A 115,343-nucleotide genomic window follows, 5' to 3' on the forward strand; every position below is an offset into this window, starting at 1 on the left:
CGCAGGAGTTTCCGTGGACCTCCGTGCTTCTAGAGCACGGTTAACGTTAAGTCTACAGAACTCGATAACGAGTTTATCCGTTTCGGTTCGCAGGGTAAGTGACGGATTGCGGTTGGCTCGGATTGCGGGAAGTCACCCTCGAGCAACACGTTCCTTGGCAGCCGTCGTGCCTTCAGCAACGATTATACAGCACATAGATACGCAGCGAGGAAATGTCGGCGGTGTCGGCAAAACAGCGGTCCTTACTTGATCGGATAGTTAGTCCGCCGCGACAATCTGAGGTCGACCGGATACACACCGATACGCGGGACGCTTGCCAACGAGATGCACACCCCCCAGCCAACGATCCAGCGCCTGGAATCGGGTTCGATCGGCGCCACCCACCAGAACCTGACGTCCCGCTGCCGTCAATTCGACCTGACGATGCCACAGACTGACGGTCTCACCGGCGGGTGCCGATGCGACTTCCCGCGACCACACGATGAGCGGTTCGGGCGCGCGTAGCCACTCGACGTAGACGAGGAAGATCGCGTCACCGACAAACGGCGCCTCTTCCATCTCCTGCTGCGACTTTCGAAACAGCGCTCCCAGTTCCATGGGGCCATCGGCGAGCGCCTGAAGAATCTGACGCTCAGAGCGAGACAGCCCATCACGGGTCGAAGGAAACTGTTGAAGATGGCGACCCAGCGCGGCACCCAGGAACGGTAGCCCCGCCCCATCCCCGTCGACAAAGCGCTGAAGTTCCGTGGGGTCCGAACCGCAGAACTGACGCCACGCATCGGCCGCCAGCGTCAGCGTCTCCGGCTCGATGGGCACTCTTTGATCCGCGAGACTGGCCAGCTGGTCGGGTTCGAGTTGCCCCAAACCGTGAAACGGCGTCACACCCGGGAACCGGTCGATACAGATCATCGACAACGCGCCCACCGCTCCCGCACGACGGGAGAACCAGTTCAGGATCTGCAAGATCTGGAGCTGGTCGTAGAGGTCGTGCTCGAACCAGAGCCACACCTCGTCGCGCTCGCGGTAGGTGGCGAGTTCTCGATCACGGGCGCGGAAGACCTCCAGTAGCTCGACGTAGGACTCGTCCACCAGATCTTCCAGAAACCGCGCGCGCGAGCGACTCTGCTCTTCGAGAGACAGACCCGACACGACGCGACCCTCGTGCAGGACGTCACGCCATGGGACGATCGTGCCCTCGATGCCTCCGGCGCGGATTCCTCCGACGACCGAGTCGCCGTTGGTGACATGAAGGATTCGACTCACGACGTCCCGTCCTCCGTCACCGACGACAGGCGGTCGGCAAACTGCGCCATATCTGCGAAGACTTCGGCGCCGGCTTCCAGAAGATCGTTCCGAGAGACCCCAGCGGTGTAACCGAACACACGCATCCCGGCAGCACGCGCGGCAGCCACACCCGGGGCGCTGTCCTCGATGACCCAGCAGTCCTCCGGCTCGTACCCCATGGACGTAGCCGCGTGGAGAAACAGATCGGGAGCCGGCTTCCCGTTGGACACGTCGCTGCTGCTGAACACACGACCGTGAAAACGATCGAGAAGTCCCGTCAAGCTCAGCGTGAACGCGATCTTCTCGTGCTCTCCGCTGGAGGCGACGCAACTTGCCCAGCCTCGACTCGTGACGACGTCGATCAACCTTCGCACTCCCGGTACCTCTTGCAGATCCTCGCGAAACGCCGCGAACGTCTCCTGCTGGACCTGCTCGACCCAGTCTACCGGCAAGCGCCGTCCCAACTCACTCTCGATTTCCACGACACACGACGCCATCGAGCGGCCCGTGAATCGATGACAGACTTCGGAGTATTCCCAGCGTAGCCCTGCTGCCTGCAGGTGGTGGGTCATGACCCGGTTCGCGACGCGTTCCGAATCGACGAGCACACCATCGCAATCGAAGATCACCAACCGTCGACTCACGGTGCCAGATCACTCGCGTGCGCTGCAAACTGAAAGTCCAGCTCCGTGAGGCCGCCAACATCGTGGGTATGGAGTCGGATCGTCACCCGGTTATAGACGTTGCTCCAATCGGGATGATGGTCGAGTTTCTCTGCGACCAGGGCCATCGCGGTCATGAATGAGAACGCGGCGACGAAGTCCTTGAAGGTGAACTGGCGAACCAACTGCCCGCCTTCAACGTTCCAACCCTCTAGCTCTGAGAGTCTCTCGGCAACGTCTCCGTCGGGTATTCTGGCGGGTCGAGTCATTTTTCCCCCGTTTCTCGATTGATCGGACCGGAACCTAACCCCATCGGGCAGTATAGTTTAGCCATGGAACTTCCCGATCGACTTCCGGATCGGTATCGGCCCGTTCGTCTACTGGGCGAAGGTGGGGCGGGGCGCGTCTGGCTGGTCGAAGACGGGCTTCGCGACGGACAGAAGATCGCGCTCAAGGAGCTGATCTCCGCGACCCCGGCGAGGATCGAGAGCCTGCGTCGCGAGTTCGTGATCTTGCGCAGGCTGCACCACCCGAACCTGGTCGCAACCTATGACCTCGAGTTTGACACCGGCAGTCGACACCCCCTGCTGGGCATGGAATGGATCGAAGGCATGGGTGTCGTCGAAGCGATCAAGACGCGACCGGCCGATTTGCCGCTGCTCGGAGCGGAGGCCCTGCGTGCACTGGCATTCCTTCACGATATCGGAATCGTGCATCGGGACCTGAAACCCGGCAACCTGATGGTTCGGTCCACGCCGCGCCTCGGTGCGCGACTCGTGTTACTGGACTTCGGATTGGCGCTCCATCGTCAAGACGACCTCGACCCGAGGAGTCGGACCGCAGGAACCCTCCCGTATCTCGCACCCGAGCTCTTCGATGGCGGTTCCCCCGGGCCTCGCTCCGACCTCTACGCGCTAGGTGCCGTACTCTTCGAGGGGATCCATGGTCATCCCCCGTTCCGACTCGGCAAGGACATCGCCGGCTTCATAGACGCCGTTCGAGCGGGACGTCGCTCGCGCCCCACACCCCCTGAGGGCTATCCGACAGCCATCGGCGAGTGGCTGGAGCAGATGCTTGATCCCGACCCCACCCGCCGACCGGGCTCTGCGTACGAGGCGCTCGCGGGTTTGAACGCCGCATGCGGGACGGACCTACCCCACGAGATCGTCTCTACCAGAGCGGCCCGACTGAACTCCGGAACACCGGCCGGCCGCGAACGAGAAGCACAGGAACTCTGGGATACGGTGTCCGGTGCCACGGCGAGTAGCGTGACCTGGGTCTGTGGATCGCCCGGAAGCGGGAGACAACGGATGCTGGCCTGGCTGTCGGCGGAAGCCGTCTCTCGCGGCTGGGACATCGTGCATCCCCCGGCGGGACGCCTGTCACCGGACGCGGAAGATACTCCGGCCTCGGTCGTCGATGAGTTGCTCGATCGATTGCGGAATCGCGCCGCTCGGAACCCCGCGGTACTCGTACTGGAACACGTTGACCGCGCGGGCCAGGGCGTCCAGAGACTCCTCGAGCGCGTGGCATTCGAGGCGCACGCAGCTCCGCTACGGGTCGTCGCGGCGCTCCGACCGGACTCCATCGTGGCTCCCGGTGTTCAGAGACTCCTCGCCCGGACCCAGGTTCTGGAGACGATGCACCGTATCGACCTCGGCCCGTTGGACGAGGAGGCCCTTCGAACGATGATCGCTCGAGTCAGTGGCCGCACGCGTGTCTCGGCGTCCCATCTGCGCTGGCTCACGGAAGCATCGAACGGCGATCCGCTCCTGGCGGAGACCCTGCTCGTCGACGGCGCGTGGCAGCCACGACGATCTTCGCCCGATGCGGCGACGGTGGACACCGCGGTATCCGGAAGAGTCGACGCCCTCAAGCCCCGGGCGCGAAGGACCCTCGCCGCGCTGGCCCTGGCGGAGGATTCGCTGGCCGTCGTCGATCTCACACGCATCCTCGAGCGCACCCGAGAATCGTTGCGCCTCGATCTACAGGAACTCGTCACGCTGGGTTGGGTATGGGAGCGGGAGGACCGGTTTGCGATCGCATGGAGGCCGCTGGCCGCCGCGGCACGCGAATCGACCGGCATCACGGAATACGAATCACTCGTTCGACGCATCCTGGATACGCTGTCTCCCCGGGCGGGCATCGACGTCTCACGCATGACGATGGCTCGCCTGTGGACGATCCTCGACGAACGCGAGCGCGCCATCGACGCAGCGCTCCTGGCCGCGAGGAGCGCCAGCGACGCCAACGACCCCGTGCTGGCGGCTCAGCGCATGGGTTACGTTCTCCGCACGCTTCGGCGCAACGACGATCGTCGAATCGAATTTCGCGACCGACAGGCGAACCTCCTCCACGAGGCGGGTCTCTATCGAGCGGCGGCTCGAGCGTACGCGTCCGTGGTGCGCTGGGGTTCGACTCCCGCGACTCGTGCGCAAGCCTCCGCTCGCCGGGCGATGGCCATCGTCCTCGCGGGGAACTTCGACCTTGGAAGGACGTTCGCCCTGGATGCTCTCGAACTTGCCGCCACCGTCGACGACCCGCCATCTCGAGCCCTGGCCAACGAAGCGATCGGTATGGCCCTCGCTCGGCAGGGGCGCGGACGAGATGCACTTCCGTACCTCGACGCCGCACGTTCCGGATTTGAATCCGCCGCCGACAACCTGGCCCTGGCCCACGTCCATCAGTCCATCGGCATGTGTATGGCCAACGAGGGGCTGCCCGACGCCGGAGACCACTTTCGTCAGGCAATTTCACTTGCCGAGGCCGACGGGAATCCGGCGAATCTTCCGTGCCTGATCGGTCTTGGCGTCCTGGAACAGCGAGCCGGCCGCTACGTGAGCGCAAGGACTCTCCTCGAACGCGCGCGTCTCGCAGCCGGCAAGAACCGGCGACTCCTTCTGGAGGGTGTCGCCCGGGGCACGCTCGCCCAGCTCTCCGTCTACACCGGACACCTGGCCGAGGCCATCTCGCTCGCCGCTGAGACCGATGACCTTGGCCGTCATCTGGGTGACCGCCGGCTCCAGCTGGTGGCCGCCACGGCGCGAGCCCAGGCACTCGTTCGCTGCGGCCGGACCTATGAGGCGTCGACGCTCCTCGAGAAACGACTCTCCGCACCCAATTTGCAAATCGATCCGGTCATGATCGAGGCTGCGAGGCTGGCGCGGATCGAAGCCGAACTGGCGGCGAATCGCCCGGAATACGAGCGTCTCGCGACGGCTATCTCCGAGTCGATCGCGAGGGCGGAATCGTTGGGTGATCCCGACACGTTGCTCTGGGCCCGAACACTGGAGATCGAGCTGCGTGTCGCGACCGACGCTGAGGGTTCTCTCGAGCGACTGTTACATGGCTACGAGAGCCTCGCGGCCAGAGAGGGGTCCTGGCGTCAGCCCTGGTTCGATCTTCGGGTCGCGCTGGCCCGCGCGTCCCGCGGCGTTCGTCGTGGCCGCGCGGTCCAATCCCGCGAACTCCTGGAACGGGTCATCGCCCGTGCCGACGAACTGGACCTACCGGTCGTGCGTGCCGAGGCGTGGGCCGTCATGACCCGGGTCGCCCAGGCTCTCGAAGACGAGACGTTGGCGAGGAAGGCGTTGGATCACGGCCGACGGGCCCTCGACCTCGCCCGCGAACGCGTCGCTGACGATGGCCTCTCCGGTGGGCTCTCGGAGCGCACAGTCTTCCAACCGCTGCGCGAACCACCCCCGATCGGCGATTCTCCCATCAACCGTCGGCTCGTCGCTCTGTATGAAATGATTCGCGCCCTCAATTCCGAATCGGACCCCGACCAGTTGTTGGAGACGATGCTCGATATGGCGCTTGAGGTGGTGGGAGCGGATCGCGGCATGATCCTCCTCCGCGATCAGCTATCGGGTGAGTTCGCCGTCCGAGTCCTCAGAAACGTGGACCACGACACGATCGACGACGGCCGACGCTTCAGCCGTCACATCGTCGCCGAGGCGGCGAAGGGAAAATCGGTCATCGCACTGGATGCGCAGAACGATCAACGGTTCCTGGAATGGCCGAGCGTCTCGTTGCATTCCATCCAGTCGCTCATGTGCGCGCCCCTCCGCTCGCGGGGCCACATCACCGGCGCCGTCTATCTGGACAGCCGCGAGGGTAGCAGGCCGTTCGACATGGGAAGCCTGCGGTTCCTTGAGGCCTTTGCCAATCATGCGGCGCTGGCACTGGAGAATGCCCGGCAGTTCGCGTCACTTCATGTGCAGAATCTCGATCTTCGTGCCGCCGCCGAGCAACGGGCGACCTTCGGCAGCATGGTCGGTCAGTCCAGTGTCATGCAGCAAGTCTTCGATCTGATCCGACAGGTCGCCGACAGCGAGCTTCCCGTGTTGATCCAGGGTGAGAGCGGGACCGGCAAAGAACTGGTTGCGCAGGCGATTCATTACAACGGGGCCCGTGGAAAACAGACGTTCGTCTCGGAAAATTGCGCCGCGATCCCCGACTCCCTACTCCAGAGCGAACTCTTCGGTCATGTCCGCGGCGCATTCACGGGTGCCGAACACGACCGCCAGGGCCTCTTCGAGCAGACCCACGGAGGGTCGCTGTTCCTCGACGAAGTCGGTGACATGTCCACAACGATGCAGGCCCAACTCCTGCGTGCCATTCAGGAGGGTGAGGTGCGACGCGTCGGGAGCGACACACCGATCCAGGTCGACGTGCGGCTGATCGCCGCCACCCACCGAGACCTTGCGGCAGAGGTGGAGGCCGGACGTTTCCGGGAAGATCTGATGTATCGCATGCAGGTGTTGATGATCCGCCTCCCCGCGCTGCGGGACCGCCATGGAGACATTCCCCTGCTCACGGCTCACTTTCTAGCTCGGATTGCACGAGGGCGAAAGCGAACGATGACGGAGATCTCGACGGCCGTGATGGAGCGGTTCGAGAACTGCCGCTGGCCCGGGAACATCCGGCAACTCGAGAACGTTCTACAGCGATTATCGCTGCTCGCGGGCGACGGTTCGATCGATGTCGATCTCATCGATGGGGATGCCTCTCTTGGTGCGCTGCTTCCCGGCCCGGCCGCGGTGGCCACACGGAAACCCGATCCCGTGGTTGCGACGAGTCTGAGTGCAAGCGAGCGAGACCGGATCCGGGAAGCCCTGGCGCAGTCCGGCGGGAACCGAACGCAAGCTGCAAGGATGCTGGGGATATCGCGGGCGACGATCTACCGTAAATTGCGCGAATACGAAATCTAGACCGGCTCAAACGCCTCAAAGTAGCGGCGCGTATTCGGATGAACCTGCGAATCCTGCAGAAGCTCGTCACGCTGAAACCAGCGGTAGTCGGAGTGCTGGTCTTCCGGCAAGGCCAGAGACGACCTATCACACTTGATGCAATACCCGAGAACCACATAGTGCGTTCCGAAGCCCGGCAGCCCTCCCGCGTTCTCGTCGTAGAAGTGTTCATCGACTCCGAGAAACCGCGCATCGCCGCGTGCCAATTCGACACCGAGTTCATCGTGACTGATGCGCGCGAAGGCGTGATCGAGGGACTCATCCTTGTAAATGCGGCCACCGAGAACGAACCACGACCCGCTCGCCGGATTTTTCTTCCGCAACCCGAGCAGGAACAAACCGTCCGCACCCTCGACGATCAGATCGATCGCAACCAGCGGTGCGTGCCTGACGGTCTCCAGGTACGTCTCGAACGGCAGGCGTGTACTCATCGCAACGCCTCCTGGATCGTGGCGATGCAGTGCAACACTTCGTCCTCGGTGTTGTAGACGTGAGGTGCGATCCGTAGTCGTCCCTCTCGCAGGGAGATCGAGATGTCGTTTCGGTTGAGGTGGTCGTAGACGAGGGTAGGATCACCGGGTATGGAAAACGTCGTGATCCCTGCGCGCTCGTGGTCCTGATGCGGCCCCCAGACAGTCCATCCGCGCTCCTGGACGGTTTTGGCCGCCAGCCTCGTGAGTTGGGCGATGTGGGTTTGAATCCGTTCTCGACCCACGGTCTCCGCGAACTCCATGGCCCGGGCCAGACCGGCGAGCCCACAGAAGTTGTGGAAGCCGGTCTCGAATCTTGCCGCGCCGGCCTGCAGATGCGGCTCCATGTCGACGACGCCGTTCTCGCGATCCCAATCGCGATAGTCCAGTAGACCGTCGGGGTTCGCAAGGGTCATGGTTCCGACCGCAGGCGGTCGAAGTTCTCGGCCCCAGTCATCGCTTACGTAGAGCAGGGTGCAACCCTGCGGGCCCATCATCCACTTCCGCCCGTCCGCAGCCAGCACGCCGATCTTGAGCTTCTCGACGTCGATCGGTAGGACGCCGAGGGACTGGATCGCGTCAACACAGAAGAGGATCTCTCGCTCTGCACACACGCGCCCCAGCTCTTCCAACTCCATGCAATACCCGCTGGTCCATTGGACGTGCGAGACCGCGACGACTCGCGTCCTGGGACCGATCGCCTCGAGGAAGCGGTCCGCGAGCAATCGACCCTCCTCGGTCGGCACGAATCGCACCCGCGCGCCACGGGGCTGTTGCGCCAACCACGGCAAGACGATCGCGGGGAACTCTTCATCCCCCACGAGGATCTCATCTCCGTCGTTCCAGTCGATTCCGCCGGCGACCTGGGATATCGCGGCGGCCGTATTCCCGACAAACGCGATCTGTTCGGGTCGCGCTCCGAGAAGACGAGCCCCGGCAGATCGGGCCCGGATCAGCCCGTCCAGGTAACTCGCGAAGGCATTGATGCCCAGTTCGTTGTGAGCACGCATCGAGTCGCTCATCTCTTCCATCACGGGGGTCGGAAGGAGCGACTGCGCGGCGGCGTTGAGGTAGGTCTGGCGCAGGACCCCCGGAAAGTGCTGGCGAACGTCGTTCACGAGATAAGTTCGTCGGCGACTCCACAAAGCGTCTCGAGCACGAACGCGATGTGGTCTTCCAATGGAATGCCCAACCCCTCCGCGCCCGTACGGATGTCGTCGCGATTGACACTGGCGGCGAAGCCCTTCGACTTCAGCTTCTTTTTCACGGAGCGCACCTTGACATCGTGAATCGAGCGGTTGGGAGTCACGAGCGCACAGGCGACGAGAAACCCGCAGAGTTCGTCGCAAGCGAAGAGCGTCTTCTCCAGATCGCTTTCCCGAGAGACACCGGTGTAGTCGGCATGCGACAGAATCGCTCGACGAAACCACTCGGGATACCCGAGCGACTCGAGGATCTCGCAACCGCGGTAGGGGTGATCATCGGCGGAGGGCCAACGCTCGTAGTCGAAGTCATGGAGCAACCCGACAAGCCCCCAATGATCGGCGTCTTCACCGTTTCGTGTCGCGTAGCCGCGCACGGCCGCCTCGACCGCCAGCGCGTGCTGAAGGAGGCCGGGTTTCTTGGTGTACTCATTGAGCAGATGCCACGCGTCCTCTCTATTGGGTGCCCACGCCATTCGATGCCCTTCCCGCCACTGGCAAAACCGTCTCGTATGGTAACTTGGGGTTGGCGCGGACCACAAGATGAACAGACCTTTCGTCTATATCAACATGGCCACGACGGTCGACGGCAAGATCACGTCGGCGCGTCGCGAATACCCTCGATTCACAAGTCCGCTGGACCGCGAGCACATGGATCGGCTACGCGCACGTGCGGATGGCTTGCTGGTCGGTGCGGGGACTCTGAGAGCGGACAACCCGCGGTTGGATGTCCGCACCCAGGCGATGCGCGACTATCGGCTGAAACTAGGTAAGCCTGCGGGACTGCATGCGATCGTCGTCTCGGGGTCTGCGCAGCTGCCCACGGACTCCCGCTTCTTCCACGACGATCACGGCGCCCGTCGGATCCTGGTGACGACCGAATCCACGGACCCTGCCGCGCTGGCTGCCCTCGAATCGCGCTGCGAGGTCTGGCAACTCGGTGAAGAGCAGGTCGATCTGGGAAGCGTGTTGCGACGCCTTCGAGACGAGGGATTGGAATCGGTGTTATGCGAGGGTGGCGGCGAACTCAACGCACGACTGATCCACGAAGATCTCGTCGATGAAATCAATCTGACGCTGGCTCCGACGCTCCTCTGCGGTCGGGACGCACCGACGATTGCCGACGGCGTCGGGTTGACGATGGCGGACCAGAGACGGCTGGAACTGATCGAGTGTCGTCAGGAGCAAGACGAGTTGTATCTTCGCTACCGCGTGGTTCGCGACCGATGAATCGGAAACAGATCGCCGAATCACTGGAGGAGATCGGACTTCTGCTGGAACTCCTCGGCGAGAATCCGTTCAAGACCCGCGCCTACCACAACGGCGCACGGATCCTGCGCGGGCTCGATGACGATCTCGAGTTACTGGTCCGCGAGAATCGGCTGACCGAGATCAAGGGTATCGGCGTCGCACTGGCGGACAAGATCGGGACCCTCGTCCGTGACGGTGGGCTGCCGTATCTCGCCGAGCTTCGAACACGGGTTCCGCCGGGGCTCCTGCAGTGGATCAAGATTCCCGGGCTGGGATCCAAGAAGGTGCGCGCGATCCACGTCGCCCTGGACATCTCGACCCTCGGCGAACTCGAATATGCGTGCCGCGAGAACCGACTTCGAGATTTACCCGGTTTCGGGCAGGCCTCCCAGGACAAGATCCTCCGCGGCATCGACGCCGTCCGACGCCACGCAGGACGCTTCCGTCAGCCGGTCATCCAGCGGGAAGCCGAGCGTCTGCTTGCCCTCGTGACGCCGCTGCCGGGAGTGGAACGCGCGGAGGTCGCAGGTTCCGTGCGTCGTCGCGTGGAGACATCGAAGGACATCGACGTCCTCGTCGCCGCCGCCGATGCGGAGCCGGTGATGGCCGTGTTTGCGGAGGATGATGCCGTCGAGGAGGTCATCGGTCGTGGCCCTACCAAGTGTAGCGTCCGACTCAAGAGTGGCCCGACGGCAGACTTACGCGTCGTCGGTCGATCGTCCTACGCCTGCGCGTTGAACTACTTCACCGGCAGCAAGGCGCACAACGTGGCGTTGCGGGCGCGGGCCCAGGCAAGCGGAATGCGGCTGAACGAATACGCTCTGACCCGCCAGTCCGACGGCGAGGAACTTCCGGTCGCCGACGAGGCTGCGCTGTACGGGCATCTGGGCCTGGACTACGTCGAGCCGGAATTACGGGAGAATCTAGGCGAGATCGAGGCGTCCGAGACGCATGAACTCCCTGACCTGCTGAAACCGACCGACCTCAAAGGCGTGCTCCACGTTCACTCGAACTGGTCCGACGGCAGCGCGTCCATCGAGGAGATGGCGGAAGCGGCACGATCGCGAGGACTGCAGTACCTGGGTCTCTGCGATCACTCGAAAGCCGCGGCGTATGCCGGCGGCCTGGACGCCGACAGGGTCGCAGCCCAACATGAAGAGATCGAACGTCTCAACGAGCAATTCGGAGACGAATTCCGCGTGCTGAAGGGTATCGAGGTCGACATCCTGGAGGACGGATCGCTCGACTTCCCTGACGATGTCATGGCGACCTTTGACGTCGTGGTCGCCTCGGTTCACAGCCGCTTCAACCTGGACGAGACGAAACAGACCGATCGCATCCTCCGAGCTATCGGTTCACCCTACGTCGACATCCTCGGCCATCCGACGGGACGACTCCTGCTGGCGCGGGACGGATACCCGGTCCGTCTCGAGGCGATCCTCGAACGGGCCGCGGAGAACGGCGTCGCCGTCGAGGTCAATGCCCATCCACATCGGCTCGATCTCGACTGGCAACACCTTCGTTTCGGACTCCGGCGGGGGCTAAAGACCGCCATCAACCCCGACGCCCACGCCCCCGAGGGGCTTGACGACATGCGATACGGCGTGGGGATCGCCCGTAAGGGCTGGTGCCAGGCGTCGGATGTTCTCAATGCGTGGCCACTGGACCGATTGTTGGAGTTTCTTCGGGATCGACGACAACGGGCCGGCGCCTGATGCCCCGGGAGTCGCTCGCGCGTCGACGGGACCGGACGGTACGCCTGCTTGACGGGCTACGTGGCGAGTACACCGACGCCGACTGCGCCCTCCACCATGAAAGCGCCCTCGAATTGCTGATCGCGACCGTCCTGTCGGCGCAGTGCACGGACGAGAGGGTGAATCAGGTGACCCCCACGCTGTTCGCGCGTTACCCGGACGCGGCGTCGCTGGCAGAAGCCGACGCCTCGGAGTTGGAGTCGATCATCCATTCGTTGGGGTTTTTTCGCAACAAGACCCGCTCGCTCATCGGCCTCGGAAAGGCGCTGACGGAACGGCACGGTGGCGACGTGCCATCAGAAATGGATGCCCTCGTTAAATTGCCCGGAGTGGGACGCAAGACCGCCAACGTCATCCTGGGAACCTGGTTCGGTATCCCCTCGATCCCGGTCGACACCCATGTCACACGGCTGGCCGGTCGTCTCGGACTTTCGCAACATCGCGACCCGGTGAAGATCGAGACGGATCTGCACGCGCTTGCCGAGGAGTCGGACTGGACGTTTTTCTCTCACGCCTTGATCTGGCACGGGCGTACGATCTGCCATGCGCGGAAGCCGGAATGTGGTCGCTGCGTGCTCTCGGGAGACTGCCCCGGCGCCGTCCTCTAGGCCCCGTGACAGGCGGCGAGAATCCTCGCAAAACGCTATAGTGCCGCCGCACGAACCGAGGCAAATACCTTGACCCGCAATCGTTACGAAAACATCGACGGCGACGAGCTTTATCGTCGTCTTGCGACCGGTGGATCGCTTGTGCTCGTCGACGTTCGAACCGAGACGGAGTTCCAGGATTGTCACATTGCCGGTTCGATGTTGGTCCCGCTGCACGAGCTGGAAACTCGCATCGGGGAAGTGCCGAACTCCGGTACGCCCATCGCCGTCATTTGCGAGAAGGGTCAGCGAAGCGTCAGCGCCTGCCGGCTGCTCGCCGAGCATGGCTTCACGCCCCTCTACAACGTGACCGGCGGGCTACAGACCTGGAACGGCCCGACGCGCAGCGGCACGCGAGATGGCGCCAGCCTTCAACAGGCGATTGCACCCTCCTCCTACCTGGTGGAGAATTTCGATCTGCTCCCCGGAGGACTCGTCCTCGACATCGCGATGGGATCCGGTCGTAATGCGATCTATCTGGCCACACGGGGCTTCGACGTCGACGGCGTCGACATCGACCCTTCCGCCGTCGCCGACGCCCGCACCCGCGCGCGCCGAATGGGTGCGCCCATCCGCGCCATGACCGGTAACTACGAGAATGGCTCGATGACCGTACCGGTCTGCGCCTACAACGTGATCATGGTCTTCAACTATCTCCATCGCCCGTTGTTTCCTCAGATCAAGGACGGCGTCGTGCCGGGCGGCGTCGTCATCTATCAGACGTTCACGACCGAGCAGGTGCGATTTGGTAGACCGCAGAATCCGGACTATCTACTCCGCGCAGGCGAGCTGCGAGAGGTTTTCCACGATTGGGAGATCCTGCGCTCTCGCGAGATCATCGGACCGGCACGCAAGGATGACAAGATGCGGGCGGTTGCCGCGATCGTCGCCCGCAAGCCGGGGTGATCGACACCGTGGACACGACGGACTCGATCCCCATCTTTCCCCTCCCGGGCGCGGTACTCTACCCGGAGACAGTTCTCCCCTTACACGTCTTCGAACCTCGCTATCGCGATTTAGTCCGAGATGTGACGGCCGGCGATAATCGTCTTGCGCTGGCGTTACTGCGTCCTGGCTACGAGAACGAATACACGGGGGCGCCGCCGATCCACACGGTCGCGACGATCGGTCGCATCGAAAATCTCCGTCTCCATCCTGACGGTCGATCGAACTTCGATCTCGTCGGTGTCGAGCGCGTCGATCTGGAGGAGGTTCCCTCGGAGCACAGCTATCGGATGGCCCGCTACGTCGTTCGCGACGAGACGGAAGTCGATGCCGCCGACGCGGACATCAAACGTGCACGGGTCGAGCTGTTCGCCGCCCACAACATGCTGATGACGGAAATCGCCGACGAGTCCGGTCACCCACTATCCGTGGATGCGGTTCTTCCATACGCGACGGTGGTCAATGGAGCCTGTGCGAATCTTCCGGTCGACGCCGAGATTCGCCAGCAGCTGCTGGAGATCGACGACATTCAAGAGCGTCAGCGGCGGGTTGCGGATCACGTCCGCGAGGCCCTGGAGCGAATCCTGGCACTCAAGGCCGAAACCGGACAGATGGACGGACCGACGAACTAACCACCGATCTGGTGCATGCTGCGCGAGGCCGGCAACACCTCTTTCCGTTCCAGCAGGTCCAGCGCCCCGCCCCGCCCCTTCCCGGCGACCGCAGCGCGAATCGCTTCACCGATGGCCCGGTCGTCCGCGCCGCTGCGCAGGAGTTGCTTGAGGTCGATCTCGCGGTTGTCGTAGAGGCAAACCATGAACTTGCCATCGGCAGTCAAACGCAGTCGACTGCACGTCGAGCAGAATGGTTGAGACACGGAGTCGATGAAGCCCACACTTCCTCGCCCGTCGACGTATTGCCAACGTGCCGCCGGAGACGAAGGATCGTCACGCCGCTTCGGCTCGATGGGCCATCGTCGAGAGATGCGATCGCGGACCTCCTGGCCGGTAACGACCCGGTCGGGCTCCCAGCGCCTGTCGTTGTCCAGCGGCATACACTCGATGAACCGTAGCTCCCACCCGTGATCGCGTGCATATTCGGCGAGACTCTCGATCTCGTCGTCGTTACTTCCGCGGACGAGAACCGCGTTGATCTTGATCGGGCTCAATCCCGCGGACGTCGCCGCACGCAGACCCTCGATGACCTTTTGCAGCGCATCGCGCCGGGTTACCGCGGCGAAACGAGCCGCATCAAGGGTGTCGAGGCTGACGTTAACCCTGCGGAGTCCCGCCGCAGCCAACTCTTCGGCGAGACGGTCCAATAGAAGTCCGTTGGTCGTTAGCGATAGGTCCTGAACCTCGTCGGTCGCGTTCAGCATCGCGACGAACCGTGAGATGTCGCGTCGGACGAGCGGCTCTCCACCCGTCAACCGCACCTTTCGCACTCCCATCGTCGCGACGATGCGAACGACGCGCATCATCTCCTCGTAACTGAGGATCTCTTCCCGCGGGAACCAGTCGGGATCGACGGGCATGCAGTAGTGACAACGGAGGTTGCAACGATCCGTGACCGAGATCCGTAGGTCGTCGTGCACGCGACCGTAACTGTCTACGAGCGCATTTGCTGGTGTCGGTTTCGCCATGACGTGTCTTCGAGTATACGATTTCTCGGTGCTATCATGCCGCCATGTTCCCCTGGTCGAGCTGATGGCTCCAAGAATCGATATTGCCTGGATTCGGCAGATCTTACTCTGGGCGGCTGCCAGCTCGTTGTCCGGTGCGGTCGTGGGACTCGCAGTCGGCGTCTTCAAGGATGGGTCGATCGAGTCACCGACGGTGGTGATTTCGGTTCTGTTCGGGAACGTCGTCGGTTTTACGGCGCTATCGTCCAATGCCCTGCTGCTTCGCGGCATGCAGAACGTGTCCCAGTGGGTACGCGGAATGCTCCTCGGCCTGGCGCTGCTGGCCGGATCGATTGCGGGCAGCATCGCCGTGCTGACGGCGTACCCGCTCTTCGTTCTTCGGGACCCTCGCCAGACGATCGCGATCGTCGCCATCAACGGTGTCCTGGCCCTGATCGTGGGAGGCGTGGTCTTTGCGTACGAGGGCATGCAACACCGATTGCGAGAGTCCCTTCGGGTGGTCGAAGAGGTGCGGCTTGTCGAGTCTCGACTTCGCGAGGAGCGTGCTCGCGCCGAACTGTCGGCACTTCAAGCGCGCATCAATCCGCATTTTTTCTTCAACACACTCAACACGATCTCGTCGCTCGTGGCCGAGGACCCCGAAGAGGCCGAGGAGGTCGTCCTCACGCTTGCCGATCTCTTTCGCTACACGTTCAAGGTCGCGGATACGGGACCGGTGCCCCTGCATGAGGAAATCGGATTCACGCGCAACTATCTGGAGATCGAGAAGGCGCGATTCGGCGACCGCCTCTCCGTGGAGTGGGACCTCGACATCGACGCGGACCCGACCCCGGTCCCGGGTCTGATCCTCCAACCCCTCGTCGAGAACGCGGTCGCTCACGGGATCGCGCCGCGGGCGACCGGAGGCCGGATCACGGTTCGCACTCGCCGGATCGATCAGACCCTGCATCTGGATGTGATTGACGACGGTGTCGGAATCGCCGCCGAGACACAGCCATTCGAAGAGGGGCACGGTCTCGACAACGTGCAACGACGAATTCAGGCATTTTATCGGGGGCGCGGTTCCATCACTCTGGCCCGAGTCCCCGGAAAGAGCGGTACGATTGCCAGGATTAGGATTCCCACGGAACTGGAGACGGAATGAACTATCGCTGTGTCGTCGTCGATGACGAGAAGCCGGCTCGCGAGCGGGTCAAACGACTTCTGACATCTCATCGGGACTTCAAACTTGTCGGCGAGGCAGAGAACGCCGACGGAGCGGTTGAACTGATCGAACGCGAGACACCGGACGTCGTCTTCCTTGACGTACAGATGCCCGAGGGAACGGGTTTCGAGGTCCTGAATCGTCTCGACGCACTTCCTGCCGTCATCTTCACGACAGCCTACGATGAGTACGCGGTGCAAGCGTTCGAAGTGAATTCGATCGACTACCTCCTGAAGCCGTTCAGTCGGTCCCGCTTCGCCGAAGCCCTCGATCGCGCCCGGGGGGTCGTCGATGGGAAGAGCGGAGAGGCCGACCTCCGTTCCCTGCTGGCATCCCTCGGAAGCGAGGGTTCTGCAGGGTCCCGCTCTCCACTACGGATTCCGGCTCGACGCGGGGCGAAGATCGTCGTCGTGGACCCGGAACAGGCGCTCTGGTTCGAGGCCGAGGAGACGCTGGTGTTTGTGCAGACGACCACCGGTCGGTTCCTGGTCGAACGGACCCTGACCGAGCTCGAGACGCAACTCGCGCCCCGGTTCTTCCGGGCCCATCGTCAGTACCTGGTCAACCTGTCGCGAATCCAGGAGATTCTGCCTGCGGAGGCGGGGACCTATCAGATTCTCGTGAACGGTGGCGAGGGTGAGGAGATTCCGCTCTCCCGCAGGCAGGCCCGAAAACTGAGGGAGTTGATCCCCTGGTAGCGACCGCTAGTCCGTCGATCATGACCGCCGACCCGCAAGAGGGTGCGCGCGGAAGGCCGGACCCTCAGAATCCTCTATTGAGGTGTTCGAACGATGATCATTCATGGTCCGCGACGGTTCCGGGGACTGCTGCTGTCGGTAGTGACGGTCCTGCTGTGCCTCTCGACGGATGCCTACGCGAGCCCGTTCGAGAAATTCAGCGACGGTCTGATCGTCCGGCAGGACGAAACGCTTCAGGGGGACCTCTACTTCACCACGACGACGGCCGATATCCAGGGGCACGTGATCGGTGACCTCTCCGGGTTTACGGCCTACGACTTCAACATCACCGGGACCGTAGACGGCGACGTCAATATCTGCGGGCAGTCGGTCACCCTCAGCGGAACGATCCAGGACTCGTTGCGTAGTTGGACCAACAACACGACGATCTCCGGGACCGTCGAGCGGGACGTCATGATCTTCGCCGGTAGCGTGACGCTCCTTCCCAGTGCCCACATCAAGGGGAAACTGACGGCCTTCGGGGGAACCGTTTCGCTTCGCGGAACCATCGATGGTGACGTGATGGTCACCGCCGGGACGATCAACATCGACTCCCAGATGGGCGGTGACGTCAGACTAGAAGCGGATAAGATCGACGTTCGACCGGAGAGCCACATCGTCGGCGATCTCAACTACGTCGCCCGCAGCGCTCCCCCGGAGGATCTAGCGGATCGGGTCGGCGGGGAACTGAAGTTCGACGAGAAGGGTGCCAAGCGCGATCGGGCCCAGACCGAGAAGCCCGCGTTCGCACCTCTCAACTGGCTCGGCCGATGGATCTGGAAGACCCTGGTTCTGTTCATCATCGGGTGTCTCGTGATGGTTCCGTTGCGACGAGTCGACGCCGGGGCGGCCCTCATCCGTCCTCTGCAAACGCAGGCGATGCTGGGAGGCTTGATAGGTTTCTTCGGGGTTATCGTCCTCCCCATCATCGCCTTCCTGCTGGTGGTTCTTCTGATTGCCGTTCCGATGGCGGTGATCTTCGGCTTCCCCGAAGCCTTCATCGGCGTCCTGTTCAGCTTCCCGCCGTTGCTGGCAGTCGTCGCCGTCCTACTGTTCGTCGCCCAGGTGCCGGCCGTCTACTGGGTCGGGACTCACATCCAACCCACGATGATCGTGTGGCGAACCGATGAGCGACCTTCCGTCCACCGAGCCCGCTCGGTCTACCTATCGATGTTCCTGGGTGCTGCGCTCGTTCGACTTCTGGCGACGATTCCGTACATCGGCTGGCTGGTCTCGCTGGGTGTGGTCTGGCTTGGACTCGGAACGACGATCCTGGCGATTCATGCCGCGCTCCAGAGAACGACACCTTCGACGAACGCAACGGTCTGAGCAAGGTATACTCGCGGCCGTTCTGTCCCCCTATGCTGAGCCCCTGCGGCGAACCGTGAGACCATGAAAAAGGCCTACAAGAACCCCGAATTCCTCGAGGGGCGTGACGCCCGTTCGATACGCATCCTCTCGGAGTACCTGGAACCCCAGTCCCGTTTTCGACACTACAAGGTCGAGGACACGGTGGTCTTCTTCGGTTCCGCGAGGATCCCCGATGGCGAGGACGCGGCGAAGGCGCTGGACGACGCCCGCAAGGGTGGGGATGACGCCCAGATCACTCGAGCGGAGACGACGAAGAAACTGTCCCGCTACTACGAGGATGCGCGAACGATCGCGCGTGGCCTCACGGAATGGTCGAAGAGCCTCGACCCGGAGGACAAGCACTACATCGTCTGCTCCGGCGCCGGTCCCGGAATCATGGAAGCCGCCAACCGTGGCGCTTCGGAAGCGCGGGGAAAATCGATCGGGCTGGGCATCAGCCTGCCGCAGGAGCCCTCGTCCAATCCGTATGTCACACGAGAGCTCGGTTTCGAGTTCCACTACTTCTTCATGCGGAAGTTCTGGTTCGTCTATCTGGCAAAGGCGCTTGTCGTTTTTCCGGGTGGCTTCGGAACCATGGACGAACTCTTCGAGCTCCTCACCCTGCTCCAGACGCAGAAGAGCACCAAGGAGACGCCCATCGTTCTCTACGGCGAAGAGTTCTGGAACGAAATCGTCGACTTCGATGCCCTCGTTCGATGGGGGACGATCTCGCCGGAAGACCTCGATCTGTTTCACGTCTCGTCGGACCCGGAAGATGCTCTGAAGTATCTCAAGAGCGAGTTGACCCGGCTCTACCCTATCGACTGACCGTTGCCACGGACTCTCGTCAAGCGCGCCCTGCGCTACTCGCTGATCGTCGTCGGCGTTGGGGTCATGGCGTGGACACTCCACTCCCTGGGTCCAAGACAGGTCCTGGATATCGCCCTTCAGGCCGACCCCTTCTGGCTCCTCCTTTCCGGCGTCGCGGTCTTCGGTCGCTTCCTGATCTGGGGCATCAAGTGGAGTCTGATGCTGCGAAGGAAGGAGCCCGTTCCCTACAGCCTGTCTCTGCGGATCCTCGCCGCCGGTTCCTTCGTGAACCTGACCACACCGACCGCAAAACTCGCGGGCGGTGTCTTGCGTGCGGCGCTGTTGCGTCGTCGACGCAAGTGGGGATGGGCATCGGCTTACGGCTGGGCGCTGGCGGATCAGGTGACAAACGTCCTCGGCAACACGCTGTTTGCCGCGGTCCTCGTCATCGCCCTGGCCCCCTCGCTGCCCACCGGAGGCGTCCTGCTGGCAACCATCGGCGTGGCGGCGATCGGACTCCTGATCTTCATCGGCTGGGCCCGTGGATGGGTCTGGGAACGGATCGGTCGACCGGCCATCCATGACCGACTCGTCGCGTGGATTCCGGCGCGGTTACGTTCGAAAGATTCCGATCGACACACGGATGGCCTGATTCGAGAGCTCTTTCGCCCGCTCCTCTTCGAGGGAGGGCCGTGGCGCAGCTACGTCATTGATCTTCTGTGGGCTGCGGCTGCATTCACATCGCTCTGTCTCGCCAATGCCCTCGTCTTTCGCGCCCTGGGAATCGAAGCGCCGCTTCTGGCGTTGGCGGCAGCCGTCTGCCTGGGCTACGTCGTGGGCGTCGTCATCGGCGTCTGGGGCGGCATCGGCGTGACCGAGGCCGCGCTGACGGCGTTCTACGTGCAGATCGGTGTAGACGAGGGGGCGGCAGCGGCAGCCGCACTACTCCATCGTGCGCTCTTCTACACCGTGGTATGCGGCTGGGGCGGTTACTCTCTCCTGCGAGAGGGCCGCCCGAGCGTCGTCGAAGAACTGGCCGACGAGAAAGGGTCTAACGACCCTTCACACCCAGGTTGAGGTCGTCGGGCGCTGGAGCGATCTCGCCCACACCGTAGCCCTGTGCCGGACCGAGCAGTTCTAGCAATGCCCCGCCATCGATCGTATCGATGCGAGGGGGCGAATATTCCGGACCCTGATCTCTCATTTGTCTTTCTCCCGTGCAAGGATGGCGGATTATGCGCATCGGCCGAGAAATCTGTCAATGCGACGATCGCGTAGCGCTAGAATCCCGGGCCTCTCGAGGTCAAAATCCCAGAAAACACCCACTCTCAGGGCGATTCGGGACTTTCCACCGTTGCCGAGCATGACTTCCACTCCTATATTGGTAGTCTGGCCACGCGGCGGAATTCCCGGAGCTCGATGATGGATCTAGCGGCTCGAACTCGATGGGTTCTCCTGTTTCTTCTGTCGACACTCTTCGTCCCCGCCCTCGCGGAGGACCCTTTCCCCACCTATCCCGAACTTCGAGGAAACGTCGAGTTCTGGGAGAAAGTCTTCGGTACCTGGTCCATGGAACAGGTCGCCGTTCATGACCTCGACTACCCCCAGGTCATCTACGAGGTGGTGGACCTGCCCGGCAAGATCGAGACTCGTTACTCGAAGCATCAAAAGGACTTCCTCAAATCGACTCAGGATCGATGGCGATCTCGCCTCGAGACCCTGTCCGCGTCCGTCGGCGACGGCACCCCACTCACCGACGAGCAGAAGGAATGGGCGCTGCGGCTGACCGAGGCCGGCGGCCATGACGCCGTGCTGGACGCAGCGCTTCGCATTCGGACCCAACGGGGAATGCGTGAACGCTTCATGCGTGGGCTTGAGATCAGCTATCGATACGACGACATCTTCCGAAAAATTTTCCGCGACGCCGGACTCCCCGAGGACATCGCCTACCTCCCACACGTTGAGTCGTCGTTCCAGTGGACCGCCCGCTCCAGCGCCAACGCGGTCGGACTGTGGCAATTCACCCGAGGAGCCGGTCGACGCTTCATGACGATCAGCGCCGCCTACGACGAGCGACTGGATCCCGTGTCGGCCGCCCACGGTGCCGCCGCCTACCTGGCCGATGCCCACTCGCGGATCGGCAACTGGCCCCTGGCCCTGACCGCTTACAACCATGGCGTCGGCGGCATCCAACGCGCCCAGGGACAGCATGGCGATGACTACGTCACCATCTTCCGTGAGTACCGCGGTCGCCTCTTCGGATTCGCGTCGAAGAATTTCTACTCGGAGTTTCTTGCGGCGCGCAACGTGGCACAGAGGGCCGAAGAGTTCTTTCCCGAGGGGCACTCGCCGGAGCCGGAATTTAATCTGGACTCGATCGTTCTCGAGACCCGAACCAACGTTTCACGACTCGCCACGGCATTTGGATTCTCCAGCGACGAGCTGGCGGCGATCAATCCCGCCTGGACCCGACACGCGACCCAGTCGGGTTACACCCTTCCAAAGGATTCGACTGTCTGGCTGCCGACCGGCACACTCGCCGAGCTTCAACAACGAGGTGTGGATCCGGACTATCGGATGGCCGCCACCGACAACGACGTCTACATCGTGCAACCGGGAGACAATCTAACGGACATCGCGACCGCGCACGGGATGTCCCTCGCGACGTTGCGACAATTGAATGGACTCCCCCGCTCGAAGAGCCTCATTCGCGTTGGACAGAAACTTCTCGTCGGCGGCAAGGGAACTTCCACCGCTCATGTGGTTCGCTCTGGCGATACATTGTCCCGAATCGCAAGTCGCTACGGAATCCGCCTGACGGAACTGCGGGCCATGAACGGGATCCCCCGCGGCAGCAGCCTGATACGCGCCGGCCAGAAACTGCGGGTCGGCGGCGGCAGCGCCAGGGTGCACGTCGTCCGATCGGGAGACTCCTTGATTCGCATCGCGTTCCGCCATGGAGTCCGACTCCAGGAGCTTCTGAACGTCAACGGTCTTACCGAGAGTTCGGTGATCCACCCCGGAGAACGCCTGCGCCTACCGGGGTAGCCATCGAGTGCGCTATAGTCCGTGGTTCAAGACTCCCTAACAGTGTGGAACCATGCTCTCTGATGACGCGAACCTCCCGTCGCGACGGGTAGAACCGATGGCCTTCGAGGTGATCCTCGTCGGCGAAGACCTACTCGCCGGAGACGTGCGAGACGACCATCTCCGATCGCTGGCGTCGTTCGCAAGACAGCATGGCGCCATCATTCGGCGAGCGACGATTGTTCCTTACGACCTCAAGGCCGTTCGCGACGCGATCGCCGAGGCAGAGTCGCGAAAGCCGGAGCTGGTTGTGGTGACCGGAGGGCTGGGTCCGGCCCGGCGGGATTGCACCCTCGAAGCGGTCTCGGATGTCTATGGACGCCCGCTCTCCTCGGCCCCGCTGGCCCATCGTTGGGTTGACGACGCGTACACCCGGCTCTCCCATAAGGGGGTCGTCGGCTCGGCGGCGATGAATATCACCCGAGACAAGCTGTGTCAGATTCCGGTGGGATCTCAGCCATTGAAGAACGAAATCGGTGTCGCCAACGGCATCTGGTTACGTCTAGCCGGTCGTCCCGCGTTGCTCTGTCTTCCCGGGATGCCTCGCGAATCGGAAGCGATGTTGGCGGAAGTCACCGAGTCGATCCGTGAACTTCGACCACGCCACTATGTCGTCCGCCGCGAAATCGAGTCGCCGACGACAGACGAGGCGGCGTTGCAACCGCTTATCGAGAAGCTCGCCCGGGAGTTCCCGGAGGTCCGTTTTCAGACCCGGCCCATCGCCAGCGCCCGCAAGGGGGCGAACGTTCGCGTGATCTTCGAGAGTCACGGTCGTTCCGAGGCAGAGACCAACGGTCTTGTCGGTGACGCCATCCGTCGATTGATCGCCCTTCAGAGTGGGAGTTGATGCCATGGGATTGAGACAAGCCTTGATGTTCGGGTTGGGGATTGTCCTGGCCGCGTCGCCCGCGATGGCTACGGGGTCGATCCCGGTGGATACGGTGAAGGCGGTACAGGCCGGTCTTATCGAACAACACGGCGACGCAGAGAGCGGACGCATCCGGATGGGTGTCGAGCAAGTTGCCAACCTCTGGTGGGATGAAGATGGCGACGCCGAGAAATTCTCTCGTTTCTGCCATGAGAACTTTGTCCCTCGCGGAGAGGCACTGGAGTCCGGGTTCGATCGTCTAGAAGCCGTCCTCGAACAGGTGGACGGACACCTGCATGAGGTCTCACGCCTCATCCGGTCGCCGTTCGACCTCGACACCGGCGAGATCCATCCGGTGGATCGACTTCTCGGTGACTTCGACGCCACCGCCCACGTGGACGGCGATCTCTTTCAAACCGGAGTCGCCTTCTTCGCGCTGCTCAACTTCCCGCTAAGCGATCTCGATGCCCGGCTCACAAGTGGCTCGCAGTGGACTCGACGCCAGTGGGCGGAGTCCCGAATGATGGATCGTTTTGCACAGCGCATCCCGCCGGCTGTTTCGCAGGAGATCAGTCGCGCGTTCAACGACGCCGGGCAATACATCGCAAATTACAATATTCGAATGGACCGGCTGGTGACTCCCGCCGGCCAACGGTTGTTTCCGGAGGGGCTCCGCCTTATTACGCACTGGGGACTCCGAGACGAGCTCAAGTCCCAGTATGCGGAGGGTGCCGACGGGCTCGAACGTCAACGCATGATCTACCGCGTCATGCAGCGCATCGTGCATCAGGAGATCCCACAGTCGGTGATCGACAACGATGCGCAGCTCTGGGATCCCGACCAGAACCGGGTGTTTGCGGTGGAGGCCCCGGACGAGGCTGTCACCGGTCCCCGTGAGCAGGATCAGCGTTATGAGGCCTTACTCGGAGTCTTCCGCGCCGTGCGTCAGGCGGACCCCTACTGCCCGACGGCTCCGACGTTTGTCGATCGACGGTTTCAGTGGGACCGGCAGATTCCCGAGAAAGAAGTCGAACAACTGCTTCAGTCGGTCCTTACATCGGACGCGTTTCGAGCGATGGGTGATCGGATCCGCCGACGACTTGGGCGTGACCTGGAACCTTTCGATATCTGGTATGACGGGTTCAAGGCACGGGGCACCATCACCGAATCGCAGCTGAACGATGCGGTCCGGGCGCGCTATCCCGACGTCGCATCGGTCCAGAACGGACTTCCGGGAATCCTGACGGGACTCGGGTTCTCCGAGGAGCGAGCGGCGTTCCTGTCCAGCAAGATCGCCGTCGACCCCTCACGCGGCGCGGGCCATGCGATGGGGGCCGTACGGCGGGAAGATCGGGCCCATCTTCGTACTCGCATCGGCGCCGACGGGATGGACTACAAGGGCTACAACATCGCGGTCCACGAGTTGGGCCACAACGTGGAGCAGGTGTTCTCCCTGAACTCGATGGACCACTGGTGGCTGAATGGAGTGCCGAACACGGCCTTCACGGAGGCCCTGGCCTTCACCTTTCAGGAGCGCGATCTAGAGCTTCTGGGTCTCGACCCCGGCGAGAGCGACGCCCACCACATGCAAGCTCTGGACACGTTATGGGGCACGGCGGAGATCGGCGGCGTGGCCCTGGTCGACATGGCGGTGTGGAGATTCCTGTACGAGAACCCCGAAGCCACACCGGCTCAACTCCGGGTCGCCACTCTCGAGATCGCCCGCAAGACCTGGAACCGTTACTTCGCGCCGGTGTTCGGTGTCCAGGATTCCGAGATCCTGGCGGTCTACTCTCATATGATCTCGTCGGGGCTCTACCTGCCCGACTACCCGCTCGGACACCTGATCGCCTTTCAGGTCGCCCGGAAGCTGCATGACGGAGACTTCGGCAAGGAGTTTGAGCGCGTCACGCGGTTGGGTCGTCTGACACCCGACGCGTGGATGCGTGCCGCGGTGGGTGGTCCGGTATCGGCCGAGGCGCTACTCGAGGCCAGCCGGGAGGCCCTCGCCTCCCTCGAGGATCGCTAGCGTCAGATCGCTTGCGCCGCGGCGGCGAGGTTTCTCAACTTGGATGTCGCAACGTCCGGCGAGAGATAGCGGAGGCCCGCATCCGGAGCCAGCCAGAGCCGATCCTCGCCCGTAATGGCCGCGACCTTCTTCGCCCGCTCGACGAGTGTATCGACGCTCTCGATCTGTTCATTCTGAGCATCGACGACCCCTGCGGCGATCTGCAGCGACCCCGGAAGGCCGGACAGGACGTCGAGCGTGGCCATCCGGTTGTTTGCCATCTCGAGTGACAGACCGTGGATCGAAACCTCTCCGATCCGTTGCAGAAGCTCGGCGTAGTCGCCGTAGGCCAGCTGAAGCCACAGACGACAATCATCCCCGATGGCATCGGCGACACGTCGAACTCCCTCCAGCACGCAATCGATCTCGCCGGAGTAGACACCCGCCGCGGGCTCGTCGATCTGAAGATCGCGAACGCCGGCGGCGACCAGCCTCCCGGCCTCCTCGCAGATCACGTCGGCGAAACCGGAGGCACACGACTTGCGGTCGGGATAGTGCTCGTTGGAGGACCAGTGCATCAACGTGTACGGGCCGGTGAGGACCGCCTTGAGCGGTGTGTCGCCCGCGTCTCGATTGGCCGACTGCCATGCGTCGACGGTGAGTGGCTCATCGGATTTCAGTGCGTCGTCGACGATCGGGCGGCGATAGTAACGGTTGCCGAGGACTCGCACGAGCCCGCCTCGCTGGAGGCCGTGCACCCTGTCGGCAAGGAACGAGATCATGTCATCGCGATCCATCTGGCCGTCCGTGCGTAGCGTGACTCCCAACTCTTTCTGGAGACCGAGGAATCCCGCGGTCGCCTCGTGCTGGGCCTTCTGGAGGAGGTCGGCGTCGATCTCCTCTTCGGCGTAGAGCCAGCGGGCTCTTAGAAGCGGCTGTGGCTTGGGGAACGCGCCGTGAACCGTTGTCTTCACTGCCACGACCACTCCTTCTGAAGTTTTTCGACCAGATATCGCGCATGGAGCAGTTTATCGAACGCCTGATCTCGGGAGAGTAATTCCAGACCGGTGTTCGGACCGACGATCACGTCCCGCGACTCGAGGGTGCCGCGATGAGTCTCAAGTCGGATCGCCACGTCGTTGGCGTCTTCCTGGGCGGAACGAGTGGCATCGAACAGTCCGAGGTTCACCCCCATCCCGTCCGGCACTCGCTTCAAGACGTGGTCGTTCCCGGATCCCGCCGTCATGTCAAGTCCGAGATGACTGCAGGGCAACTCTCCCAGACGATCGGCGGATGCGTTGAGGTTGCCGAAGTACGTGGACAACGTCGTCACGGCTCCCTCGCCTGCGGCGGCAACGACCGGGGTCAACGTTCGGACGATCCGGTCAAGATCTTCGGGATGGCGACAGAGGAGCGGCTCGTCGAACTGGAAATGGCTCGTCCCGGCACCCCGCAACTCCGTCACCTCGTCTGCCAAGACTGCAGCATAGTCATCCGCGAGTTTGTCCGCGTCCATGTAGTGCTCGTCCCGAGCCAGCCGCACGAACGTCGCCGGACCGGTCATCACCGCCTTCACCGGCTTGCGAAGCGAAACGGTTGCCGCGACTTCGGCGCCGTGCCCCAGCCACGAATGACGACGACGAAGATCGCCGACGACGACGGGGCGACGATCGTAGAAATTGGTCTCGAACCATCGGACCCATTCGCCGCTCTCGAGACCGTCAACCGCCGAGACGGATGCGGACCACGGGCCGTCGTGCCCAACGCCGCCGTCCGTCACGATGTCAATGAAGGCTCGACTCTGCTCGGCGACAACGATCGTCGTGGCCTCGTCGACCGCCTCGAGCCACGCGTCTCGATCGATCTTCCCGGCATCGAAACGACGACGGGCGGTCCGTAGCTGCTGATCCAGGGGCGAGTCCCCGACACGCGGGTACGAGCTGTGGTTTTCCGATCGAATCACGATAGTCTCCCGGGAATATGCGGCCGTTGATAATGGCTCAGACAGCCCCCCCTCCGCAACCTGCCCGACGCCTTGCGCCCCGCCGGCGGTGGGCTAGACTCGGATCGTCATGAACGATCGACGTCTCCTCACAAGACGCCTCTGCGGCCTGATGGTCGTCTTACTGGCGATTGTCTGCGTCGGCTGTCGCGATCGCATCGAGATCCTGATGGAGACGGTGGTCTACGACGACGGGAGTCTCGAGTACGTCCTGACCGTACGGGCCACCAACTCGGACGGTGAGAAGCCGAAGTCGCCGGAGGACTGGATCGAGGAGAACGCCGGGGTGCGGATGACCGACCGGGCCAACTGGGACTCTCTCGTGGTCACCTCCTCCCGGATCCGAGCGCGAGCGTTCTTCCCTCCGGGCGCGCAGCCCCCAAGCCTGCTGAGCTACCGCGACGAGTTGGGCTGGCATGACGACGGGATCACCACCGCCGTTCGTACGGAAGCCCGTGGCCTTCTGCGTTCCTGGTTCTTCGAGGAGATCCACCCGGAGCCGGGCGGATTCGAACGGGTGGATCAGGCTCTCGACACGGTGCTCGAGACAACTCGAGAGATCCTCGAAAATGCCTCGCGAAAACATTTCGGAGAGGATCTCGACGTTTCGGGAATCTCCGGTGTCCTGCAGGACCGGGTCCGACCGTTGATGATCACCCTACTTCGTGAAAACGCAGCGATGTCACGCGCGTCGAATGCAACCCGCGCGGACGGCTGGCGAAGAGTCCTCGACGACCAGGGCGTTCCGCTCTCGACGACAGAGGATCCCGAAGATTATCTGGAGCTTCAAACCGAATTGATGCTCGTCTGGCTCAGGGATCAAATCGCAGAGGTGTTGTCGGAAAGCAACGGGACGATCAGCGGTGAGGACCTGACGTTCTTTCCGACCACCGGCGACATGGCAGAATCGATCGAACGGATGGCCGTCGATGCCCTCGGTGATTGGGACGAGACCGTCGAACGGCTCGAGCCGGCCATCGCCGTTCTCATGGCCTACCTGATGGGCAGTGACGGCGCACAGATCATCACGGATCGCCGCCTGCGGATGCCCGGAACTCGAATCCAGACCAACGGGCTCCCGGGACTCCGGGAGACGTTCTGGTTGATCCGTGACGAAGATCTGGATCTCAGCCAGCGACGTCTCGTCGCAATCTCCGCACGGGTCGAGACCGCGGCTCTCCGTAGCCTTGGAGTCCAGCGGGAATTGACCGAGGATGAGTTGCTGCGGCTCTACGACGTTCTCTGGATCCGAGACGCCGAGGGCGCCCTGGGGCCGCTGCTCAAGTCCGCAATCAGGCAAGGCAACGGGGACCTGCTGCTTGAAGACGGCGAGACTCCGACGGGCATGAGCGATGTCGCGCAGGATCTTTACAGGCTGCTGTACCCCGACCAGGACGATTAGCTCTCGGGGGACTGCCGTCTCCGGTCGGCCGCTGCCTCCGCCTCGAGCCGTTCGAGCTCGACCTCACCATGGTCCACGTACTTCATCGCTTCCGCGACGGCCGTGTGTCCCGCCTCTTCGGCAATGAGTCGGTGCATCTTCTGACAGACCCTTCGATACGACGGATGCCCTGCGGGCGCCGTCCTCAGCTCCAGAGTGTGCATCGCCTCCCGCGCGTTCATGTCCATGTAGAACCGAACGCGATAGGCCATCGGGATGCAATACGAAGCCACCGCGGGTAGGCCGGCATCGAGGATCCGACCGTGGAGTTCGGCCGTCCGCCGCATGACCTCCTGCCATTCGGACAGCGCGCCGACGGCCTCGACGGCCTCGCCCACGTTGTAACCGTGCGCCGCGGAGAGTTGCTGCCACTCGAGCGTCAACATCCGATGTCTCTGCAGGTCACGAAACGCGCCGTAGTCCGTGAGGACGTCGAAACGATAGGCCGTGCGCTCGAATGCGCGACCGGGCCGATGTCGCCGATTGGTTCGATCGCCGACGTAGGTCCGCAGCACCCGAAGACGCTGCTCGTGAGTCATTCCGCGTGCCATCTCGATCAGCTGTCGATCGGGCAGATCGGAAACGGCGTACATGGCGGCCGCTACAATCTTGGTCTCGCCGTCGGGATCGAAATCGGTAAGCACCACCTCGTCGGCAGCGCTACCGACCACATCTTCCGTCAACGCTTTCGTCAGATCCCGTGATGCCTCCCGAACGTCCGCGAAGTATCGACTCCAGACCTGGCCCCGGTCCGGGAGATCCACTCGGCGCAGGAATGCGGGGATGACCTTCCGCAGCTCGATGAGCATGGCATCCGCGACGGAGCGGGCTTCTGCCAGAGGCGAGGCCTTGAGCCGTAGGAGCAGAGCCTCGTAGGCCTGCCCCGTCCCGTAGATCCCGACGTTGGCCGTGGTCGCGGCGGGCAGCAGCCCGCGCAATGTATCCAACGCTTTTGCCTGAAGCGTGCGCTTGTAAACACCCTTCGGCGTCCCCTCCTCTCGGGGATACCTCTCCGCCCACAGCTCCGTGACCGGCCCCAACCAGCGACAGTAGGTGGAGAACGCAAGATCCAGCGTCTCGCGGTATTGAGATTCGAGGGGGCCACCGTGCAACTCACGCGGGCGATGGTATTTGAAGTCGCCACCGGGGCGATCGGTGTAGGGCACGTACCGCGTCGACTGCTCGAGGTACGCCATCAACCGACCCCACTCCAGGAGCTTGGTCAAGATGTTCGAGACGTTCTCGCACGCCAGGTGAACGCCACCGAGTTGCGCCACCGAATCGTCACCGTACTCCAGGAAGACTTTCTCGTAGAGCTTCTCGGCACGCGCGGTACCGACGCCGGATGTCGAGTGAACCTCTGCAACCTGGTCATGGAATTCGTCGAGGAACAGGCGTCGAAGGGATTTTGCTGAGCGGGAGTAGCGGGCGAACAACGCCCCCTTCACCACTTCGGGGAGGTTCGTCATGGCGAAGACGTCGCCATCCAGGTTGGTAAAGTACGGCGCCAGGGCGGCTTGCTCTTCAGCGCTGAATGAATCCGGTTCGACGATGGTTCCGGCGGACAAGGGGCGAGTTCCTTATGAAGACCGCGATTCTAACAGATCAGATCGCGTCTCGTTGATCGTCCTGCCGCTGCCATTCGCGACGAAGATCCTTGACATTTTCGCGATACCGATCCGAGAGTCCCGAGGGCGCCAGGGAGGTCGCCAGATCGCCTACGACCACAGCGTAGGGTGCGAGCACCGAACCGCGGAGGACGCCGCTACTGTTCGGCATGTAGGCGACCAACGGGAGCACAAGCACCCCCGCCAGAACCGCTGCCGCCAGCAACCCCAGAGCCCCACCGGCCAGCCGGTCGAGCCAGCCGAGCATCGCCGCCTTGAGGACCCGACGGATGAGGAATGCGATAAGTCCTCCGGCGAGCATCACGCCGACGAAGATCAGCAGGTAGGCCAGGATCGGCAACCAGCCGTCGCTGAGGTCCACCCCACCGAGCCGCTCCGCCAGGGGCGCGTGATACCGCGCGGCCAACGCGAACGCGGCGACCAATGCCGCCACTCCGACCAGTACGCGTACGAGCCCCTTCCACATCCCGACGATGACGAGCGCACAAGCGATGCCCAGCAGGACGATGTCGATCGTATTCATGGTCAACTCCTCACACGTACACCGTCGTCGTCGAACCAGTCCCGAGTCATCTCACACCACATGGCGACGGCCCGCCACTCTCCGCAGGATCGGTAGCGGCGCTCGATGGTGAGATCCTTCACGGTCCGTCCCCCATGAAACACCTCGGCATACTTCCCACGCAAGAACGAATCGAGCCCCAGACCCGACGGGCGTCCGAGCAGACGCAGGATGTTGTCGGCGACGTAGGGGCCGACTCCCGGCAGCTCGAGAAGGCTCTTCCTCATCTCAGGGATCTCCCGTGGGTCGTCGACCCACCCTTCGGGGTCAATCTTCCCGGAAGCGACCTGCTCGGAAATTTCCCGCAGGTAGGGCGCACGATAGCCGGCGTGGATCTCGTCGCGAAGGCAACCCTTCGGCAACGCCGCAATCTGTGTCGGGGACGGGAACGCGCGTCGTCCCGATGGCCCGGGACTTCCGGCCCGATCCACCAGGCCCGCCGCCATCTTGCGGGTAAACGCCCACGAGCAGTTGGTCGTCAGGATCATCTTGATGAGATCCTCGAACACCGTCGGCGCGCGTAGCATCCGGCCCCACCCACCGCGGGCCATCCAGTCCCAACGATCGGTTCCACGCATCGCACGACGGAAGGCCGCAAGATCCAGATCGAGTTGCAGGATTCGAGTCGTGATGGACCTCGCCGAATCGAGATCCGACGGTTTTCGACCGCCGGTCACGATCAGGTTTACGCGACGAGCCCCGTCGCGCTCCATCCTGAGGTCGATTGCGCGGAGGTCGTCCAATCGTACGGTGCACTCGAGCCAGCGGCCGTCATCGGAGACGGAGAAGGGTGCGAGGTCCGACCAGCCGTGGCTGAAGGTGGTCCGAACGAACGAGAAGTCCGTGGGTCCTGCAAGGACCAGTCTCCGGCGTCTCACTTGCCCTGATCGATGCGTTCGTTTTCGATCCGAAGCAGCGTTTCCGGGGTGATGTCGCCGGTCGGGTAGTTCCCGGAAAAGCATGCTGAACACATATTCGTGATCCGGCTGCTCCCCTCACGAACGGAGTCGAGAAGATCGTCGAGGCCCTGGTAGAGCACCGCATCGGCGCCGATCTGCTCTGCGACCTGTTCGTGGGTCCGGTCACGAGCGACAAACTCACGACGGGTGCTCATGTCGATCCCGTACACGCATGGATGCACCAGCGGCGGAGATGTCGAAGCGAAGACCACCGACTTCGCCCCCGCCTCGCGCGCGAGATGAACGATCTGGCGGCTCGTGTTTCCGCGGACGATCGAGTCGTCAACGAGGAGGACATGCTTGCCCCGGAACTCCTCGTCGATCGTATTCAACTTGCTCCGCACGGAACGACGGCGCTCGCTGTCGTTCGCCATGATGAAAGTGCGACCGACGTAGCGATTCTTGACCAGCCCCTCGCGGTACGGGAGGCCAAGCGATTGCGCCATGGCGAGTGCCGCAGTGCGCCCGGAGTCGGGAACCGGAATCACGACGTCCGCGTTCAACCCACTCGCTTGAAACGTCTTCGCCAGTCGCTCGCCCATTCGAACTCGGGACTGATAGACGGAGATGTCTTCCAGGTAGGAATCGGGACGGGCGAAGTAGACGTATTCGAAGACACACGGATGGTGCTTTGGAGGCGCAACCTGTTTCGAGTGGACGTTACCGTCCATATCCACGAACAGCGCCTCTCCGGGTGGCCCCGCCGCCATGCGTTCGTAACCGATGGTCGTCAGAACGACGGACTCCGAGGCAAACGCGTAGGCATGCCCGCCGGCGACGGCTTTCCGCCCCATCGCAATCGGCTTGATGCCGTAGGGGTCGCGAAAGGCGAACATCCCCTGCCCCGCGACGAAGCCCACGACGCTGTAAGCTCCACGAACGCGACGATAGACCTCACCGACGGCCGCGTGATACGAGTCCAGCGAAAAGACTCCACCGGGTGCCTCCGCCAGCGCGTTGGCAAAGACGTTCAGGACGACCTCGACGTCGCAACGAGACATCAGGTGTCGTCGGCCGTCGTCCGCCAGATCCTTGGCTAGCTCGTCATAGTTGGCCACATTCCCGTTGTGGGCCATGACGATTCCGTGGGGGAAATTGACCATGAACGGCTGGGCGTCTTCCCCGCCTCCGGAACCGATGGTCGGATAGCGGACATGCCCCACGCCCAGCGACCCACGTAGTCGCTCGATGTTCGCCAGCGAAAAGATGTCGCGGACCAGGCCTTCACCCTTCTTGACGTGAAACGTCGAGTCGTAGGTGGTGATTCCGGCCGCATCCTGACCCCGATGCTGGACGGCGACGAGACCGTCGTAGATCTCCTGGACCGCGTTCGTCGATCCGATCACGCCGATAAATCCACACATGCCGGTCTCCTCGGGGTCGAGGCCCCATGGTAGCAGAGGCATCGTCATCAAATTGACCGTGATTCGGGGGGTTCCTATAATGCTCGCCGCAAGGATGAGGACCGTTCGTCGAGAGGAATCATGAGCAAGATCATCGAGACACTGGCCCGTCAAAGCGGGCTCCAAGACATCTACGGCAAGGTCATGGACGGCACTCGGCTGACGTTCGACGATGGTCTTCGCATGTTTGAATCCCGCGCACTGATGGCCGTAGGCGCGATGGCAAACATCGTCCGCGAGCGCAAGAACGGGAATCGAGCGTTCTTCGTTCGTAACATGCATCTCAATCCGACCAACGTCTGCACCGTGGACTGCAAGTTCTGCGGGTTCTATCGCCCGTACCGCAACAAGGAAGAGGGTTGGAGCTGGGATCTCGAGCGGTGTTTTTCCGAGGTCAGGAAACGCGACGACGAACCGTTGACGGAGGTCCACATCGTCGGCGGTCACAACCCGGACTATCCGTACGAGTTCTACACGGACCTCGTCTCCGGTATCCGGAAGATCCGACCGGAGATGCACGTCAAGGCGTTCACCGCTTCCGAATACGACTTCTTCGCAAAACGATTCAAGATTCCGCTCGATCAGGTTTTCGAAGACCTGAAGGCCGCGGGTCTCGGCTCACTTCCCGGCGGAGGAGCGGAGGTGCTGGTGGAGCGGGTTCGGCAAGAGTTGTACCGGAAGAAGATTCCGGCGGAGCGCTGGCTGGAAATCGTCCGAACCGCCCACGAACACGAACTCCGATCCAATGCCACGATGCTCTACGGCCACATCGAGCGTCTCGACGAGCGAATCGAACATCTCTGTCGGCTTCGCGCCCTGCAGGACGAGACCGGCGGATTCATGTGCTTCATTCCTCTCGCGTTCCATCCGGAGAACACGGCCATCGACCATCTGCCGGGACCGACCGGTTTCGACGATCTACTCACGGTGGCCGTCTCGCGCCTGATGCTAGACAACTTCGACCACATCAAGGCCTACTGGATCATGATCTCGCAACGAATCGCGCAGACCGCCCTGAACATGGGCGCCGACTGCATCGACGGTACGGTCGTCGAGGAGAAAGTGGTTCACATGGCGGGTGCCAAGACTCCCCCCGGACTCGCGATGGACGAGCTGCTGCGTCTCATCCGCGATGCCGGTCGTGAACCGATACAACGCGACTCGTTGTACAACGAACTCCATCGTTTTGATGCGGCGGTTGCCTGATGCGTCCGCGCGTCGGCGCCGTCTCGTACCTCAATGCCCGACCGCTGGTCTACGGGCTGGAAGAGGACGCCGTACGCGGAGCGCTGCGACTGGAGTACGAGGTACCGTCGCGCCTGGCGGAACGAATGGTCTCGGGCGAACTCGATATCGCACTGATCCCGATCATCGGACTCACGGAGCTGCGAGACCTGGAGTTGATCTCCGGACTCGGAATCGTGACGCGGGGGCCATCCCGATCGGTGCTGATCGTATCGAGGAAGCCATTGGATCGGATCGGCTCCCTCGCGCTCGACCCCGAATCGCGGACGAGTAACGTGCTCGCGCAAGTGCTTCTCGCGGAACGCTTCGGTGTCCAGCCCCGGGCCGAGGTGGGTCCGGTCGACCTGAAAGATTCGCTCGATCGATTCGATGCCGTGGTCCGCATCGGGGATAAGGCGCTCTTCGAATCCTACCCCTCGTCCTGCAACGTGCTGGATCTCGGCACCGAGTGGACCGATTGGACCGGCCTCCCATTCGTCTTCGCTGCATGGTTCTCCCGACCCGGGGCTCTGAATCGGGAGACCTACCGGAGGCTTCACGACTCCCGCCGGAAGGGGGTCGCGGCGATCGAGTCGATCTCGAACGACTACGAGTTTGACGGAATCCGTAATCCGGAATTGGCAGGCGAGTACCTCCGTAAGAACATCCATTTCCGACTCGGCTCGGCAGAGGTCGAGGCGATGAAACGATTCTTCGGCCTGGCCGCAGACCTTGGCCTCATCGACGAGGCGCCCCCTATTCGGCTCGCACTCCAACAGTCCACGGGATGCCACGAGACCGCCGCACGTCTGGCGGAAGGAAGATAGAGAGATCGCATGCAAGATCGTCAACGACTGGATTCCATTCACGAGAAGATCCTTGGCGGAGAGCGGATCGACGAGTCGGAAGCGCTCGATCTCCTTCATCATGAAACGGTTGCAAACCTCGGTGCGCTGGCGGACTTTGTTCGCCGAACCAAACACCCCGATGGCGTCGTCACCTACATCATCGATCGCAACATCAACTACACGAATATCTGCAACGCATTCTGCAATTTCTGCGCGTTCTATCGTGCACCGAAACACGAAGAGGGTTATGTCCTTTCACCGGAAGTCGTGGAACAGAAGATCCGCGAAACCTATGACCTCGGCGGCAATCAGATCCTGTTACAGGGTGGACACAACCCGGAGCTGAAGATCGACTACTACGAGGAGTTGTTCCGGAGGCTGAAGACCTCGTTCCCGGATCTCTGGCTCCACGCCCTTTCGCCACCCGAGATCACCCATATCCGCAAGGCCTCCCGGCTGACACTGGCGGAGACCCTCGAGCGCCTGCGTGCCGCGGGTCTCGACTCGATACCCGGTGGTGGAGCCGAGATCCTCGTCGATTCGGTGCGCACGCGCCTTGCGAAGAACAAGTGCTCTTCCGACGAATGGCTCGACGTCATGGAGGAAGGGCACCGACAGGGGCTACGCTCCACCGCCACGATGATGTTCGGACACATCGAGACCCGAGAGGAACGCGTCGAGCATCTCCGTCGCGTCCGTGAAGTTCAGGATCGCACCGGCGGGTTCACCGCCTTCATCTGCTGGACTTACCAGGCCGAGAATACCGAACTGGGTGGCGACGAGGTCACAAGTGCGGAGTACCTCCGCACGCTTGCCGTCGCGCGATGTTATCTCGACAACATCGACAACCTGCAGGCGTCGTGGGTCACCCAGGGCCCGAAACTCGGCAATGCCTCTCTGGCGTTTGGCTGTAACGACATGGGCAGCACGATGATCGAAGAAAACGTCGTCTCGTCGGCCGGAACGGTCCACGAAATGCAGGAGCCGCAGATCGTCGCCGCCATCGAGAGTGCGGGGCTGACCCCACGACGCCGAAACATGGATTACTCCACCAGGATGGATCCTGCCCGGGCCTGAGGCCTACTTCTTTCTGGCTGCCAGCTCCTGCACGATCTCGGCGATCCGCGCTTGCGTTTCGTCGGAGAACCACGCATCGAGGAACTCACCGACACATTCGGAATCGTGGGCCCGGATCCTCTCGACGGTAGCGGATCGAAGAAACCGCTTGGTCACTGCAAAGGCGCGAGGATCCTTGTCGGCAAACTCCGCGACGCGTTCCGCACACGCCGCCTCGAACGCATCGGCGCCGTGGGCCTCGTGCGCCAGGCCGACTTCGACGGCATCCTTGCCTTTGTAGTTTCGCCCGAGCAGCGCGATCTCATCGAGTTTCCTGGGCGAAACGGCGCGGGCGAGCATCATGGACACCCCGAACGGGAACGGGACGCCCACCTTGACCTCGTTCAACCCCACCAGGGCGTGCTCGGCGACGATCCGCCAGTCGGCCGTCAGCGACAGGACACAGCCCCCTGCAACGGCATGCCCACGCATGGCCGCGATGAGCGGTCGCGGGAATGTGTACAGATTCAGCAGGCAGGCGCTGAACCGGTTAAGAAACGACCCCATCGCGTCACGATCCAGCGCTCTTAATTCCTGCAGGTCCAGCCCAGGACAGAATAGTTTCCCCGCCCCGGTGAGAACGACCGCACGAATCGTGTCGTCCCGCGCCGCCTCCTGAGTGGCCTCCAGCAGATCGGCCACGAGATCCGGATTGACCGCGTTCCCGTTGTCGCGGGAGAGGGTGAGGGTTCCGATGCCGTTGTCGACGTTCCATTGGACAGTGTTGTTCATCGCGTCATTGTACAATAGCGAAATGAAGGCGATTGTCTGCGATACCCATGGCGGGCCCGAGGTGTTACGTCCCGCCGCGCTGCCCCGCCCGACGCCGACCGACTCCGAACTCCTGATCCGGGTTGTCTCCGCGGCCGTGGCAAGAATCGACACGGAGATCAGAGCGGGGCAGGCCTCCCCTGTCGGGATGCCGGCGATGCCGTGGGTCCCGGGGTTCGCCGTGGCGGGTGTGGTGGAAGAGCTGGGTACGTCGAGCCGCCGCTTCCGTCGTGGCGATCGGGTCTGGGCCTGCAGCCGGACGCCGGAACTGGACCGCGGCTGCTACGCGGAATTCGTCTCGGTCCACGAGTCGGCGGCTTCGGTGATGCCAAACAAGCTGCTCTTCGAAGAAGCGTCGGCGATTCCACTCCACGGACTGGCTGCATGGCAACTGCTGGAGACGCTGGAACTCGACAAGGGTGCCCGGCTCACGGTGCACGGTGCGACCGGCGGCGTGGGACATCTCCTGGTGCAGATGTGCCGACAGCGAGAGATCGTCGTCACGGCGATCTGCGCATCGGAGGACCGCGACTTTCTCCTCGAGCAGGGCGCCACGGCGACACGTCTACCGACGGATCATGACCCCACCGGCGACCGCTTCACCGATGCGGTCGTCGATCTCAGACCGGGTGGACCCACCCAACTCCAGCTTCGACCCAACGGCGACCAGCTTGGGCTCCTGGCGGCCCTGGTGGACCAGAAACGGCTCGAACCGTGCATCAGGGGTATGCTGCCCCTCAAGGCGGCGGCCGATGCCCACCGACAGCTGGAGAGCGAAGACGGGCGGGGCGTGCTGACCCTGAACCTCTGAGAACCGTCATGCCGCCACCTCGAATCATCCTGCATCTGGACATGGATGCGTTCTACGCGTCGGTCGAGGTCCGCGACGATCCGAGTCTTCGGGGCAAGCCGGTGATCATCGGACACCCCGGTCGACGGGGTGTCGTCGCGACCTGCTCCTACGAGGCGCGACGGTTTGGCGTCCACTCCGCCATGCCCTCGGTGGTCGCCGAGCGACGCTGCCCCGATGCCATCTGGCTCCCCGCCCGCATGACGGAGTACGTCGCCGTCTCCAGACGCATTCGCGAGATCCTCCGTGAGGCCTCGCCGCTCGTCGAACCGTTGTCGATCGACGAGGCGTTCCTGGATCTCACCGGTATCGCCCGAGACTTCGATCACGCGACGGACTTGACCCAACAGATCAAGGACCAGATCCGTCAACAGGAACAGTTGGCCTGCTCGACCGGCATCGCTCCCAACAAGTTCCTGGCGAAGATCGCGTCGGATCTCGAGAAGCCGGATGGGCGGGTCGTGGTCCGACCAGAGGAGATCCTGACGATGCTCTGGCCTCTCCCGATCAAGCGGCTGTGGGGCGTGGGACCCAGTACGGCGGAGAAACTGAGACCTCTTCGGGTCCGGACCATCGGGGAGCTGGCGGCGGTTCCGCTGGAGCGTCTGCGGCACGCGGTCGGCACCCATCTGGCCATGCGTCTCTCAGCCCTTGCGCAGGGCAAGGACGATCGACCGGTGACGGTCGATCGAGAGTCACGCTCGATCTCGGAGGAACGAACCTACACAGACGATCTTCATGAGATCGGTGCCATTCATGCGGCGTTGCTCGCCCGCTCCGACGGAGTCGCTGCGCAGCTCAGACGTGAGGAGCTCGTTGCCCGAACGGTCCAGATCAAGGTTCGCGCCGGCGACTTCACCACCTGGACCCGGGCACATACGTTGACCGAGGCGACGGATCTTGCGGAGCCTCTCTTCGAAACGGCGTGTCGACTGTTTGAAAGCGTCCCGCTGGCCGGTCGTGGCGTTCGACTCCTCGGTCTAGGCGTTCGTGGGCTCGACCCACGGGAGACGATCCAACCGGGTCTGTTCAGCGGCGACGAGGACGATCACGCACGCACCATCGCCCGTGTCGGAGACGAGCTGCGCGAGCGAATCGGCCGTCGATCGGTCACACGGGCGCGACTGCTGCGGAAACCTGACCGTAAGCCTTAGCCCTGCAATTGGCGTCGTAGCCACGTCCGCCACGCGCCGTACTTGCTTCCCAGGTATCGCCCCGCTGCAGCGGGCTCTGCAACGTCCGTCCGCACATCGGAGTCCGGCGACATTCCGGCAGCCAGTCGACCCGCCGCAAGGAGGACCGCCTCCGGAAGTTGCAGCACTTCGATCGGTCGCCCGAGTAGCGCCGCAAGTCCTCGAATCACGAAGGTCTCTCGGGCGAGTCCTCCGGTGACGAGGATCCGATCGGGTGGCCCTGCCGGGCAAAGCCCCTGAGCGGTCTCGTAGACCCGGAACAGCAGGCCCTCCAGCGCGATTCTTCGCTGATCCGCCGTGGGTAGCGAGCGGGCGGCGGCGGAGAACGTGAACCCGATATCGGCCCGCCAGTGGGGCGACCCCAGACCGGCCGTATCCGGAATACAGAACGCTTCTGCATCGCTGTCGTGGAGTGGCAGCTCCGTGGGTCCGGCGCCAAAGCGATCGATGGCGGTCCCGGCACCGCTGATCGCCCCTTCGAGTACGTGACGCCAGCGTCCTTCGTCGGCCGCCAGAATCGGGGCGGTTAGAAATCCGCTGCGACGCTCGGTCGGATCGCTACAACCACGAAGCAGGAACGCGCCGGTTCCAAGACTGATCAGGAGCCCGTCGTCTCCGGGTAGCGAGGCGTTGGCCCCCGCCGCCTGGTCGGCGATCGTCGCCTTCAGATGCAGTCCACCCCTCAGGGCCGTGTCCTGGCCGTCGGTCTGCACGACCTCCGGCAATAGGTGCTGTGGAACTCCGAACGCCTCAAGGAGTGTCGGGGACCATTGGCGTGATTCGATATCGAACAACGATGTCCTTGCGGCCATCGTCGCATCCATCGCGTGCCGTTTTCCCCCGCTCAGCTTCCACGCCAGAAAGCCCTCCAGGGTCACCAGCCGTGTCGAGGGTCTTGAGATGATGGCTGCGATGTCTCCTCCACCCTCAAGCATGGCCGCGATCTTGGGTCCGATGTAGTGACCCGAGAGGACGAGACCGGTGCGAGCAAAGACGGTGGGCTCCAACTCGCGGTGAGCGTCGCACCACGAAGCGGCCCGCTGGTCCTGCCACGAAATCAGTGACGTCTGCGGAACTCCGCCGTCCTCATCGATTAGCAGAAAGCTCGATCGCTGGCTTGCAATCCCAAGGGGCAAGCCTCGTGGCAGACCATCGAGGAGTGCGCCCAGAAGATCCTCGGCCGCCTCCACGTAGGCCTGGGGATCGCCTTCGCGGATCACACCGATGCCGACGAGCGGAGGTGCGGGCACCGACTTGATCGGGCCGAGTTGGCCATCTTCGAAGAGCACCCCTCCCTTGAACCGTGTGCTCCCGAGATCTAACGCAATGGCAACCGGTGTCAGGTCCATCACACCTCCAGGACCGCAAGTTTGCGACGGGTATGGTTGAGTTCTTCCGCCATCCTCTGGTTACTCCAACCGAGGAGCTGCTGCATCATCTGTCCGACGGCTCGCAAGGTTTGATCAGGATCCTTCACAAGGAGTCCCACCGGTATCCGTCGACGGACAACATCCTCGAGACTGATGGCCATCTCGTGGGTCACCGCCAACGGCACCTCGCCCCAGACGAAGGGCAGATCGGGGACGATCCTCGCAGCAAGCTCAGGGGTCTCACGGACCGTATCCAGGAGTCGACCCAGACGATTGCCGTAGCGCTGCCCCGCCACACGCGCGACCTCTTCATCCAGGCCGGCATCCATCGCGTCGGAGATCGACTCTACCCGCCAGCGACGATAGCGATCCGGTCGCCACGGGAACGGTCGCTCCGCGGTCCTAGACTTTCGGGGACTGTGCCCGCGTAACGACTCCACGCGATTGACGACGTCGACGGCGTCGCTTCGAGCCGAGGTCAGCTTGCCACCGATGGGGACGAGTAGGCCATCGGCCGGAGAACGGAGAGAGAATCCTCGACTGATGGATGACGTCTTGCGACCCGGCCGCGAGGCGGGCAGTGTCCTCACGCCGACGAACCCGCTAATGATGTCCGCCCGCTTCCAATTCGTGCCCATCAGGACACCGTTCGCCTTTTCGAGTAGTTCGTCGATCTCTTCTGCCGCGATTCGTGCGGTTCCCGGATCTCCCGTGTACTCGGTATCGGTCGTACCCAGCAGCGTTCGGCCGTACCAGGGCAACAGGAACGTGACCCGCCCCCGTTGGGAGCCCTGCACGAGAATCCCACGGTCGGTCGGGAGCCCCGGCATGACCAGATGCACCCCTTTTGCCAGCTGAACGGGCGCCTTCATCGGGCGCCGCGCGTCCCCCAGGAGTTCCGGCACCCACGGCCCGCCACAGTGAACCGTCACATCCGCCCGCACCTCGATCTTGCGGGTTGTCTCACGATCCGTGACGTACGCACCGACCACCCGCTTGCCATCCAGGATGAACCCCGTGGCCTCTGCATAGTTGACCACCTTCGCGCCGGCCTCCGCAGCCCCCTCGACGATCTCGAGCGTGAGGCGGGCGTCGTCGGTCTGTGCGTCGCCGTAGGTAAACCCTCCCACGAGGTCCGCGTTGTTGAGGAATGGATAGTCGGCTTCGATATCGTCCGACGACAGACGGTGGTGTCGCCCAACATTCCGCGCGTTGGCAAGCGCATCGTAGATGCGAAGCCCGATGCCAAGCTTGAACCTGCCGGTTCGCGAACCACGATAGACCGGCAGCACAAAACGAAGGGGCCGAACGCGATGCGGCGCCAGCCTCAGCAGGAGTCGTCGTTCCAGCAGTGACTTGCGAACCAGACCGAGTCTTCCGTATTGCAGATAGCGCAATCCGCCGTGGATCAGTTTCGACGATGATTGGGAGGTTCCGCTACCCCAATCCAGCCGGTCGACCAGAACCACGCGCAAGCCGCGCAATGCGGCGTCATGGGCGACCCAGGCACCGTAGATCCCACCTCCGATCACCAGGAGATCGTGTGGACCGTCTGCAAGTTGGGCGAAGTCGCGTCTCATCGACTGCTTCCATCATTCACAAGTTGTTGCCGCAACCAACCGGGGCGATCGGACATGATAGTGGCCGCACCGGCCGCCACGGCACGACGCACACGATGCGCCGTGTTACAGGTAAAGACAAGGAGGGGCAGATTTGCAGCCGCGATCGCATCTCCCAGACGCGGGGTGACCCCGCGAACGTTTACCGAGATCCCGTCAACCGTATCAAACCATCGACGCAATCCCCGCACTCGCGCGTCGACCGCCCGAACGTTGAGGATCGCCTCCACATCACCAGAGCGCGGGCGGACGTCGGCCAGGACGTTGGGATCGAAACAGAGGAGACGCGGGCGACGCGCAACTCTGCGCCCTTTCAGCTGATCTACAACGGACGTTGCGAGCGTTCGCAATCGCTCCGGCGTATCGCGGAGCTTGACCTCGATCAGTAGCGGGACGGAATCCGCGTAGCGATCCAACACCTCGGTCAGATACGGGATTCGATGTCGTCGCCGTGTGTCTTCGAGGCGATAACCGGCGTCCAGCGTCCGAAGTTCCCGCACGTCGAGCGCCGCCACGCGGCGACGGCCCCCACCTGCCCGCACGAGGGTCCGGTCGTGATAGACGACCGGGACACCGTCACGTGAGAGCTGGACATCGAGTTCGATCGCGTCGCATCCCTGTTGAACGGCACCGGCGAATGCGGAGAGAGTATTCTCCGGCCGATCCCACGACGCTCCACGATGGGCGACGACCTCGATCGGCTGCTTCGGACGCGCCATACGAGGATTCACGACAGCGCATCGCTCAGGGCCGCGCGTTGATCCGGCTGCAGCCATCGCGTGCGTCGCGCACATGCCTGCAACGCAGCGACGAGTTCCAACCAACGATCTCGTCGCCCCGCCTGCTCGCCTTCGAACAACGCTTCGCGAATCGAAACCACGGCTTCCGGTTCGGTCAGGAAGGGTCCCAGGAACCGATCCGATGTCCAGCGACCGCTCTCGGTTTCCAGAATCCAGCGCGACCACGCGCGACGGAACAACACCGCGTGGCGCGGCCACAGCGCCCAGGGGACCGTTGGCCACGCCGCCGAGAAGGGTCGATCCAACAGGAACGCCTCGACGACCCGCAACGCGTGACGTCGCCCCGACGCGGCGAGCAATCGCACCAGATCGGCGAGGTGGGCCTCTTCGTCGGCCGACTGCAATCGTGGGAGCGGGGCCATCGTGCGGGCGATCTCCTCGATGTACTCCGGATCCTGCACGGTCTCCATCATCAGCAGCGCGACACCGTAGGCGTGACGTTCCTGGAGGAGAATCTCGAATGCCCGCGCCTGGAGATCCCGACGAGTGTCCTCGGGACGATCTTCAAGATACTGACGGAGGCGCGCCGCCCCCTCGTGGGGGTCGCGATTATCGTCCAGCCATTGCTGGAACTCCTCAAGCCAGATCGTCGAGGTCGCGTTCACGCTCCTTCCTCCAGTAGCGTGTCGATCCAGCCGGAGAACTGCCGACGCAGCTCCCGGTGCGCCTCTCCCGTCGCGAGACCCGAAAAACCGCTGTAAACGGCTCGAATCTGGTCATCCGAATCGACGAATAGAAACGTCGGGTAGGCCCGCACCCGGTCGATGTGCGGAAACTGACGCGAGGCGTCGTCCTTGTCCGTCGTGCCTGCCAGCAACAGTGGGTAGTCGAGTCCGTGGTAGTCCGCATAGATGCGAAGCTGCTCTCGATCTCGCACGGGATCCCCCGACATCTCGAATGCAAGACCGATCACGGTCAGGCCGTCTTGTCGATAGGTCGCATCGAGTTCCACGAGGTATTGGGTCGCATCATTGCAGTTGGGACACCAGCTTCCGAAAAGCTCGATCAATCTTACGCCAGCAAATACTTCATCGGACAAAGCTCGTAAATTTCCATCGAGGTCGGGATAGCGAATCTCGGACAGGGGCGTGTCCGAGATCCAGCGGGTCAGTGTGAAGGCGTCGGGTAGACTGGCCTCCGGGTCGGGTTGCGCCCTCCACGTCTCGTGCCACGTGTCACGGGACCAGAAATCACCGGACAACCCTCCACTCTCGTCGAAGGTCGCCTCGAAGAGGAACGCATGGGCACCGTCGAAGGTCGAGAGACGGAGCGTGTCGTCGTCAAGAGAGCCGGCGAGGAAGCGGTAGTCCCCGGTGGTCGTCAGGAACGTCCCCCGAACCGCGCCGTCGTCTCGCCACTCGAAGACGCCGACGGCGGGGTCGTCGGTGAGGGAGAAATGGACTCGCCAGCGCTCGGCAAGCGGCCTTAGGCCCCGATCGCTGCCGGATGTCGACTCGAGGCCGCTCCGTCGCGTTGCGTGAAAGTCCATGCGGGTCGTCGTGCCGAGCTGCGAGGCCCGCTCCCAACCTCCGTCGAGACGCCCGTCCGTCATCGTCGCGTGAATCGCAGAATCGTAATGAACCATCCCCAGAGTCAGGGCCTGCCCGTCCCACTCGGCCTGCGGGACCTCGATGCGTTCGGTGCCGTTGACGAGGGTCGCGAACGCCTGCGAGCCGTCCCGGGATAACTCAAGACCGAAGTCAAGACGCCCACCCGGGCTGTCCAGCCAGGCGTCCCAGAGTTCGATCGACGGCTCGACGCGCCGTTGGCCATCGCACGCCGGCAGTAGCAGGGTCAGCACCAGCGCAAGGAGAAGGCTGTGGGGAGTTGGGACCGTCATCACGCGTGCCACTCTACATGGGTCGGCACGTTCGTATCAATCGAACGCGGATCCCGTTTCGACATCCAACGGCATCATCCGCCGATAGATCGGAAGTCGATCGACCCCTGCATCCCAGTAGGGGGTCTTGCGATACCACCACAGCCAGCGGGCACCGGGGTTGTCGGCGAACGCCTCGTCCTCGAGTGCCTCGGCCCATTCGGCCGCGATGGCCGGCTCCTTCAGCATCTCCCGCACCAAGGGCTCAAGGACACGGGAGTCGATATATTCCTTACGCTCATGCACGAGGGCCAGGTGCCCCCACGCGAACAGCGAGTCCGGCGCCTCCGGCTCGAGAAGCTGCACCGCCACGTTGAAGTCGGGTTGGTCTGCCGGAATCCACCGTGTCCCGACGGGAAAAACAACGCGCCCGGCTTCACGGCGGATTTCGCCCGTGACCTGCACCCGGCCCTGATAGCTGACAACCCTGTCCGAGCGTCGCCGGACACCGGTGGCCGTCACGATCTCGACGTCCAGTTCGGCCGGCTCCGCCAGCGTCTCGACGACCAACCCGTGATCCCGCAGACGACGATCGATCTCGGGCCAGCCGGGGGGCACCAGGTATCCCCAGGGTCGCGATACGGAGAGCGCGACCTCCGGTCGATGGGCCCACGGGACCTCCAGGACTCGTCGGGCGTCCTCCCGATACTCAAGTATCGGCACTCCGAGTGCCACGGATTCTTCCATCGTCCAGTCGTAGAACGGAACGACCATCGTCTCCTCCGACGGGGCCGTGCGATAGCTCACGGCGATCGGTGGGCGGTTCTCGGTACGACGACCGGCCTCGACGACGGCTCGATCCGCCGCCGTTGTGGCGGCGACAAGCCTGTCGGGAGCCTCGGCGATCGTGTCGAAGAGTGCCGTCATGAATTCGCGGTTGACCAGAACTCGCCGGCGGTAGGGTTTGTAGGAGTGGTTCTCCACCAGGATCGACGGTCGATTCCGAAGCGGGTAATAGCCCGTGGCGTAACGCGGTTCCTGCACCGACGAGTCGAAACCCTTCGACGGATCGTTCGAGTCCAGCAGACTGACGTAAGGTCCGACCGGATACCCGGCGGATGTCACACGTTCGAGGACTCCGGGCATCGTCTGCTCGAGCCACCCGGAAACGGCGACCGATTGCTGAGGGCTCCGGGCCCACTCGTAGGTCAGTTCCCAATCGAACTGAACCCCATCGGTCACGTGATTATCGATATGAAGGTGAGGTCGCCAGCGATTGAAGAGCGCGACGACCGCCTGTGCCTCGGGCGTGTCCAGCTTGAGGTGATCGCGATTGAGGTCGTGCCCATCGGTGGTGGTGCGGAACCCCATTCCCTTGACGGGTCCATTCTGATTGGGACGGTTATGGGGCGAGATCCGTTCGTGACCGTCGACGTTGTAGATCGGGATGAACAACAGCACCAGGCGATCGAGCCAGGCATCGTGCTTTCCGGCGACGATATCTCGCAGGAGCAAGAGCGACGCATCCTTGCCGTCGATCTCGCCGGCGTGGACTCCATTCTGGATCAAGACGATAGCCTTGCCGCTGGCGTGTGCAGCGGTCGGGTCCGGCGACGTCTCGCGGGCGACGACGACGACCTTCATCGGCCGTCCTGCGGCGCTGTGACCGAACGTCTCGAGGTGGAGGTCCGGCGACTCCGCAACCAGCGTGTCGATGAACCGAAACGTCTCCGCGTAGTCCGGCGTCGACTGGAAGTTGTTGACTTCGGCGTGAGTCGGGCGCTCCCCCGCAAACCCGGTTCCGGTCATGACGAACCAGGCGAGAGCAACCATCGACACCGAAAATGAAACACGCGATCGCAACTCAGACATCCAGCGCCGAATAGAGCAGCGGAAGAGAGCTGTCGAGTCGATGATCGATTCCGCTGTGGGTCCCGTCGAACTCCTCGTACGTGTGAGGGACGCCGTGCTGGCTCAGTCGTGTCGCAAAACGCCGCGCGCCGAACTGGAGGTTGTATTCGTCGGAACGACCGCAGTCGACGAACAGCAGGCGGAGGGCCAGCAGGTTGTCGCGGCATTCGGCACGCTCGATGAGTTCAACGGGGTCGTGATTCAGCCAGCTTGCCCACCTCTCGGGATCGACCTCGCACGTGTGCGGGTCCATGGGCAACCGGATCCCCAGAGGACTCCCGGAATCCGGATCGTAGGACGCAGCCATCGCCAGGGTCATCAGCGCATGGAAGTCGTCGGAACCGATGCGATCGCTGTCGGAGAGGGACTCCAGAAACGTCTCGATCGAACCATCGCGGGCTGCCAGCGCCACGAGGGCCCTCGGGAAGTCCCCGCGATAACAGCCCTCGAACCCCATGTCGCCCGAATGGCACGCGACACCCCCCCAACGATCTCCGTGACGCATGCCCTGAATCAACGCACCGTAGCCACCGCTGGACTTGCCGAAGATGGCCCGACTGGCGGCGCTCGGTAGCAGGCGGAACGCCCTCTCCAGGCTGGGCACCATCTCGTCGACCAGGAACGACTCCCAGCGTCCCATCACCGGCGTATCCACATACTGGTTGCCGCCGAGGGACGTGAATCCGTCGGGGAACGCGAAGATTGCCGGCCCCATGAGCCCCGCCTGGACCAGACGGTCGATCCGCTGGGGCAGAGACTCCTCGAAGGCGCGCCACGCCAGCTGCTTCAACCCACTCCCGGTAAACCCGGCGAGGCTCACGAACAACGGATACGCGCGGTCGCCGTTCTCGTAGCCCTCGGGCAGGTAGACGGCGACCCTTCGCTCGGCCGGATCACCGAGCAGATTGCCTGCAAGGTGAGTGGAGTCCACGAGGATCTCCTCCAGACGTCCTCGCGGGGGTTCGAACCGATGCTGCGGCACGTCGTTCTCCGTTGAATCTAGAGCGGTAAGAGTCGAACCGGTTCGTCGTAGTAGCAGGCGCCACCGCCATCGTCGGTGGCTCGGGCACGAACCATCACGTTGGCACAGCGTCCACGATGCAACCAGCCTCCCTTGGTCATCAACGCCATATCACGCCGTTGACGGGGGTCCAGCTTCAGGATCGCCTCCAGGCTTCCGAGTGCAGACTCGACGATCACGCGCTCCCCCGCCGTGAATCCGGCAGCCATGTCCGGATGAACGGTCACGCTGTCGGGCCCCGACTGTAAACGCGATGGGGTCTGCGACGCCTGACGCTTGCCGTCGGCGAGGGCGGCCAGAAGCAGGGGCCGATCGACGGTCGGTCGTGGACCCTCGCTATCAAACGAGTGGATCAGGTTGACCTTGCCGGATGGGGTCGCAAATCTCCGATCGGCGAACAGAATGGTAGGAGCCAGCGGGTTGCGCTGCGGCCCCTCTTCCAGGCTCTCGAGCGTGATCCCCGCATCTGCCAGCCGCGACATGATGCGACGCTGCCAGCTTCTGGAGTCGGTGTCATACCCCACGACTCCGAGTCGCTCCGCCAGCGCGCAACTGATCTGAAAGTCGGTTCGCACACCGTCCGGTGGATCGACGACCGGCCTGACCTTGCCAAGCCAGTGATGCCCGTAGGCACCGACGATATCGTCATCTTCGAGCATCGTGGTGGTCGGCAGGACTAGATCGACGTGACGGGCCGTGTCGGTCAGGAACGAATCGACGAGGACGGTGAACTCGCGGGACTCCAGCGCCTCGGCCACGACGCGGGAGTTCGGGAGCATCGCCACGGGATTGCCGTTGGAGATCCAGACCATGCGGATCGGCGGATCGTCCGCCGCCAGAATCTCCTGGCCAAGCAACGGCTCCAGCAGTTGACGTGGAGCGACCTGCTCCCCTTTCAGGAACGACGTGTCGAAGGGTCCGCGTCGCTTGAAGTAGAACGACACCCCGCCACCGGAGACTCCCACATTCCCCGAGACCGCCCCGAGCGCGTCGAGCGTACGCACCGCCGCCGAACCGTTTCGGCGTCGTTGCATCCCCCACCCCACGAGGATCGCCGAGGGTCCGTCGGCATACGACGTCGCCAGCTCGACCAGTTGGCCGACCGGGACGTCCGCCAGGTTCGCCCATTCCTCAACGGTGCTCTCGCTAAAGCTCTCACGCAAATCTTCGAAGTGATCGCAGTATTGGCTTGCCTCGGGGTCGATGCCGCCGTGGTCAAACAGGTGACGCATCACGCCAAGAGCGAGTGCGATGTCTCCTCCCGGGCGAGGTTGGAGATAGAGCGATGCGAGGTCGGCGCCACGATGATGGACCGGGTCGATCTGGATCAGTCGAGCGCCGCGGTCCTTGGCGCGTCTCAGGACCGGCAGTAGGTGGACGTTGCTGACGAACGGGTTCTTACCCCAGATGACGATCGTCTTGCTGTTGAGCAGATCGAACAGATCGTTGCTGTCCTCCTCGCCGAAATCCTTGAGTTGCGCCGCGTCGCCGGCACCGGAACAGATATCGCCCGACTTGATCGACACGGGTCCGAATTGTTCGAAGAGATGGTCGCTGACCAGCTTCATCATTCCCAGCGATCCACCGCTACGGTAATTCAGGATCGCGGAGCCGCCGTCTTCCTCACGGATCTTCAACATCGTCGACGCTATCCGGTCGAGCGCCTCGTCCCATGAGATCGGAACGAAGGTCTCCCCGTTCCGGAGCATCGGGCTCGTAATCCGATCCGGGTCGTACTGGCGCTCGAGAAACTTATTGGTGCGGTAACAGAGGAACCCCTCGGTGACGGGATGATCGGGATCCCCGGCCAGTTTGACGATCTTGCCGTCGTCCACGGTGGCAACGATCCCGCACGCGTCGGGGCAATCGCGATTGCAGTGGGTTCTGATCGTCCGCATGCCTGCCATAATAGCCGGATGAGCGCGCTCAATCTTGTTTCGCTTCTCGGCTGCCTGCTCCTGATGCTCGTGGCATGGCTCAGCGGGGGTTGCAAGCGGCCGGTCTCCTGGCGGACCGTCGGCGGATCGTTCGCACTGATGTTGTTCGCCGGCGTTCTGATTTTCTGGTTACCGGCGAGCCGCGGGATGTTGGTGATCGTCAACGATGCGGTGATCGCGGCTTTGTCGGCGGTCAGCGCCGGCGCCGACTTTCTGCTGGGCCCGCTGGCGCTGGCCCCCGGGTCGACTTCCGACGACGGGACACCCTCGATCGGCTTCGTGTTCGCCGCCCAGGTTCTACCGGCGGTCATCTTTTTCGCGGCGTTGATGGCCCTGCTCCGTCACTACGGGCTGATCCACCTCGTGGTTCGTCTCCTGGCGCGGCTCTTCCACCGGACCCTTCGCCTCTCCGGCGCGGAGGCACTCGTCGCCGCCGCAAACCTGTTCTTCGGGGTCGAGGCCAGTGCGGCGGCCAAGCCCTACCTGAAACGGATGACACGCTCGGAACTGCTAACGGTACTCGGCTGCGGGATGTCGACCGTCGCGTCCACGACGATGGCGATCTACGTCCTGTTCCTCCAGAACAGTTTCCCCCGCATCGCCGGCCATCTGATCTCCGCTTCGTTTCTATCGATCCCGGCCGCCGCGTTGATCTCGAAGCTGATGCTTCCCGAATCCGTGGAAGGCGGCGCACCGGAGACGGCCGGCAGCGTACCCTCCGATCGAGAACCGTCGGCGCACGAAGGGGGGCTGGCGGCCCTCGCGTCCGGTGCAACCGACGGTCTTCGTCTGGCCGCCGGGATCTCGACGTTGCTCATCGCGGTCCTTGGCCTCGTCGGCCTGGCCGACCTCGCCATCGGGGCGCTGGTCACCTCCATCGGGGGCCAGGGCGCATGGATCGGCATCGACGGAGTCCTGGGCACTCTGTTCTACCCGTTCGCCTGGATGCTCGGCATCGAAGCCGCGGATCTTCCCGAGGCGGCCCGCCTGCTGGGGCAACGAATCGTGATGACGGAGGTCGTTAGCTATCGAGAGCTTGGGGCCCTCGCTGAATCCGGCGCGGTCTCGGCGCGAACCCAACTCGTCCTCTCGTACGCACTGTGCGGGTTTGCCCACCTGGCTTCGGTGGGGATCTTCGTCGGCGGCATCACGGCGATCGCGCCGGATCGACGGAACGATCTGGCGGGGCTGGGTCCTCGAGCTCTGCTGGTGGCGACACTCGCGACGCTACTGACCGGCGCCGTGGCAGGCTTGCTGTACGTCGGTCAGACGGGCCTGCTCTGAACGTCAGATCTTCGTGTTATCCGGAATAACGGTGTTCTTCGCGACCACCACGATTCCATCGCGAATGACCCAACCGTCGCCGTCGGCGTTGTCGACCCCTTCACGATTCGTGATCTCGACGTTGCGTCCGATGCGGGCATTGAGATCGACGATCGCCCCGTCGACAAGGGATCCTTCCCCGATACCGATCGGCGGGAAATCGGAGCCGCGAGATGGGGGTCCCTCCTCCACACCCATGATCAGAGAGTTCTTCACGGTGGCCTTAGACAGACGCGAGCGGATGCCGATGACCGATCTCTCGATGACCGAGTCTTCCATACTTGCCCCGCCGGCCAGCAACGCCTCCGTGAATGTACATCCACGCAACCGCGACCCCGGTAGGTAGCGCGGATGGGTGTAGAACGACCAGCTTTCGTCGTTGAAGTCGAAGGGCGGATCGGCTCGCACGAGATCCATGTGGGCATCGTAGAAAGTGCGGATCGTACCGATGTCCCTCCAGTAGCCGCTGAAGAAGTGCGACTGTAGTTTGAATCGCTGGAGAGCGGCCGGAATGACGTTGTTCCCGAAATCGACCAGGTCGTTGTCCAGACAATCGACCAGAGCCTGCTTGCGAAAGAGATAGATGCCCATCGACGCCAGGTAGGGTCGGTCGCCCTCGATACCTCGTTCGGCCAGTAGCTCCGGCGATGTCGCCAACCCCGCACGATCGGCAGCGGTCTTCGGCTTCTCACGGAACTCGCGAATACAACCCGATTCGTCGACGCGCATCGCTCCGAAACTGCTGATCTCGTCCTCGGAGCATGGCAGTGCGGCAATGGTCAAGTCGGCGTTCGCCTCGACGTGGTCACGGAGCATCTGCCGATAGTCCATGCGATAAATGTGATCTCCGGAGAGAATCAAGACCAGATCCCCGGGCGATTCGCGAATCTGCCATAGGTTGCGACGCACCGCATCCGCGGTACCCTGAAACCAACCCTCCGCGTCCGCCGGCGTCTGTTGCGCGGCGAGGATCTGCACGAACCCCTTGGAGAAGATATCGAATCGATACGTCTGAGCGATGTGACGATGCAACGAAACCGAGTTGTACTGCGTCAAAACAAGCATCCGCTCCATGTGGGAGTGGATCGCGTTGCTGATCGGAATGTCGATCAGACGATACTTCCCGGCGATGGGTACCGCAGGTTTACTGCGACGCCACGTCAACGGCTCGAGGCGGGTTCCGCGGCCTCCTCCGAGGATAACCACGATGACGTCTTCCGGCCGTTGCCCCACTCGTTCCACGACTCCCCCTCACTCTTAGATGCTAACCCGTCCTTCGAACAATCGCTGTGAGCACGAGCGACAAAATTTTTCCTCTTTGGTGTCGAGATCCGCGATCATCTCCGATGCCGCCAGGACACACTTCGGATCGCCACACGCCGGCGCGCGCCTGAGGCGGGCAACCATACGAATGATCTCTTTGACCATCCGGTTGCGCTGCTTGACCGGGTCGGCCTTTCGTCGATAGTACGCCTCACGGATTCGTCGTAAGGAGACGACGGACAGACCTGCCGCAGACTTGAGAGCCGCGTAGACCGTGTCCTTATTCGCGGTGTAGAGATCGGCATCGGTGACGAACACGTAGCCGTCGGTCTTGAACGGCGGGCGCTCGTCGGTCGCCCCCTCGGGCCCAATCATCTTCCCCTGACCGAGCTGCGGCACCATCCCACGCAGCTTCTGCATGAGGAGCGATGCACGAAACTGGCCACGCTCGGATTCTTCGATTCCCTGCGGGACCGGAATGGATCCGCGCAGCTCGAGCGGCTGCCGCAGCGCTCGGGCCGCTCGCTGCAGTGACGCTTCGACCTCCTCCGCCGAGACCCTGCCGACGGGGATGACCGCGACGTGGAAACTGGACACAACTTCCTCCGAAGCTCTCGGCCCCGATCTTGGAGCCGTCGGATGATCAATCGAACTATAATCGCCCTGCCGCCCCTACTCTACAGGACTCGCGCCGACCCGCATACGCCACGATGGATGTTACTAAGTCAAAAGCCCGACTCGAAGCGGTGTTGCAGAGCCTTCGCGGGCTCGCCATCCGCCCCGCCACCCAGGCCGCGGAGATCCTCCAGGTGGCGTTCGAGCACGCCGCCCGGCCACTGACACCCGAGCAGCAGTCCACCCGGATCGACCGAGAAGCGGCCCGGTCGCTGACCGACGCCCTGACGCGAGATGCCATCCTCGAGCATCTCCCGCTCGCGACCCTCGCAGCTCTCCTCGAGCGCTCGACTCAGCGACTGAACCGTGGCGCCGCCGAGAATCGACCGACTGCCCGACAGATCGCCTGGTTGGCGTTGGATCTCGTGCGCCGCTCCGAGGTCCTGAAACGGATCGACGAGGAGGCACGGGATGACTGGGCGAAGAGGATTCTGGCGGCGATTGACGCGTCCCACCTGACGGTCGGGCCTCTCTTCCGTCAACGGGTCGACGAGTACGGCTCGCGGACCTTGTTCCAGTTACCTCCGAACGAGTACGAGACCTCCGCGATGCGTTGGACCAACGCGTCGCAACGTGCGCAATTGATCGCGCGCGGACTGTTGGCCCTCGACCCCGACGGAGAACCGGGACCGGTCGCCATCCTCTCGGAGAACAGGCTGGAGATGGCGCTAGCCGATATCGCCTGTCTCACTTCCGGGATCGTCAACGTGATGGTTCCTGGAAATTCCACCGGGGCCGATGTTGAGTTCATTCTTCGTCACTGTCACGCCCGTACCGTCATGGTCTCGAATCGTCGGCAGTTGCAGAAGCTGACGCAATGTCGAGATGCGCTACCGGATCTACGTCACGTCATCAGCCTCGACCCCAAGATGCGTCGGACCGAGCGTGTGACCTCCTGGAACGATCTTCTCGTCGGCGCCGAGGGAGTTCCGGCAGCGACCGTTGTCGAGCGCTCAAACGGGGTGCGAAGCGAAGATCTCGCGACGATCATGTACACGTCCGGCACGACCGGCACCCCGAAGGCCATCCAGTTCTCACAGCGCAACCTGGTGTTCAAGCGGTTCGCGCGGGCCCTCGCGCTTCCGGAAATCGGCGACCGCGACACGTTTCTCTGCTTTCTGCCGCTGTTCCATACGTTCGGGCGATTCCTCGAGATGCTCGGCTGTATCTTCTGGGGTGCCACCTATTGCTTCATCGAGAATCCGTCCGTTGATGCGCTGATTCGCGGTATGCAGCGGTACGAGCCGACCGTCTTCATCAGCGTTCCCAAGAAATGGATCCAGCTCTACGAGTCGATCGGTCAGCGTGTCGATCCGCTGCTCGGGTCGGATGAGGAGCTTCAGGCGGTTACCGATCAGTTGACGGGAGGGAAACTCCGTTGGGGTCTTTCGGCGGCGGGCTACCTGGACTCTGACATCTTCCGGTTCTTTCAGGCGCGTGGCGTCGAGCTGATGTCCGGTTTTGGCATGACCGAGGCCACCGGCGGGATAACGATGACGCCCCCCGAGCGATATCGGAACGATTCCCTCGGAGGTGCTCTCCCGGGGATCGAGATCAGCCTGGCGGAGGACGGCGAACTCCTGGTTCGAGGTGGCTACGTCATGATCGGCTATCTCGACCCCTCTGACGGACGCCCCTCGTTTGACGAAGAAGGCTGGTTCCACACGGGCGACCTGATGGAGCTGGACGATGCCGGGTTCATCAAGCTGGTCGATCGCAAGAAGGAGATCTACAAGAACGTCAAGGGCGAGACGATCGCACCTCAACGTATCGAGAACCTGTTTCGCGATCTGGAGTCGGTCGGGCGTGCGTTTCTGGTGGGGGATCATCGTGAGTTCAACACCCTCCTGATCTATCCCAACCCGGACTATCGAGACATCGATCTCGCGAATCTGACACCCGACGAGTTGCGGGACCATTTCCGCTCGCTGGTCGTCTCCGTGAACAAATTTCTGGCCCCGTTCGAACGCGTCGTCGACTTCGCCCTGATCGACCGTGACCTGGACCCCGAGAAGGGCGAGCTGACTCCCAAGGGCACGCCACGACGAAAAAACGTTGCACAGAACTTCTCGGAGCAGATTAGCGCGCTCTACCGGCGAACCTACCTGAACGTTGGCGGTGTAGAGATCGTCCTACCGAACTGGTTGCTGCAAGTCGTCGGTATGACGGCCCAGGACCTGACGGTCGAGAACAACACTCTCAGACGCACCGGGGCAGAGCCGCTCCTCACGATCGAGGCTCTCGGCAACAACGTCGTTCGGGTCGGAGACGTGGCATACGGCCACCCGCCTGGCGTCCTCGACCTAGGTGCGCTTCTCAGCGCACCCAGACTGTGGCTTGGAAACGGGCCCCTGGTCGATTTCCTGCCACTCGATTTCTCCGAACGTCAGCGACCCGGCCGAACGTCCCGAGCCGTTCGGTGGATCAGGCGCTACGAGTCCTCGACGCCGCCGGACACCGAGAAGGATCTCCTTGATAAGTTGGACGCCGTAGACGGTTGGCGGCTCCAACAGCTCGACCAGGGGGCCCGCCTCCTGGCGTCCAGCCAACCCGGCACCTCCATCGCAGCATTGGAACGGATCGCGGCCAACGTAGGCACCGACGAGAATCGACTGGCCGACCCGGCCCGCTGGGCGCTGGCCCGAATTGCCACCCACGGTTCGATCGAGTTACGACGTCGCGCGCTCGCGCAACTGGTCAGCCTCGAACGAGACAAACGGTTTGACCAGACACTCCGCCGATTCCTCGACGGCGATGGAATTCTACTGGATGACGACACACGCAACGCGATCGCTCGGGCCACTCTTAGTCCGGCCAAGATCGACGCGTGGATCGAAGCGACTCATCGTGCGTGCCTCTCGGCGCGTGACGAGACGAGTCGGGCGTTCTCGCTCTTGCAACTGCTGGCGGACTACGGCTCGGCTCACCCCGCCTCGTACCGGACGCTACGCGCCGCGTTGGTTCGCATGCAAATCGTGGCGCCGCACGAGACCGTGCGGTCGGCGGCCAAGGAAGCCGCCGTTTCGCTTCGAGAGGGGTTTCGTCGTTGGCTCGGCCCCAGCGCCCAGGTGGCCGTCGATCCGGAGACCGGAGACGAGTATGGCTGGAGCGACGTCGTGGCATTCAACGACGATATTCCGGTCGAGGATCGCGACCGCCTGCTGGTCGCCGTTCGCGATACAACATTGTTGCGCGAGGCCGTGTTCCTGTTCTCGAAGGGCATCATCATCCGACTGTCCGACATTCCTCGCGGCGGCGTCTGGGTACGCCTGCTGGGACAACGTCACGGCAAGGCGGTCTACCGCGTCACGATTCACACCCGACATCAGGGATCCCACGATCTTGCCGTCAACGTCAACCACGGCTTGACGGAGAAGCAGGTGTATGAGGAGGTCCACTGGCTGATCCTCAGTGGCGGATCCGGCGATCGTGAGCCCCTCGTCGAAGAGTTCGGCGGCTACTGGCGGGAGAATAAGCTCTGGTCTGAGGAATACGTATCCGGTGACACGCTGGCCCGTGGACTGCGCCGCATGGCCCGCCACGGCGACTCGGAGCGACTCCCACAGTCCTGGCCGTTTCTCGCGTGGACGGCGCTCGGTGCCTACGTCGACTTCTGGTATCGCTCCGGTAAGCGCTGGGAGATCGCCGACCCGAGCATGACCAATGTGATCGTACCGATGGACGACTTTCAACACGGCGTGAGAATCGTCTCGGTGACGGCCCGTCGTCACCATCAAGGCGTGCTCGGCATGATTCGTTCGTTCCGTGACGAGTTCATCGAGCCCGCCGAGACGCTGTACCCGGCACTCAAGGGACTTGTGGGCTGGGACATCATCTTCAGTTCTGTCCTGGAAATCTCGGGAGAAACTGAGGGCGTCGCACTGCTACAGAAAATTCTGGATCGCCCACGCGAGGATGCAGACGATGAGCTTCTCACGTCCCTGGCGGGTTACCTGGAATCGGTGAAGAGTCGCGGGTTCCGACCACGCCGGTTGTTCTTCGCCATCGAGCGGTACCGCCGCTGGCGGGAACTGGGGCAAGACCCCACGAGGGAGGCGCGCGCACTTACGGTTCGTGAACTCTACGACACGTACAACCTCGCGGCCCTCGACCAGGAGGTTCCCTGGACCCGCATTCGTTTCTTTCTGGACACCGTCTTTCAAGAAAGCGACGAGACGCTACGGGAGGGGCTGGAGACACTGATCGCCAATATTCGTGGCGGTCTTCTCATCGGCGACGAGCGTGTCGATGCGATCGCCGAATTACGGGCAAAACTGAAGCACGGTGAGGACGACGACTACTTCCTGGCCCGTCTCTCCTATCCCTACCTTCGCCCCGAAGACGCCGCCGCGTTCGTCAGCGGAACTCTTGCCGGAACGCAACAGAGCGAGATGGTCGTCACCCTCGAGGATCACGACGGTCGGCCGTTTCGGGTTCGGCATGCGCTCAGCCCCAAGGAGGTCGGACACCTACATCGCCTGTTCCTGGCGGCAAAACTGGACGTTCGTTTCCGGCCCGAACACCGCTATCTGGTTGCTATCGGCGAGCGAGGCCAACTCATCGGCGGGATCTTCTACGAGCTGGAAGAGGATCCAGCAGCGCACCTCGAGAAGATCGTGGTCATGGACCGCTTCCGACGAAAGGGCGTCGCGGACGGCCTGATGAAGCAGCTGTTCAATCGTCTGGTGTCGATTGGGATCAAGACCGTTACGACCGGATTCTTCCGGCCGGAGTATTTTTACTCGTACGGATTCAGCATCGAGAAGCGCTACGCGGGGCTGGTGAAGGAACTCGAGTTCGAGACTGACCCGAAAGAACCCGACTGATCAACCGACCGTCGAGGTCACCTGTTCACGAATCCACTCGGAGGTCACGCTCTTCGGCCGCTCGAGGGAGAGACCCAGCGCACGATCCCAGACCAGGGATGCCAACACACCGATTGCCCGAGAGACGCCGAACAGTACGGTATAGAAGTCGTACTCAACCACGCCGTAGTGGACGAGGATGCAGCCCGAGTGCGCGTCCACGTTCGGCCATGGGTTCTTGGCTTTTCCGTGTTCCTTCAGAATGTCGGGGACGATGTCGTACAACTGCGACACGACCTTGAACATCTTGTCGTCGGGAAAGTGCTTGAGAGCGAACTGCCGCTGCGCCATGTAGCGCGGGTCGGTCTTTCGCAGGACGGCGTGACCGTAGCCAGGCACCACCTGACCACTATTCAGAGTCCGCCACGCATAGTCCCGGACCTGATCGGATGTCGGCTCTTCGCCGATCTCGGCGGTCATCCCCTGAATCCAGCGGACGACCTCTTGATTTGCCAGACCGTGCAGCGGACCCGCCAGGCCATTCATTCCCGCCGAGAGGGCGAGGTACGGATCCGAGAGCGCAGACCCCACCAGATGCGTCGTGTGGGCGCTGACGTTTCCACCTTCGTGATCCGCGTGGATCGTCAGGTAAAGCCGCATCAACTCCCGAAACTGTTCGTTCTCTACACCCATCATGTGGGCCAGGTTTGCACCCCAGTCCAGCGAGGGTTCGTCGTGCGCGATCTGCTGGTTGCCCTTGTAGCTACGACGGTAGATGTAGGCCGCCACCAACGGCAGCCGTGCCAGGAGTCGCATGGTGTCGTCGAACATTGCCTCCCAGTAGTCGGTCTTGGGCATCCCCTCTCGGTAGCGCGCGGCGAAGATCGACTCCGTCTGGAGACTGAGGATGCCGGCCGAGAACTGTGTCATCGGATGGGTGTCAACCGGCAACGCCTCGAGCTGGGCGATCGTCGCTGGAGGGAGAGTTTCGGCACCGCGCCAGGCGGCGGTGATCTCCGTGACATCGTCGTCGGTCGGCAACTCACCGGTCAGAAGCAGGTAGAACAACCCTTCGGGGAGGGGCTGCGACCCGCCTGCGGCACACGGAAGCTTCTTCTGTAGTTCGGGGATGCTGTAGCCGCGGAAGCGAATGCCCTCGTCGGGGTCGAGTGCGGAGGTCTCGGTGACCATGCATTTCACGCCACGCATTCCGCCATACGCCTGGCTGACGGAAACAGTCGAGATCTCCGCGTCGCCGTGGTCCGCCAGAACCTGCTTTACCTGTTCCCGCACCACGGGAATCTTCTTGGCCAGCTTCTGTTTCAGGCGAGTGGCTTCGGGCACGTCGCGGGCTCCTGATGAGGTGGGTAACTTCAGAGTAGAGAAGGGCCCGTTTACTGTCAACTACCGAGCGCCTCTCCCCTCAGAGAAGCCCAGATCTCTCGTACGGACTCTCGGGTCTCTTCCCGGCCGCGGTCGGTGTCGATGGCGAAGTCTGCGAGTTCGATCTTGCTGTTGTGTGGAAGTTGGGCGGACAGCCGAAACCCCGCCTCCTCGCGGTCCAGACCGCGGGCCAGCATCCGTTCGATCTGTGTCTCCCGGCGGCAGTGGGTGACGATCAGTCGATCCATATCTCGATGGGCTCCGGTCTCCACCAGGAGAGCCGCCTCGAAGACACCGATCGAATGTGGGTCCTTCTGCACCTGTGCGAAGAACCGGCGACTGGCGGCGTCTCGCACGTGCGGATGGACGAGCGCGTTCAGTCGCTGGAGATGCGCCGGATTGCCGAAGACATCCGCGGCCAGTTTCGTTCGGTCGATGGTCAGATCCGCCGCCAGGATCTCCTGACCGAATTCGGTAACCACGCCGTCGTAGGCGGGCCCTGTCGGCGCCATCGCCTCATGGGCCAGGCGGTCCGCATCGACGACGTAGGCACCAAGCTCGGACAACCATTGACCGACCGTGCTCTTGCCGGTGGCGATTCCACCGGTCAACCCTGCCACCAGCAATGGCATCGTCGCGCTCTAGGCTCGCTCGGCGGATCGCGTAGCGGCGGTGAGGGTGTTCTTGAGAAGCATCGCGATCGTCAACGGCCCTACCCCGCCGGGGACCGGTGTCAGCCAGCCCGCACGGTTGGCAGCCTGAGCGGGGTGGACATCGCCGGCGACGACCGCACCCTTCTCGGCCAGCGTTGCCAGCCGCTTGGCGTCGTCGTCGAACAGGTCGCGGACCATCGCCTCGTCGCTGACACGGTGGATTCCCACATCGATGACCGCGGCACCGGGGCGTATGAAATCAGCCGTGACCATCCCGAGTCGGCCTACGGCAGCGATAAGAATGTCGGCCTGGGCCGCGACGGCCGGGAGGTCTTTCGTGCGCGAATGACAGACGGTGACGGTACAGTTTTCACGCAGAAGAAGTGCGGCCATCGGCTTGCCGACGATGTTACTTCTGCCGATGACGACGGCGTGGGCTCCCGATAGTTCGATCTGGTATCGCTTCAGGAGCTCGATCACCCCTGCAGGTGTACAGGGTGCGAACCCGGGCAAGCCGATGTTGACCCGCCCGACGTTTACGGGGTGAAAACCGTCAACATCCTTATCTGGATCGATCGCCTTGATCACCTTGCTCGCATCGATTCCGTCGGGTAGCGGCAACTGGATCAGGATGCCGTGCACGCTGGCATCTGCGTTCAGTTGCTCGACCGTCTCGAGGACTTTTGACTCGGAGGCATCGGCGGGGAGCCGGATGATATCCGAGGTCATCCCGGCGCGTTCGGCCGCCCGGTTCTTGCTTCGCACGTAGATCGATGAAGCAGGATCTTCGCCGACGAGCACGACGGTCAGGCCGGGACGGATCCCATGCCGTTCAAGAAGACTTGCGCAACCCTCCGCAACCTCGGCGCGGATCGCCTTCGCAGTTGCCTTCCCGTCAAGGACTTTCGTCTCGATCTGCGTCTCCGTCACATCAACCTCTACAGGGACTATTCCGTTTCCGGTGTCCCGGTCCCTCGCGTCTTGTTTCGTTTCTTGGGTTTGACCCGCTGGTATGCGGCCACCAGCTCGCTCTCGCCGACACCCGCGATTTCCACATTAATGTCGATCTTGAACTGTTTAACCCGTGGAGCGATCGCGGGGTAGAGCAACAACCCGTGAACCGAATCCCCGGGTGCCATCGTCCGGACGTTGTCGAAGAGTAGCTCCGCCGCTTCCTGGTAGGCCACCGGGAACTCTCGTCCGGTCGATCGGAAATCGAATTTCAGGTCCGAGGCGCCAACCGGGGCCTCGACCTGTCGTCCACTGGTGACGAGCCAACTCCGCAGCGGGTTGTAGATCAATTCCGAATCCCCGCGATTCTCGATACGGAGGAGGAACGAGAGATACTCGGGTTGGCCTTCCGGCGCGGCGAACGGGTCGGTGGGGTGTCCCGTTACGCGCTCGAAGTAGGCCAGACGCATTTCGGTGGTGAGTGGCGTCAATTGGATGGAATGTGTGGCGGTCTCCGCGAACCAGGTCTCACCACGGAGGTTCGATTCTTCGGCCTCAACCGGTGCGGGTTCGAACGGCGAGAGCGACCCCGCCATCGACGGCATGACGAAGCTGATCAGACTCCACAAGACGAGTGCTGTCAGAGGAAAAGTGGGCCACTTCTTGGCTACGTCCAGGTGTCGTTCCATCCCGTCAGGATAGCACGTGCTATTCCGCTCGAAGTCGCTACAATGCGGAGTTCTCATGGCCGTTTCCGACATCGTCATCCACGGCGCTTCAGAGCACAATCTCAAACGGATTGACCTGACGCTACCGCGGAACAAGTTGATCGTCATTACCGGCGTCTCCGGTTCCGGGAAGTCGTCCCTCGCCTTCGACACGATCTACGCCGAGGGTCAACGACGGTACGTCGAGTCGCTGTCGGCCTATGCGAGACAGTTCCTCGAGCAGATGGAGAAACCGGATGTGGAGTCCATCGAAGGACTCTCCCCCGCCATCTCGATCGAGCAGAAGACCACCCACCGCAACCCCCGGTCCACCGTCGGCACGGTTACCGAGATCTACGACTACCTTCGACTGCTGTTCGCACGGGTCGGGCGGCCTCACTGCCATGAGTGTGGCAAGCCGATCGAAGCTCAGTCCGTGCAGCAGGTCGTCGACGCCATCCTCGAGTTCAAGACCGGCACGCGAATACAGATCCTTGCGCCGATTGTCCGCGGCCGAAAGGGTCAGTATCGAAAAGAACTGGCGGACGCCGCCCGCACAGGATTTGTCCGGGCCAGGATCGACGGCGAGATCCACGACCTCGCCGACGACATCAAGCTGGACAAGAAGCTGAAGCACACGATCGAGATCGTCGTGGATCGACTTGTGGTCGGACCGGATCTGAAGAGTCGCCTGACCGACTCGGTCGAGACGGCGCTGACCGCCGCCGACGGGATGGTGATGGTCGCCGTGCAGGGTGGGAAGGACCATCTGTTCAGCCGTCATCTGGCCTGTCAGGACTGCGGGATCTCGGTACCCGAGCTTGCGCCACGGATGTTCTCATTCAACTCGCCCTATGGCGCCTGCCCGGAATGTGACGGGATTGGATCGAAGAAGAGTTTCAGCCCGCACCTCCTGATCATCGATGAGATGAAGTCGCTGCGGGAAGGCGCGCTCGCCTGGGGCGACGCCAACCGCTGGCAACTACTCGAGACAAGTCTGTTTCCGGCCTACAAGGTCTCCCCCGATACCCCGTACAAGAAGCTGCCTGCCCGTTTCAAGAAGATCCTCTGGGAGGGAGCCGGCGATCGCGAGTTTCGCTTCCTCTGGAAGGGCAAACGCACGACTTACGAATTCACCAAGAGTTGGGAAGGCATCATCGCCAGTCTCGAGCGGCGTCATCGCGAGACTGAATCGGAACGACGACGCGCCCAACTCGAACGTCGGATGGCTATTCGTCCCTGCCCGGACTGCGACGGCGCCCGCCTGAGACCCGAGAGCCTCGCGGTGACGGTCGGTGGCCGCAACGCCGCGGAACACGTGGCGATGTCGGTGGCGGAGGCGGATCAGTTCTACGCAAGCCTCAAGCTGACGAAGCGAGAGCAGGCGATCGCCAAGGTCGTCCTGAAGGAGATCTCGGAACGACTGGGGTTCCTCAACAACGTCGGCCTCAGCTATCTGTCTCTGGATAGAAGCGCCGGCACGCTCTCCGGCGGTGAGAGTCAACGGATCCGCCTCGCCACCCAGATCGGCTCCAGGCTTACCGGTGTCCTGTACATCCTGGATGAACCTTCGATCGGGCTACATCAGCGAGACAACCAACGACTACTCGATACGTTGACCTCGATGCGTGACCTGGATAACACGGTCATCGTCGTGGAACACGACGAGGAGACGATCCGGGCCGCCGATGTCGTCGTCGATCTCGGACCCGGCGCCGGGGAACTCGGCGGGGAGATCGTCGCCATGGGTACACCGAAACAGATTATCCGCAACAAGAAGTCGTTGACGGGTGCCTATCTCTCGGGCCGCGAGGCGATCGAACTTCCAACCGAGCGTCGGAAAGCGGACAAACGCGTTCTGCGGATCATCGGCGCATCCGAGAACAACCTCGACAACATCGATGTCGATTTTCCGATCGGTGTGATGACGTGTGTCACCGGCGTTTCCGGTTCCGGCAAGAGCACGCTCGTCAATCAGATCCTTCATCGTCAACTCGCGCACGAGCTTCACGGCGCAGAGGACGAACCGGGCGCCCACCGGAAGATCGACGGCGTCGAACATCTGGACAAGGTGATCGACATCGATCAGTCGCCGATCGGCCGAACGCCCCGTTCGAATCCGGCCACGTACGTCGGCGTGTTCACCGCGATTCGCGAGCTGTTCTCGCAGGTTCCCGAAGCACGGATGCGTGGCTACAAACCCGGCCGTTTCTCGTTCAACGTACGAGGCGGACGATGCGAATCCTGCGAGGGCGGCGGCGTCCTGCAGATTGAGATGCATTTTCTGCCCGATGTCTACGTGACCTGCGATGTCTGTGCGGGGCGACGGTACAACCGCGAGACACTGGAGATTCAGTACAAGGGCCGATCGATCGCAGAGGTCCTCGACATGTCGGTCCGCGAGGGCCTTCAGTTCTTCGACGCCGTGCCGCAGATCCGGCACAAGATGCAGACGCTGTTTGACGTGGGGCTCGGCTACATCCGGTTGGGGCAGGCAGCGACGACGCTGTCCGGCGGCGAAGCACAACGCATCAAGCTCTCCCGGGAGCTTTCAAAGCGTGCCACGGGACGCACTCTGTACCTGCTGGACGAGCCTACAACCGGTCTACACTTCGAGGACATCAAGAAGCTGCTCGGCGTCCTCAAGCGACTGATCGACAGCGGAAATACGATCATCGTCATCGAACACAACCTCGATGTGATCAAGACCGCAGATTGGGTGATCGATCTTGGCCCGGAAGGTGGGGAGAAGGGCGGAAAGATCCTCGCGACGGGGTCACCGGAAAAGATCGCTCGCTCGCGCCGCTCTCACACCGGAGCGTTCCTCAAGAGAATACTGACCGGCTAGTTCACGCGAACGCCGGCCGCCTCGTCTTCCTTGACGTGCTTGATGTGATTGCCGGCACCGATCAACACGACGGTCGGACGATAATCGGACAGATCGTCGGCGGCGACTTCCGCGTACGACGCGATGATGAGCTTGTCGCCAAGTTCCACGAGACGAGCGGCCGCGCCGTTTACACAGCACTCACCGTTCCCGGGCTCGCCTTCGATCAGATAGGTCGAGAATCGATTCCCGTTATCGACGTCGTACACATCGATCTTTTCGTACGGCACCATGTCCGCCGCGTCCATCAGCATGCGATCCAGGGTAAGACTACCCTCGTACTCGACGTCGCAACCGGTCACGGCGATGCGATGCACCTTCGAGCGCAACATCGTTCGATTCATTCGACTCTTACCGTTCATCGGGATTCCTCCCCCACGTCCCCCCGCAACTGATATGCGAGGCCGTAGGCTGTAGGTATTCTAGACATGTCAAGATCTCGCGGCTACTGGGCGCTGCTGAACCGACGATGGATCACGCAGCTCCGCGTTATCCAGGAGTCGAATTCCACCGACCTCCGCGGCCAATACCAACCGAGTAGCGGCTCCGAGTCGATCCACCGTCTCGAACGTCGCCTCATCGATGATCTCCACGTAGTCGGGGGCGACACCCTCCTCCCCCTCGAGGACCTCGCGGGCCGCCGACTTCAGTTCCTCGACGTCGTTCTGCCCTTCCTCGAGCACATAACGGGCCGCCTCCAGGGCACGCGACAACGCCTGAGCCCGGGTGCGGTCTTCCGACGAGAGGTGGCGATTGCGACTCGAGAGAGCGACACCGTCGTCGTCGCGCACGATCGGCACGGCGAGAATCTCGACGCCCAGAAGCAGGTCCTGGACCATCCGCCGAACGACCGCCAGCTGCTGGGCGTCCTTCTCACCGAAGGCAGCAACGTGCGGACGCACGATCTCGATCAGCTTCAGAACGACCGTTGCGACTCCTCGGAAATGACCGGGGCGACTGGCACCCTCAAGCACCTCGCCGACGCGTCCCGGATCGACGCGGGTCACATCGCCCGGTGGGTAGATCTCGGCCGCCTCGGGATGGAATAGATAGTCGACATCTTCCTGGATGCAGAGATCGGCATCCCGCGTCAGGTCACGCGGGTAGCTCTCCAGGTCCGACTCGGATCCGAACTGAGCGGGATTGACGAAGATCGAAACCACCGAGACATCGGCGGTCTCCCGCGCTGCCCGCACGAGGTGCAGGTGCCCGTCGTGCAAGGAACCCATCGTCGGAACCAGGCCGACACGAAGCCCCCGCGATCGGGCACGGGCGCTCAACTCTCGCATGGAGTGCTCGCTTCGAATGAGCTCCATTTATTCGTACGTCTCATCGGTTGCCGGGAAGCTGCGCTCCCGTACGTCGTCCGACCAACGCTTGATCGCCTTGACATGGCGATCGAACGACTCGTCATAGCGGCGAACAAATTTGGGCGACGGTCCGGGCAGCATTCCAAGTAGGTCGTGGTAGACGAGCACCTGTCCGTCGCAGGCGGGGCTGGCGCCGATCCCGATGGTCGGCACACTAACGTCGCCGGTGATTTGCTTGGCGAGCTTCGGAGGCACTCCCTCCAGCACCATCGAAAAGACACCCGCCTCGACAATCGCTTCCGCGTCCTCGCGAATTCGTTCGGCCTCCGCCGCCGCGCGCCCCTGCACCTTGTAACCACCCATCTGCAAGACCGACTGAGGCGTCAGCCCCAGGTGACCCATCACGGGTATCTCGGCGTCCACGATGGCGCGAATCGCGTCCACCCGCTTCCGACCACCCTCGACCTTGACCGCATCCGCTCCGGACACACGAACGAGCTGCGCGGCGTTCCGCACCGATTCGCGTGGATCGATGTGATAGCTGAGCCATGGCATATCGACGACGAGCAGTGCGCTCTTTCGCGCCCGACCGACACTGCGCGCGTGAAGTGCCATCTCGTCCATCGTCACCGGCAGCGTACTCTCGTGCCCGAGGAGTACATTCCCCAGCGAATCGCCCACAAGAATCGCGTCGACTCCGGCGGCCTCCGCAGCCAGGGTGGTGGGAACGTCGTACGCCGTGAGCATGACCAACGGCGGCCCCTCACCTTTTCGCTGCTGGAACCTGGGGACCGTCATTTTGCGGCTATTTCCGGTCACTGTGGCCTCCTTTTTCTCCCCGCCCTCTCGGGTCGAAGGAACGTTCAGCCGATGCGGGTTTCATCCTCGGACTCAGACGGACGAACCTAGTGGTCGATAGTACTGCACGCCGCGCTCCATCTTCTTGATCTGCTCGACCAGTTCATCAAGGTGCTCCTTCTGATGAACGAAGTCGATCGCGCTGGTATCGATGACGAGCAATGGGGTATCCGTGTAATGAAAGAAGAAGTAGTTGTAGGCCTTGCTGACCTCGTTCACGTAAGTCTCCGAAATCTCGGACTCGTACTTTCTGTGACGTCGCCGAATTCTCGAGGTCAACGTCGGGGTCTCGGCCTGAAGGAAGATGACGAGATCGGGCTTCGGCACTTGCTGTTCGAGCATAGCGTAGAGCTTATCGTAGATCAGCAGCTCGCTGTCATCCAGGTTTAGGTAGGCGAAAATCTTGTCCTTCGGAAAGATGTAATCGCAAAGCGTTACCTGACTGAATAGATCCCGTTGTGCCAACTCCTGCAACTGCCGATGACGCGACAGAAGGAAGAAGAGCTGCGCCTGGAACGCCGCCCCCGCCTTATCTTCGTAGAACTCTTGCAGAAACGGATTCTCGAGATCCTCGAGCACCTTGTGTGCATCGAACTTACGCGCCAACAGGTCGACGAACGAGGTCTTGCCGACCCCGATAGGACCTTCGACGGCGATGGATCTGAATTTCACAATCGGGCTCCCGTACCCAGGCGACGATTATAGGGGGGCTCCGACAGCCGAGGCAAGAGAACCGATGCACCGCACCTTCGCCGGATCTGAGAGCTCCGCGAGCGCGGTGCGTGGGTTCCTCCCGGTCCACGGGTCGACCCAGTCCGCGGCGATCTCCGCCAGAGGCGCGAGCACGAACGAGCGTTCCCACATTCTTGGGTGCGGTAGGTGCAACCGCGGTAGCTCGAGGCGAACATCGCCCAGGACGAGGAGATCGAGGTCCAGGGTCCGTGGTCGAAGGTCGCCATCTCGCGTCCTGCCGTTGCGAGCCTCGATCTCCAACAGTCGTTCCAGGACGGATTCGGCGCTGAGTTCGGTCTGGACTCGGACCACCATGTTCCAGAACCAACCTCCCACTCCCGCTCCAACCGGCTCCGTCTCCCAGACCGACGATGAACACACCGGTTCGATGCCGGCGGTGGCCAGATCTTGAATCGCCGCCTCCAGGTAGGCACGCCGATCGCCCAGGTTGCTGCCCAGGCCTACAAATCCTTCCGTCATCGAGTCTCCAGGGGGTCTAGTTGAAAGCGGATGGGACGGGCCGCTATCATGCCATGCCGCCGAGAGGTCGGCTCCCTACACCAGCCGGAGGAATCGAGAGTCATGCCATCGAACACCGAAAACGACAAGATTTACCAGAAAGCGATTGCCGAGTTCACGGCCGCCCTGGATCAGCTCCAGAAGGGTGACATCACCACTGCCCACGCAAACTTCATACGGATTATTGCGGAGAATCCTCTGGAAACGGTTCTCATCGACCGATGCCGCACCTACATCTCCGTTTGCGAACGTCGTCAGGCTCCCGAGCCGGCTGCACCCAACAGCAATGAAGACCTGTACAAAAGCGCGGTCCTCATGATGAACGCGGGCGACGCCGACAAGGCCATCCCGTTACTGGATCGAGCGTTGCAGACCGAGCCCGGATCGGCCCGTCTTCTCTTTGCTCGGTCGTCCGCCTGGGCGCTTCAGGCTCGTGCGGATGCCGCAATTGCGGATCTCCGACAGGCGATCGCCATCGATCCGACAATCCGCTTCCAGGCGACCAACGATCCCGACTTTGAGCGAATCCGCGAGGAGCCCTCGTTCATCGACATCATCGAGCCCACGCCTACTGGAGTCTGACGTGGCTGCAGGTCGACCGACGCTCACGGTGCTCGTGCTGGCCGCGGGTAAGGGCACCCGCTTACGCTCACGCACCATCAAACTGCTTCATCCGGTTGCGGGTCAACCGATGGTCTCTCACGTGCTGGACGCCGCCTCCGGTCTGCGACCGGGTCGGACGGTGACGGTTGTCGGCTACCAGGCGGATCAGGTCAAACACGCGCTATCCGGACACGACACTCGTTTTGCCATGCAACGAGAGCAGCTCGGAACCGGCCACGCGGTTTTGCAGGCAAAGAAGGAACTCCGCCAGACGGGCACGCTTCTGGTCGTCAACGGCGACCTGCCGACCCTTCGCACGGCATCGCTCCGAAGGTTCCTGGACAAACACCGTCGCAGTCGCGCAGCGCTTAGCGTCCTCTCCGCGGAGATCCCCGATGCCGCGGGCTACGGACGAATCGTGCGCAACGAGAACGACGTCTTTCAGCGAATCGTCGAGCACAAGGATGCGAGTCGGGCGGAGCGGAAGATCCGCGAGATCAATGTGGGGATCTATGCGGCGAACCCCGCCAAACTCCTGCGAACCCTCGCACGAGTTCGCCCCCACAACAAGCAGGGCGAGTACTACATCACCGACGCCGTGCACGCGTTGCTTTCGGCCGGCGAACGCGTCATCGCGGTGCGTCACGACGATGCGGCGGAGGTTCTCGGCGTCAACACGCGGGCTGAACTGGCCGAGTCCGGACAGACTCTCTACAAGCGAAAGGCGCAGGAGCTACAGTCACGAGGCATAACGTTCCTGGACGCGTCGACCACGTTCGTCGATCCCCGGGCCAACGTGGGCCCCGATACCGTTCTCTATCCGAACGTTATGGTTGAGGGCGCCTGCCGGATCGGCCGAGACGTCGTCATTCGACCGGGTTGCCGCATCGTGGACTCCACGATCGGTGACAGCGTGGAGATCCGTGATCATTGTGTCGTGCAACAGTGTCGCATCGACCGCGGGGCGCAAGTCGGTCCCTTCGCCCATCTGCGACCGGACAGTCACCTGGGTGCAGACTCTCGCGTCGGTAACTTCGTTGAACTCAAGAAGACCCACCTTGGCAAGGGAAGCAAGGCGAGCCATCTGGCCTACCTCGGAGATGCTGAGATAGGGCCGGGGTGCAACATCGGAGCCGGGACGATCTTCTGCAACTACGATGGAGTGCGCAAACATCGGACGGAGCTCGGCCGGGGCGTCTTCATCGGAAGCGACAGCCAGTTGGTGGCGCCCCTGAGTATCGGACACGGGGCCTACGTCGGCGCGGGCAGCACGATTACCGAGGATGTCCCGATCGATGCGCTGGCCGTCTCACGTGGGAAGCAACGCAACATCCCGAACTGGGCCAAGAAGCGGCGCGCGAAAGCCGCCGCCCGAAAAAAGAAGACTTCCCGCAGGGGCTGAGGGCCGCTCTCGTCTTTGTAAGGCTACCGACCTATATTGATGGTCCGTGAGGGGCTCGCGCCCCAGACCACGTCCGCAGAATCGGAAAGGGATCCTCCATGTGTGGCATCGTCGGATACATCGGCCCGCAAGACCCGGTCGAGGTGCTGATCGAGGGACTGCGTCGATTGGAGTATCGCGGGTACGACTCTGCCGGCATCGCCGTGATCGACTCCGAGGGCGGCCTCGAGCTCCGTCGGGCCCCCGGTAAGCTGCGGGATCTGGAGACAGTTCTCCAGCAAGCGCCTATCCGCGGCAAGTACGGTATCGGTCACACCCGCTGGGCGACCCACGGCCGCCCCACCGAAGAGAACGCCCATCCCCACCGCGACTGCAGTGAGCGGTTGGTCGTCATTCACAACGGCATCATCGAGAACTACGTCGATCTCAAGCACGAACTTGAAGACCAGGGGCACACCTTCGTCACCCAGACTGACACGGAGGTCGTGGCCCACGCACTCGAGCAGGCGATCAAGGACGGCGCATCCGGGCTGGTTGAGGCGCTCCGTCTCGTACTCCCGCGCCTGGAGGGGATCTACGCACTGGTCGCGGTCTCCGCTGACGAGCCCGACCTGATGGTCGCGGCGCGACAGGGTCCGCCACTGGTCGTCGGCCTCGGTGAGGGCGAGACCTTCATTGCATCCGATATTCCCGCCATCCTCTCCCACACCAAGGACGTGGTCTTCATGGACGACGGCGAGATCGTGGTCGTGGATGCAGACGGTCCCTCCTTCATCGATCTGGCTGGCAACGCCATCGAGAAGGAGGCGATCCGCGTCCCCTGGGATCCGATCATGGCGGAGAAAGACGGCTACAAGCACTTCATGCTGAAGGAGATCCACGAGCAGGCACGGGCCGTGAGAGACACGCTCCTGGGTCGGGTTTCGCTGGAGTCCTCCAGCGTTCTGCTGGAAGACGAGATCGGCCTCAGCGATGACCAACTGCGCGACGTGAAGCGGATGGCGATCGTTGCCTGCGGAACGTCGTGGCATGCGGGGCAGGTCGGAAAATTCCTCATCGAACGACTCGCCGGCGTTCCGGTGGAGGTCGACTACGCGTCGGAGTTCCGTTACCGCCAACCGCTGATCGACGCGTCGGTGCTACCGATCTTCATCTCTCAATCGGGCGAGACGGCCGACACGCTGGCCGCCCTCCGTGAGGCGAAGTCCAAGGGTGCCGAGACGGTGGGGATCTGCAACGTCCAGGGTTCGATGCTGACCCGTGAAGCCACGGGCACGGTCTACACTCATGCGGGCCCGGAGATCGGTGTCGCCTCGACGAAGGCGTTCACAAGCCAGCTTGTCGCCATCACGCTACTTGCGCTCCATATCGGACGAGTCCGCGGGAAGATCGAAGACGCGGAGATGAAGCAGATCGTCGAGCAGCTCTATCACGTCCCCGCACAGATGGAACGCTATCTCGCCGACGACGGACCGATCCAGGAACTCGCCCGCCGGTTCCAGCACCACAACGACTTCCTCTACCTCGGGCGCGGGGTGAACTATCCCATCGCACTCGAGGGTGCGCTGAAACTGAAAGAGATTTCGTACATCCACGCCGAGGGCTACCCCGCCGGCGAGATGAAGCATGGCCCGATTGCGCTGATCGACGAGGAGCTACCGGTCGTCGCGTTGGCGCCGAGAGACTCCGTCTACGAGAAGATGCTCTCCAACATAGAAGAAGTGAAAGCACGCTCCGGAATCGTGATCGCCGTGACCGATCAGGAAGACGCCGCACTTCGCGACAAGGCCGATGCCGTCATCGTCATGCCGCGAACCCACGAACTTCTGTCGCCGCTCCTGATGGTTCTTCCGTTGCAGTTACTCGCTTACCACATCGCGCTGCTTCGCGGTTGCGATGTCGATCAACCGCGTAACCTGGCGAAGTCCGTCACCGTCGAATAACGGCCGACGACCACCGTCCTCTGCTGGTAGAATGCGTCTCCTCTCAGCGGAGGCGTGTTGCAGACCAATCAGTCCAGTAACGATCAGGGGGATCTTCTGCGGGCCCTCAACGAGCCGCAACGGATCGCGGTCACCCATGTCTCCGGTCCCCTACTCGTGCTCGCCGGCGCGGGCTCCGGTAAGACGCGGGTCATCACGCATCGAATCGCCAATCTGATCCTCCATGAGGACGTACAGCCCGACCGTATTCTTGCGGTGACGTTCACCAACAAGGCCGCCGCCGAGATGCGGGAGCGGGTTCAGAGGAGGCTGGCGGGCCATCCGTTCAACGCCTGGATCGGGACGTTCCACTCGCTGTGCCTACGCATCCTCCGACAGGACGGCACTCGGATCGGGCTCGCCGAGGGCTTCAACATCTACGACGGTGACGACCAGCGTGCGCTCGTCAAGAGGATCCTCAAGGCCGAGGGCGTGGATCGGAGTGCGGGCCCCCCAAGATCGTTCCTGTCGAAGATCTCTCGAGCGAAGAACGGGATGATCTCCCCGGCAGAACTCGAGAAGCAGTCCTATAGCCCCGAGGGTCGCCAGGCCGCCCGCATCTACGGCCTCTACGAGCAGGCTCTACGCCGCGCCAACGCGGTGGACTTCGATGATCTGCTGGTCCGTACTCTGGAACTCTTTCGAGAGCACGAAGAGGTCGCCGCCCGCTACGCGTCTCGCTGCGAGTACCTGCTCGTCGACGAGTACCAGGACACGAACCGACCGCAATACCTGTTGGTTCGTTTTCTGACGGCCGCGCACGGCAACATCTGCGTCGTCGGCGACGAGGATCAGAGCATCTATCGCTTTCGCGGGGCGGAACTGAGAAACATCCTCGAGTTCGAGCAGGATCACCCGGATACGACGGTCATCCGGCTGGAGCAGAACTACCGATCCAGCGACACGATCATTCGCGCGGCGTCAGCGGTGATCGCAAAGAACGTCTTTCGCAAGGGGAAGACGCTCTGGACCGACAACGATCGCGGCGATCCGGTGGAGTTGTTTTGTGCCTCCGACGATCGACTCGAAGCCGCATGGGTCAGTCAACGCATCCAGCAGCTGGCCGATTCGATGCCCCTGGAAGAGATCGCGGTTCTCTACCGAACGAACGCACAGTCTCGTCAGGTCGAGGAGATGTTAAGACGGGACCGTGTGCCCTATCAGATCGTCGGCTCCGTCCAGTTCTACGAACGAAAGGAGATCAAGGATCTCCTGGCCTACCTGAAACTCGCGGCCAACCCGTCGGATGACATCGCCTTTCGTCGGGTCGTCAATACGCCAACCCGAGGGATCGGGGCGACGACCCTGTCGCGAATCGACGACGTCGCACGAGGCCTGGGGCTCCCGTTGATGGAGGCAGCAGGTCACGCCCTACAACAGGGCCTCCTGCCCCAGCGAGCGGCCGGCCGGCTGCAGGAGTTCCTCGATTTCGTGACGACACGGATGCATGTGGCCGACGACCAACCGGTCGCGGATCTACTTGAGCGGTTGGTCGAGGATCTGGACTACGAGGAGTATCTGGAGAAGGCATTTGCCGGGCAGGGTGGCGATCGGATGGAAAACGTCCTGTCGTTGATCAGCGCGGCCGCAGAGTACGCCGACGAGGTGGGCGGAGGGGACCTTCAGGGCTTCCTCGATCGATCGGCACTGGTCGCGGGGGCCGACGAGGTCGGCGAGCGCCCCGGCGTCACGTTGATGACGATCCACTGCGCCAAAGGACTCGAGTTTCCCGCGGTGTTCCTACTGGGCCTTGAGGAAGAGTTGTTTCCCCATGCCATGGCCAGCGGCTCCGATGAGGACATCGAGGAAGAGCGTCGTCTCTGCTACGTCGCCATGACGCGGGCGATGAAACGACTGTTCGTTTCTCATGCGGCGGTGCGTCGTGTCCAGGGAGCCCTGATCCCCCACCCCCCGTCTCGCTTTCTCTCGGAGATCCCGACCGACCTGATCCAGGACGTCTCACCGGTCCGGGTTCCGGGGTTCTTCGACCAGACGCCGCTGGGCGACTCAGGGTCCTCCGGCGGTGGTTCGTCCGCCGCCCGGGCGGCGAATCGTCGATCCACCGCCCCGCCTCCCGTGGTAGCCGGCCCGTCGCGTGCATCCGACGCCGAAGATGGCTATTCTGTCGGCTCTCGGGTGATCCATCCGCGCTTTGGGGTGGGACAGATCGTCAACCGAGAAGGGAAGGAAAAGCACCTCAAGCTGACCATTCATTTTTCTGATCATGGGCAAAAGAAGATCTTGCCCGCCTACACGAAACTACGTGTCGAGAGTTAACTCCGTACGCGAAAGCCCATAGTTCAGGAGAGCATCGAGCCATGAAGGCGACACTTATCCGAAAGGGCCACCTGGTCCGCATCGACGGCCAACTCTACCGAGTCCTGGTCATGGACCATGTAACCCCCGGCAAGGGACGGGCCCACATCCAGGTCAAACTCCGCAACATCATCGAGGGGACGCAGAAGGACATGCGGTTTCGTTCCAGCGAAGATGTCGAACGTGTAGCCCTGGAACCAAAGAAGATGCAATTCCTGTACGCCGACGGCGACGCCTATCACTTCATGGATACCGAGACGTACGAACAGACAGCGATCATGGCTGATGCTCTCGGAGACTCGGTCAACTATCTCTTGCCCGACACCATGGTCGATACGGAGTGGTTCGAGGGTAAGCCGCTTGGAATCCAACTTCCGGCGACGGTCGACCTCAAGGTCGTCGAGACGGACCCGGGCATCAAGGACGCCACGGCTCAGGCGCAACGTAAACCCGCCAAGCTGGAGACCGGCGTCACCATCCAGGTGCCGTCGTTCATCGAGCAAGGCGAGTTGATCCGCGTGAGCACGATCGACGGATCCTACTCGGAACGGGCCAAGTAACTAGAGGTCGATCGACTCGCCCGGATTCAAGATCTTCGCGTCTCGTCCTCCGGCAGACATCTTCGAAAGCCACGAGTTCGCATCCACCTCGATGGGCGGGAAGGTGTCGAAGTGCATCGGTAGCGTCAACGCCGGATCGAGGAACTCGGCGGCCCTCACAGCATCGTCGATCCCCATCGTGAAGTTGTCACCGATCGGCAGGATCGCCACGTCCAGGGGACCGCAGACCTCGCCGATCAACTTCATGTCCAGAAACAGCCCGGTGTCCCCTGCGTGATAGATCTTCTTGTCGCCGGCGGACAACACCACACCCATCGGGTTGCCCAGTGCCTCCCCGTTCGGGCCGGTGGATCCATGGTGGGCGATCGTCCACTTGACATGACCGAAAGGAAACTCCCGACCGCCACCGATGTGCATCGGGTGCGTGCGACATTCCTGCCGGGAAAAATAGTCGGCGATCTCGAAATTGGATACAACCAGGGCATCGCAGCGGCGAGCGATCTCCGCCACATCCGCGAGGTGATCGAAGTGACCATGGGTCACGAGCACCGCGTCGAGCGTCTCGAAGTGTTCCGGACCAATCTTCGCCAGAGGATTTTCACGGAGAAACGGATCGATGAGGACCCGATGACCGCTCGTCTCGACCTCCCAGCAGGCATGGCCGTGGAAATGAAGTTTCATCCGTCTTTCTCCGTGTCGAAATCGCCCATGGCGCTGCCCATGGCCTCGATCGTCTGATCGATCTGCCCCTCGTCGTGGGCGAGTGAGATGAACGCCGCCTCGAACGCCGACGGGGCAAGGTAGACGCCACGCTGAAGCATGCCGTGAAAGAACCTGGCGTATCGAGCCGTGTCGGCTGCCACGGCGTGACTGAAATTGCTAACCGCATCGTTCGTAAAAAAGCCCGTCAGCATCGAACCGACCCGGTTGATCCGGAGCGGAACCCCGTGGCGCTCGGCCGCCTCGTTCCAGCCCCGATGCAGTCGATCCGCCGTTCGCTCCAGCCTGTCGTAAGCACCGTCCTCATCGAGCAACGCCAGCGTCGCGAGACCTGCGCGCATGGCCAACGGGTTCCCCGATAGCGTTCCCGCCTGATAGACCGGACCGTTGGGCGCAACCTGCTCCATGAGATCGGCTCGTCCACCATAGGCAGCTACCGGCAAGCCGCCACCGATAACCTTCCCGAAACAACTGAGGTCCGGCTGGACGCCGAATCGGTTCTGGGCGCCTCCGCGGTCCACCCGGAACCCCGTCATCACCTCATCCAGGATCAGCAGAGCCCCGTGATCGGCTGTAACGCGTCGCAACGCTTCCAGGTACCCCTCACTCGGTGGGATGACGCCCATGTTTCCTGCCACCGGCTCAACGATCATGCAGGCGATTTCTTCGCCATGGCGAGAGAACAGTTCTTCAACGGAGGGCACGTCATTGAACGGAACGACGTGGGTCAGCTCCGCAAGTGCCTTCGGGACACCGGGGCTACCCGGTATCCCCAGCGTCAGCACACCGGAACCCGCCTCGACAAGAAGCGAGTCGAAATGGCCGTGATAGCAACCCTCGACCTTGACGATCCGTTCGCGACCGGTCACGCCTCGTGCCAGCCGGATGGCGGACATCGTCGCCTCGGTACCGGTTGAGACGCAGCGAAGACGCTCGCACGCGGGCACCCGCTCGCAGACGGCCGCCGCCAATCGGGTCTCGAGCTCGCACGGAGCGCCGAACGAGGTTCCCCGACGGGCCTGATCCTGAATCGCCTCGACCACCGCGGGGTGCGCGTGACCTGCAATCAGGGGCCCCCAGGACCCGACGTAGTCGATGTACCAGCGGCCGTCGCTGTCCTGAACGCGACAACCCTCGCCCCGCTCGAGGAACAGCGGTGTTCCACCCACACCCTTGAAAGCCCGGACCGGGCTATTCACACCACCCGCGATATATCGCTGGGCCTCATCGAACAGTCTGCTCATGCGTATCAAAACCCCCGCGTCTATTCGAACAACAGTCCCTGATGCATCGGCGTCGGTCGCCGGTTCGGGCCCGGTCGGTAGTACCCCAGCAATCGCGCCCGATCGAGGATCCTACGATAGAAACGACGGAACCGAATCGAGTGGTCGAAATGCCGGAGATGCGCCAATTCGTGGCACAACGTATCGGCCAGGCTGGACTCCTTGAGGAGCCTTCCCGTACGTGCATGACGCAACCGAATGCGGATGACGCCGTCGGCGTAACAAATCCCGTAGTGGCCGTGAGCATCGTCCCGTTCCTTCTCGATCGCGCTGTAGCGCAGCGAGAAGTGGGTGGCAAGATCCTCCGCCCATCGTCGCAGCTTCTCCATCGTCTCGATGTCCTGCTCGATCTTCACCTGACCGTGGGTGGTTGCCGCACGAACCGGCTGACGGGCCATCGCCCGGAGACGCGCCTGGATCGATGGCTGTAACGATCCCTCGAATTCCTTGAATAGGCCGGGAGAGCCCAGATCTTTGCGAGGCATGGTGTCCTAGCCTCGGTTTAGTTGCCGCGCGGCCTCCCGCGCGTGGTACGTCAAGATCAGGTCGGCCCCGGCTCTGCGAATCGATGTCAGCGTTTCCATCACGACACGGTCACGGTCGATCCAGCCGGCGTTGGCCGCGGCAGCGACCATCGCGTACTCGCCACTGACGTTATATGCCGCGACGGGAACACCGAAGGTCTGCTTCACGCTCTGAATCACATCCAGGTACGCCAGCGCCGGCTTGACCATCACGATATCGGCCCCCTCGTCCAGATCCAGCCCCACTTCCCCGAGGGCCTCGTCCCCGTTCGCCGGGTCCATCTGGTAGGAGAGTCGATCGCCGAACTGCGGCGCAGAATCGGCAGCCTCGCGAAACGGGCCGTAGTAGGCCGACGCGTACTTCGCCGCGTACGAAAGGAGGATTCGATCCGCAAACGCCGCCTCGTCGAGGGCCTCTCGAATCGCGCCAACGCGTCCATCCATCATGTCCGATGGAGCAATGACATCCGCGCCGGCGGCCGCGTGGGAGACTGCGACCCGGGCCAGCAACTGGAGCGTCGGGTCGTTGGCGACGACCCCGTCTTCGATCACCCCACAGTGGCCGTGATCCGTGTACTCGCAGAGACAGACGTCGGTCATCACGACGAGCTCCGGGTACGACCGCTTCAACTCGCGGACCGCACGCTGAACGGCCGCCTCGTCGTCCCAGGCTTCGCTACCCTCGGCGTCCTTACGATCCGGGAGGCCGAAGAGCAGGACCGAACGAATCCCCTCTTCGATCGCCGCCCCTACCTCTTCGACCAGCCTGTCGACCGAGAAGTGGAATTGACCGGGCATGGAAGGGATCTCGTCGCGAACACCCTGGCCCTGCCGAACAAAGAGCGGGTAGACCAGATCGTCGTTATGGAGTCGCGTCTCGCGAACCAGACTCCGCAACCACGGGGTTCGTCGAAGTCGGCGCGGCCGTCGAGTGGGGAAGTCAGCCATCGCGCGGGTCAGTCGTCCGGCTCTGCGAAGAAGAAATACTCCGCACATCCGGTACTGCAGAACGGTCGCCCGCTCATGCGATGTTCGTGTTCTTCACAGAAGTGCCTAAAACAGACCGGACACTTGTGTAGATTGACATCCTCGGACTCGACCGAGCACTTGAAACAGACGACTTTATGCACGCTGCCCGTTCCCTTGCGCTCAGATCGTCACGGGGCTAAAGTAGCGGCCCGCGTGAGATCGGGGCGGCGTAGCTCAGAGGTAGAGCGAGGGATTCATAACCCCTAGGTCCGTGGTTCAAGTCCACGCGCCGCTACCAATTGTTCCCGACATTTCAGAAGCTCACTATACCAAAGCGAGTCGGTGACGACTCGCCGGTTCTCTTGCTACTCGACCGTATCGAGGAGCTTGCGGATCCGCGGGAAGCTCGATTCGATTTCTTCCATCGAAACGGCCCCCACCGACAACCGGAACCACCCGGTATCGCCCTCGTAGCCGAAGGCCTGGAATGGAACGACGGCCAGCCCGGCCTCGTCCAGCAACAGCTTTCGAATCGCATCGTTGTCAGTCAGGGAGCGTCCGGCGGCGGACCGACCGACGAGGTTGAGCTGCAACGACAGGTAGATGGCGCCCTGGGGCGCGATGCAGTCGACCGGATACCCGTCCCTGTGCATGGATTTGAATCCGGTATACAGGGCACTGAGACGCTGTCGAACCCGCTCTGCCATCTCTTTCTGGAATGTACGGACCTCGTCGTCGGCATTCAGGAATGCCGCAAGGGCCACCTGTTCGGGCTTAGGAGCCCAGGCTCCGACGTGACCGATCAGGGCCTTCATCCGATGCGTCAACTCGGGCGCGGCCAGCAACCAGCCGACTCTCAGGCCGGTCGCGGCGAATCCCTTCGAGACGCCATCCACGCTGATCACCCATGGGGCCGCCTCGGGCACCAATTCCACGGGCATGTAGTGTCGTGAGGCACCAAAGACCAGAGACGCGTAGATCTGGTCGTGGAGGAGGAACAGCGCGGGCTTTCCGGTCTTCGTGCGACGTCGGTTCTCCTCGACGACGGCCCCTGTGATGTCTCGAAGATGGGCCTCGTCGATGACGGTTCCCGTCGGATTCAATGGACTGTTGAGGCAGAGCATCCGTGCGTCGGACAGGTGCGGCGCCAGCTGCTCGAGCGTCGGCATGAAGCCGTCTTCGGGGCGCGTCTTGACGACGACGCTCTCGGTATTGCAGATCACACTGTAGTGATTGTTGTTCCACGAGGGCACCGGGTAGACGACGCGATCTCCGGGGTTCGTCACGCAGCGATAGGCCCCGTACAGGATCGGTCGGGCCCCACTTGCGATCAGGACCGATTCGACCGGATACGCGACTCCCCAGCTCCGGGCTACGTAAGCGGCAACGGCCTCCCGCAGCGCCAGGACCCCGTCGGAGGGTGGGTAGTTCGTCTGTCCGTCGGAGACCGCCTGCCGGATTCGATCCGCGAAGCCCGAAGGAATCGGAAAATAGCGTGAGTCGAAGTCCCCGACGGTCAAATTGCAAATCTCGGCACCCGCGGCCACCATGCCGCGAATATCCGAAGCGATCTTGAGGATCTCCGAACCGGCCATCTTATGAGCGGTCTCGGAGAGAGAGGCGTCAACGAGGTTCTTCTCGCCGAATTCGAGGGTCGTCGTTTCTTTTAGCATGCCGCAATTCTATCGACCTCACGACGCCTTGACCAGCCCCAGCGCAAATCGTTTATTCCCTTGCGGTTGGCGTCAGCTCGAAAGTGACACGTTCGCCGTTTCGTACCACGACAACAGTCACCGGGACATCGATCTTCGCCGCATCCAGCGCGTAGGTGTAGTCGTAGATGTTGGCGATCTTCTGCCCGGCGAACTCGACGATCACGTCTCCGGCCCGCATCCCGGCCAGTTCCGCAGGCCCGCCACCGACCACGCCACTCAGCTTGAGACCCTCGACCTCGGTCGTGTAGTCCGGGATCGTCCCGGTGAATGCGCGGACGGTATCTCGGCTCCCACCGCGGCTAATCGGAGGATCGACCTTGAGCCACTCCGGTTCACTCTCGAGCGCGGCAAGCTTACGGGTGACGATGGAGGCGAACTGTGCGACTCGCGACAGGTCCGCGTAATTGATCGTTGCCGCATCGTCGCTTGGTCGATGGTAGTCCTCGTGGCTTCCGGTGAAGAAATTCAATGTCGGGACGCCGGCCTGATAGAGAACGGACGCATCCGTCGGCAGGTAGGGATCGCTCTGCGTGTTGATATCGAAGCCCACCGGAACGTTGCTCTGTTCGACGATCTTCGGCCAGATCGAACTAGAACCCACGGACTGCAGGGTTAGACGATTCTCCCGCATCCGCCCGACCATATCGAAGTTGGCGTAGGCCGTAATGGCCTCGGGATCGAGCCCGTTACCGTTGACGAAATTCGTCGAACCCAGCAGGCCCAACTCTTCACCGGACCAGAATGCGAACGCGACTCGCCGCTGGACGGGTTTCTTTGCGAGTCGGCGCGCGACATCGAGAACCGCCGCCACGCCGGACGCGTTGTCATCCGCGCCGTTGTGGACCGCTCCGACTTCGTCACCGCTGGCCAGTGAGTTGCCATTCTTGCCATCCCCAAGATGGTCGTAATGGGCGCCGACGAGGACCCACCCCCGCTCCTCGGCCGGAGCCTTCGAGCCCTCGGCTAAGTGTGCCGGGAAATAACCGACGACGTTGCGACCCACCTTCCTCTCGCGGACGACGTGGGTCTCGATGGTCGCCTCGACCCCCGGTAGATCGAATCCACTCACGTGGGGATTGCCGGTATCGAGCGACGCCTGAACTTCCTCCAGACCCTTCCCCTCGACGCCCGAAAACAACGCCGCGACGACATCGGCCGACACGCTGGCCGCCACGATTCCTGAGCCCGACAACGCGGTATCGAAGCTCACCGGAATCGTCTCGCCGGCATTCGGGGATCGTGGCCCGATGGCGAACAGGACCGCACGCGCTCCCAGTTCCCTGGCGTGAAGGGCCTTGTAGCGCAGGCCGGAGTAGCGCGACAGCGTGGCACGCATATCCGCGTCGACATCTTCCGGTACATACCGAAGGACAAGGACGATCTTATCCTTGACGTCGAGACCGACGAAACTGTTGTACTCGACGTCACCACCCTCCGGTAGCGCAAGGCCGTAGCCGGCGAAGACGACGGGACCGGTGACGGTTTCATTGTCGGAGAACGAGAGGGCCTGTACCGTCTCAGTCCCACGGAATTCTCGATAGACCTCGTCACCGCTGGCGACGGCGACGCTGGAGCCACCGTCGTTCATTCCGGCCGTGAACTCGAACGGAATCTGGAACGAGTCCTGCCCCGGCAGCGGGTGCGCGCCGAGGCTCTTTAGCTGTTGGGCGATGTAGTCGGCCGCCTGCTGTTCTCCGTCGCTGCCAGTCAGCCTTCCCTGCATGGCGTCGCCGGCGAGGGTTTCGACGTGCTCTCGGACGCTGGCACCCAGGGCCACGCCCCCTGCCAGCAACAGCGCTCCGATCAACAGCGTGCGTCGCAATCGTAATCCGGCTCTTCTCATGGGTTCCCTCTGTCTGGTGCCACTCGTAGCTTCTCGAGCGCGTGTTCGTGATTCCAGTCGGCGATGAACAACTGGGCGCCATCCCTCCCCCCACTCTTACGTGACGAGGTCCAGATCAGCGTCCGACCATCCGGCGACGGAACGGGAAGACCGTCGAACCCATCGGTCTGGGTCACGCGTACCGGCTGCTTTAGTCCGTCGACGTCGACGATAAACAGTTCGAAATTGCCGAAGCCATGCTTGTTGGAGGTGAAAATGACGTAGGCGCCCGACGGATGGGGGTACGGCGCCCAACTCATCGATTCGAACTCGGTGAGCTGTCGAGGATTGCCACCGTCGGCATCCATCATCCAGATGTCCGCCACGAGGCCGTCAGGAGAAAACCGGCGCCAGACGATCGACTTGCCATCCTGGGTGAAGAAAGGCCCTCCGTCGTAGCCGTCGACATCGGTGAGTCGTTGGACGGATTGGCCGTCCGATCGCATCCGATAGATCTCGTTGTAGAACGCCGGGTCGACTTCGAGTTGGCGCTGCACTTCCGCTTCTTTCTCGGCGGCCCCGTAGGCGTGACGATTCGACGCAAAGACGATCCAACGACCATTCGGGCTTACGCTGCCCTCGGCATCGTAGCCACGTGTCCGGGTGAGTCGACGCGATTCACCCTCGGAGGCGGTGACGTAGATCTCCATCTCCGGGTCGTAGTCCCAGGCGTAGCGACGCTCCTCTCCCGACTCGCGAAGTTCGAACTCCTCTTTCTGCTGCGCGGAGCTTCGGGGGTCGTGGTGCGTGGAGGAATAGAGGATCTCCTCGCCGCTCCCCATGTAATACGCGCAGGTCGTCTTCCCGACTCCGTTCGACACCCTGCGGGTCTCGCCATCGGTCAGGTCCATCTCGTAAATCTGGTAGAAGGGGTTTTCCGTCTCCCTCTCGCTCTGGAACACCAGCCGGGATCCATCGGCCGAGAAGTAGCCTTCGCCGGCCCGTCGTCCTTCGAAAGTGAGTTGGCGGACGCGGTCCAGGAAGCGGCCCTCGGCCGCCGGGTCACCGGCGGGCTCGTCAGAGCCGTAACCCGCTGGCATAAAAAGAATTAGCAGGACTCCGACCAACCACCACGCTTGAAACTTCATCGCAATCTCTCCTGAGGCAAGACCGGGATTCTATCCGAGGCCCGCCCCGGCGGCACCCGACCCAAGGGGAGCCTGGAGGTATTTTGCCTTTTCTGGCCTCCGCCTACGCAAAAAAGTCGCGGCGCGGCCGTCATCGGCGGGTATATAAAACGGACGCGGAGATTCTCATGTCCTTATCGTGCGCGCCCGGAACGGCGCGTCTTTCGATCTTGATGGCGTTGTTCGCCCTGGCGATCCTGGGGTCGGCCTCCGCCCAGGAGATCACGCTCGTCGACGAGGGCACGACCACCCGCTACCTGTCCAACGTGACCGACCCCGGCCTGGGCCAGGCGTGGACACAATTCGCGTTCGATGACAGCGGCTGGACGGTGGGCGCGTTGGGCGTCGGGTATGAATCCAGCACCGGGGCCGAGGCTCTGATCACCACGCCCGTGCCCGTCGGGTCGTGGTCGACGTACACGCGAACGACGTTCAACCTCGCCGACACCTCGGCGATCCAGAATCTTGTTTTCGGTGTCGACTACGACGATGGCGTCGTCGCGTGGATCAATGGCGTGGAGGTCTACCGCTCCCCCAACATGCCGTCGGGCCCTCCTCCCTGGAACGCCGCGCCGTCGACCCACGAATCCAGTAACGGCGCCACACCGTCGTTCGAGGAGACCGACGTCACCACAACGGGGGGTCCGGTCCTCCAGAACGGAGCCAATACTCTCTCCGTGGGTGTCTGGAACACGTCCGGGGCGTCCTCGGATCTGGTTCTCGTTCCGCGTCTCCGCGCCAACGTTCCGGCCACGGTGGTTCGAGGTCCGTATTTACAGATGGTGGGCGACGATTCGATCACGATTCAGTGGCGCACCAGCGTGGCAACCACCAGTGGCGTCGATTTCGGGACGTTCCCGGGCAACCTCAGTTCCAGCGTCTTGAACTTCTCGACGACTGTCGATCATTCGATCCAGCTAAACGGCCTGGGCGGCGACCAGACTTACTACTACGCCGTCGGCACCGTGACGCAACAGCTCGTCGGCAACGACAGCGACCATGTGTTTCGCACGGCGCCGGCGAATCGGGCCGCCATCCCACTCCGCATTTGGGTCCTCGGCGACTCGGGTACCGGCGACGCCAACGCCACGGCGGTCAAGGACGCGTACACGACGTTTACATCAGGTGCGAGCACCGATTTGATCTTCCTGCTGGGTGACAATGCATACCCGAACGGAACCGACCCCGAATATCAGACCAAGCTCTTCGACATGTACGACGATTATTTCGTCTCGACGCCGGTCTGGTCGGCGATCGGCAATCACGATGCCGCCAGCTCCAACAGCGTCATGCAGGACGGCCCCTATTTCGAGATCTTCGAGTTCCCGACGATGGCGGAGCTGGGCGGCGTGAGTTCAGGCACCGAGTCTTATTACTCGTTCGACTACGCCAACGTCCACATCGTCGTCCTCGACTCATCCGGCAATCCGCGAATCCCCACGTCGCCGATGATGACCTGGCTGGACGCCGACCTGGCGTCGACGGACCAGGACTGGATCATCGCGTTCTGGCACCATCCCCCGTACAGCAAGGGATCCCACGACTCGGACACGGAACTCACGATGATCGAGATGCGTCAGTGGGGCGTGCCGATTCTCGACGCCTACGGGGTCGATCTGACGCTCACCGGCCACAGCCACTCCTACGAACGCAGCTACCTGATCGACGGCCACTACGGTGACTCGACGACATTCATGGAGTCCATGAAGGTCGAGTCGGGCGACGGCGACCCGATGGGTGACGGCGAGTACGTCAAGAATGCCGTCGGCCCACTGGCCCACTCCGGCACGGTCCACGTCGTTGCCGGTAGTTCGGGGAAGATCACCGGTGGCGCGCTAGACCATCCCGCGATGCTCGAGTCCCTGAACGAGTTGGGATCGTTGGTGATCGAGATCAACAACAACCGCCTCGACTTGAGCTTCCTCAATTCCGCCGGCGCTGTCAGCGATACCTTCGGCATGTTGAAGGGTTCGGGCTGTTTCGATCCCGATCTCGACGGCATCTGCGCGGAATCCGACAACTGCCCGGACGTCGCCAATGGATCGCAGGCCGACCAGGATGCGGACGGTGTCGGAGATGCATGCGATCCCTGTCCGACCGATGTCGGTAACGACGTGGATGGGGACGGACTCTGTGCGAGCGTCGACAACTGCGACCTGAACGCGAACCCTTTACAGGAAGACAACGACGGCGATGGGAAGGGCGATGTCTGCGACCGGGACGACGACAACGATGGCGTCCGCGACAACATCGACTGTGCGCCGCTGATCGCCGGCGTCTCGACGCTTCCTGGTGACATTCCCTACGTGACGCAAGATCGGCAGGGCCCGGCTCTGAGGTTGATCTGGACCCGAGCGGTCCAGGGCCACACCAGCAACGTGTTTCGGGCGACCCGGTCGGCCGGTGGCGCGGTCGGCTTTTTCGACTGCCTCGCACCCGATATTCCGCAGATCGACCTCGTCGATAACGACACGCCACCGGCGGGGGACGTCTACCTCTATCTCGTTAACGGTCACAACGTCTGTGGCGACGGTGGGCTCGGTGTTGATGGCTTGGGCACGCCGCGCGCCGATCCCGGCGGGTGCTTCGCCGTCTCCGGCGACTTCGATGCCGACGCGGTGATCGATGCGGAAGACAACTGCTCGTTGATCGCCAACGCCGCTCAGGCCGACTCCGATGGTGACTTCGTCGGAAATGCCTGCGACAACTGTCAGTGGGTCGCCAACCCGCAACAGATCGACTCCGACGACGACGGCTACGGGAACGGTTGTAGCGCGACCGACGCCGACGGGGATACGGTCCCGGACGTCGACGATAACTGCACGTTCGTCTTCAACGACACTCAGGATGACACCGATTTCGACGGAAACGGTGATGCCTGCGACGTATGCCCCCTGGACAACCCCGGTGACCCGGACGGCGATGGTCTGTGCAGCGCAGACGACAACTGTCCCCTGATCGCCAACCCGGGCCAGGAGGACGAGGACGTCGACAACCTGGGCGATGCTTGCGACCTGTGCCCTGGTGACCCGGTCAACGACGTCGATGGCGACGGACTCTGCCAGGGGGACGACAACTGTCCCACCGTCGCCAACCCGGGTCAGAAGGACCTTGACGCCGACGGTGCCGGCGATTCGTGCGATGTATGTCCGGCGGACCCCAATGACGACGCGGACGCCGACGGGTTCTGCGGTGACGTCGACAACTGCCAGACGGTCTCCAACCCGACCCAGGCCGACGCCGATGCCGATGGTGTCGGCGACGCTTGTGACGCGTGCCCGGCCGATCCCGACAACGACGTGGATGGCGACGGAGTCTGTGGCGATGTCGACAACTGCCCCAACGTCGCCAATCCGGGTCAGGAGGACGCGGACACCGATGGCGTCGGTGACGCCTGCGAAAATCCCGACGCCGATGGCGACGGCGTGCTGGATTTCATGGATAACTGTCCCGCGGTGTTCAACCCTCCCCAGACCGACTCCGACCTCGACGGTATCGGTGATGCCTGCGATCTCTGCCCCGCCGATCCGCTGGACGACATCGACGGCGACGGTGTCTGCGGCGACGTCGATAACTGCCCCGACACCTTCAACCCGGGACAGGAGGATGCCGACAGCAACGGTATCGGCGACGCCTGTCAGGCGATGAACGACGTGGATGGCGACGGAATCGCCGACGGATTGGACAATTGTCCTGCGGTGGCCAATACCAACCAGGCCGACGTCGATCTGGACGGGATCGGAGACGTCTGTGACAACTGCCCGCTCGTGAACAACACGCTGCAGACCGACAACGACGGCGACGGCGTCGGCAATCCCTGTGACAACTGTCGCAACGACCCCAACCCCGATCAGGCCGATTCCGACGGCGACGGGAAGGGCGATGTGTGTGACTCAAACTGACTGACGGATCTTTATCGCGGAAATTCAACGGATATACAGATTGGACGGTTCCGCAATTTGGGGGGTGGTGCGCTCCGTCTTTCTTCGTACATAGTAAGGATGCGCGCGGGGACCCCCATTATAAGTATTATAATTGCAATCCGAATTGCTTTGATCACCGGGATGCTGCTGGCATCCGCGGCGCTTCTCGCACATCCGGGAATCGACCAACAGATCGTCGATGTAACGGCTCGACTCGAAGCCGCCCCCAGGGACGCGTCGCTCTACATCAAACGGGGCGAGTTGCATCGCATCCACCGTGAGTGGAATCTCGCACAGAAGGATTTCGATCGTGCCGCGCGTCTTCAGCAGGATCGTCGCATCGCGCATTTCCATATCGCACGCCTGCAACTGGATCGAGGCGAGCCGAAGAAGGCACTCCGACATGTGAATCTCTACCTCCGCCACGAATCGAATTCTCTCTCCGGCCACGTGATCCGCGGACAAGCGCTGGCGGAACTCGGTCGCTATCGAGCGGCGGCCGACGCCTACACGCTGGCTATCGACGGGGTCGTTGAAGGACGGCCACGACCGGATGACTACCTGGAACGAGCCAGAGCTCTGCGATCGGCCGGCGCACAGCACTACGATGAGGCGATTCGGGGTCTGGAAGATGGCGTCAAACGACTTGGGGCCCCTGTCACGTTGCTACGGCTGGCGATCGAGATCGAGTTGGAGATGGGTCGCACCGATGCAGCACTTGCACGCCTCGATCGAATCGCCGACTCTGCCGCCCGTAAGGAACGCTGGCTCAGCGAACGTGGCGACATCCTGACCGACGCCAATCGACCGACGGAGGCCAGACAGGCCTACCAGGCCGCGCTGAGTGCGATCGGCCGACTCTCCGAGAACCGACGCAGAAACACCGCGACGGAACGACTGGAAGAACATGTTCGAAGCGCGCTGGAACAGCTGGGAAGTGACGGATAGAGAATGGGCGCACGCGTGTACAGACGGCTGATGATTGGCTTGCTCCTTGTTCTAGGGGTCGGCGTCGCGTTTGCCGAGACGATCGTCGTCGACTTCGGTGGCCCGACGCTGTACAAGGCCAACGACACGGACCCGGCCCTGGGGCTGACCTGGATCGCGCCTGGGTTTGACGATGCCCTGTGGGATCCCGGCAACTTCGGTGTCGGCTATGAGACCGGCAGCGGCGCCGAGAATCTGATCCAGTCGATGATCCCTTCGACCAGCCGGTCGGCCTACACTCGAACCACCTTCAACGTGGCCGACAAGACATCGATCTTCAACATGATTCTCGGCCTCGACTACGACGACGCGGTCATCGTCTGGATGAACGGACAAGAGGTCTATCGCTCTCCGAATATGCCGCCCGGGCCACCACTCTGGAACACATCGGCGACGGCGGGGCACGAATCCAGCAATGCAGCGGCCCCCGTGTACGAGCTGTTCGACATCACGTCGATGGCGCTCCCCCACGTGGTCGATGGCGAAAACGTTCTGGCAATCGGCCTGTGGAACCACGGAACTGGCTCCAGTGACTTCGTGATTGCCCCGCAACTCGTTCTGAATCGGGTCGCCACCGTGACCCGTGGACCGTACCTGCAGATGGCGACACCCGACAGCGTTCGCATTCGATGGCGAACCAACATTCCGGTGACGTCCCGTGTGCTCTACGGAGATGCCCCCGGCAACCTGCTCACTCCAGAGATGGACCCCATCCTCAAGCCGGACCACGACGTCGAACTGACGGGGCTTCTTGCGGACACCCAGTATTTCTACGCCGTCGGCGACTCATCGACGATCCTCGCCGGTGACGACGCGGATCATCATTTCTTCACGGCACCCCTGGTCGGCGTCGCGAAACCGATGCGCATCTGGGTCACCGGCGACTCCGGGACGGCCAATCTCGCTGCTCAGGATGTCCGCGATGCGTACCTGGCGTTTACCGCCGGAACTCGAACGGATTTCTGGCTGCTGCTGGGGGACAACGCGTATCCGTCTGGAACCGACCAGGAATACCAGGCGGCGTTCTTCGACATGTACCCGACGATCCTTCGTCAGGTCAGCTCGTGGTCGACGATCGGCAATCATGACATCGTGAATCGAGGGTTGGAGACCGGCGCCTACTTCGACATCTTTTCCTTACCGTCAAACGCCGAGGCCGGCGGCCTGGTGTCGGGTACCGAGGCGTATTACTCATTCGATTACGGGAATATCCACTTCATCGTGCTGGACTCGTCGGGCACCGACCGGTCCGGCACGGGCACGATGATGACCTGGCTCGAGGACGACATCGCCGACACCAGTCAGGACTGGGTCGTCGCGTTCTGGCATCACCCGCCGTACAGCAAGGGCTCTCACGATTCCGACACCGAAACGCCACTAATCGAGATGCGGACCAACGCGCTGCCCATCCTCGAGGACTACGGCGTCGATCTTGTCCTTTCGGGACACAGCCACTCTTACGAACGGTCGTACCTCATCGACGGTCATTACGGAGACTCCACGACCTACGACGACCAGACGATGGAGTTGAACGGCGGCGATGGACGGGTTACCGGCGACGGCCCGTATATCAAGACGCTCCTCGGTCCGGACCCGCATGCCGGGTCGGTCTACGTCGTGGCCGGAAGCTCGGGGCAACTGGGTGGCGGGACCCTGGATTACCCGGCCCACTACTTCGGGCTCCTCGAGCGCGGTTCGGTGGCGCTGGATGTGAATGGCCAACGACTCGACGCGACGTTCATCGATCGGTTCGGAGCCGTTCGCGATACATGGACCATGATCAAGGGTCCCAATCCGTTGATGCCCGACGCGGAGTTCTCGACGTCGGCGGTACTAGGATTGATGCCGTTGAGCATCGACTTCTTCGACCTCTCGACCAACACGCCGACGAGTTGGGCCTGGGACTTCGAGAACGACGGCCAGCCGGACAGCGTGGCTCAGAACCCGACGCACTCCTACACCAACCCCGGGATTTACACGGTGGCCCTCGATGCGGGCAACATCTACGGCGTCGACGCCGAGATCAAGATCGACCAGGTCTGTGTCTACGAGAATGACCCGTCCCTGGTCGATGGCGCTGCATTCGAGTCATCGACCCGCCTGATCTGGAACGGCTACGCCGCCGGTCAGGCCTACGACACGATCCGTGGCGGGTTGCTGGACCTGCAGACCCTCGGGCTGAGCGGCACGCCGCTGACCTGCATCGAGAACGACGATGCCGATCTCCACGCAGATGACGCCACCCTCCCCGCAGCCGGTGATGGCTTCTTCTATCTGGTTCGCGCCGGCGACTGCGCAAACCGTACCGGAAGCTTCGACACGACGGGAATCGGTCAGCTCGAGTCTCGCGATCCGGCGCTCCAGGCCTCGGGCTCGGTCTGCAGCTGCGCCACCGGTGACGATATCGACGGCGACGCTCTCTGCGACCTGTTCGACGACTGCAAGGATACGGACGGCGATGGCTTCGGAAACCCGGGCTACCCTCAGGACACCTGCCCCACCGATAACTGCCCGGACATCAACAACGTTCCGCAGACCGATAGCGACATGGATCTCCTGGGTGATGCCTGCGATGTTTGCGCCCTGGATCCGGATAATGACATCGATGGCGATGGGGCCTGCGGTGATGTCGACAACTGTCCGGTCACCTCCAACCCGACACAGCTGGACACCGACAGTGACGGACCGGGCGACGCCTGTGACACTTGCACCGACACCGACGGGGACGGCTTCGGCAATCCGGGGTTCCCCGTCAACAGCTGCCCGGACGACAACTGCCCGATCGTTTCGAACGTCGGCCAGGGTAATGCCGACGGCGACATGCTGGGTGACGCGTGCGATGCCTGCCCCGCTGACGCCGACAACGATCTGGACGGCGACACGATCTGTGGCGACGTCGATAATTGCCCGACGGTCTCCAACATCGGGCAGACGGATCTCGACGGCGATCTTCTCGGCGACGCCTGTGACACGTGTCCCAACGATTTCAATAACGATGAGGACAGTGACACGATCTGTGGCGACGTGGACAACTGTCCCACCGTCTCCAACATCGGCCAGGCGGATTTCGACGGCGATCTTCTCGGCGACGCCTGTGACGCGTGCCCCAACGACTTCAATAATGACGAGGATTCCGACACGATCTGTGGCGATGTCGACAACTGCCCCACCGTCTCCAATGTCGGGCAGGGCAACGCCGATGGGGACGCCAACGGCGACGCCTGTGACATCTGTCCCAACGATGCCAACGACGACGAGGACGGCGACACGATCTGTGGCGATGTCGACAACTGCCCGACCATTTCAAACGTCGGGCAGGCGAATCTCGACGGCGATCTTCTCGGCGACGCCTGTGACGCGTGTCCCAACGATTTCAATAACGATGAAGACAGTGACACGATCTGTGGCGATGTCGACAACTGCCCCACCGTCTCCAACGTCGGCCAGTCCAACCTGGACGGCGATCTTCTCGGCGACGCCTGCGACACGTGTCCCAACGACTTCAACAATGACGAGGATTCCGACACGATCTGTGGCGATGTCGACAACTGCCCCACCGTCTCCAACGTCGGTCAGGGCAACGCCGATGGGGACGCCAACGGCGACGCGTGCGACATCTGCCCCAACGATGCCAACGACGACGAGGACGGCGACACGATCTGCGGCGACGTCGACAACTGCCCAACCATTTCAAACGTTGGCCAGGCCAACGCGGATGGCGACCTCCTCGGCGACGTCTGCGACAGCTGCCCCAACGACAGCGACAACGATCAGGATTCCGACACGATCTGCGGCGATGTCGACAACTGCCCAACGGTCGCAAACCTCGGTCAGGAGAATCTCGACGGGGACCTGCTGGGTGATGTCTGTGACACCTGTCCCAACGATAGCGACAACGACCAGGACTCCGACACGATCTGCGGCGACGTCGACAACTGCCCGACCGTCTCCAACATGGGCCAGGGAAATGCCGACGGGGACGCCAACGGCGATGCCTGCGATATATGTCCCAACGATGCCAACGATGACGAGGATTCCGACACAATCTGCGGTGACGTCGATAACTGTCCGACCATCTCCAACGTTGGCCAGGCCAACGCCGATGGCGACCTGCTTGGCGACGCATGCGATACCTGCCCCAATGACAGCGATAACGATCAGGACGGCGACACGATCTGCGGCGACGTCGACAACTGCCCGGCAGTCTCCAACATCGGCCAGGCGAATCTCGACGGCGATCTACTCGGCGATGCTTGTGACGCCTGCCCCAACGACATCAACAACGACGAAGATAGCGACACGATCTGTGGCGATGTCGACAACTGTCCCACCGTGTCAAACGTCGGCCAGGGCAATGCCGACGGCGACGCCAACGGCGACGCCTGTGACGTCTGCCCCAACGACGCTAACGACGACGAGGATTCCGACACGGTCTGTGGCGATGTGGACAACTGTCCCACCACGTCAAATACCAACCAGCTCGACACCGACCTCGATACGCTTGGCGATGTATGTGATTCGTGCCCCAACGATGCGGATAACAACATCGACGGCGACAATTTCTGTGGCGATGTGGACAACTGCCCATTCGTGCCGAACAACAACCAGCGTGACGACGACGGAGATCTCCTGGGCGACGCCTGTGACACGTGTCCCAACGACTTCAATAATGACGAGGATTCCGACACGATCTGTGGCGACGTCGACAACTGCCCCACCGTCTCCAATGTCGGTCAGTCCGACCTGGACGGCGATCTTCTCGGCGACGCCTGCGACACGTGTCCCAACGACTTCAACAATGACGAGGATTTCGACACAATCTGCGGCGACGTCGACAACTGCCCCACCGTCTCCAATACCGGCCAGGGCAACGCCGACGGCGATGCCGACGGCGACGCCTGCGACAGCTGCACCGACACCGATGGTGACGGATTCGGCAACCCGGCGTTCCCGGCCAACAGCTGTCCCGACGATAACTGTCCGCTCATGGCGAATGCAGGCCAGGAAGACAACGAGTCCGACGGTCAGGGAGACATCTGCGATCCCGACGATGACAACGATGGCGTGATCGATCTTGACGACTGCGCCTCGTTCACGGCCGGTGTCGCCAATGATCCGCTCCCGATCGGTCCGTCGCTACGACTGAGGGGCGACATCGGCCAGACGCTGACCTGGACGAAGAGCTTCCAGGGCCACGTCAGCAACGTCTATGCGAGCCTGCGAGTGGGGAGCGGGCCGTTCGTGTTTCAGATGATCTGCTGGCGTTCGGAAGTGGTTAGGAACTCTACGACTATCAACACAGTTCCCGATCCCGGCGAGATGTGGTTCTACCTGATCGGGGCTCGCAACAGCTGTGACGATTCGGCGATCGGCCAGGGATCGGATGGAACGCCAACCCAGTGGTCCGGGGCCTGTCCGTTCGGGGATAACGATACCGACAGCGACACGATCCTCGATCTGGAGGATAACTGCTCGACGGTGGCGTCCCTCGATCAGACCGATGACGACGGTGACTTCATCGGGAACCTGTGCGACAACTGTCCGGCGACGTTCAACCCGGGGCAGGTCGACACGGACAACGATACGATCGGAGATGCCTGCGATCCGGGCTAGTCGGTCAGCCTGGACCACTCGTCGGGTGTCATGGTTCGCAGCGCCAGCGCATGAATCATCGTCCCCATCCGTCTACCGAGCGACTCGTAGACCCGTCGATGCTGCTCGACTCGTGTGAGTCCGGCGAACGACGTGCTAACGAGGGTCACCGTGTAGTGGCCGCCGCCGGTCACATTACCGGCGTGGCCCGCATGGTGGGCGCTGTCGTCCTGGATCCGCAAGACCTCCGGGGTGAACGCGGCGGTCAGGACGCCTTCGATCTCTCGGGCATTCTCGGTCGGATCGCTCATTGGGTGCTCCACTGGTCGCCGTCCTCACCCACTCTTCGGGCCGAGCCGGATCGCTCGAGCAACAGCAGATGAGAAAGGGTCTGACGACGGATCAGGGGTAGAGGCATCTCTGGCAGATCATCGTAGGCCTGGCGTGCGATCCGATCCAGTTCCAGCGGTGCATCGCCAAGCTGCACGCGGATCTTGCTCTCCCGTTGGCGACGATGCTCCAGCACCCGCTCCAGCGTCTTACCTGGTAGCGGCGTGCCATGTCCGGGGAGGAGCGTCTTGCATCCAAGCTCCTTCATCCGCTCGAGCGACTGGAGGTAGTCCCCCATATCGCCGCTCTCGGGATCGATGAGGATCGTGGAAACGCTACTCACGAGGTCTCCCGTCAGCAACAGTCCGCGATCGACCAACTCGAAGGCCATGTGGCCGACGGCGTGGCCCGGTGTGTGATGGGCACGAAGCGTGATTCCGGCCAGATCGATCGTCTCACCGTCGGCAATCGTCAGGGTTCGAAGATCGCCGAGACGATCTCGCAACGGCTCGAGGGTCGCCTCGTGAGCGCAGACCGGTACATCGAGGCGTGTGGCAATCTGCGCGACTCCATCAACATGATCCTGATGATGATGGGTCAGCAAGACCATCCGCAGCCGGTCGCCATCGGAACAGCGTCGCTCGATCACACCGGCGAGCCGATCCAGCTCTTCCGGCTCGTCGGATCCCGGATCCACGATGGCGAAGAACCTCCCGCCGGGAAACCAGACATTGGTATGGGTTGCAGGTGGGAGGGTTGCCGTCGACAACGGCACCATCCAGGTCCCCGGCGTGAACTCGATTCGCGGAGTTCGCTCTTCTCGTTGGTTGGCCTGCCGGATCGCTTCCGCCAGCTGCTCGAGAGAGGCACTCTCGTGGCGTGCGAGACAACGGAGGATCGGCAAGACCGGCGGTGGCACGCGGCACTCCCCACGCTCCCATGCTTCCAGAACGGTCTCCGCCAATTCGAAGCGTGCCGAGTCCAGCTCGTCGGTCATCGGTGCGATCTCGTCGCGTAACGCCTCGACACGATGGACAAAAAAGCGATTCATGAAACGAACCGGGAACATCGGCGGCGTGATTCGATCCCCGGCGTCGATCCACTCGGTAGCCTCAACCTGCAGACCGAGCTCCTCGTCCAACTCCCTGGAGGCGGCCGCCCGAAAGGGATCGGCGGTCTCTCGATCGGCGGCGTCGATCGTCCCTCCCGGAAACGAGAGGTGGCCCGGCATGAATCGGGTGGATCGCGATCGTCGAGCCAGCAGGACCCGATCTCGCCCATCCTCGTCGCGACGCACGAGTATTGCGGCGGCGCTGTCCCTCGGTTCGGCGGGACGGGCGCGAGGGATACCGTCAGGCAGCTCGCTCAATCCTTGCCTCCCGCCATCCAGCGTTCGATCTCGTCGGTGGACCTGGGGAAATCGGCCGACAGGACCCGCGGTCCGTCGACGGTCACCAGGACGTCGTCTTCAATTCGGATTCCGATTCCCTCGTCCTCGAGGTAGACCCCTGGCTCGATCGTGATCACCGCTCCGGCTTCCAGCGGGCCATCGGCCTGAGGCGTGTCATGAACATGGATCCCCAGGTGATGCCCGATGCCGTGAGCGAATCGGGACCCCAGCCCTGCCCGATCGATAACCTCGTAGGCCAACGCATGGAGATCCGCCAGCGTCACACCGACGACACAGCCCTCGATGGCGACACGTTGAGCCTCGAGAACGACGTCGTACAGCTCTTTCTGTCGAACGGTGAATTTTCCCGACACGGGGAATGTCCGGCTGATATCGGAGCAGTATCCCTCGAGTCTGACACCGGTGTCGATCAACAGCAGTTGCCCCTCCGACAACACGCCGTCGTTGGCGCGGTAGTGCAGTTGGAGCGCATTGGACCCGGCCGCGCAGATCGCCCCGAAGGCATGGCTTGCGCCCGCCGTGCGATAGGCGTAACTCAGTTCCGCCTCGAGTTGCCCCTCGCGGATACCGGGCGCCGTCGCCGCGGCGATCCGATCGAGCCCCCGTCGAGTGACCTGAAGCGCGTTTTCGATGGCCTCGATCTCGCCGTCATCCTTCAAGGCCCGCATCCGATCCAGGCGCTCCCCCGCATCGCGAATCCGGACGGCGGGGAAATGATCGCGGATCCGCCCGGCGAGCCGTGTCAGGGCATCGGGTCGATCACGGAAACTCGCGGGTGCCGAGCGAATCAGCCAGAGGGTCCTTCCGCCGCGCAGCGCCGTAGCCAGAATGGCGTCGAGACCGGCGACATCCGCGACGAGATCGACGCCCAGAGCCGCCGCGTCGACGCCCTCGACCGTCTCTGACGCATCCTCGCCCCATTGGGCCAGCACCGGGTCCGACTTCGGCAGCAGGAGCACGGCACTCGCGTGACGGCTCCGCATGTAGTCCGGGCCGGGTGCACCGCGGGTCCGTGGCAGGTTGAACCGCCGGTGACCAAACAGAAGGACACCGGCGGTCTCCCGCGACCCGCTTAGATACGCGTAGTTGGGGTCGAGGTCGTCGCCCCCGTCACCGAACGCCAGAAAAAGATCGTCCGGCGACTGTTCCGTCAGCCGGGCACGGCGTTTCGAGAACACCTGCTTGTCGTGCCGCATAGAATGCCTAGACGGGTTCGCCTACTTCGGCCGCCTCGTCCGACTTCTCCGCCGGCGTGCTTGCTGCGGAGACGATGTCATTCTCCATCCAGGCGTAGTTGCCGCGCAAGACCTCTCGGGCCAGACGAGTCTGGCAGGCGTCGTCGTTGCGCCACATGCCCCGGAAGTAGTCCTTGACCCGCCGCCTCGAGGCACGGCAGAAGAACTCCACCAGCCGTGTCGCAGACTCCGCATCGGCACTACCCGACTGCCGCATCGACTGGGCCCGGGAAATGGCCGCCGACATCGCCATGAGTTCGTTGGCCACATCGACGATCCGGAACAGGAACGCCTGCTTTCGCTGAAGTTTGGGGCCGTGCACGACCATCCCGTGGAAGACCTGACGGGAGAGCTTACGGGCGCTCCGGTTGATAAACCGCAGATGACGGGCCAGGGGTCCGAATTCTGCGTAGCGTGGCCAACGTCCCCATCCAAGCCAACGAGTCGGGTACCAGGTGGCGTAGAACAGGGCGATTCCCGGCAACGCCTTCAACTTCTGCCCAAGGCTCTTCTTCGGGTCGATCATCGCGCCGGAGACCTGCAGGTGCTTATCCACGGCCTCGCGAGCCATGAATAGATGCATGATCTCGCTGGAACCCTCGAAGATCGTGTTGATCCGACTATCACGCATGAGCCGCTCGACATCGATCGGGGCCTCGCCTCGATCCGCCAACGACTGCACCGTCTCGTAGCCGCGACCGCCACGAATCTGCATCGTCTCGTCGATCAGCCGCCAACCCTGAACGGTGTTCCATTCTTTCGCGGCCGCCGCCTCCAATCGGATGTCGTACCCGCCGCGGTCCGCCATCTCGCTGACCAGGTCGGAGATCGCTTCCATCGCGAAGGTCGTCGCCGCCATGTCCGACAGCTTATGAGCGATCGCCTCGTGCTTGCCGATGGGGAAGCCCCACTGGACACGCTCGGCGGCCCATTTCCTGCAAATCTCGAGACAGCGTTTTGTGGAACCCGCAGAGCCCGCCGGCAACGAGAGACGACCGGTGTTCAACGTGGTCAGGGCGATCTTGAGCCCGGCCCCCTCTTTTCCGATCAGGTTCTCTTTCGGCACGCGGACATTGGTGAACGAGATCACGCCATTGGCGAGTGCGCGAAGTCCCATGAAATGACATCGATGTTCGACAGTCACTCCGGGGCTGTCCGCCTCGACGACGAACGCGCTGATCCGGTTCGTATCGGGGTGCTTGGCCATCACGACCAGCAGATCGGCGATGGTCCCGTTGGTGCACCAGAGCTTCTCACCGTTGATGATGTAATGGCTGTCGTCGTCCGCTCTCTCTGCGGTGGTGTCGAGATTGGCGGGATCCGAACCCACGCTGTCCTCGGTCAGGGCGAACGCCGTGATCGCCCCGGCGGCACAACGCGGCAAGTACTTCTGCTTTAACTCGGTCGACCCGAAGATCTTCAGGGGCTGCGGCACGCCGATGGACTGGTGTGCCGAGAGGAGAGCCGATACCGATCCGTCGGCGCTACCGAGCAACTCCATCACCCGGGAGTACTCGACCTGGCTGAATCCCAACCCACCGTATTCACGGGGGATCTTCAGTCCGAATGCACCCATCTGCTTGAGCCCGTCGATCAGGGACTGCGGATACTCGCCCGTCGCATCGATGGCCGCCGAGTCGACCTCGTTCTCGAGGAACGTCTTCAACCGAGCGAAGAACGCGGTGAACTCCGGGCGCTCCTGATCGGTCCTGGGGAACGGATGAACGAGTCCCAGACGAAACCGACCGAGGAACAGCTCACGGAGAAAGCTGGGTTGCTTCCACTCTTTCTCACGGGCCGCCTCGGCGACCTCCATGGATTCCCGCTCGGCCTCGAGTTCGCTGTTCTTGATCGTCTCGGTCATCGCAACCTCAACCCTGCCGGTGTTGAGCTCCCGACACGGCGTAACCCATTAATACTATGGTAGATAATGTAGATATTAGGGTCCAGAGCCCGTCGATGCCAGCAGACAGGCTACGCCCCGAATCCATAACCCGAACCTGCGATCTGGGCCGATCCGCCGGTTAATTGATGCCGTGGCTCATTCGCTTCATGACCGGCGACGCGATCAGGAAGATCAGGCCTGCGCCGATCACGAAGGCCGCGACGGCATAGAAGGTCTTGCCGGCGTCGCTGGGATCGAAGGTTCCACCCACGAGCCCCGCGATCAGGTTGCCGATGGCCGCACCGACAAACCAGATCCCCATCATCTGCGAGACCAGCCGCTTCGGCGACAACTTCGTCATGGCGCTGAGGCCGACGGGGCTAAGAACCAACTCGCCGACGGTATGGAAGAAGTAGGTTACGACCAGCCACATCGGGCTGAGGCCACCGTCGGTGGAGAACGACGCACCCCACGCCAACACCAGGAACCCGACACCGAGCAGGACGAGCCCCATGGCGAACTTGACACCGAACGAGGGGTTCTTCTTATCGAGTTTGATCCAGAGCCCACCGATCACCGGAGCCAGGATAATGATAAACAGTGGGTTGATGGCCTGAAGCCAGGTAATCGGCAGGACCAGGGAGCCGATGTTTCGATCGGTGAGATCCCGGGCGAAGTAGGTCAAGCCGGTGCTGGCCTGCTCGAACCCGGACCAGAAGACGGCGGCACCGATGAACAAGGCGATGATGACGCCAATTCGGCCCCGCTCCTCGGAGTTCTTGGCTGCGAAGAAGATGAGGTAGGCGAAGTAGAGGCTGACCAGTCCCAGGCAGATATAGCCGGTATTCGTCGCGAACTCTGTGATGGTGAACTGAATTGTCCCGTTGCGGGCCAGCATCCAGATCGCCAGCCCGATGACCCCACAGAAGAATGCCGTCCCGAAGAAGTACTTCCAGTCCCGCGACCTCTGTGCGGGGTCATCCGATATCTTGAGGTTGCCCGCGTCCCTGAGGTACTTCCCACCCATGACGTACTGGATCAGACCCAGTGTCATGCCAACGCCGGCGATACCGAAACCAAGATGCCAATCCACGTTCTCACCCAGCGCGCCACAGACCAGCGGTCCCGCGAAGGCACCGATGTTGATCCCCATGTAAAAGATTGAGAAGCCGGCATCGCGTTGGGCGCCCTTCCCCTCATACAGGTCGCCGACGATGGCGCTGACGTTCGGCTTGAGAAGCCCCGTGCCGACGACCAGCAGGATCAGGCCGAAGAAGAACGAGGCGTCGACGGGGACGGCCAACGCGAAGTGACCGGCAGCAATGATCATTCCGCCGTAGAGAACTGACTTGCGTTGCCCCAGCAACCGATCCGCGATCCAGCCGCCGGGGAGCGAGAGCAGATAGACACCGAAGGTGTAGAGCGCGACGATCGCGGAACCGCGCGCCGCATCCATGCCCATGCCGCCGTCGATAATCTGGGCCGTCAGATAGAGCGCAAGGAGGGCCCGCATCCCGTAGTAGCTGAAGCGTTCCCACATCTCTGTGAAGAACAATGTGGCAAGGCCACGTGGATGCCCGAAGAAGCTGGTATCCGACATGCTCGCTCCCGGTCTCGCCCTCTGGTCGCAAAATGCGCTATCGGACGCGGTGAGCGCCCTATTTACGCGGGATCGGCGAGGGAGTCAACCGCTCCACTCTTTCGTCAGGCTTTCGGGGCCTGCCGTCGCCCCATGGCTCGGATACGCTTCCACTCGGCGGATCGAACCGGCTGGATCGAGAGCCGGCTGCCCTTTCTGAGCAGTTCCATGTCGGTCAGCGCCGGCTCTTCACGCATCTCCGGGAGCGTCACGGCCCGATCGAGGGCCGACTCCAGACGGATATCGACCACACTCCACCGAGGCTCATCCCTCGAAGACTTGGCGTCGTGGTACTTGCTGAGGGGATCGAACTGGGTGGGATCGGGGTAGGCCTCGCGTACGACCTTCGCGATGGCGACCACCGCCGGCGGCTTGGTCTGGGAGTGATAAAACAGGACGCCGTCGCCGGACTTCATTTCCCGCATGTAGTTGCGAGCCTGATAGTTACGGACGCCGTCCCAGAGTGTCGTCTGCTCCGGACACTTCATTAAATGGCTCAGCCCGAATTCGTCGGGGTCGGATTTGAATAACCAAAATCGGGTCGCCATCTACGTCCCTCGTCCTGCCGCTGCCAGCGACAGACTAGGCGATCGGTCCTCTGAACTCCAGCGCCCATTTCTCGTAAACAGCACCATCCCGGTGTCGAGAACGGCTCCGGGGGCGTTACAATGCACAGGCTTCGAGAATTGGCGGGAGATGGCCGATGGGGAGGCCAGACGGTGAACAATCGAGACGATCCGTGGCCGCTCCGGCGGCGTGAGTTCGCGATCCGCGTTCGGCGTCACTTTCCCAGTACGAAGACCTCCCTCAACGAAGGCGTCAACACGATCATCGGCGTTGCCCGCAAATGCGGCTGCACGGAGGATCAGGAGACCGACCTCGAGATCGCGCTCCGAGAGGCGTTGGCCAACGCGATGATTCACGGCAACGCGTTCGAGAAGGACAAGACCATCTTCGTTCGCGCGTACGGATCCGATTTGAAAAAGTTGTTGATCCTCGTACGTGACGAGGGTGAAGGCTTCGACCCGACCGATGTACCCGACCCCCGGAATGAAGATCGAATGCATCTTCACCACGGGCGCGGCCTGTTCCTGATGCGCGAGTTGATGGATATCGTCGAGTTCCGACGAAACGGACGCGAAGTCCTCATCTACAAACAGTTCTAGGGCTTTCATTGAAGGCGGAGACATCGATGGACTGGATTCGGAACCTTGATCTGCAGAGCCTCTCGCCATCGGCGCTCTGGTCGGCGCTTCCGGTGTCAACCCGCGAGGAGGCGGCCCGCTGCGCGTATCACGAAAACGCATCGACCAGCCGCAAGGAGGTCGATCAGGCCGTCGCCGCCGCCATCCGCTTCCGACCCTCGGCCGTGCGGCAGTTACCCGTCGATCGTCGGGTCGGCTACCTGCTGAGCGCGGTCCATCCAGGCGATTCGCTGGCGATGACGTTGCTGATCGGGCTTCACCTACACGGAAGACCGCAGATCCTCACGAAGTTCCTCGATGACCTGGAGATCCCCCACGAGAACGGCGCCATCGACGAAGACTTTGATATGAAGCCGCCTCAGAGAGATCGGCTCGAGAGTGCGATCGAGAATCTCCTCGCGGCCCATCCGACCGAACAGGTCGAGGTTTATCTCGCCTCGTTGTTTGTGTTGGATCCCGATACGTGGGGCGCGATTCAAGAGGTCGTCGCGAACAAGGGCTAGGCCTCGTCCTCCAGGCGAACCGCCGTACCATACGCCATGATCTCCGACGCACCGCCCATGATGTAGGACGTCGCGAAGCGTAGATCGACGATCGCGTTTGCACCCAGCGCCTCGGCCTCGAGCTTCATGCGGTCGATCGCCTGCTCACGCGCCTCGGACATCATTTTTGTGTATTCCTCTATCTCGCCGCCGACGAGACCCTTCAAGCCGGCAACGATGTCCTTGCCAAGATGACGGGCCCGGATCGTATTGCCCTTGACCAGGCCGAAGCTCTTGGCGAGGCGATGCTGCGCCACCGACGCCGACGGTGTGATGATCATCGAGTTACCTCTCTGTAAGGGTCCTTGCGCCACAGTCTGAATTTTTCGCGGCACACCGAGATCAATAATACCGCGCCGCCCAGTACCAATGCGAAGATCGCAAGCCGGAGCGGCAGCGCAATCTCGCTGTCACGCCAGATCTCTCCCATCGTGTACCACAGGCCGTAACCGGTTGTCACGACTGCGCCGATCGAGACGAGAATCCATGCGATGCCACGCTCGAATCGGTTGTAGATCGACAACCAGTATCGATCCCAGATCTCTTCGGGTGGACGTCGATAACGCATGGATTTTGTAACCTCCTTCACCTGACAGAGGCGTGTCCATTCATGCTTGAGGTCTGCGTCCGCAGCGAGGGCCGCCTCAAAACTCCGACGATCTTCGACGGAAATCTCATCGTCGAGTGCGGCCATCATCCACAACCGGACTTGCTCTTCCTGGCTGTTCATCCTTCTTCCTCTAGCGCGGTCGCCAGATGACGCCGGGCGGAATAGAGACGCGACATGACGGTTCCGATGGGAATGTCGAGCAACTCGGCGATCTCGCGATACTTCAGGTCCTCAAACTCTTTCAGGACGAGAATCTCTCGATCCTTCTCGCCGAGAGAGGCGATCCCCTCTTGAACCCGCTTCTGCAGGTCAACCCGTTGGACCTGCTGGTGGGGATTCCGCTGATCCGCCAACCAGCCGGCGTGATCCTCGAGCCAGGGCTTGGCCTGCTTCAACTTCTCACGATGCAGTTTGCGATCGCGATTGAAGTTGTAACAGAGTCGCCGAAGGATCTGGTAGAACCAGGTGTAGAACGGCATGTCGGGGTTGATGCGATCGCGGGCGTTGAACGCTCGGACGAATGCATCTTGCGAAAGATCGTAGGCGTCCTCGGACGAACCGACGAACCCGAGCGCCGCGAAGTACGCGCGACGCATGTAGCGGTTGACCAGATCGCCGAATGCCGCGGTCTCACCACGCTGGGTGCGCAGGATCAGATCGCGCTCGGTTACACCGGGCTGCTCGGACAAGAGTGTCTCCATGGTGACGGATACCCCGTCGGCGGCATTTTATTCGCGAGGTCGCTATCCTGTCCGATCTATGTGGAAAGTTGGAGATCGAGTCCGGCACCGATTCAACCCTGAACTGGGCCCTGGGCTGGTGGAATCGGTCTCCGGGCGGACCATTTCCCTCTTTTTTCCCACAAGTGGGTCCCGCCTTCAGCTTGCGGCCTCAACCGACGCGCTCACCGAGTTGGTGCTCCGGGTCGGGGTCCGGGCCGCCCCGCTGGACGACGCCGACGGCGGGCCCGGCATCGTCATGGAGTTGACCGAGGACGGATTCGCGGTCCTCGACGACGGACGACGGATGGCGGCCGAGGGACTCTGGCCGATCCAGGTCGGCGACTCGCTCTTCGAACGGCTTGCCGTCGGCGATGTCGGACGGATGGATGCGTTCGCGATGCGTCTGGAGATGCTGCATCTCACATCCATCCGCGAGGCGGACGGCCTTGGGTCATTCCTCGGTGGACGCATTCAGCTTTTTCCGCACCAGCTCCATGTCGCGGAACGCGCCACCCAGGCGGATCCCGTTCGTTGGCTTCTTGCCGATGAGGTCGGCCTCGGAAAGACCGTCGAAGCCTGCCTGATCCTGAACTACCTTGTGCGCACGCGTCGCGCCGACCGTGCGCTCGTCGTGGCACCGGATACCTTGACCGTTCAATGGCTGGGCGAGTTGTGGCGCAAGTATCATCAGGTCTTCGTTCTTCTGGATGACGAGCGCCTGGAAGACGTGGAGCGAGAGTACGGCAAGGGCTTCAACCCGTTCGACGCCCACGATCAGGTCGTCGTCAGCCTTGAGCGACTTGCCGCGTCTCCGCGTCTCGTCGAACAGGCGATCGAGGCCGAGATCGATCTCCTGGTGGTCGACGAGGCCCATCACCTGCGACGAAAACCTGGACACCCCGGCAACCCCGCCTATCGAGCGGTTCGGCAGATCGCCGACCAGGGACGTCACCTGCTGCTCCTCAGCGCGACACCGCTCGAGGAAGATGCCCACGGCTTCTTTCGACTCCTGCAACTATTGCGACCCGATGAATTCCCCGAAGATCAGTCGTTCGACGAACGGCTGGAAAAACGAACGCCGCTGCCTCCGTGCACCAGCGCCACTCGGCGGGACGACATCGGCGGGCTACCCCCCCGCCGACCCCAGCCGGTCGACTGGCCGGGCGGCGACGCGTGGCCGGCGACGGAGTCGTTGCTTGCGGTCGCTCGCGAGGGCGAGCCGGGCAATGCCCTCGAGCGCATCAGAAAGATCGAGCGAATTCGTCTGGCCCTAGATTCCCCATGGGCTCTGGCGCAATCGGTACCCGCCAAGAACCCGTTGCGCGCCCCTGCGGTCAAGGCCGGAAAGTGTGACGGGCGACTCGACTGGCTCGTTCGCAATGCCGGCAAGTGGGCCGGTCGCGGCGAGAAGACACTGGTGTTCGTCAGCCGACGAGAGTCACTCGATGCGATCCGCACTGAGATGAGTCGACAGTCCCAGCTGCGAGTGGGCGTATTTCACGAAGACCTGTCCGCGGCCCAACGGGACATCGAGGTCGCACAGTTCCAGCTGAAGAGCGGTCCGTCCATGCTCGTCTCTACGGAGTGCGGCGGAGAGGGCCGAAACTTCCAGTTCTGCACGCGTCTCGTTCTCTTCGATCTGCCCTGGAATCCGATGGTCGTCGAACAACGGATCGGCCGCCTCGACCGAATCGGTCGAGACCGTCCGGTGGACATCGTCTATTTTCGTCCTCCGGACGGACTCGCGCGCGGCGTCGTCGAGTTGTTCGAGCAACTGGGTCTGTTCGAGAAACCACTGGGTGGGCTGGAACGTGAGTTGGCCGGTGTTGCCGATGCGATCGGCGACCGGGCCCTCGCAGGAAGAGATGCAGATAGCGACAAACGATTCGCGACTTTGGCGAAGACCGCCCAGGTGGCCTGGGATCGGGTGCAGGAGGCGGCGTATCACGAGCTCCATCGCGATCCATACGACGAGTCGCTCGCGCAGAAGATTCTCGATCGTGTCCCGCCGGATCTGGAGGAGTTGACGGAAGACGTCCTTGTTGCGGCGTGCGGGCTGCTCGATCTACGACTGGAGCCCCAACGGCGCGCATCGCGCTACTCCTTCGAGTATCGGAAGCGGTCCCGTGTCGAGTCCCTCCCCGGGGTCCCCGCCGGAAGCTCCTTTCTCGGAACGTTCGAGCGCGAGGTCGCTGTCACTGACGACAACATCGACTTCTTCGCGTCGGGACATCCCCTCGTCGAGGGAATGATGGCCCACCTCGAAGAGAGTCCCCTGGGGCGGGTCGCCGTCCTGGATGTTGCGGACGACGAGGGAACAGAAGGGATCGGCCTCGCGGCCCTATACCGGACGGACGACGGCTTCCGTGCGGAGGCCGTCGATCTGGGCGGCAAGTCGCGCCCGGAATGGGCGTCGCTCTTGACCCGCCGACCGTTTCGTAGCCGACGCATCCCGCGGAGCAGCCTCACCGGGCAGCCGGGTTGGCCGACACTCGTGCGAACGCTGGCACCGCTCCTCGAGGCCCATGGGAATCCAATCGCCGTCGCGGCGCTCCGGGTCTCCCGTCGCCCAGAGCGTAAGTCAGCCGCCGGTGATGAGAGCGGTGCAGACCAGGAAGTAGATCAGTAGCCCGGTGACATCAACGATCGTCGCGACGAACGGCGTCGACGAGGTCGCGGGATCCACACCGAGCCATTGCATGACGAATGGCAACATACTGCCGACAAGCACGCCCCACATGACGACGCAGATCAGTGAGATGCCGACGGCGAACCCGATCGTGTCCCACTCGGAACCCAACGCCACACCCAGGAATCGGTCGAGGAACGTCCGCAGGAAACCGATTCCGGCGAGGATCACGCCAAGCGTCATCCCGAACAGCAACTCGCGCCGAAACACCCGGAACCAGTCGCTCAGTTTCACCTCTTCGAGCGCCATCGCTCGAACCACCAGAGTCGCCGCCTGGGAGCCGCTGTTTCCACCGGATGAGATGATCAACGGCACGAACATCATCACGGTGAATTTCAGCCGATCGCGAAACATTTCCATGGCGTTGAGGGTCAACAGCTGGCCGAGGAACAACGCGATCAGCCAGCCACCGCGTTTGCGCACCAGCTCCCAGAACGAGACCTGTAGGTACGGATAGTCCAGCGCCTCACTACCACCGATCTTCTGGATATCCTCGGTCGCTTCTTCTTCCGCGACATCGAGGACGTCGTCGACGGTGACAATTCCCAGTATCTCGCCGCGGGAGTCGGTGACGGGGAATGCGACCCTGTCGTATTCCTTGAAGACCTGAACGGCGGTCTCCTGGTCCTCGTTGGCGGTGAGCGCCACGAAGCTTCCGTCGGTCAGAGCGTCGATGCGTGTCTCGAGATCCGCGAGCAGGATCTGCCGAACCCGCAAATCGTCGATGAGAACCCCACGCTCGTTGACCACCGGAATGACGTTAAGCGTCTCACTATCGTCGCCGACACGACGGATATGATCGAGGGACTGGGCGACCGTCCAGTCCGATCGGACGGTCACGTAGTCCGGCGTCATCAATCGCCCGATGCTGTCCTCCGGATAGCCCAGAAGATCCTGCGCGACGACGCGCTCGTCAGGAGAAAGCAATGCCAGCGCCTGTTTGGTCGCGGCCGCCGGCAACTCCTCGAGGAGCGCCGTTCGGTCGTCGGGAGACATGTCGTTGAGAATCGCAGCTGCCTGCTCGCGGGCGAGTCCCTTGATCAAGCCTTCCTGCGCGCTCGCGTCGAGGTATTCGAAACAGTCCGAAGCCTGTTCGCGTGGGAGGACGCGGAAGACGACGACCTGATCGTCCAGATCCAGTTCGCGAATCGCCTCCGCTATGTCCGCGCTCTCGAGCTCGACAATCAGTCGACGCAGGCCGGCGAAGTCACGATCCGAGAGCATTCGCTGGATCTGCTCGACGCTTGTCTTGCTCTCCATCGACTTCGGCTCCTGACTGGAAGGGTGTACGACGCGACGGGCAAGCGTAGCACCGGGCAGCACACCGACGCATCCCTGAGGCCCAAGGCTGGGAAAAGCACCGCGTATCTTCTATCCTTGGACGCGGAGGATCCGATGCGTCGATTGCTGAACCGAATGGCCACGTTGCCGACCCTCATCTGTGCCGTCCTGCTCTCGTTGGCATGCGGAGCGGCGCCCGACTGGGACGCGACCAACGAAGCCGCGAAGCTTGCGCACAGTGAGGGACGACTGGACGAGGCCCGCGAGGGTTTTGAAGAGGCCCTCGAGATCGCCGCGGGGATGGAGGCCAATGACTCGCGTCGAGTGATCAGCCTCAACAACCTCGGCCAGTTCCTCAGAAGTCAGGATCGGTTGGACCTGGCGGTCCCGATGTTCCAGCGCGCGGCCGAGTTGCGCGAAGCCGACCCGGACGTCGACCGCGTCGAATTGTCGGCGGACTTCGGCAATCTGGCAGGACACCTCCAACGTCTCGGTCGCCTGGACGAAGCGATGTCCTATTACGAGCGTGCGCTGGCGATTCAGCAAGATCCCGACGACGGCGATCCGACGCAGATGGGGACGACGCTCAACAACATGGGGATGCTGGCCTACATGTCCAATCGGCTCGACGCTGCCGATGACTTCTATACGCGTGGCATGGCGTCTATGGAGGCGTCACTCCTTCTCGATCATCCCGACGTCGCGACGGTCTCCAACAACCTGGGACAGCTGCGGATGGCCCAGGGTCAGATCGAGGAGGCGGAACAGTATTTCGAGCGCGCAATCCGAATCTGGTCCACCAATCTTGGCCCCGATTCGGACACCGTCGCCCGCTGCCGCGGCAGTCGCGGCGAGGCCCTTCGGCGGCTGAAACGTTTCGACGAGGCTGAAGAGGAACATACCCGCGCTCTCCGGATCTTCGAGGCGCAGTCGGGGGCGGATCACCCGGATGTCGCATCCTCCCTCAACAGCATCGCGGTCCTGGCCCGCGTTACGGGACGCCCCGAGGAGGCGGAGAACAACTACCGGCGAGCGATCGAGATCCTCGAGAAGGCGACCCCCAACGGCAGCCCCGATCTTGGTGCCGCACGCTTCAATCTTGCGCGACTTCTTCAGGAGCGGGGCAAGAGTAGCGACGCGATGATCCTGTTCGAACAGGCGATGATCACGCTGGAGTCCACGCTCGGGCCGGAGCATCCAAACCTGATCATCGTCTACACCACCTATGCCGACATGCTCGTCGACGCGGGCCAGAACGAACGCGCCGCGACCCTGCGTCAGCGAGCCGAGTCACTCCGCTGACCGTGGCCAGTCGCGTCGAGCTGGGATTTCGCGACGCGGCCGATCGTTGGCTGCCACGGCAAACTCATCTGCTGGCCGCCGTCTCCGGCGGCGCAGATTCTGTGGCGCTCGCCCACCTTCTTCAGCGCTTCGCACGGCGTCGCGAATGGACCGTCACGATCGCTCACCTGGACCATGGCCTTCGCCGAGGATCGGCGACGGATCGAAGGTTCGTCAAGCGACTCGCAAACGAACTGGAATTCGAGTGCGTTTCGACGCGACGGGATGTCGGCGCGCTCCGAAGACGTGACGAGTCACTAGAGGAAGCGGCCCGACGCGTTCGACGCGAATTCCTCATGGAAACGGTGGATGAGATCGGTGCGGACTCCGTCGTCACCGCCCATCATCGTGATGACCAGGCAGAGACCGTTCTGATGCGTCTCCTCCGCGGAGTCGGCCCCTCATCGTTGCGCGGGATCGACCCCGAGGGGCCCGGCCCATTCGTCCGTCCCCTCCTTCAACTGGAGCGAAACCAACTTCGCACCTGGTTGACACGGAACGGGTGGACATGGCGCGAAGACGCCAGCAACCGAGATCTCCGTTTCGATCGCAACCGCGTACGTCGTCAGTTGATGCCACTCCTCGAGTCGTCCTACAACGCCCAGGCGGCAGACCATCTCGTGCGGACCGCCGAACAACTACGCACCGACTCCGCCTACCTCGACCGCCTGGCGACGCGTGCCTATCGACGGATCGGTAGTGCGCTCAGCCTCGATGCGACCGCTCTCGCCCGTCAGGATCCTGCAGTCGCCAGCCGGGTTGCGATCCTCGCACTACGAGACGCGGGAATGGATCCGCGACGGATTACCTCGCGACACGTCGTTTCGCTGCTCGACCTCGCTCAGGGCTGTGGAGGACGATCCGCGGACCTTCCCGGCCGAATTCGAGCGGTCAGACGTGGCGATCGAATTCGGATCGCACGACGCCGCGAGTAGTCCGGCGGGTTTGCTAAGCTGACCTGATGCGACTCTCAAGCGAGATCCTCTACAGCGAGGAGAAGATCCGGCAGCGTGTCGAGGCGATGTCGTTGGCCATCGCCGCGGACACCCCGGAGGGTGACGGCCTCTCCGTCATCGCTCTGATGGACGGTGCATTCATGTTCTGCACGGACCTGGTCCGACGGCTACCGATGCCGGTCCATCTGGCGTTTCCGAAGGTCGTCTCGGTGGCCCGTGGGGGGGACCCGACCGGCATCGAACTCCCCGAGGAGTTCCCGGTGACGGGAGCCGATGTCCTGGTCGTCGAGGACATCCTGGATACCGGCCAGACCCTCGAGGCCCTGACCCGGGCCCTGGCCGCCCGTCGCCCGGGACGATTACGACTCGCCGTCCTGCTGGACAAGCCGGCTCGACGGCGCAGCGCGATCCGGGCGGACTATGTCGGTTTCGCCTCTCCGGACCGCTGGGTTGTCGGCTATGGATTGGATTTTGAGGGTCTTTACCGAAATCTTCCCTACATTTCATACGTTGAACCTAGATAGAGACGGCTGGCCCGTTTCTCAGGATCGCGTAGAATGGCCTTTCGAGGGCAAGTGGCTCTATATATGGCTGTGAACCGCTGCGGCGGCGCAGAAGAGGAAGCGTGACGTGAGTTCTCACCTGAGATCGATCATGATCTGGGCCGCGATTATCGCGGTGGCCTTCATCGGCTACCGACTATTCGAAGCGAAATCCGTCTCCAGCCAGCCGATGGACGAGTCCGACTTCTATCTCGCCGTCGCCGACGGCGAGATCCACGAAGTTCGAGTCACCGGCGACCAGTTCGGCTACGAGATCGAAGGCAAGTTCGCCAAGCCGCGGATCTCCCGCAGCGGTCGCGAGATCAAGTCTTTCAAGACCTACGTCGTCAAGGACGAGTCCCTGATGAGCGACCTCCGCGAGCGGGGCGTCGCCATCCAGGCCGAGCCACCGGCCAACACCGGTGTCTTTACCAGCCTCCTGATGTGGCTGCCGATGCTTCTGTTCCTGGGCGTCTGGATCTTCTTCATGCGTCAAATGCAGTCCGGTGGCAATCGTGCCCTCTCGTTCGGCAAGTCACGCGCCAAGCTAACCTCGGCCCAGGGCCGAAAGGTCACGTTCAAGGATGTGGCGGGCGTCGAGGAGGCCAAGGAAGAACTCGCCGAGATCATCGAGTTCCTCAAGGAACCCCAGAAGTTCCAACGACTGGGTGGCAAGATCCCGAAGGGCGTCCTGCTGATGGGGCCTCCCGGGACCGGCAAGACCCTGCTGGCCAAAGCCATCGCCGGCGAGGCCAACGTTCCGTTCTTCTCGATCTCCGGTTCGGATTTCGTCGAGATGTTCGTCGGTGTCGGGGCGTCCCGCGTCCGGGATCTCTTCGACCAGGGCAAGAAGAACGCTCCCTGCATCGTCTTCATCGATGAGATCGATGCGGTCGGGCGTCATCGTGGTGCCGGTCTCGGCGGCGGGCACGATGAGCGTGAACAGACGCTCAATCAGTTGCTGGTCGAGATGGACGGCTTCGAGACCAACGAAGGCGTGATCCTGATTGCCGCCACCAACCGACCCGATGTGCTGGATCCGGCATTGCTGCGACCCGGCCGATTCGATCGTCAGGTGGTCGTAGGGCTCCCCGATGTCCGCGGCCGTGAAGAGATCATCAAGGTCCACACTCGCAAGATCCCGCTGGCGAAGGACGTCGACGCGCGGATCGTCGCCCGAGGTACCCCGGGATTCAGCGGTGCCGACCTGGCCAACCTCGTCAACGAGGCGGCACTGTTTGCCGCCCGCCGCAATCGCAAGGCGGTCGACCAGGAAGACTTCGAGATCGCCAAGGATCGGGTCATGATGGGCGCCGAGCGCCGATCGATGGTGCTGACCGATGAAGAAAAACGTGCCACCGCGATCCACGAGGCCGGTCATGCCATCGTGGCCCACTTCGTTCCGGAAGCGGACCCGCTCCACAAGGTGACGATCATCCCCCGTGGACGCGCACTGGGTCTGACGATGCAGTTGCCCGAGGATGACCGGCACACCTACTCCAAGCGCTATCTCGACTCGACCATCGCCGTCCTCATGGGTGGCCGCGTGGCCGAAGAACTATTGCTGGATCAGTTGACGACCGGCGCCGGTAACGACTTCGAACGTGCCACCAGTACGGCTCGACGGATGGTGACCGAGTGGGGCATGTCGGATCGTCTCGGACCGTTGACCTTCGGCGCCAAGGAGGAACAGATCTTCCTGGGCCGCGAGATCAGTCAGCACCGTGACTACAGCGAAGAGACCGCAATCCAGATCGACAACGAGGTCAAACGGATCATCACCCACGGCTACAACACGGCCCACAAGATCATCGACGATCGTCGTGACGCGTTGATGCGGATCACCGACGCGCTCCTGGAGCGCGAGGTCCTCAACGCGGTAGAGCTGAAGGCCCTGGTCGAAGGGCGCCCTCTACCGGAGATCGAGCTCCCTGTAGACGATGACGAACCGGTCGTCGCGCCGGACACCTCGCCGGAAACGGCGAACGATACCCAGTCCGATACGGGTCCCGGTGTCCTGCCGGAACCGGGGAACCAGCCGGCCTGACCCCGTGTCCGGGACCACGCACCATCTTCTCCGTTTCGCGGATGGGGGTGCGTTGGAGTTGGGTCCGCGCTCGCGGGTGATGGGGATTGTAAACGTCACCCCCGACTCGTTTTCCGACGGTGGGCGCTTCGACTCCGTCCAACAGGTAGTCGACACCGCGAGCCGGATGGTGCAGGCCGGCGCCGACCTCCTCGACATCGGCGGCGAGAGTACTCGACCGGGGGCCACTCCCGTCGAAGCCACCCAGGAATCCGATCGGGTTCTACCGATCATCGAATCCCTCACCCGGGACGTGGACGTCCGACTGTCCATCGACACCCGACGGGCGGACGTCGCGCGTCAGGCACTCGATGCCGGTGCCGCGATCGTCAATGACGTCAGTTCCCTGGCGGATCCCGGGATGCTGCCACTGATCGTCGATCGTCGCGTCCCCGTCGTCTTGATGCACATGCGCGGCAAACCGGAGACCATGCAACGTTCGACCCACTACGACGATGTCGTCGGCGAGGTCACCGATTATCTTCGCGAACGCGTCGCATACGCTGTCGCAGGTGGAGTATCGAGTGATAAGATCGTTGTCGATCCGGGAATCGGATTCGGGAAGGGCCTCGCAGGCAACCTAGAGGTCCTTCGCCAGCTCACGTCGTTGCGGGAACTGGGACATCCGATCCTGATCGGCGCTTCACGAAAAGCGTTTATCGGCGAGATCCTCGACACGCCGGTTACGGAGAGGCTGGTCGGAAGTCTTGCCGTAGCGGTCTGGGCGGCGACTCACGGCGCACACATCGTGCGGGCCCACGACGTGGCAGAGACCGTAAGGGCTCTGCGGGTGATCGACGCGCTACGTGGCTGAGGTTCAGAAACGATGATCGAACGGCTCAACATGGCGCTGCAACCGCAGGGCTTCAGCCTGTGGGCATTCGTCGACATCCTGCTGCTGGCCGTCATCATTTACCAACTGCTCTTGCTGGTTCGCGGGACTCGCAGCTTCCACATGTTGGTGGCGCTGGTGGTTCTGCTGCTGGCCTACCTGGTGACCAGCCCCGAACTGATCCCCCTGGCGGCCCTCCACACGGTCCTGGGGAACGTGCTGCTGTTCATCCCGATCGCCGTCATCGTCCTGTTTCAGGGGCAGATCCGGCAGGCACTGGCCAACCTGGGCAAGAATCCCCTGTCGGCCTTGCTCCCGTTGCGCTTCGACTCCAACGTGATCCAGGAGATCTCGCTGGCCGCAGCCTCCCTCGGCAGCCAAAGACTGGGCGCGCTGATCGTCATCGAGCGACACATGGGATTGAAGACCTTCCAGGAGACCGGCATCCAACTGGACGCCGTGGTCTCCTACGATCTGTTGATGAATATCTTCACCCGCCGATCACCGCTCCATGACGGGGCCGTGATCATCGAGAAGACCCGAATCAAGGCCGCGTCGTGTTACCTGCCGGTGACCACCAACCCGCAACTCTCTCGAACCTACGGCACACGTCATCGCGCGGCGTTCGGCATCACCGAAGAGTCCGATGCCCTGGCGATCGTCGTCTCCGAGGAACGAGGTGTCGTCTCGTTGCTGGCCGACGGTCGGATGATCGAGGGTCTTGACGCTCGATCCCTGGAGAGCGAGCTCCGCGGCCGTCTCGGTGCCGGTGGCTCCGGCGAGGAGAGCCTCCGCTATGCCTGAGGGAGTCACCGCCAACTGGCCCCTCAAGCTGTTGGCACTGGCGTTGGCCATCGGAATCTGGGCCTGGGTCAGCGGCGAGGCGCGGATGGTTCGGCAGTTCGATGTCCCGCTGGACGTGGTCGTCAACGCCGATCATGTCCTGGGAACCCCGCCACCAAGCACGATCCTGGTCCGTCTCAGTGGCCCCGAGACGATGATGCGACGACTCGGGCCTGCGATGTCCATGGCTCTGGATCTCACGGGTGCCGACATCGGTCGCCAGGAGATCCTGCTGGTCCCCGATGACCTCGTCGGCGCCCCCAGCGGCGCGCTGGTGGAGCTGATCGAACCCGGACGGCTGACGGTGGTGCTCGAACCGCGGGCCGAGGCCGAGCTTCCCATCGAGCCGACCTTCCTCGGACAACCTCCGGAGGGTTTTGCGTTCTACGGTGCGACCGTTCGACCGGATCGAGTCACCGTCGAGGGGCCCGACGTTCTGGTGTCGGTGATGGCCTCCGTGCCCACCTCGCCGATCCGGCTGGATCGTCACGAGTCGTCCTTCGAGGTGATTGCCCGTGTACTCCCGGATCAGTCGACCGTTCATTCGCTCAATCCGCGACCGGTGCAGGTCAGTGTCGAGATTGACGCCGCTCCCATCGAGCGCTCGTTCGGCGGCATCCCGGTCCGGATCCGAGGGGGCAACAACCTCTACCGTCTGCAGAACAGCCGGGCCAACGTCACCGTCAGCGGCCCACCGAGCGTGATCGATCTACTGGACCGCGATCAGATCGTGTTGTATGTCCAGCCGTCCGACGGGGTACCGACAACCGGTTCGGTCGCCCTCCCCATCGAGGTCGAGTGGTTGCTCGACGAGGAGCAAGGGGCCAACCGCCTGTCGGTCAAGAAACTTCAGCCTCGAGAAGCGACCCTCCTTCTCAAGGGAGAGACCCAGATTTGAAACGACTGTTCGGGACCGACGGCATCCGTGGGGTGGCCGGCGAGTACCCTCTTGACCCTTCCACCGTTCGCCAGTTCGGTGTGGCGCTAGGCGAGGCCCTGCGCGAATCCGGCAAGGGTGACGCCGGGGTTCTCCTCGGCCGTGACACCCGTGAGTCGGGGACTTGGATCCGTGACGCGGTCGCCGCCGGCCTACGCACCCACGACATCACCGTTCGCGACGCCGGCGTGATCTCGACACCGGGGCTGGCCTGGGGCATCCGCCGGGGATCGTACGACGCGGGCGTGATGATCTCCGCAAGTCACAACCCGTTCCTCGACAACGGCCTGAAGGTCTTCGGCGGCAGCGGGTTCAAGCTCAGCGACAAGCTGGAAGCCGAGATCGAACGGAAGATCCTCGATCATGGCTGTGACGATCCCGGTGAGGACGTCGTACCCGTAGAGAACGATCCGGGCACGACCGGTCCTTACACGGAGTGGCTGCAGGCGTTGCTCGCCGGCGGACGATTCGCGGGACTGAAGCTTGTGCTGGACTGTGCAAACGGTTCCGCGGCCGCCATCGCGCCCCAGGTCTTCCGTCACTACGGGGCCGAGGTCCACACACTCGGGACCGAACCCGACGGGAAGAACATCAACCTCGACTGTGGATCGCTCCATCTCGACACGTTAGGCGAGACGGTCAAGAGCCGTGGTGCCGACCTGGGTCTCGCGTTCGATGGCGATGCCGATCGCTGTCTTGCCGTGGATGCCCGCGGTCGGACCATCGACGGCGACATGATCCTCTACCTCATCGCCCGCAGCCTGAAACGTCGCGACCAACTCCCCGGCAACGCCGTGGTCGCGACAATCATGAGCAACTACTGGCTCGAGGATACGCTGGGCAAGGAGGGCATGACCCTCGAACGCACGGCCGTCGGCGACAAGTACGTCCTCGAACGGATGCTCGAGAATCAGGTCGCCCTGGGCGGCGAGCAGTCCGGTCACGTCATCGCCCGGGAA

The 115,343-nt window shown here is 62.7% G+C and carries 93 protein-coding genes and 1 tRNA gene (1 of these 94 running past the window's edge); 43 read left to right on the plus strand and 51 right to left on the minus strand.

Going from position 1 to position 115,343, the window contains the following annotated elements:
- Positions 1 to 258 precede the first annotated feature (258 nt).
- From OES25_04445 to OES25_04455, 3 genes are read right to left on the minus strand one after another with little or no spacing between them, the layout of a single operon-like run.
- A complete protein-coding gene (locus OES25_04445) occupies positions 259 to 1,263 on the minus strand; it encodes a DUF1835 domain-containing protein (protein ID MDH3626889.1) in 1,005 nt (334 codons plus the stop codon).
- Positions 1,260 to 1,928 (minus strand): HAD-IA family hydrolase, encoded by a 669-nt coding sequence (locus OES25_04450; protein MDH3626890.1) that lies wholly within the window; start codon positions 1,926 to 1,928, stop codon positions 1,260 to 1,262. Before OES25_04450 ends, OES25_04445 begins: the two co-directional genes overlap by 4 nt.
- On the minus strand, positions 1,925 to 2,215 hold the full coding sequence (locus OES25_04455; GenBank protein ID MDH3626891.1) for a 4a-hydroxytetrahydrobiopterin dehydratase: 291 nt from the start codon (positions 2,213 to 2,215) through the stop codon (positions 1,925 to 1,927). Before OES25_04455 ends, OES25_04450 begins: the two co-directional genes overlap by 4 nt.
- Positions 2,216 to 2,278: 63 nt before the next feature.
- On the opposite strand from OES25_04455, the gene OES25_04460 reads away from it, so the two are divergent.
- On the plus strand, positions 2,279 to 7,159 hold the full coding sequence (locus tag OES25_04460) for a sigma 54-interacting transcriptional regulator (GenBank protein ID MDH3626892.1): 4,881 nt from the start codon (positions 2,279 to 2,281) through the stop codon (positions 7,157 to 7,159).
- Here OES25_04460 and OES25_04465 read toward each other — a convergent pair.
- The 3 genes from OES25_04465 to OES25_04475 are packed head-to-tail and all read right to left on the minus strand — an operon-like array spanning position 7,156 to position 9,346.
- A complete protein-coding gene (locus OES25_04465; GenBank protein MDH3626893.1) occupies positions 7,156 to 7,629 on the minus strand; it encodes a GDP-mannose mannosyl hydrolase in 474 nt (157 codons plus the stop codon). The two genes, OES25_04460 and OES25_04465, sit on opposite strands and share 4 nt — an antisense overlap.
- Positions 7,626 to 8,786, minus strand: coding sequence for an aminotransferase class V-fold PLP-dependent enzyme (locus OES25_04470; protein ID MDH3626894.1), 1,161 nt, complete (start codon positions 8,784 to 8,786; stop codon positions 7,626 to 7,628). The genes OES25_04465 and OES25_04470 overlap by 4 nt, the downstream gene beginning before the upstream one ends.
- Positions 8,783 to 9,346: an HAD family hydrolase gene (locus OES25_04475; protein ID MDH3626895.1), complete on the minus strand. Its 564-nt coding sequence runs from the start codon at positions 9,344 to 9,346 to the stop codon at positions 8,783 to 8,785. Before OES25_04475 ends, OES25_04470 begins: the two co-directional genes overlap by 4 nt.
- 67 nt (positions 9,347 to 9,413) lie before the next feature.
- On the opposite strand from OES25_04475, the gene OES25_04480 reads away from it, so the two are divergent.
- From OES25_04480 to OES25_04500, 5 genes are all read left to right on the plus strand, one after another.
- Positions 9,414 to 10,100, plus strand: a complete 687-nt coding sequence (locus tag OES25_04480) for a dihydrofolate reductase family protein (GenBank protein ID MDH3626896.1) — start codon at positions 9,414 to 9,416, stop codon at positions 10,098 to 10,100.
- The gene (gene polX / locus OES25_04485) at positions 10,097 to 11,836 is read left to right on the plus strand and encodes a DNA polymerase/3'-5' exonuclease PolX (protein ID MDH3626897.1); all 1,740 of its coding nucleotides are present in this window, start codon (positions 10,097 to 10,099) and stop codon (positions 11,834 to 11,836) included. Before OES25_04480 ends, polX begins: the two co-directional genes overlap by 4 nt.
- The gene (gene nth / locus OES25_04490) at positions 11,836 to 12,483 is read left to right on the plus strand and encodes an endonuclease III (protein ID MDH3626898.1); all 648 of its coding nucleotides are present in this window, start codon (positions 11,836 to 11,838) and stop codon (positions 12,481 to 12,483) included. The genes polX and nth overlap by 1 nt, the downstream gene beginning before the upstream one ends.
- 69 nt (positions 12,484 to 12,552) lie before the next feature.
- Positions 12,553 to 13,428, plus strand: coding sequence for a rhodanese-like domain-containing protein (locus tag OES25_04495; GenBank protein ID MDH3626899.1), 876 nt, complete (start codon positions 12,553 to 12,555; stop codon positions 13,426 to 13,428).
- Complete coding sequence (locus OES25_04500; GenBank protein ID MDH3626900.1) at positions 13,425 to 14,099, plus strand: LON peptidase substrate-binding domain-containing protein; 675 nt, start codon at positions 13,425 to 13,427, stop codon at positions 14,097 to 14,099. Before OES25_04495 ends, OES25_04500 begins: the two co-directional genes overlap by 4 nt.
- Here OES25_04500 and moaA read toward each other — a convergent pair.
- A complete protein-coding gene (gene moaA, locus OES25_04505) occupies positions 14,096 to 15,109 on the minus strand; it encodes a GTP 3',8-cyclase MoaA (protein MDH3626901.1) in 1,014 nt (337 codons plus the stop codon). The genes OES25_04500 and moaA overlap by 4 nt on opposite strands.
- A 28-nt stretch (positions 15,110 to 15,137) precedes the next feature.
- On the opposite strand from moaA, the gene OES25_04510 reads away from it, so the two are divergent.
- The 5 genes from OES25_04510 to OES25_04530 all read left to right on the plus strand — a co-directional run bounded on the left by OES25_04510 (position 15,138) and on the right by OES25_04530 (position 20,287).
- A complete protein-coding gene (locus OES25_04510) occupies positions 15,138 to 16,253 on the plus strand; it encodes a histidine kinase (protein ID MDH3626902.1) in 1,116 nt (371 codons plus the stop codon).
- Positions 16,250 to 17,011, plus strand: coding sequence for a LytTR family transcriptional regulator DNA-binding domain-containing protein (locus OES25_04515; protein MDH3626903.1), 762 nt, complete (start codon positions 16,250 to 16,252; stop codon positions 17,009 to 17,011). Before OES25_04510 ends, OES25_04515 begins: the two co-directional genes overlap by 4 nt.
- Before the next feature lie 93 nt (positions 17,012 to 17,104).
- On the plus strand, positions 17,105 to 18,379 hold the full coding sequence (locus OES25_04520) for a polymer-forming cytoskeletal protein (protein MDH3626904.1): 1,275 nt from the start codon (positions 17,105 to 17,107) through the stop codon (positions 18,377 to 18,379).
- 63 nt (positions 18,380 to 18,442) lie between these two features.
- Positions 18,443 to 19,228 carry an LOG family protein gene (locus tag OES25_04525; GenBank protein MDH3626905.1) on the plus strand — a complete coding sequence of 262 codons (786 nt, stop codon included), beginning with the start codon at positions 18,443 to 18,445 and terminating at the stop codon, positions 19,226 to 19,228.
- Positions 19,229 to 19,231: 3 nt separating this feature from the next.
- Positions 19,232 to 20,287 carry a flippase-like domain-containing protein gene (locus OES25_04530; GenBank protein MDH3626906.1) on the plus strand — a complete coding sequence of 352 codons (1,056 nt, stop codon included), beginning with the start codon at positions 19,232 to 19,234 and terminating at the stop codon, positions 20,285 to 20,287.
- Here the strand turns inward: OES25_04530 and OES25_04535 are convergent.
- Complete coding sequence (locus OES25_04535; protein ID MDH3626907.1) at positions 20,262 to 20,414, minus strand: hypothetical protein; 153 nt, start codon at positions 20,412 to 20,414, stop codon at positions 20,262 to 20,264. The two genes, OES25_04530 and OES25_04535, sit on opposite strands and share 26 nt — an antisense overlap.
- 215 nt (positions 20,415 to 20,629) lie before the next feature.
- Here OES25_04535 and OES25_04540 point away from each other — a divergent pair, with 215 nt between their 5' ends.
- Genes OES25_04540 through OES25_04550 form a run of 3 tightly spaced genes read left to right on the plus strand, consistent with a single transcriptional unit; the run spans position 20,630 to position 25,194 of the window.
- Positions 20,630 to 22,258, plus strand: coding sequence for a LysM peptidoglycan-binding domain-containing protein (locus OES25_04540; protein ID MDH3626908.1), 1,629 nt, complete (start codon positions 20,630 to 20,632; stop codon positions 22,256 to 22,258).
- A gap of 52 nt (positions 22,259 to 22,310) precedes the next feature.
- The gene (locus tag OES25_04545; protein MDH3626909.1) at positions 22,311 to 23,144 is read left to right on the plus strand and encodes a molybdopterin-binding protein; all 834 of its coding nucleotides are present in this window, start codon (positions 22,311 to 22,313) and stop codon (positions 23,142 to 23,144) included.
- Positions 23,145 to 23,148: 4 nt separating this feature from the next.
- Complete coding sequence (locus OES25_04550; protein MDH3626910.1) at positions 23,149 to 25,194, plus strand: hypothetical protein; 2,046 nt, start codon at positions 23,149 to 23,151, stop codon at positions 25,192 to 25,194.
- A gap of 2 nt (positions 25,195 to 25,196) precedes the next feature.
- On the opposite strand, the gene OES25_04555 is transcribed toward OES25_04550, so the two are convergent.
- Together OES25_04555 and OES25_04560 are read right to left on the minus strand one after the other, a co-directional pair.
- Positions 25,197 to 26,153 (minus strand): hypothetical protein, encoded by a 957-nt coding sequence (locus tag OES25_04555; GenBank protein ID MDH3626911.1) that lies wholly within the window; start codon positions 26,151 to 26,153, stop codon positions 25,197 to 25,199.
- Positions 26,144 to 27,136 carry a hypothetical protein gene (locus OES25_04560; protein ID MDH3626912.1) on the minus strand — a complete coding sequence of 331 codons (993 nt, stop codon included), beginning with the start codon at positions 27,134 to 27,136 and terminating at the stop codon, positions 26,144 to 26,146. Before OES25_04560 ends, OES25_04555 begins: the two co-directional genes overlap by 10 nt.
- 109 nt (positions 27,137 to 27,245) lie before the next feature.
- Between OES25_04560 and OES25_04565 the strand changes: the two genes are divergently transcribed.
- Positions 27,246 to 28,577: a hypothetical protein gene (locus OES25_04565; GenBank protein MDH3626913.1), complete on the plus strand. Its 1,332-nt coding sequence runs from the start codon at positions 27,246 to 27,248 to the stop codon at positions 28,575 to 28,577.
- Here OES25_04565 and OES25_04570 read toward each other — a convergent pair.
- The 4 genes from OES25_04570 to purF are packed head-to-tail and all read right to left on the minus strand — an operon-like array spanning position 28,574 to position 33,171.
- Entirely contained in the window at positions 28,574 to 30,184 is a 1,611-nt protein-coding gene (locus tag OES25_04570) for an FAD-dependent thymidylate synthase (GenBank protein MDH3626914.1), read from the minus strand. The two genes, OES25_04565 and OES25_04570, sit on opposite strands and share 4 nt — an antisense overlap.
- A gap of 37 nt (positions 30,185 to 30,221) precedes the next feature.
- Positions 30,222 to 30,767: a CvpA family protein gene (locus OES25_04575; protein ID MDH3626915.1), complete on the minus strand. Its 546-nt coding sequence runs from the start codon at positions 30,765 to 30,767 to the stop codon at positions 30,222 to 30,224.
- Positions 30,768 to 30,769: 2 nt separating this feature from the next.
- Positions 30,770 to 31,684 (minus strand): hypothetical protein, encoded by a 915-nt coding sequence (locus OES25_04580; protein ID MDH3626916.1) that lies wholly within the window; start codon positions 31,682 to 31,684, stop codon positions 30,770 to 30,772.
- Complete coding sequence (gene purF, locus OES25_04585) at positions 31,681 to 33,171, minus strand: amidophosphoribosyltransferase (GenBank protein MDH3626917.1); 1,491 nt, start codon at positions 33,169 to 33,171, stop codon at positions 31,681 to 31,683. The genes OES25_04580 and purF overlap by 4 nt, the downstream gene beginning before the upstream one ends.
- 78 nt (positions 33,172 to 33,249) lie before the next feature.
- Here purF and mqnE point away from each other — a divergent pair, with 78 nt between their 5' ends.
- From mqnE to mqnC, 3 genes are read left to right on the plus strand one after another with little or no spacing between them, the layout of a single operon-like run.
- On the plus strand, positions 33,250 to 34,374 hold the full coding sequence (mqnE, locus tag OES25_04590) for an aminofutalosine synthase MqnE (protein MDH3626918.1): 1,125 nt from the start codon (positions 33,250 to 33,252) through the stop codon (positions 34,372 to 34,374).
- The gene (locus OES25_04595; protein ID MDH3626919.1) at positions 34,374 to 35,219 is read left to right on the plus strand and encodes a menaquinone biosynthesis protein; all 846 of its coding nucleotides are present in this window, start codon (positions 34,374 to 34,376) and stop codon (positions 35,217 to 35,219) included. Before mqnE ends, OES25_04595 begins: the two co-directional genes overlap by 1 nt.
- A 9-nt stretch (positions 35,220 to 35,228) precedes the next feature.
- Positions 35,229 to 36,317 carry a dehypoxanthine futalosine cyclase gene (gene mqnC / locus OES25_04600; GenBank protein MDH3626920.1) on the plus strand — a complete coding sequence of 363 codons (1,089 nt, stop codon included), beginning with the start codon at positions 35,229 to 35,231 and terminating at the stop codon, positions 36,315 to 36,317.
- Positions 36,318 to 36,320: 3 nt separating this feature from the next.
- On the opposite strand, the gene OES25_04605 is transcribed toward mqnC, so the two are convergent.
- Positions 36,321 to 37,088 (minus strand): enoyl-CoA hydratase/isomerase family protein, encoded by a 768-nt coding sequence (locus OES25_04605; protein ID MDH3626921.1) that lies wholly within the window; start codon positions 37,086 to 37,088, stop codon positions 36,321 to 36,323.
- 22 nt (positions 37,089 to 37,110) lie between these two features.
- Between OES25_04605 and OES25_04610 the strand changes: the two genes are divergently transcribed.
- Positions 37,111 to 37,938, plus strand: coding sequence for an NADP-dependent oxidoreductase (locus tag OES25_04610; GenBank protein ID MDH3626922.1), 828 nt, complete (start codon positions 37,111 to 37,113; stop codon positions 37,936 to 37,938).
- 8 nt (positions 37,939 to 37,946) lie between these two features.
- The gene (locus tag OES25_04615) at positions 37,947 to 39,131 is read left to right on the plus strand and encodes a DNA polymerase IV (protein ID MDH3626923.1); all 1,185 of its coding nucleotides are present in this window, start codon (positions 37,947 to 37,949) and stop codon (positions 39,129 to 39,131) included.
- On the opposite strand, the gene OES25_04620 is transcribed toward OES25_04615, so the two are convergent.
- From OES25_04620 to OES25_04655, 8 genes are all read right to left on the minus strand, one after another.
- Positions 39,128 to 40,519, minus strand: a complete 1,392-nt coding sequence (locus OES25_04620; protein MDH3626924.1) for an FGGY family carbohydrate kinase — start codon at positions 40,517 to 40,519, stop codon at positions 39,128 to 39,130. The genes OES25_04615 and OES25_04620 overlap by 4 nt on opposite strands.
- Positions 40,519 to 42,120 carry a glycerol-3-phosphate dehydrogenase/oxidase gene (locus OES25_04625; protein ID MDH3626925.1) on the minus strand — a complete coding sequence of 534 codons (1,602 nt, stop codon included), beginning with the start codon at positions 42,118 to 42,120 and terminating at the stop codon, positions 40,519 to 40,521. Before OES25_04625 ends, OES25_04620 begins: the two co-directional genes overlap by 1 nt.
- Entirely contained in the window at positions 42,117 to 42,878 is a 762-nt protein-coding gene (locus OES25_04630) for a glycerophosphodiester phosphodiesterase family protein (protein MDH3626926.1), read from the minus strand. Before OES25_04630 ends, OES25_04625 begins: the two co-directional genes overlap by 4 nt.
- A gap of 8 nt (positions 42,879 to 42,886) precedes the next feature.
- On the minus strand, positions 42,887 to 43,564 hold the full coding sequence (locus tag OES25_04635) for a hypothetical protein (protein ID MDH3626927.1): 678 nt from the start codon (positions 43,562 to 43,564) through the stop codon (positions 42,887 to 42,889).
- Entirely contained in the window at positions 43,561 to 44,802 is a 1,242-nt protein-coding gene (locus OES25_04640) for a TlpA family protein disulfide reductase (GenBank protein MDH3626928.1), read from the minus strand. Before OES25_04640 ends, OES25_04635 begins: the two co-directional genes overlap by 4 nt.
- Before the next feature lie 33 nt (positions 44,803 to 44,835).
- Positions 44,836 to 46,650, minus strand: a complete 1,815-nt coding sequence (locus OES25_04645) for a M14 family metallopeptidase (GenBank protein MDH3626929.1) — start codon at positions 46,648 to 46,650, stop codon at positions 44,836 to 44,838.
- A complete protein-coding gene (locus tag OES25_04650) occupies positions 46,643 to 47,620 on the minus strand; it encodes an esterase family protein (protein ID MDH3626930.1) in 978 nt (325 codons plus the stop codon). The genes OES25_04645 and OES25_04650 overlap by 8 nt, the downstream gene beginning before the upstream one ends.
- Positions 47,621 to 47,688: 68 nt before the next feature.
- Positions 47,689 to 49,608, minus strand: a complete 1,920-nt coding sequence (locus tag OES25_04655) for a molybdopterin-dependent oxidoreductase (protein ID MDH3626931.1) — start codon at positions 49,606 to 49,608, stop codon at positions 47,689 to 47,691.
- Between the two features lie 18 nt (positions 49,609 to 49,626).
- On the opposite strand from OES25_04655, the gene OES25_04660 reads away from it, so the two are divergent.
- Complete coding sequence (locus OES25_04660; GenBank protein ID MDH3626932.1) at positions 49,627 to 50,931, plus strand: nucleoside permease nupX; 1,305 nt, start codon at positions 49,627 to 49,629, stop codon at positions 50,929 to 50,931.
- 3 nt (positions 50,932 to 50,934) lie between these two features.
- On the opposite strand, the gene OES25_04665 is transcribed toward OES25_04660, so the two are convergent.
- Both OES25_04665 and OES25_04670 read right to left on the minus strand, forming a co-directional pair.
- Positions 50,935 to 52,212, minus strand: a complete 1,278-nt coding sequence (locus OES25_04665) for a sugar phosphate nucleotidyltransferase (GenBank protein ID MDH3626933.1) — start codon at positions 52,210 to 52,212, stop codon at positions 50,935 to 50,937.
- Between the two features lie 15 nt (positions 52,213 to 52,227).
- The gene (locus OES25_04670) at positions 52,228 to 52,830 is read right to left on the minus strand and encodes a hypothetical protein (protein MDH3626934.1); all 603 of its coding nucleotides are present in this window, start codon (positions 52,828 to 52,830) and stop codon (positions 52,228 to 52,230) included.
- A gap of 113 nt (positions 52,831 to 52,943) precedes the next feature.
- Between OES25_04670 and OES25_04675 the strand changes: the two genes are divergently transcribed.
- Entirely contained in the window at positions 52,944 to 57,734 is a 4,791-nt protein-coding gene (locus OES25_04675; protein ID MDH3626935.1) for a GNAT family N-acetyltransferase, read from the plus strand.
- Here OES25_04675 and OES25_04680 read toward each other — a convergent pair whose 3' ends face one another.
- From OES25_04680 to OES25_04695, 4 genes are read right to left on the minus strand one after another with little or no spacing between them, the layout of a single operon-like run.
- Positions 57,735 to 59,057, minus strand: coding sequence for a citrate (Si)-synthase, eukaryotic (locus OES25_04680; protein ID MDH3626936.1), 1,323 nt, complete (start codon positions 59,055 to 59,057; stop codon positions 57,735 to 57,737). It abuts the gene before it with no gap.
- Positions 59,058 to 59,113: 56 nt separating this feature from the next.
- A complete protein-coding gene (gene coaE, locus OES25_04685) occupies positions 59,114 to 59,728 on the minus strand; it encodes a dephospho-CoA kinase (GenBank protein ID MDH3626937.1) in 615 nt (204 codons plus the stop codon).
- Between the two features lie 9 nt (positions 59,729 to 59,737).
- Positions 59,738 to 60,679 carry a bifunctional methylenetetrahydrofolate dehydrogenase/methenyltetrahydrofolate cyclohydrolase FolD gene (gene folD, locus OES25_04690; protein ID MDH3626938.1) on the minus strand — a complete coding sequence of 314 codons (942 nt, stop codon included), beginning with the start codon at positions 60,677 to 60,679 and terminating at the stop codon, positions 59,738 to 59,740.
- Between the two features lie 17 nt (positions 60,680 to 60,696).
- Positions 60,697 to 61,389, minus strand: a complete 693-nt coding sequence (locus OES25_04695; protein MDH3626939.1) for a hypothetical protein — start codon at positions 61,387 to 61,389, stop codon at positions 60,697 to 60,699.
- 55 nt (positions 61,390 to 61,444) lie between these two features.
- Here OES25_04695 and uvrA point away from each other — a divergent pair, with 55 nt between their 5' ends.
- Entirely contained in the window at positions 61,445 to 64,255 is a 2,811-nt protein-coding gene (gene uvrA / locus OES25_04700; protein ID MDH3626940.1) for an excinuclease ABC subunit UvrA, read from the plus strand.
- On the opposite strand, the gene OES25_04705 is transcribed toward uvrA, so the two are convergent.
- The 5 genes from OES25_04705 to folK all read right to left on the minus strand — a co-directional run bounded on the left by OES25_04705 (position 64,252) and on the right by folK (position 67,674).
- The gene (locus OES25_04705; GenBank protein ID MDH3626941.1) at positions 64,252 to 64,638 is read right to left on the minus strand and encodes an aspartate 1-decarboxylase; all 387 of its coding nucleotides are present in this window, start codon (positions 64,636 to 64,638) and stop codon (positions 64,252 to 64,254) included. The genes uvrA and OES25_04705 overlap by 4 nt on opposite strands.
- An 87-nt stretch (positions 64,639 to 64,725) precedes the next feature.
- Positions 64,726 to 65,610 (minus strand): pantoate--beta-alanine ligase, encoded by an 885-nt coding sequence (panC, locus tag OES25_04710; GenBank protein ID MDH3626942.1) that lies wholly within the window; start codon positions 65,608 to 65,610, stop codon positions 64,726 to 64,728.
- Positions 65,611 to 66,402, minus strand: coding sequence for a 3-methyl-2-oxobutanoate hydroxymethyltransferase (gene panB / locus OES25_04715; protein MDH3626943.1), 792 nt, complete (start codon positions 66,400 to 66,402; stop codon positions 65,611 to 65,613).
- 93 nt (positions 66,403 to 66,495) lie between these two features.
- Positions 66,496 to 67,134, minus strand: coding sequence for a deoxynucleoside kinase (locus tag OES25_04720; GenBank protein ID MDH3626944.1), 639 nt, complete (start codon positions 67,132 to 67,134; stop codon positions 66,496 to 66,498).
- A 27-nt stretch (positions 67,135 to 67,161) separates the two neighbouring features.
- Positions 67,162 to 67,674, minus strand: a complete 513-nt coding sequence (gene folK, locus OES25_04725; protein ID MDH3626945.1) for a 2-amino-4-hydroxy-6-hydroxymethyldihydropteridine diphosphokinase — start codon at positions 67,672 to 67,674, stop codon at positions 67,162 to 67,164.
- A gap of 102 nt (positions 67,675 to 67,776) precedes the next feature.
- On the opposite strand from folK, the gene OES25_04730 reads away from it, so the two are divergent.
- The 5 genes from OES25_04730 (at position 67,777) to efp (ending at position 74,576) form a co-directional block, all read left to right on the plus strand.
- Positions 67,777 to 68,295, plus strand: a complete 519-nt coding sequence (locus tag OES25_04730) for a tetratricopeptide repeat protein (protein ID MDH3626946.1) — start codon at positions 67,777 to 67,779, stop codon at positions 68,293 to 68,295.
- A 1-nt stretch (position 68,296) separates the two neighbouring features.
- Positions 68,297 to 69,718 (plus strand): bifunctional UDP-N-acetylglucosamine diphosphorylase/glucosamine-1-phosphate N-acetyltransferase GlmU, encoded by a 1,422-nt coding sequence (gene glmU / locus OES25_04735; protein MDH3626947.1) that lies wholly within the window; start codon positions 68,297 to 68,299, stop codon positions 69,716 to 69,718.
- A gap of 98 nt (positions 69,719 to 69,816) precedes the next feature.
- Positions 69,817 to 71,661 carry a glutamine--fructose-6-phosphate transaminase (isomerizing) gene (glmS, locus tag OES25_04740; protein ID MDH3626948.1) on the plus strand — a complete coding sequence of 615 codons (1,845 nt, stop codon included), beginning with the start codon at positions 69,817 to 69,819 and terminating at the stop codon, positions 71,659 to 71,661.
- Positions 71,662 to 71,715: 54 nt separating this feature from the next.
- Positions 71,716 to 73,977: a UvrD-helicase domain-containing protein gene (locus OES25_04745; GenBank protein ID MDH3626949.1), complete on the plus strand. Its 2,262-nt coding sequence runs from the start codon at positions 71,716 to 71,718 to the stop codon at positions 73,975 to 73,977.
- Positions 73,978 to 74,018: 41 nt separating this feature from the next.
- Entirely contained in the window at positions 74,019 to 74,576 is a 558-nt protein-coding gene (gene efp / locus OES25_04750) for an elongation factor P (protein ID MDH3626950.1), read from the plus strand.
- Here the strand turns inward: efp and OES25_04755 are convergent, their stop codons facing one another.
- The 4 genes from OES25_04755 to hemB are packed head-to-tail and all read right to left on the minus strand — an operon-like array spanning position 74,577 to position 78,051.
- Positions 74,577 to 75,257, minus strand: a complete 681-nt coding sequence (locus OES25_04755; protein ID MDH3626951.1) for a metal-dependent hydrolase — start codon at positions 75,255 to 75,257, stop codon at positions 74,577 to 74,579.
- A complete protein-coding gene (gene hemL / locus OES25_04760; protein MDH3626952.1) occupies positions 75,254 to 76,540 on the minus strand; it encodes a glutamate-1-semialdehyde 2,1-aminomutase in 1,287 nt (428 codons plus the stop codon). The genes OES25_04755 and hemL overlap by 4 nt, the downstream gene beginning before the upstream one ends.
- A gap of 20 nt (positions 76,541 to 76,560) precedes the next feature.
- Positions 76,561 to 77,064 (minus strand): DUF45 domain-containing protein, encoded by a 504-nt coding sequence (locus tag OES25_04765; GenBank protein MDH3626953.1) that lies wholly within the window; start codon positions 77,062 to 77,064, stop codon positions 76,561 to 76,563.
- A 6-nt stretch (positions 77,065 to 77,070) separates the two neighbouring features.
- A complete protein-coding gene (gene hemB, locus OES25_04770) occupies positions 77,071 to 78,051 on the minus strand; it encodes a porphobilinogen synthase (protein MDH3626954.1) in 981 nt (326 codons plus the stop codon).
- Positions 78,052 to 78,295: 244 nt separating this feature from the next.
- Here hemB and OES25_04775 point away from each other — a divergent pair.
- Positions 78,296 to 78,370, plus strand: a tRNA-Met gene (locus OES25_04775).
- 67 nt (positions 78,371 to 78,437) lie between these two features.
- Here the strand turns inward: OES25_04775 and OES25_04780 are convergent.
- Genes OES25_04780 through OES25_04790 form a run of 3 tightly spaced genes read right to left on the minus strand, consistent with a single transcriptional unit; the run spans position 78,438 to position 82,757 of the window.
- Entirely contained in the window at positions 78,438 to 79,745 is a 1,308-nt protein-coding gene (locus OES25_04780) for an aminotransferase class I/II-fold pyridoxal phosphate-dependent enzyme (protein ID MDH3626955.1), read from the minus strand.
- Positions 79,746 to 79,797: 52 nt separating this feature from the next.
- Entirely contained in the window at positions 79,798 to 81,630 is a 1,833-nt protein-coding gene (locus OES25_04785; protein MDH3626956.1) for a M20/M25/M40 family metallo-hydrolase, read from the minus strand.
- Positions 81,627 to 82,757, minus strand: coding sequence for a hypothetical protein (locus tag OES25_04790; GenBank protein MDH3626957.1), 1,131 nt, complete (start codon positions 82,755 to 82,757; stop codon positions 81,627 to 81,629). Before OES25_04790 ends, OES25_04785 begins: the two co-directional genes overlap by 4 nt.
- Positions 82,758 to 82,924: 167 nt before the next feature.
- Here OES25_04790 and OES25_04795 point away from each other — a divergent pair, with 167 nt between their 5' ends.
- From OES25_04795 to OES25_04805, 3 genes are all read left to right on the plus strand, one after another.
- Positions 82,925 to 86,698, plus strand: a complete 3,774-nt coding sequence (locus OES25_04795; protein ID MDH3626958.1) for a thrombospondin type 3 repeat-containing protein — start codon at positions 82,925 to 82,927, stop codon at positions 86,696 to 86,698.
- 162 nt (positions 86,699 to 86,860) lie between these two features.
- Positions 86,861 to 87,667 carry a tetratricopeptide repeat protein gene (locus tag OES25_04800; protein ID MDH3626959.1) on the plus strand — a complete coding sequence of 269 codons (807 nt, stop codon included), beginning with the start codon at positions 86,861 to 86,863 and terminating at the stop codon, positions 87,665 to 87,667.
- Between the two features lie 30 nt (positions 87,668 to 87,697).
- Positions 87,698 to 93,319, plus strand: a complete 5,622-nt coding sequence (locus tag OES25_04805; GenBank protein MDH3626960.1) for a thrombospondin type 3 repeat-containing protein — start codon at positions 87,698 to 87,700, stop codon at positions 93,317 to 93,319.
- On the opposite strand, the gene OES25_04810 is transcribed toward OES25_04805, so the two are convergent.
- The 6 genes from OES25_04810 to OES25_04835 form a co-directional block, all read right to left on the minus strand.
- The gene (locus tag OES25_04810; protein ID MDH3626961.1) at positions 93,316 to 93,609 is read right to left on the minus strand and encodes a BolA family transcriptional regulator; all 294 of its coding nucleotides are present in this window, start codon (positions 93,607 to 93,609) and stop codon (positions 93,316 to 93,318) included. The two genes, OES25_04805 and OES25_04810, sit on opposite strands and share 4 nt — an antisense overlap.
- Positions 93,606 to 94,997 (minus strand): MBL fold metallo-hydrolase, encoded by a 1,392-nt coding sequence (locus OES25_04815; protein MDH3626962.1) that lies wholly within the window; start codon positions 94,995 to 94,997, stop codon positions 93,606 to 93,608. The genes OES25_04810 and OES25_04815 overlap by 4 nt, the downstream gene beginning before the upstream one ends.
- Positions 94,994 to 96,235 carry a M24 family metallopeptidase gene (locus tag OES25_04820; protein ID MDH3626963.1) on the minus strand — a complete coding sequence of 414 codons (1,242 nt, stop codon included), beginning with the start codon at positions 96,233 to 96,235 and terminating at the stop codon, positions 94,994 to 94,996. Before OES25_04820 ends, OES25_04815 begins: the two co-directional genes overlap by 4 nt.
- Before the next feature lie 7 nt (positions 96,236 to 96,242).
- A complete protein-coding gene (locus OES25_04825) occupies positions 96,243 to 98,138 on the minus strand; it encodes an acyl-CoA dehydrogenase family protein (GenBank protein ID MDH3626964.1) in 1,896 nt (631 codons plus the stop codon).
- A gap of 160 nt (positions 98,139 to 98,298) precedes the next feature.
- On the minus strand, positions 98,299 to 99,759 hold the full coding sequence (locus tag OES25_04830; protein MDH3626965.1) for a peptide MFS transporter: 1,461 nt from the start codon (positions 99,757 to 99,759) through the stop codon (positions 98,299 to 98,301).
- Positions 99,760 to 99,863: 104 nt separating this feature from the next.
- Positions 99,864 to 100,346, minus strand: a complete 483-nt coding sequence (locus OES25_04835; protein ID MDH3626966.1) for an EVE domain-containing protein — start codon at positions 100,344 to 100,346, stop codon at positions 99,864 to 99,866.
- 171 nt (positions 100,347 to 100,517) lie between these two features.
- On the opposite strand from OES25_04835, the gene OES25_04840 reads away from it, so the two are divergent.
- Both OES25_04840 and OES25_04845 read left to right on the plus strand, forming a co-directional pair.
- Complete coding sequence (locus tag OES25_04840) at positions 100,518 to 100,964, plus strand: ATP-binding protein (protein ID MDH3626967.1); 447 nt, start codon at positions 100,518 to 100,520, stop codon at positions 100,962 to 100,964.
- A gap of 26 nt (positions 100,965 to 100,990) precedes the next feature.
- Positions 100,991 to 101,506, plus strand: coding sequence for a hypothetical protein (locus OES25_04845; GenBank protein MDH3626968.1), 516 nt, complete (start codon positions 100,991 to 100,993; stop codon positions 101,504 to 101,506).
- Here OES25_04845 and OES25_04850 read toward each other — a convergent pair.
- The 3 genes from OES25_04850 to OES25_04860 are packed head-to-tail and all read right to left on the minus strand — an operon-like array spanning position 101,503 to position 102,856.
- Complete coding sequence (locus tag OES25_04850; protein ID MDH3626969.1) at positions 101,503 to 101,826, minus strand: heavy metal-binding domain-containing protein; 324 nt, start codon at positions 101,824 to 101,826, stop codon at positions 101,503 to 101,505. The two genes, OES25_04845 and OES25_04850, sit on opposite strands and share 4 nt — an antisense overlap.
- Positions 101,823 to 102,275 carry a hypothetical protein gene (locus tag OES25_04855; GenBank protein ID MDH3626970.1) on the minus strand — a complete coding sequence of 151 codons (453 nt, stop codon included), beginning with the start codon at positions 102,273 to 102,275 and terminating at the stop codon, positions 101,823 to 101,825. Before OES25_04855 ends, OES25_04850 begins: the two co-directional genes overlap by 4 nt.
- Entirely contained in the window at positions 102,272 to 102,856 is a 585-nt protein-coding gene (locus OES25_04860) for a sigma-70 family RNA polymerase sigma factor (GenBank protein ID MDH3626971.1), read from the minus strand. Before OES25_04860 ends, OES25_04855 begins: the two co-directional genes overlap by 4 nt.
- 58 nt (positions 102,857 to 102,914) lie before the next feature.
- On the opposite strand from OES25_04860, the gene OES25_04865 reads away from it, so the two are divergent.
- On the plus strand, positions 102,915 to 105,506 hold the full coding sequence (locus tag OES25_04865) for an SNF2-related protein (protein ID MDH3626972.1): 2,592 nt from the start codon (positions 102,915 to 102,917) through the stop codon (positions 105,504 to 105,506).
- Here the strand turns inward: OES25_04865 and mgtE are convergent.
- Positions 105,459 to 106,826, minus strand: coding sequence for a magnesium transporter (gene mgtE / locus OES25_04870; GenBank protein MDH3626973.1), 1,368 nt, complete (start codon positions 106,824 to 106,826; stop codon positions 105,459 to 105,461). The two genes, OES25_04865 and mgtE, sit on opposite strands and share 48 nt — an antisense overlap.
- Before the next feature lie 135 nt (positions 106,827 to 106,961).
- Between mgtE and OES25_04875 the strand changes: the two genes are divergently transcribed.
- The 8 genes from OES25_04875 to glmM all read left to right on the plus strand — a co-directional run.
- Positions 106,962 to 108,149 carry a tetratricopeptide repeat protein gene (locus tag OES25_04875; protein ID MDH3626974.1) on the plus strand — a complete coding sequence of 396 codons (1,188 nt, stop codon included), beginning with the start codon at positions 106,962 to 106,964 and terminating at the stop codon, positions 108,147 to 108,149.
- A gap of 2 nt (positions 108,150 to 108,151) precedes the next feature.
- Positions 108,152 to 109,123, plus strand: a complete 972-nt coding sequence (gene tilS / locus OES25_04880) for a tRNA lysidine(34) synthetase TilS (GenBank protein MDH3626975.1) — start codon at positions 108,152 to 108,154, stop codon at positions 109,121 to 109,123.
- 26 nt (positions 109,124 to 109,149) lie between these two features.
- Positions 109,150 to 109,668: a phosphoribosyltransferase family protein gene (locus OES25_04885; GenBank protein MDH3626976.1), complete on the plus strand. Its 519-nt coding sequence runs from the start codon at positions 109,150 to 109,152 to the stop codon at positions 109,666 to 109,668.
- A gap of 130 nt (positions 109,669 to 109,798) precedes the next feature.
- Positions 109,799 to 111,733: an ATP-dependent zinc metalloprotease FtsH gene (gene ftsH / locus OES25_04890; protein ID MDH3626977.1), complete on the plus strand. Its 1,935-nt coding sequence runs from the start codon at positions 109,799 to 109,801 to the stop codon at positions 111,731 to 111,733.
- A gap of 4 nt (positions 111,734 to 111,737) precedes the next feature.
- Positions 111,738 to 112,586, plus strand: coding sequence for a dihydropteroate synthase (gene folP / locus OES25_04895; GenBank protein MDH3626978.1), 849 nt, complete (start codon positions 111,738 to 111,740; stop codon positions 112,584 to 112,586).
- Positions 112,587 to 112,598: 12 nt separating this feature from the next.
- Positions 112,599 to 113,408 (plus strand): diadenylate cyclase CdaA, encoded by an 810-nt coding sequence (gene cdaA / locus OES25_04900; GenBank protein MDH3626979.1) that lies wholly within the window; start codon positions 112,599 to 112,601, stop codon positions 113,406 to 113,408.
- A complete protein-coding gene (locus OES25_04905; GenBank protein MDH3626980.1) occupies positions 113,401 to 114,345 on the plus strand; it encodes a CdaR family protein in 945 nt (314 codons plus the stop codon). The genes cdaA and OES25_04905 overlap by 8 nt, the downstream gene beginning before the upstream one ends.
- Positions 114,342 to 115,343, plus strand: the 5' portion of a protein-coding gene (glmM, locus tag OES25_04910) for a phosphoglucosamine mutase (protein MDH3626981.1). 342 nt of this gene lie beyond the right edge of the window; 1,002 of the gene's 1,344 nt are visible here — the first part of the coding sequence; its start codon is at positions 114,342 to 114,344; its stop codon lies beyond the right edge, outside the window. The genes OES25_04905 and glmM overlap by 4 nt, the downstream gene beginning before the upstream one ends.

Source organism: Acidobacteriota bacterium (assembly GCA_029861955.1).
Classification (GTDB): domain Bacteria; phylum Acidobacteriota; class Polarisedimenticolia; order Polarisedimenticolales; family Polarisedimenticolaceae; genus JAOTYK01.

Bases quoted from the DNA above. Each gene is read 5' to 3' on its own strand.
- OES25_04565 (MDH3626913.1), top strand. From the start codon at position 27,246: ATGAACGATCGACGTCTCCTCACAAGACGCCTCTGCGGCCTGATGGTC.
- uvrA (MDH3626940.1), top strand. From the start codon at position 61,445: ATGGCCGTTTCCGACATCGTCATCCACGGCGCTTCAGAGCACAATCTC.
- OES25_04780 (MDH3626955.1), bottom strand. From the start codon at position 79,745: ATGCTAAAAGAAACGACGACCCTCGAATTCGGCGAGAAGAACCTCGTT.
- OES25_04820 (MDH3626963.1), bottom strand. From the start codon at position 96,235: ATGCGGCACGACAAGCAGGTGTTCTCGAAACGCCGTGCCCGGCTGACG.
- OES25_04705 (MDH3626941.1), bottom strand. From the start codon at position 64,638: ATGAATCGAACGATGTTGCGCTCGAAGGTGCATCGCATCGCCGTGACC.
- OES25_04575 (MDH3626915.1), bottom strand. From the start codon at position 30,767: ATGAATACGATCGACATCGTCCTGCTGGGCATCGCTTGTGCGCTCGTC.
- OES25_04855 (MDH3626970.1), bottom strand. From the start codon at position 102,275: ATGAACAGCCAGGAAGAGCAAGTCCGGTTGTGGATGATGGCCGCACTC.
- OES25_04540 (MDH3626908.1), top strand. From the start codon at position 20,630: ATGATGGATCTAGCGGCTCGAACTCGATGGGTTCTCCTGTTTCTTCTG.
- polX (MDH3626897.1), top strand. From the start codon at position 10,097: ATGAATCGGAAACAGATCGCCGAATCACTGGAGGAGATCGGACTTCTG.
- moaA (MDH3626901.1), bottom strand. From the start codon at position 15,109: ATGGCGAAACCGACACCAGCAAATGCGCTCGTAGACAGTTACGGTCGC.
- OES25_04475 (MDH3626895.1), bottom strand. From the start codon at position 9,346: ATGGCGTGGGCACCCAATAGAGAGGACGCGTGGCATCTGCTCAATGAG.
- hemB (MDH3626954.1), bottom strand. From the start codon at position 78,051: ATGGCTGACTTCCCCACTCGACGGCCGCGCCGACTTCGACGAACCCCG.
- mqnC (MDH3626920.1), top strand. From the start codon at position 35,229: ATGCAAGATCGTCAACGACTGGATTCCATTCACGAGAAGATCCTTGGC.
- OES25_04805 (MDH3626960.1), top strand. From the start codon at position 87,698: ATGATTGGCTTGCTCCTTGTTCTAGGGGTCGGCGTCGCGTTTGCCGAG.
- OES25_04595 (MDH3626919.1), top strand. From the start codon at position 34,374: ATGCGTCCGCGCGTCGGCGCCGTCTCGTACCTCAATGCCCGACCGCTG.
- OES25_04835 (MDH3626966.1), bottom strand. From the start codon at position 100,346: ATGGCGACCCGATTTTGGTTATTCAAATCCGACCCCGACGAATTCGGG.
- OES25_04610 (MDH3626922.1), top strand. From the start codon at position 37,111: ATGAAGGCGATTGTCTGCGATACCCATGGCGGGCCCGAGGTGTTACGT.
- OES25_04455 (MDH3626891.1), bottom strand. From the start codon at position 2,215: ATGACTCGACCCGCCAGAATACCCGACGGAGACGTTGCCGAGAGACTC.
- ftsH (MDH3626977.1), top strand. From the start codon at position 109,799: ATGATCTGGGCCGCGATTATCGCGGTGGCCTTCATCGGCTACCGACTA.
- mqnE (MDH3626918.1), top strand. From the start codon at position 33,250: ATGAGCAAGATCATCGAGACACTGGCCCGTCAAAGCGGGCTCCAAGAC.
- OES25_04825 (MDH3626964.1), bottom strand. From the start codon at position 98,138: ATGACCGAGACGATCAAGAACAGCGAACTCGAGGCCGAGCGGGAATCC.
- OES25_04905 (MDH3626980.1), top strand. From the start codon at position 113,401: ATGCCTGAGGGAGTCACCGCCAACTGGCCCCTCAAGCTGTTGGCACTG.
- OES25_04660 (MDH3626932.1), top strand. From the start codon at position 49,627: ATGAGCGCGCTCAATCTTGTTTCGCTTCTCGGCTGCCTGCTCCTGATG.
- OES25_04755 (MDH3626951.1), bottom strand. From the start codon at position 75,257: ATGAAACTTCATTTCCACGGCCATGCCTGCTGGGAGGTCGAGACGAGC.
- OES25_04875 (MDH3626974.1), top strand. From the start codon at position 106,962: ATGCGTCGATTGCTGAACCGAATGGCCACGTTGCCGACCCTCATCTGT.
- OES25_04845 (MDH3626968.1), top strand. From the start codon at position 100,991: ATGGACTGGATTCGGAACCTTGATCTGCAGAGCCTCTCGCCATCGGCG.
- OES25_04535 (MDH3626907.1), bottom strand. From the start codon at position 20,414: ATGAGAGATCAGGGTCCGGAATATTCGCCCCCTCGCATCGATACGATC.
- OES25_04695 (MDH3626939.1), bottom strand. From the start codon at position 61,389: ATGGAACGACACCTGGACGTAGCCAAGAAGTGGCCCACTTTTCCTCTG.
- OES25_04615 (MDH3626923.1), top strand. From the start codon at position 37,947: ATGCCGCCACCTCGAATCATCCTGCATCTGGACATGGATGCGTTCTAC.
- mgtE (MDH3626973.1), bottom strand. From the start codon at position 106,826: ATGGAGAGCAAGACAAGCGTCGAGCAGATCCAGCGAATGCTCTCGGAT.
- OES25_04625 (MDH3626925.1), bottom strand. From the start codon at position 42,120: ATGAGACGCGACTTCGCCCAACTTGCAGACGGTCCACACGATCTCCTG.
- OES25_04620 (MDH3626924.1), bottom strand. From the start codon at position 40,519: ATGGACCTGACACCGGTTGCCATTGCGTTAGATCTCGGGAGCACACGG.
- OES25_04545 (MDH3626909.1), top strand. From the start codon at position 22,311: ATGCTCTCTGATGACGCGAACCTCCCGTCGCGACGGGTAGAACCGATG.
- OES25_04785 (MDH3626956.1), bottom strand. From the start codon at position 81,630: ATGAGAAGAGCCGGATTACGATTGCGACGCACGCTGTTGATCGGAGCG.
- OES25_04645 (MDH3626929.1), bottom strand. From the start codon at position 46,650: ATGTCTGAGTTGCGATCGCGTGTTTCATTTTCGGTGTCGATGGTTGCT.
- panC (MDH3626942.1), bottom strand. From the start codon at position 65,610: ATGGAGCTCATTCGAAGCGAGCACTCCATGCGAGAGTTGAGCGCCCGT.
- OES25_04730 (MDH3626946.1), top strand. From the start codon at position 67,777: ATGCCATCGAACACCGAAAACGACAAGATTTACCAGAAAGCGATTGCC.
- folK (MDH3626945.1), bottom strand. From the start codon at position 67,674: ATGACGGAAGGATTTGTAGGCCTGGGCAGCAACCTGGGCGATCGGCGT.
- OES25_04765 (MDH3626953.1), bottom strand. From the start codon at position 77,064: ATGCCTCGCAAAGATCTGGGCTCTCCCGGCCTATTCAAGGAATTCGAG.
- OES25_04885 (MDH3626976.1), top strand. From the start codon at position 109,150: ATGCGACTCTCAAGCGAGATCCTCTACAGCGAGGAGAAGATCCGGCAG.
- glmS (MDH3626948.1), top strand. From the start codon at position 69,817: ATGTGTGGCATCGTCGGATACATCGGCCCGCAAGACCCGGTCGAGGTG.
- OES25_04525 (MDH3626905.1), top strand. From the start codon at position 18,443: ATGAAAAAGGCCTACAAGAACCCCGAATTCCTCGAGGGGCGTGACGCC.
- OES25_04480 (MDH3626896.1), top strand. From the start codon at position 9,414: ATGAACAGACCTTTCGTCTATATCAACATGGCCACGACGGTCGACGGC.
- hemL (MDH3626952.1), bottom strand. From the start codon at position 76,540: ATGAGCAGACTGTTCGATGAGGCCCAGCGATATATCGCGGGTGGTGTG.
- OES25_04810 (MDH3626961.1), bottom strand. From the start codon at position 93,609: ATGAGCGATCCGACCGAGAATGCCCGAGAGATCGAAGGCGTCCTGACC.
- OES25_04850 (MDH3626969.1), bottom strand. From the start codon at position 101,826: ATGATCATCACACCGTCGGCGTCGGTGGCGCAGCATCGCCTCGCCAAG.
- OES25_04800 (MDH3626959.1), top strand. From the start codon at position 86,861: ATGCTGCTGGCATCCGCGGCGCTTCTCGCACATCCGGGAATCGACCAA.
- OES25_04655 (MDH3626931.1), bottom strand. From the start codon at position 49,608: ATGCGGACGATCAGAACCCACTGCAATCGCGATTGCCCCGACGCGTGC.
- OES25_04630 (MDH3626926.1), bottom strand. From the start codon at position 42,878: ATGGCGCGTCCGAAGCAGCCGATCGAGGTCGTCGCCCATCGTGGAGCG.
- panB (MDH3626943.1), bottom strand. From the start codon at position 66,402: ATGACGGTCCCCAGGTTCCAGCAGCGAAAAGGTGAGGGGCCGCCGTTG.
- OES25_04675 (MDH3626935.1), top strand. From the start codon at position 52,944: ATGGATGTTACTAAGTCAAAAGCCCGACTCGAAGCGGTGTTGCAGAGC.
- efp (MDH3626950.1), top strand. From the start codon at position 74,019: ATGAAGGCGACACTTATCCGAAAGGGCCACCTGGTCCGCATCGACGGC.
- coaE (MDH3626937.1), bottom strand. From the start codon at position 59,728: ATGCCATTGCTGGTGGCAGGGTTGACCGGTGGAATCGCCACCGGCAAG.
- OES25_04830 (MDH3626965.1), bottom strand. From the start codon at position 99,759: ATGTCGGATACCAGCTTCTTCGGGCATCCACGTGGCCTTGCCACATTG.
- OES25_04515 (MDH3626903.1), top strand. From the start codon at position 16,250: ATGAACTATCGCTGTGTCGTCGTCGATGACGAGAAGCCGGCTCGCGAG.
- cdaA (MDH3626979.1), top strand. From the start codon at position 112,599: ATGATCGAACGGCTCAACATGGCGCTGCAACCGCAGGGCTTCAGCCTG.
- OES25_04550 (MDH3626910.1), top strand. From the start codon at position 23,149: ATGGGATTGAGACAAGCCTTGATGTTCGGGTTGGGGATTGTCCTGGCC.
- OES25_04790 (MDH3626957.1), bottom strand. From the start codon at position 82,757: ATGAAGTTTCAAGCGTGGTGGTTGGTCGGAGTCCTGCTAATTCTTTTT.
- OES25_04460 (MDH3626892.1), top strand. From the start codon at position 2,279: ATGGAACTTCCCGATCGACTTCCGGATCGGTATCGGCCCGTTCGTCTA.
- OES25_04465 (MDH3626893.1), bottom strand. From the start codon at position 7,629: ATGAGTACACGCCTGCCGTTCGAGACGTACCTGGAGACCGTCAGGCAC.
- OES25_04520 (MDH3626904.1), top strand. From the start codon at position 17,105: ATGATCATTCATGGTCCGCGACGGTTCCGGGGACTGCTGCTGTCGGTA.
- OES25_04860 (MDH3626971.1), bottom strand. From the start codon at position 102,856: ATGGAGACACTCTTGTCCGAGCAGCCCGGTGTAACCGAGCGCGATCTG.
- OES25_04605 (MDH3626921.1), bottom strand. From the start codon at position 37,088: ATGAACAACACTGTCCAATGGAACGTCGACAACGGCATCGGAACCCTC.
- OES25_04865 (MDH3626972.1), top strand. From the start codon at position 102,915: ATGTGGAAAGTTGGAGATCGAGTCCGGCACCGATTCAACCCTGAACTG.
- OES25_04795 (MDH3626958.1), top strand. From the start codon at position 82,925: ATGTCCTTATCGTGCGCGCCCGGAACGGCGCGTCTTTCGATCTTGATG.
- nth (MDH3626898.1), top strand. From the start codon at position 11,836: ATGCCCCGGGAGTCGCTCGCGCGTCGACGGGACCGGACGGTACGCCTG.
- purF (MDH3626917.1), bottom strand. From the start codon at position 33,171: ATGCCTCTGCTACCATGGGGCCTCGACCCCGAGGAGACCGGCATGTGT.